This is a genomic window from Streptomyces sp. NPDC020747, assembly GCF_044334695.1.
Lineage (GTDB): Bacteria > Actinomycetota > Actinomycetes > Streptomycetales > Streptomycetaceae > Streptomyces.
Map to the genome: position 1 here is coordinate 230,687 of NZ_JBIRTJ010000007.1, position 114,751 is coordinate 345,437.

Annotated in this window: 94 protein-coding genes and 7 pseudogenes (2 of these 101 cut by a window edge); 44 read left to right on the top strand and 57 right to left on the bottom strand. The window is 70.2% G+C overall.

From position 1 onward, the window contains the following. The 4 genes from nirB to ACH4YP_RS20515 all read left to right on the top strand — a co-directional run. Positions 1–1,130, top strand: the 3' end of a protein-coding gene (nirB, locus tag ACH4YP_RS20500; protein WP_361066130.1) for a nitrite reductase large subunit NirB. 1,465 nt of this gene lie to the left of the window's left edge; only the last 1,130 of its 2,595 coding nucleotides appear in the window; the start codon falls outside the window, past its left edge; it ends in the stop codon at positions 1,128–1,130. Continuing rightward, positions 1,127–1,486, top strand: a complete 360-nt coding sequence (gene nirD / locus ACH4YP_RS20505; protein ID WP_398491631.1) for a nitrite reductase small subunit NirD — start codon at positions 1,127–1,129, stop codon at positions 1,484–1,486. The genes nirB and nirD overlap by 4 nt, the downstream gene beginning before the upstream one ends. Before the next feature lie 88 nt (positions 1,487–1,574). Beyond that, positions 1,575–2,159, top strand: a complete 585-nt coding sequence (locus tag ACH4YP_RS20510) for a TetR/AcrR family transcriptional regulator (RefSeq protein WP_398491633.1) — start codon at positions 1,575–1,577, stop codon at positions 2,157–2,159. A 196-nt stretch (positions 2,160–2,355) separates the two neighbouring features. After that, positions 2,356–3,123: an SDR family NAD(P)-dependent oxidoreductase gene (locus tag ACH4YP_RS20515; protein WP_398491634.1), complete on the top strand. Its 768-nt coding sequence runs from the start codon at positions 2,356–2,358 to the stop codon at positions 3,121–3,123. 9 nt (positions 3,124–3,132) lie between these two features. Here the strand turns inward: ACH4YP_RS20515 and ACH4YP_RS20520 are convergent, their stop codons facing one another. From ACH4YP_RS20520 to ACH4YP_RS20530, 3 genes and pseudogenes are all read right to left on the bottom strand, one after another. Beyond that, positions 3,133–4,605, bottom strand: coding sequence for a HAMP domain-containing sensor histidine kinase (locus ACH4YP_RS20520; RefSeq protein ID WP_361066141.1), 1,473 nt, complete (start codon positions 4,603–4,605; stop codon positions 3,133–3,135). 209 nt (positions 4,606–4,814) lie between these two features. After that, positions 4,815–5,129 (bottom strand): annotated as a pseudogene (locus tag ACH4YP_RS20525) (winged helix-turn-helix domain-containing protein); the annotation flags it as partial. A 1,143-nt stretch (positions 5,130–6,272) separates the two neighbouring features. Further along, positions 6,273–6,773 (bottom strand): annotated as a pseudogene (locus tag ACH4YP_RS20530) (response regulator transcription factor); the annotation flags it as partial. Between the two features lie 285 nt (positions 6,774–7,058). Between ACH4YP_RS20530 and ACH4YP_RS20535 the strand changes: the two are divergent. The 4 genes from ACH4YP_RS20535 to ACH4YP_RS20550 all read left to right on the top strand — a co-directional run bounded on the left by ACH4YP_RS20535 (position 7,059) and on the right by ACH4YP_RS20550 (position 11,856). Next, the gene (locus ACH4YP_RS20535; RefSeq protein WP_361066144.1) at positions 7,059–7,664 is read left to right on the top strand and encodes a carbonic anhydrase; all 606 of its coding nucleotides are present in this window, start codon (positions 7,059–7,061) and stop codon (positions 7,662–7,664) included. Further along, positions 7,661–9,508, top strand: a complete 1,848-nt coding sequence (locus tag ACH4YP_RS20540; RefSeq protein ID WP_361066147.1) for a SulP family inorganic anion transporter — start codon at positions 7,661–7,663, stop codon at positions 9,506–9,508. Before ACH4YP_RS20535 ends, ACH4YP_RS20540 begins: the two co-directional genes overlap by 4 nt. 104 nt (positions 9,509–9,612) lie before the next feature. Beyond that, complete coding sequence (locus ACH4YP_RS20545) at positions 9,613–10,545, top strand: oxidoreductase (protein ID WP_398491636.1); 933 nt, start codon at positions 9,613–9,615, stop codon at positions 10,543–10,545. Between the two features lie 150 nt (positions 10,546–10,695). Next, on the top strand, positions 10,696–11,856 hold the full coding sequence (locus ACH4YP_RS20550; protein ID WP_398491638.1) for an alkaline phosphatase PhoX: 1,161 nt from the start codon (positions 10,696–10,698) through the stop codon (positions 11,854–11,856). A 108-nt stretch (positions 11,857–11,964) separates the two neighbouring features. Here ACH4YP_RS20550 and ACH4YP_RS20555 read toward each other — a convergent pair whose 3' ends face one another. Next, complete coding sequence (locus tag ACH4YP_RS20555; protein WP_398491640.1) at positions 11,965–12,705, bottom strand: hypothetical protein; 741 nt, start codon at positions 12,703–12,705, stop codon at positions 11,965–11,967. A 402-nt stretch (positions 12,706–13,107) separates the two neighbouring features. Here ACH4YP_RS20555 and ACH4YP_RS20560 point away from each other — a divergent pair, with 402 nt between their 5' ends. Then, positions 13,108–13,542 (top strand): LAETG motif-containing sortase-dependent surface protein, encoded by a 435-nt coding sequence (locus ACH4YP_RS20560; RefSeq protein WP_398491642.1) that lies wholly within the window; start codon positions 13,108–13,110, stop codon positions 13,540–13,542. A 100-nt stretch (positions 13,543–13,642) separates the two neighbouring features. Here the strand turns inward: ACH4YP_RS20560 and ACH4YP_RS20565 are convergent, their stop codons facing one another. Further along, on the bottom strand, positions 13,643–14,062 hold the full coding sequence (locus ACH4YP_RS20565) for a GNAT family N-acetyltransferase (protein WP_361066208.1): 420 nt from the start codon (positions 14,060–14,062) through the stop codon (positions 13,643–13,645). A gap of 10 nt (positions 14,063–14,072) precedes the next feature. Between ACH4YP_RS20565 and ACH4YP_RS20570 the strand changes: the two genes are divergently transcribed. Next, positions 14,073–14,441: a hypothetical protein gene (locus ACH4YP_RS20570; protein ID WP_361066162.1), complete on the top strand. Its 369-nt coding sequence runs from the start codon at positions 14,073–14,075 to the stop codon at positions 14,439–14,441. Between the two features lie 53 nt (positions 14,442–14,494). On the opposite strand, the gene ACH4YP_RS20575 is transcribed toward ACH4YP_RS20570, so the two are convergent. The 3 genes from ACH4YP_RS20575 to ACH4YP_RS20585 form a co-directional block, all read right to left on the bottom strand. Then, on the bottom strand, positions 14,495–14,779 hold the full coding sequence (locus tag ACH4YP_RS20575) for a hypothetical protein (protein ID WP_361066165.1): 285 nt from the start codon (positions 14,777–14,779) through the stop codon (positions 14,495–14,497). Between the two features lie 755 nt (positions 14,780–15,534). After that, the gene (ppdK, locus tag ACH4YP_RS20580) at positions 15,535–18,276 is read right to left on the bottom strand and encodes a pyruvate, phosphate dikinase (protein ID WP_361071898.1); all 2,742 of its coding nucleotides are present in this window, start codon (positions 18,274–18,276) and stop codon (positions 15,535–15,537) included. Positions 18,277–18,714: 438 nt separating this feature from the next. Continuing rightward, positions 18,715–19,932 carry an ROK family protein gene (locus ACH4YP_RS20585; RefSeq protein WP_361071901.1) on the bottom strand — a complete coding sequence of 406 codons (1,218 nt, stop codon included), beginning with the start codon at positions 19,930–19,932 and terminating at the stop codon, positions 18,715–18,717. Between the two features lie 253 nt (positions 19,933–20,185). Here ACH4YP_RS20585 and ACH4YP_RS20590 point away from each other — a divergent pair. Next, positions 20,186–23,496, top strand: a pseudogene (locus tag ACH4YP_RS20590) (MGH1-like glycoside hydrolase domain-containing protein); the annotation flags it as partial. Positions 23,497–23,634: 138 nt separating this feature from the next. Here the strand turns inward: ACH4YP_RS20590 and dusB are convergent. Further along, positions 23,635–24,801 carry a tRNA dihydrouridine synthase DusB gene (gene dusB, locus ACH4YP_RS20595; protein ID WP_398491645.1) on the bottom strand — a complete coding sequence of 389 codons (1,167 nt, stop codon included), beginning with the start codon at positions 24,799–24,801 and terminating at the stop codon, positions 23,635–23,637. Between the two features lie 88 nt (positions 24,802–24,889). Between dusB and ACH4YP_RS20600 the strand changes: the two genes are divergently transcribed. Then, the gene (locus ACH4YP_RS20600; RefSeq protein ID WP_398491647.1) at positions 24,890–26,332 is read left to right on the top strand and encodes an MFS transporter; all 1,443 of its coding nucleotides are present in this window, start codon (positions 24,890–24,892) and stop codon (positions 26,330–26,332) included. Between the two features lie 192 nt (positions 26,333–26,524). Here the strand turns inward: ACH4YP_RS20600 and ACH4YP_RS20605 are convergent. Then, positions 26,525–27,774, bottom strand: a pseudogene (locus ACH4YP_RS20605) (RNA-guided endonuclease InsQ/TnpB family protein). A gap of 293 nt (positions 27,775–28,067) precedes the next feature. On the opposite strand from ACH4YP_RS20605, the pseudogene ACH4YP_RS20610 reads away from it, so the two are divergent. The 3 genes and pseudogenes from ACH4YP_RS20610 to ACH4YP_RS20620 form a co-directional block, all read left to right on the top strand. Then, a pseudogene (locus tag ACH4YP_RS20610) lies at positions 28,068–28,388 on the top strand (MFS transporter); the annotation flags it as partial. Positions 28,389–28,591: 203 nt separating this feature from the next. Next, positions 28,592–28,798 (top strand): hypothetical protein, encoded by a 207-nt coding sequence (locus tag ACH4YP_RS20615; protein WP_361073067.1) that lies wholly within the window; start codon positions 28,592–28,594, stop codon positions 28,796–28,798. 216 nt (positions 28,799–29,014) lie between these two features. Beyond that, a complete protein-coding gene (locus ACH4YP_RS20620) occupies positions 29,015–30,454 on the top strand; it encodes a cation:dicarboxylate symporter family transporter (protein WP_398491650.1) in 1,440 nt (479 codons plus the stop codon). Positions 30,455–30,553: 99 nt separating this feature from the next. Here ACH4YP_RS20620 and ACH4YP_RS20625 read toward each other — a convergent pair whose 3' ends face one another. Together ACH4YP_RS20625 and ACH4YP_RS20630 are read right to left on the bottom strand one after the other, a co-directional pair. Further along, a complete protein-coding gene (locus ACH4YP_RS20625; RefSeq protein ID WP_398491652.1) occupies positions 30,554–31,486 on the bottom strand; it encodes a DUF4394 domain-containing protein in 933 nt (310 codons plus the stop codon). 310 nt (positions 31,487–31,796) lie between these two features. Then, positions 31,797–33,179: a glycine--tRNA ligase gene (locus ACH4YP_RS20630; RefSeq protein ID WP_361067079.1), complete on the bottom strand. Its 1,383-nt coding sequence runs from the start codon at positions 33,177–33,179 to the stop codon at positions 31,797–31,799. A gap of 216 nt (positions 33,180–33,395) precedes the next feature. Here ACH4YP_RS20630 and ACH4YP_RS20635 point away from each other — a divergent pair, with 216 nt between their 5' ends. The 7 genes from ACH4YP_RS20635 (at position 33,396) to ACH4YP_RS20665 (ending at position 40,226) form a co-directional block, all read left to right on the top strand. Then, a complete protein-coding gene (locus ACH4YP_RS20635; RefSeq protein ID WP_361067076.1) occupies positions 33,396–34,358 on the top strand; it encodes a metal ABC transporter substrate-binding protein in 963 nt (320 codons plus the stop codon). 22 nt (positions 34,359–34,380) lie between these two features. Then, positions 34,381–35,178, top strand: coding sequence for a metal ABC transporter ATP-binding protein (locus tag ACH4YP_RS20640; RefSeq protein WP_361067073.1), 798 nt, complete (start codon positions 34,381–34,383; stop codon positions 35,176–35,178). A 5-nt stretch (positions 35,179–35,183) separates the two neighbouring features. Next, positions 35,184–36,098, top strand: a complete 915-nt coding sequence (locus tag ACH4YP_RS20645) for a metal ABC transporter permease (RefSeq protein ID WP_361067070.1) — start codon at positions 35,184–35,186, stop codon at positions 36,096–36,098. 68 nt (positions 36,099–36,166) lie between these two features. Next, positions 36,167–36,589 carry a Fur family transcriptional regulator gene (locus ACH4YP_RS20650; protein WP_361067067.1) on the top strand — a complete coding sequence of 141 codons (423 nt, stop codon included), beginning with the start codon at positions 36,167–36,169 and terminating at the stop codon, positions 36,587–36,589. A gap of 257 nt (positions 36,590–36,846) precedes the next feature. After that, positions 36,847–37,521, top strand: coding sequence for a sigma-70 family RNA polymerase sigma factor (locus tag ACH4YP_RS20655; protein ID WP_361067064.1), 675 nt, complete (start codon positions 36,847–36,849; stop codon positions 37,519–37,521). After that, on the top strand, positions 37,518–38,729 hold the full coding sequence (locus ACH4YP_RS20660) for a CU044_5270 family protein (protein WP_361067061.1): 1,212 nt from the start codon (positions 37,518–37,520) through the stop codon (positions 38,727–38,729). The genes ACH4YP_RS20655 and ACH4YP_RS20660 overlap by 4 nt, the downstream gene beginning before the upstream one ends. A 117-nt stretch (positions 38,730–38,846) precedes the next feature. Then, positions 38,847–40,226 carry a hypothetical protein gene (locus ACH4YP_RS20665; protein WP_361067058.1) on the top strand — a complete coding sequence of 460 codons (1,380 nt, stop codon included), beginning with the start codon at positions 38,847–38,849 and terminating at the stop codon, positions 40,224–40,226. 118 nt (positions 40,227–40,344) lie between these two features. On the opposite strand, the gene ACH4YP_RS20670 is transcribed toward ACH4YP_RS20665, so the two are convergent. From ACH4YP_RS20670 to ACH4YP_RS20690, 5 genes are all read right to left on the bottom strand, one after another. Then, on the bottom strand, positions 40,345–41,196 hold the full coding sequence (locus ACH4YP_RS20670; RefSeq protein WP_361067055.1) for an isoprenyl transferase: 852 nt from the start codon (positions 41,194–41,196) through the stop codon (positions 40,345–40,347). Positions 41,197–41,274: 78 nt separating this feature from the next. Continuing rightward, positions 41,275–42,021, bottom strand: coding sequence for a DNA repair protein RecO (recO, locus tag ACH4YP_RS20675; protein WP_398491657.1), 747 nt, complete (start codon positions 42,019–42,021; stop codon positions 41,275–41,277). A 22-nt stretch (positions 42,022–42,043) separates the two neighbouring features. Beyond that, entirely contained in the window at positions 42,044–42,658 is a 615-nt protein-coding gene (locus ACH4YP_RS20680; protein WP_398491659.1) for a DUF1266 domain-containing protein, read from the bottom strand. Positions 42,659–42,693: 35 nt separating this feature from the next. Then, positions 42,694–42,909, bottom strand: a complete 216-nt coding sequence (locus ACH4YP_RS20685; protein ID WP_361067046.1) for a hypothetical protein — start codon at positions 42,907–42,909, stop codon at positions 42,694–42,696. After that, the gene (locus ACH4YP_RS20690) at positions 42,906–43,133 is read right to left on the bottom strand and encodes a hypothetical protein (protein ID WP_361067043.1); all 228 of its coding nucleotides are present in this window, start codon (positions 43,131–43,133) and stop codon (positions 42,906–42,908) included. The genes ACH4YP_RS20685 and ACH4YP_RS20690 overlap by 4 nt, the downstream gene beginning before the upstream one ends. A 126-nt stretch (positions 43,134–43,259) precedes the next feature. On the opposite strand from ACH4YP_RS20690, the gene ACH4YP_RS20695 reads away from it, so the two are divergent. Both ACH4YP_RS20695 and ACH4YP_RS20700 read left to right on the top strand, forming a co-directional pair. Beyond that, entirely contained in the window at positions 43,260–44,093 is an 834-nt protein-coding gene (locus ACH4YP_RS20695; RefSeq protein ID WP_398491662.1) for a Scr1 family TA system antitoxin-like transcriptional regulator, read from the top strand. Next, a complete protein-coding gene (locus ACH4YP_RS20700) occupies positions 44,075–44,272 on the top strand; it encodes a DUF397 domain-containing protein (RefSeq protein WP_398491664.1) in 198 nt (65 codons plus the stop codon). The genes ACH4YP_RS20695 and ACH4YP_RS20700 overlap by 19 nt, the downstream gene beginning before the upstream one ends. A 76-nt stretch (positions 44,273–44,348) precedes the next feature. Here ACH4YP_RS20700 and ACH4YP_RS20705 read toward each other — a convergent pair whose 3' ends face one another. Then, positions 44,349–44,672: a helix-turn-helix domain-containing protein gene (locus ACH4YP_RS20705; protein WP_398491666.1), complete on the bottom strand. Its 324-nt coding sequence runs from the start codon at positions 44,670–44,672 to the stop codon at positions 44,349–44,351. After that, positions 44,669–45,049, bottom strand: a pseudogene (locus tag ACH4YP_RS20710) (type II toxin-antitoxin system RelE/ParE family toxin). Before ACH4YP_RS20710 ends, ACH4YP_RS20705 begins: the two are co-directional and overlap by 4 nt. Positions 45,050–45,330: 281 nt before the next feature. On the opposite strand from ACH4YP_RS20710, the gene ACH4YP_RS20715 reads away from it, so the two are divergent. Both ACH4YP_RS20715 and ACH4YP_RS20720 read left to right on the top strand, forming a co-directional pair. After that, positions 45,331–46,425, top strand: coding sequence for a GNAT family N-acetyltransferase (locus ACH4YP_RS20715; protein WP_398491668.1), 1,095 nt, complete (start codon positions 45,331–45,333; stop codon positions 46,423–46,425). 197 nt (positions 46,426–46,622) lie between these two features. Further along, positions 46,623–47,594: a serine protein kinase RIO gene (locus ACH4YP_RS20720; protein WP_398491670.1), complete on the top strand. Its 972-nt coding sequence runs from the start codon at positions 46,623–46,625 to the stop codon at positions 47,592–47,594. A gap of 69 nt (positions 47,595–47,663) precedes the next feature. Here the strand turns inward: ACH4YP_RS20720 and ACH4YP_RS20725 are convergent, their stop codons facing one another. Beyond that, entirely contained in the window at positions 47,664–48,122 is a 459-nt protein-coding gene (locus ACH4YP_RS20725) for a peptidoglycan-binding protein (protein WP_361067022.1), read from the bottom strand. 145 nt (positions 48,123–48,267) lie between these two features. Further along, on the bottom strand, positions 48,268–49,695 hold the full coding sequence (locus ACH4YP_RS20730) for an MFS transporter (RefSeq protein WP_398491672.1): 1,428 nt from the start codon (positions 49,693–49,695) through the stop codon (positions 48,268–48,270). Positions 49,696–49,751: 56 nt separating this feature from the next. Here ACH4YP_RS20730 and ACH4YP_RS20735 point away from each other — a divergent pair, with 56 nt between their 5' ends. After that, positions 49,752–50,363 carry a CGNR zinc finger domain-containing protein gene (locus tag ACH4YP_RS20735; protein WP_398491674.1) on the top strand — a complete coding sequence of 204 codons (612 nt, stop codon included), beginning with the start codon at positions 49,752–49,754 and terminating at the stop codon, positions 50,361–50,363. Between the two features lie 55 nt (positions 50,364–50,418). Here ACH4YP_RS20735 and ACH4YP_RS20740 read toward each other — a convergent pair whose 3' ends face one another. After that, entirely contained in the window at positions 50,419–51,210 is a 792-nt protein-coding gene (locus ACH4YP_RS20740) for a helix-turn-helix transcriptional regulator (RefSeq protein ID WP_361067013.1), read from the bottom strand. A gap of 55 nt (positions 51,211–51,265) precedes the next feature. Between ACH4YP_RS20740 and ACH4YP_RS20745 the strand changes: the two genes are divergently transcribed. Then, positions 51,266–51,838: a class I SAM-dependent methyltransferase gene (locus tag ACH4YP_RS20745; protein ID WP_361067010.1), complete on the top strand. Its 573-nt coding sequence runs from the start codon at positions 51,266–51,268 to the stop codon at positions 51,836–51,838. Positions 51,839–51,985: 147 nt separating this feature from the next. On the opposite strand, the gene ACH4YP_RS20750 is transcribed toward ACH4YP_RS20745, so the two are convergent. Together ACH4YP_RS20750 and ACH4YP_RS20755 are read right to left on the bottom strand one after the other, a co-directional pair. Next, the gene (locus ACH4YP_RS20750) at positions 51,986–52,423 is read right to left on the bottom strand and encodes a protein phosphatase (RefSeq protein ID WP_361067007.1); all 438 of its coding nucleotides are present in this window, start codon (positions 52,421–52,423) and stop codon (positions 51,986–51,988) included. Further along, entirely contained in the window at positions 52,420–53,082 is a 663-nt protein-coding gene (locus ACH4YP_RS20755; RefSeq protein WP_398491817.1) for a FadR/GntR family transcriptional regulator, read from the bottom strand. The genes ACH4YP_RS20750 and ACH4YP_RS20755 overlap by 4 nt, the downstream gene beginning before the upstream one ends. 457 nt (positions 53,083–53,539) lie before the next feature. Here ACH4YP_RS20755 and ACH4YP_RS20760 point away from each other — a divergent pair, with 457 nt between their 5' ends. The 5 genes from ACH4YP_RS20760 to ACH4YP_RS20780 are packed head-to-tail and all read left to right on the top strand — an operon-like array spanning position 53,540 to position 60,232. Further along, positions 53,540–55,168, top strand: a complete 1,629-nt coding sequence (locus ACH4YP_RS20760; protein ID WP_361067001.1) for an ABC transporter substrate-binding protein — start codon at positions 53,540–53,542, stop codon at positions 55,166–55,168. A gap of 27 nt (positions 55,169–55,195) precedes the next feature. Beyond that, positions 55,196–56,158 carry an ABC transporter permease gene (locus ACH4YP_RS20765; protein WP_398491677.1) on the top strand — a complete coding sequence of 321 codons (963 nt, stop codon included), beginning with the start codon at positions 55,196–55,198 and terminating at the stop codon, positions 56,156–56,158. Then, complete coding sequence (locus ACH4YP_RS20770) at positions 56,158–58,188, top strand: dipeptide/oligopeptide/nickel ABC transporter permease/ATP-binding protein (RefSeq protein WP_361067087.1); 2,031 nt, start codon at positions 56,158–56,160, stop codon at positions 58,186–58,188. Before ACH4YP_RS20765 ends, ACH4YP_RS20770 begins: the two co-directional genes overlap by 1 nt. A 1-nt stretch (position 58,189) precedes the next feature. Further along, on the top strand, positions 58,190–59,287 hold the full coding sequence (locus tag ACH4YP_RS20775) for an ABC transporter ATP-binding protein (protein WP_361066996.1): 1,098 nt from the start codon (positions 58,190–58,192) through the stop codon (positions 59,285–59,287). Between the two features lie 9 nt (positions 59,288–59,296). Beyond that, the gene (locus ACH4YP_RS20780; protein WP_361066993.1) at positions 59,297–60,232 is read left to right on the top strand and encodes a dihydrodipicolinate synthase family protein; all 936 of its coding nucleotides are present in this window, start codon (positions 59,297–59,299) and stop codon (positions 60,230–60,232) included. Between the two features lie 227 nt (positions 60,233–60,459). On the opposite strand, the gene ACH4YP_RS20785 is transcribed toward ACH4YP_RS20780, so the two are convergent. From ACH4YP_RS20785 to leuA, 6 genes are all read right to left on the bottom strand, one after another. Continuing rightward, complete coding sequence (locus ACH4YP_RS20785) at positions 60,460–61,626, bottom strand: sialidase family protein (protein ID WP_361068322.1); 1,167 nt, start codon at positions 61,624–61,626, stop codon at positions 60,460–60,462. 280 nt (positions 61,627–61,906) lie between these two features. Continuing rightward, the gene (locus ACH4YP_RS20790) at positions 61,907–62,590 is read right to left on the bottom strand and encodes a response regulator transcription factor (protein ID WP_361068313.1); all 684 of its coding nucleotides are present in this window, start codon (positions 62,588–62,590) and stop codon (positions 61,907–61,909) included. After that, positions 62,590–63,843: a sensor histidine kinase gene (locus ACH4YP_RS20795; protein WP_398491819.1), complete on the bottom strand. Its 1,254-nt coding sequence runs from the start codon at positions 63,841–63,843 to the stop codon at positions 62,590–62,592. Before ACH4YP_RS20795 ends, ACH4YP_RS20790 begins: the two co-directional genes overlap by 1 nt. A 172-nt stretch (positions 63,844–64,015) precedes the next feature. Then, positions 64,016–66,142, bottom strand: coding sequence for an MMPL family transporter (locus ACH4YP_RS20800; RefSeq protein WP_398491680.1), 2,127 nt, complete (start codon positions 66,140–66,142; stop codon positions 64,016–64,018). 293 nt (positions 66,143–66,435) lie between these two features. Next, complete coding sequence (locus ACH4YP_RS20805; RefSeq protein WP_361068308.1) at positions 66,436–67,146, bottom strand: TerB family tellurite resistance protein; 711 nt, start codon at positions 67,144–67,146, stop codon at positions 66,436–66,438. Positions 67,147–67,318: 172 nt separating this feature from the next. Continuing rightward, on the bottom strand, positions 67,319–69,040 hold the full coding sequence (gene leuA / locus ACH4YP_RS20810) for a 2-isopropylmalate synthase (protein ID WP_361068305.1): 1,722 nt from the start codon (positions 69,038–69,040) through the stop codon (positions 67,319–67,321). A 440-nt stretch (positions 69,041–69,480) separates the two neighbouring features. On the opposite strand from leuA, the gene ACH4YP_RS20815 reads away from it, so the two are divergent. The 3 genes from ACH4YP_RS20815 (at position 69,481) to ACH4YP_RS20825 (ending at position 72,354) form a co-directional block, all read left to right on the top strand. Next, positions 69,481–70,551 (top strand): M4 family metallopeptidase, encoded by a 1,071-nt coding sequence (locus tag ACH4YP_RS20815; RefSeq protein WP_398491682.1) that lies wholly within the window; start codon positions 69,481–69,483, stop codon positions 70,549–70,551. A 54-nt stretch (positions 70,552–70,605) separates the two neighbouring features. After that, positions 70,606–70,872 carry a protealysin inhibitor emfourin gene (locus ACH4YP_RS20820; protein WP_361068300.1) on the top strand — a complete coding sequence of 89 codons (267 nt, stop codon included), beginning with the start codon at positions 70,606–70,608 and terminating at the stop codon, positions 70,870–70,872. Positions 70,873–71,013: 141 nt separating this feature from the next. Beyond that, positions 71,014–72,354, top strand: a complete 1,341-nt coding sequence (locus ACH4YP_RS20825; RefSeq protein WP_398491685.1) for a GH1 family beta-glucosidase — start codon at positions 71,014–71,016, stop codon at positions 72,352–72,354. A 190-nt stretch (positions 72,355–72,544) separates the two neighbouring features. Here the strand turns inward: ACH4YP_RS20825 and era are convergent, their stop codons facing one another. Next, on the bottom strand, positions 72,545–73,504 hold the full coding sequence (era, locus tag ACH4YP_RS20830) for a GTPase Era (RefSeq protein WP_361068294.1): 960 nt from the start codon (positions 73,502–73,504) through the stop codon (positions 72,545–72,547). A 229-nt stretch (positions 73,505–73,733) separates the two neighbouring features. Here era and ACH4YP_RS20835 point away from each other — a divergent pair, with 229 nt between their 5' ends. After that, the gene (locus tag ACH4YP_RS20835) at positions 73,734–74,072 is read left to right on the top strand and encodes a P-II family nitrogen regulator (protein WP_269649623.1); all 339 of its coding nucleotides are present in this window, start codon (positions 73,734–73,736) and stop codon (positions 74,070–74,072) included. Here ACH4YP_RS20835 and ACH4YP_RS20840 read toward each other — a convergent pair. From ACH4YP_RS20840 to ACH4YP_RS20860, 5 genes and pseudogenes are all read right to left on the bottom strand, one after another. After that, positions 73,969–74,979: pseudogene (locus tag ACH4YP_RS20840) on the bottom strand (WxL protein peptidoglycan domain-containing protein); the annotation flags it as partial. The gene ACH4YP_RS20835 and the pseudogene ACH4YP_RS20840 overlap by 104 nt on opposite strands. Positions 74,980–75,098: 119 nt before the next feature. Then, a complete protein-coding gene (locus tag ACH4YP_RS20845) occupies positions 75,099–76,424 on the bottom strand; it encodes a beta-xylosidase (RefSeq protein ID WP_361068292.1) in 1,326 nt (441 codons plus the stop codon). Positions 76,425–76,772: 348 nt separating this feature from the next. Next, entirely contained in the window at positions 76,773–77,246 is a 474-nt protein-coding gene (locus tag ACH4YP_RS20850) for a hypothetical protein (RefSeq protein ID WP_361068290.1), read from the bottom strand. A 388-nt stretch (positions 77,247–77,634) separates the two neighbouring features. Next, positions 77,635–77,988: a cytidine deaminase gene (locus tag ACH4YP_RS20855; protein WP_361068287.1), complete on the bottom strand. Its 354-nt coding sequence runs from the start codon at positions 77,986–77,988 to the stop codon at positions 77,635–77,637. A 136-nt stretch (positions 77,989–78,124) separates the two neighbouring features. After that, entirely contained in the window at positions 78,125–78,946 is an 822-nt protein-coding gene (locus ACH4YP_RS20860; RefSeq protein ID WP_361068316.1) for a helix-turn-helix transcriptional regulator, read from the bottom strand. A gap of 145 nt (positions 78,947–79,091) precedes the next feature. On the opposite strand from ACH4YP_RS20860, the gene ACH4YP_RS20865 reads away from it, so the two are divergent. Continuing rightward, the gene (locus ACH4YP_RS20865) at positions 79,092–80,630 is read left to right on the top strand and encodes an MFS transporter (protein WP_398491688.1); all 1,539 of its coding nucleotides are present in this window, start codon (positions 79,092–79,094) and stop codon (positions 80,628–80,630) included. Positions 80,631–80,663: 33 nt separating this feature from the next. Here ACH4YP_RS20865 and ACH4YP_RS20870 read toward each other — a convergent pair whose 3' ends face one another. Together ACH4YP_RS20870 and ACH4YP_RS20875 are read right to left on the bottom strand one after the other, a co-directional pair. Then, the gene (locus tag ACH4YP_RS20870; protein WP_361068282.1) at positions 80,664–81,002 is read right to left on the bottom strand and encodes a DUF397 domain-containing protein; all 339 of its coding nucleotides are present in this window, start codon (positions 81,000–81,002) and stop codon (positions 80,664–80,666) included. 72 nt (positions 81,003–81,074) lie between these two features. Next, positions 81,075–81,974 (bottom strand): helix-turn-helix transcriptional regulator, encoded by a 900-nt coding sequence (locus ACH4YP_RS20875; protein WP_361068279.1) that lies wholly within the window; start codon positions 81,972–81,974, stop codon positions 81,075–81,077. Between the two features lie 468 nt (positions 81,975–82,442). Here ACH4YP_RS20875 and ACH4YP_RS20880 point away from each other — a divergent pair, with 468 nt between their 5' ends. Further along, positions 82,443–82,571, top strand: a complete 129-nt coding sequence (locus ACH4YP_RS20880; RefSeq protein WP_257678097.1) for a hypothetical protein — start codon at positions 82,443–82,445, stop codon at positions 82,569–82,571. 202 nt (positions 82,572–82,773) lie between these two features. On the opposite strand, the gene ACH4YP_RS20885 is transcribed toward ACH4YP_RS20880, so the two are convergent. The 14 genes from ACH4YP_RS20885 to hrcA all read right to left on the bottom strand — a co-directional run bounded on the left by ACH4YP_RS20885 (position 82,774) and on the right by hrcA (position 98,329). After that, complete coding sequence (locus ACH4YP_RS20885; RefSeq protein WP_361068276.1) at positions 82,774–83,133, bottom strand: MmcQ/YjbR family DNA-binding protein; 360 nt, start codon at positions 83,131–83,133, stop codon at positions 82,774–82,776. Next, positions 83,130–84,434: a hemolysin family protein gene (locus ACH4YP_RS20890; RefSeq protein WP_398491691.1), complete on the bottom strand. Its 1,305-nt coding sequence runs from the start codon at positions 84,432–84,434 to the stop codon at positions 83,130–83,132. Before ACH4YP_RS20890 ends, ACH4YP_RS20885 begins: the two co-directional genes overlap by 4 nt. Further along, positions 84,431–84,931 carry an rRNA maturation RNase YbeY gene (ybeY, locus tag ACH4YP_RS20895; protein WP_055612361.1) on the bottom strand — a complete coding sequence of 167 codons (501 nt, stop codon included), beginning with the start codon at positions 84,929–84,931 and terminating at the stop codon, positions 84,431–84,433. Before ybeY ends, ACH4YP_RS20890 begins: the two co-directional genes overlap by 4 nt. Before the next feature lie 12 nt (positions 84,932–84,943). Beyond that, positions 84,944–86,002, bottom strand: coding sequence for a PhoH family protein (locus ACH4YP_RS20900; RefSeq protein ID WP_361068270.1), 1,059 nt, complete (start codon positions 86,000–86,002; stop codon positions 84,944–84,946). 149 nt (positions 86,003–86,151) lie between these two features. Further along, entirely contained in the window at positions 86,152–87,264 is a 1,113-nt protein-coding gene (locus ACH4YP_RS20905; RefSeq protein ID WP_398491694.1) for a carbohydrate kinase family protein, read from the bottom strand. Positions 87,265–87,499: 235 nt separating this feature from the next. Next, on the bottom strand, positions 87,500–88,492 hold the full coding sequence (locus ACH4YP_RS20910; RefSeq protein WP_398491696.1) for an adenosine deaminase: 993 nt from the start codon (positions 88,490–88,492) through the stop codon (positions 87,500–87,502). 20 nt (positions 88,493–88,512) lie between these two features. Continuing rightward, positions 88,513–89,418: a ribonuclease Z gene (locus ACH4YP_RS20915; protein ID WP_398491698.1), complete on the bottom strand. Its 906-nt coding sequence runs from the start codon at positions 89,416–89,418 to the stop codon at positions 88,513–88,515. A 32-nt stretch (positions 89,419–89,450) separates the two neighbouring features. Further along, positions 89,451–89,804 carry a histidine triad nucleotide-binding protein gene (locus ACH4YP_RS20920; RefSeq protein WP_361072956.1) on the bottom strand — a complete coding sequence of 118 codons (354 nt, stop codon included), beginning with the start codon at positions 89,802–89,804 and terminating at the stop codon, positions 89,451–89,453. A 132-nt stretch (positions 89,805–89,936) separates the two neighbouring features. Next, complete coding sequence (locus ACH4YP_RS20925; protein WP_398491700.1) at positions 89,937–93,173, bottom strand: S41 family peptidase; 3,237 nt, start codon at positions 93,171–93,173, stop codon at positions 89,937–89,939. A 45-nt stretch (positions 93,174–93,218) separates the two neighbouring features. After that, a complete protein-coding gene (locus tag ACH4YP_RS20930; RefSeq protein ID WP_361072963.1) occupies positions 93,219–93,776 on the bottom strand; it encodes a hypothetical protein in 558 nt (185 codons plus the stop codon). A gap of 275 nt (positions 93,777–94,051) precedes the next feature. Further along, positions 94,052–94,798, bottom strand: coding sequence for a 16S rRNA (uracil(1498)-N(3))-methyltransferase (locus ACH4YP_RS20935; RefSeq protein WP_361069633.1), 747 nt, complete (start codon positions 94,796–94,798; stop codon positions 94,052–94,054). After that, on the bottom strand, positions 94,795–95,880 hold the full coding sequence (locus tag ACH4YP_RS20940) for a nitronate monooxygenase (RefSeq protein ID WP_398491703.1): 1,086 nt from the start codon (positions 95,878–95,880) through the stop codon (positions 94,795–94,797). The genes ACH4YP_RS20935 and ACH4YP_RS20940 overlap by 4 nt, the downstream gene beginning before the upstream one ends. 295 nt (positions 95,881–96,175) lie before the next feature. Then, positions 96,176–97,312: a molecular chaperone DnaJ gene (gene dnaJ / locus ACH4YP_RS20945; protein WP_361069639.1), complete on the bottom strand. Its 1,137-nt coding sequence runs from the start codon at positions 97,310–97,312 to the stop codon at positions 96,176–96,178. Beyond that, positions 97,313–98,329, bottom strand: coding sequence for a heat-inducible transcriptional repressor HrcA (gene hrcA, locus ACH4YP_RS20950; protein WP_361069665.1), 1,017 nt, complete (start codon positions 98,327–98,329; stop codon positions 97,313–97,315). Positions 98,330–98,576: 247 nt separating this feature from the next. Between hrcA and ACH4YP_RS20955 the strand changes: the two genes are divergently transcribed. Together ACH4YP_RS20955 and ACH4YP_RS20960 are read left to right on the top strand one after the other, a co-directional pair. Continuing rightward, positions 98,577–99,470 (top strand): MBL fold metallo-hydrolase, encoded by an 894-nt coding sequence (locus tag ACH4YP_RS20955; protein ID WP_398491705.1) that lies wholly within the window; start codon positions 98,577–98,579, stop codon positions 99,468–99,470. A 122-nt stretch (positions 99,471–99,592) separates the two neighbouring features. Then, a complete protein-coding gene (locus tag ACH4YP_RS20960; protein ID WP_398491707.1) occupies positions 99,593–100,396 on the top strand; it encodes a DUF3097 domain-containing protein in 804 nt (267 codons plus the stop codon). Between the two features lie 152 nt (positions 100,397–100,548). Here ACH4YP_RS20960 and hemW read toward each other — a convergent pair whose 3' ends face one another. Together hemW and ACH4YP_RS20970 are read right to left on the bottom strand one after the other, a co-directional pair. Beyond that, positions 100,549–101,781 (bottom strand): radical SAM family heme chaperone HemW, encoded by a 1,233-nt coding sequence (hemW, locus tag ACH4YP_RS20965; RefSeq protein WP_361069647.1) that lies wholly within the window; start codon positions 101,779–101,781, stop codon positions 100,549–100,551. Positions 101,782–101,855: 74 nt separating this feature from the next. Beyond that, entirely contained in the window at positions 101,856–103,922 is a 2,067-nt protein-coding gene (locus tag ACH4YP_RS20970) for a SpoIIE family protein phosphatase (protein WP_398491710.1), read from the bottom strand. 212 nt (positions 103,923–104,134) lie between these two features. On the opposite strand from ACH4YP_RS20970, the gene ACH4YP_RS20975 reads away from it, so the two are divergent. Both ACH4YP_RS20975 and ACH4YP_RS20980 read left to right on the top strand, forming a co-directional pair. Further along, a complete protein-coding gene (locus ACH4YP_RS20975; protein WP_398491712.1) occupies positions 104,135–108,232 on the top strand; it encodes a HAMP domain-containing protein in 4,098 nt (1,365 codons plus the stop codon). Positions 108,233–108,250: 18 nt separating this feature from the next. After that, entirely contained in the window at positions 108,251–108,835 is a 585-nt protein-coding gene (locus ACH4YP_RS20980; RefSeq protein WP_361069655.1) for a response regulator, read from the top strand. A gap of 28 nt (positions 108,836–108,863) precedes the next feature. On the opposite strand, the gene ACH4YP_RS20985 is transcribed toward ACH4YP_RS20980, so the two are convergent. Both ACH4YP_RS20985 and lepA read right to left on the bottom strand, forming a co-directional pair. Then, the gene (locus ACH4YP_RS20985; protein WP_398491714.1) at positions 108,864–110,738 is read right to left on the bottom strand and encodes an AMP-dependent synthetase/ligase; all 1,875 of its coding nucleotides are present in this window, start codon (positions 110,736–110,738) and stop codon (positions 108,864–108,866) included. A 308-nt stretch (positions 110,739–111,046) separates the two neighbouring features. Continuing rightward, positions 111,047–112,915 carry a translation elongation factor 4 gene (gene lepA / locus ACH4YP_RS20990; RefSeq protein ID WP_361069661.1) on the bottom strand — a complete coding sequence of 623 codons (1,869 nt, stop codon included), beginning with the start codon at positions 112,913–112,915 and terminating at the stop codon, positions 111,047–111,049. Positions 112,916–113,169: 254 nt separating this feature from the next. Here lepA and rpsT point away from each other — a divergent pair, with 254 nt between their 5' ends. After that, positions 113,170–113,436 carry a 30S ribosomal protein S20 gene (gene rpsT, locus ACH4YP_RS20995; RefSeq protein WP_055615123.1) on the top strand — a complete coding sequence of 89 codons (267 nt, stop codon included), beginning with the start codon at positions 113,170–113,172 and terminating at the stop codon, positions 113,434–113,436. A 426-nt stretch (positions 113,437–113,862) separates the two neighbouring features. On the opposite strand, the gene holA is transcribed toward rpsT, so the two are convergent. Continuing rightward, a protein-coding gene (holA, locus tag ACH4YP_RS21000) for a DNA polymerase III subunit delta (protein WP_361059349.1) crosses the window boundary here: on the bottom strand, positions 113,863–114,751 show its 3' portion. Its footprint extends 98 nt past the window's final position; 889 of the gene's 987 nt are visible here — the last part of the coding sequence; its start codon lies off the right edge, out of view; its stop codon occupies positions 113,863–113,865.

A 114,751-nucleotide genomic window follows, 5' to 3' on the forward strand; every position in this document is an offset into this window, starting at 1 on the left:
TCTGCGGCTGCTTCTCCCAGACCCGCGAGGAGCTGTACGAGATCGTCCTCGCCCTGCGCATCACCTCCTACCGGCAACTCCTGGACCGGTACGGGCGTGAGGGCGCCCGGGGCGGCGACGGCTGCGAGGTCTGCAAGCCCGCGGTCGGCTCGATCATCGCCTCGCTGGCGCCCACGATCGGCGCCGACGGCTATGTCCTGGACGGCGAGCAGGCCTCGCTCCAGGACACCAACGACCACTTCCTCGCCAACCTCCAGAAGAACGGCTCGTACTCGATCGTGCCGCGTATCCCCGGCGGCGAGATCACCCCCGAGAAGCTCATCGTGATCGGCGAGGTGGCCCGGGACTTCGGCCTATACACGAAGATCACGGGCGGCCAGCGGATCGACATGTTCGGCGCACGCGTCGAGCAACTCCCGCTGATCTGGGCCCGGTTGGTGGACGCCGGCTTCGAGTCCGGTCACGCGTACGGAAAGTCGCTGCGGACGGTCAAGTCCTGTGTCGGGCAGACCTGGTGCCGGTACGGCGTCCAGGACTCGGTGCGCATGGCGATCGACCTGGAGCTGCGCTACCGGGGTCTGCGGTCCCCGCACAAGCTCAAGTCGGCGGTCTCCGGCTGCGCCCGCGAGTGCGCGGAGGCCCAGTCGAAGGACTTCGGCATCATCGCCACCGCCAACGGCTGGAACCTGTACGTCGGCGGCAACGGCGGCGCGACGCCGCGCCACGCCGACCTGCTCGCCCAGGATCTCTCCGACGCCGAACTGATCCGCCTGATCGACCGTTTCCTGATGTTCTACATCCGCACGGCCGACCGCCTGGAGCGCACCTCTACCTGGCTGGAGCGGATCGACGGCGGCCTCGACCACGTCCGCGAAGTCGTCGTGGAGGACTCGCTGGGCATCTGCGAGGAGCTGGAGTCCCTGATGACGGCGCACGTCGCGAACTACCGCGACGAGTGGGCCGAGACCATCAACGACCCGGAGAAGCTCTCCCGCTTCGTCTCCTTCGTGAACGCGCCGGACACCCCCGACCCGGTCGTCGGCTTCGTCCCCGAGCGCGACCAGATCAAGCCCGACCTGCCGCTGCTGACCATCGGCACGCGCCCCCTGGAAGGAAGCGCCCAGCGATGACCCTGGCACCCGAGACGACCACGACGACCGCCGCGACGGTCCAACTCCAGCTGCCGGACGGCTGGTTCACGGTCTGCGACCTGACCCTGCTGGTGCCCGGCCGCGGGGTGGCGGCACTGCTCCCGGACGGCCAGCAGGTCGCGCTCTTCCTGGACCGCATGGGCCGCATGTACGCGATCGACAACCGCGACCCGTTCTCCGGCGCGGCCGTCCTCTCCCGCGGCCTCACGGGCACGCACCAGGGCCGCCCGTTCGTCGCCTCCCCCCTCCTCAAGCAGCGCTTCGACCTGGAGTCGGGCCAGTGCCTGGACGACGAGACGGTGAGGGTGGCGACGTACGAGGTGCGGGCGCGGTAGACGGCCGCCCCGGCACCGGTTCCGTCCGGTCCCGCTCACGCCGGATTCATCTTGACCGATCGTTTCAGAAACGCCTAGGCTGCGGTACGTGGCCAGGACCAAGGAGTTCGATCCGGACGCCGCGCTGCAGTCGGCTCTTGAGCTGTTCTGGCGGCGCGGCTACGAGGCGACGTCGATGGCGGATCTCGTCGAGCATCTCGGCATCGGACGCGCCAGCATCTACGCGACCTTCGGCAACAAGCACGCGCTGTACCTGAGGGCGCTCGACCGGTACGGGGAGTCGCGCGACGCGCTGATGCTGCGCGAGCTGTCGCAGGCGGGGGCCGCGCTGCCCGCCGTGCGCGCGCTGGTGCGGCGGTTCGCCGCCGAGGCGACGGACGACGCCCGCCGGAGCGCGGGCTGTTTCGTCACCAACACGGCGGCCGAGCTCGCCCCTCACGACGCGGCGGCGGCCCGGCTCGTGGAGCTCAGCTGGGATCACATCGAGACACTGATGCACTCGGCGCTCGTACGGGCGCAGGCACAGGGGGAGCTCGCGGAGGATCGGGATCCTCGGGCGCTGGCTCGTATGTTGCTGGTGTTGATGCAGGGGCTGCGGGTTGTCGGCAAGGCGTCGGCGGACCCCGGGCGGGTTCGGGACGCGGCCGAGCAGGCTCTGACCTTGCTGGATTGATTCGGCACGCGCCGGCCCTTTGTCGTGTGCGGGCATCTGTCGGCCGGTCGCGCAGTTCCTCGCGCCCCTCAAAGGTTTGCGCAATTCCCCGCACCCCTGAAGGGGGCGCGTTTCGTCTGCCCTCATATTGAAACGATCGGTCCAGTAAGGAGGAACTCACGTTCCTCGACTCACCATGTCCGAAAGGGAGTCACCCATGAACCGCACCCGCTTCTCGCACCGCACCGTCCTCGTCACCGGGGGCGGCACCGGGATCGGGCGGGCCGTCGCGCTCGCGTTCGCCGCCGAGGGCGCCTCCGTCGTCGTGGCGGGCCGTACCCGTGCGGCGCTCGACGAGACCGTCGCGCTCGCCGAACGGGCCGGTGGCACGGCGGTCGCGCAGGTCGCCGACGTGGCACGCTCGGCGGACGTGGAGGCGCTCGTCCGCACGGCCGTCGACCGCTTCGGCTCGCTCGACATCGCCGTGAACAACGCGGGCGTCTTCCGCGGCGGACAGCCCGTCGCCGACCTCCCCGAGGAGGACTGGCGGACCCTGCTCGACATCAACGTCACCGGTGTACTCCTCGCCCTGCGGGCCGAGGTCCGGCAGATGCGGACCCAGCCGGGCGGCGGGGCGATCGTCAACGTCTCCTCCAACCTGGGCGCGCACAAGCAGTGGCCCAACACCACCGCGTACGCCGCCTCCAAGGCCGCCGTGTCCGCGCTCACCGCCGGCGCCGCGCTCGACCACATCGCCGACGGGATCCGTATCAACGCCGTGAGCCCCGGCGCCTCCGCGACCGCCATGTCCCTGCGGCCCGGCGAGACCGAGGCCGACCGTGCCGCGCGGATGAAGGAGGAGTCACCGCTCGGCCGCGTCTCGTCGACGGAGGAGGTGGCCGAGGCCGTGCTGTATCTGGCCTCCGACGCCGCGGCGTCCGTGGTCGGCACCGACCTGGTGATCGACGGGGGTTCGTCGCTGTAGTGGGCGCGTTCAGAACACCCGTTGAGCGGCGCTCTCCAGCGGTCTCGGGGGCGCCGCCGGGGCACCGACGACGGGCGGCAGCCGAACCACCGCGTCAAGACCGCCGGAGGCACCCGCGCGCAGAAGCACGTCCCCGCCGCTCGCGTGCGCCAGGCGCTGGACGAGGGCCAGGCCGAGACCCGTACCGCCCTTCGGTGCGTCGGGAGCGCGCCAGAAGCGGTCGAAGGCGCGGCGGCGCTGTTCCTCGGTCATGCCGGGGCCCTCGTCCATGACATGGAGTTCGACACGGGCCGGGCCCGCCGGGCGGTGGTGGAAGCGGCGTTCGTGGGTCTCGGGCCTGCGCAGGTCGACGGACACGGTGGAGTAAGGGGGCGCCACCCGCAGGGAGTTGGACAGCAGGTTGTCCAGGATCTGCTCGACCGCGCCGGGCAGGGCGAGGACCGGCCCGCCGTAGTCGCCGAGCAGCACGAGCTGCACGCCGTGCTGCTCGAACATCGGCGCCCAGGCCCGGTGCCGCTCCGCGCAGACCCGGTCCAGGTCCACCGGCTCGCGCACCGCCGCGCTCTCGTCGAGCCGGGCCATCGCCAGCAGCCCCTCGACCATCCTGGCGAGCCGGTCGGTCTCGGTCATCGCGGCGGTCAGGTTGCCCCGGGCGTGCAGGGCGATGTCGGACTCCAGGTTCTCCAGGCGCAGCCGCAGCGCGGCGAGGGGCGTCTTGAGCTGGTGCGAGGCCTCGCCCGCGAAGGCGCGCTGGGAGGCCAGGAGGTGTTCGAGGCGGGCGGCCGTACGGTTGAAGGTGGCCGCGAGACTCCGTACCTCCGGCGGTCCCTTGGTGATCGCCACCGGCGTGGCCGAGCCGCCGTCGGCCAACTCGTGGGTGGCGAGCTCCAGTTCACGGATGGGGCGGCCGGTCCAGCGGGCGATGGCGAAGCCGATGACCGCGACGGCGGTGAGGGCCGCGAGCCCCCCGAGGGCCAGCAGCAGCCAGACGTGGTGCACCCGGGCGTGCACCATCTGCGTGGGCAGCGTGATCCACACGGCGCCCTGCTTGTACGAGCCGTACGCGATCGGCGCCGCGACGGACAGGTACTGGACGCCGCCGATGGTGGAGGTGCGGACGTCCTGTGTGGCGGTCCCCCGCAGCGCCGCCGCGATCCCGGGACGGGCGGCGAGGCCCTGGGTCTCCGTAGCCGACAGGGTGTGCGAGCTGGTGACCAGCGCACCGGACCGGTCGACGATCACCACCTTGCCGCCGATGCGGTCGGCGCAGCGGCTCACCCTGCCGGGCAGGTCCCGCCCCGCGCGGCCGCCCATGGACAGGGCCAGCGACGCGTACGCGGAGACCGACTCCGCCTCGTCCTTCGCCATGTTGGTGACCCGCTCCCGCTCGCCCCTGGAGTAGACGAAGCCCAGCGGGATCTCCAGGCAGAGCAGGAGCAGCACGGCGAGACTCAGATAGCTGAGCAGGAGGCGACGCGTCACCGGAACGCCGCCGGCCGGGCTTCGTGGGATCCGCCGTCCGGAAGGCCGTCGTACGCGCCGCCCGACCCGAACGACTCGAACGACTCGAACGATCCGTATGAGCCGGCCGAACGGGTCGAACCGGTCGAACCGGATGCGCCGTACGAGCCGTTCGGTCTGCCGGGCTGCTCCCCGTACGAGCCATCGGTCGCCCCGCCCAGGGTGCCGCCCGAGGCCCCGCTCGCCGAGGGCGGCCGGTTCTGCACAGCGAGTCGGAAACCGACCCCGCGCAGGGTCTGGATCCACGCCGAGTTCCCCAACTTCCTTCGCAGCGTGGCCACATGGACGTCCAGTGTCTTGGTCGGGCCCTGGTAGTGCGGGTCCCACACCCGGTCCAGGATCTGCTGCCGCGAGTAGACCGCTCCGGGGTCCTCGGTGAGCAGCGCGAGCAGTTCGAACTCCTTCGGCGTCAGCGAGACCGGCGAGTCCCCGACCCAGACCTGCCGGGTACGGCGGTCGACGACGAGGGGGCCGGGGGCGGACGGCGTCTCGGCACCCGGCTCCGCCTCGGCTCCGAGTGCTCCTTCGCCGGCCCTCGCCGACGCCTCCCGCCGCGACCGCCCGGCCGGGACCGACGGCGCGAACTCGAAGGCCGGCCCGCCATCGAAGGAGCGCGACGACTCGTCGAAACGCGGCCCGACACCGGACGACCGGTCGTAGGGGTCGAGGGGCGCATGGGGTGCCTGGGGGTCGTACGCGTCGGAGGACCGGGGGGCGCCGCCGGACGACAGGTCGTACGGGTCCGGCGCACGGGTGCCGCCGGAAGAGCCGTACGCCGCCGATGCGCGGGTGCCGTCGGCGGAGCCGTACGAGTCGGGCGCACGAGTCGCTCCGGACGAGTCGTACGAGGACCGCCCGCGGGTGCCGTCGGTCCGGTCGTAGGAGGACCCCGCGCCGGTGCCATCGGACGGGCCGTACGAAGACCGCGTACCGGCGCCATCGGACGGGCCGTACGAGGACCTCGTACTGGCACCATCGGTCCCGTCGAACGAGGACCGCTCGCCGGTGCCATGGGTCCGGTCGTACGACGATCGCGCGCCCGTGCCGTCGGTCCGGTCGTACGACGACCGCGTGGCCGATGCGGTATCCGCCCCCGCGGCGGCCGGCCCCGGTTCGCCCGAACCGGCAAAGCCTCGCCCGGAGTTGCCCGGCTCGAAGCCGTCCCGCGCTGAGCCGCCCCGCCCTGCGGTGTCCCGTCGCGCGGTGTCCCGCCCGGGGGTGTCCGGCCCCTCGGAGAACGACTCACCCGCGAACGGCTCGCCGCCGAACGACTCGCCCCTGAACGGCTTCTCCTCCCGGGGTTCCGCCGCTCGGGATTCCACGGCCGGGGGTTCCGCGGCACGGGACCGTGCGCCGGAGGGCCCGGCACCCGGAGTGGACCCCGACTCGTACGCCCCCTCGGAGCGAGACCGCCAGTCGGACGCGCCGGCGTCTGAAAGTCCGGCACCCGAAAATCCGCCGGCCGAAGGCCCGGCACCCGCATATCCGGCACCCGAGGACCCGACCTCCGGAGACCCGACCTCTGGAGAGCCGGAACCAGGAGACCCGGAACCAGGCGTCCCCGCCCCGGCGGGCGCCCCGTCGCCGAGCAGCCCGGTCACCCGCACGCCCGCTCCCAGGGTCCCGGACCCGGGCGGCCCCGACCCGAGCGGGCTCGCGCCGAGCGGACCCGTGCCGGGCGAACTCGTACCGAACGGGCCCACCACAGGCGTCCCACCCGGCGGAGTCGCCATGAACTCGCCCTCGGTCAGGCCCTGTTGGAGGCCACGACCCTGCTGGGTGCGCCGGGTGACGGCCCGTATCCGGGCCACCAGCTCGCGCAGGCTGAAAGGTTTCGCCAGATAGTCGTCCGCGCCGAGTTCGAGACCCAGAACGCGGTCGGCCTCCTCGCCGCGCGCGCTGAGGATGATGACGGGCACGTCGGAGTGCTGCCGGATCCCCCGGCAGACGTCGATGCCGTCCATGTCGGGCAGCCCCAGGTCGAGCAGGACGACATCGCCGTACGGCCCTCTCAGCCCGGCGGCCCCGGTCGAGACGTGGTCGACCGTCAGCCCGAAGTGACCCAGACCCTCGGCGAGCGGCTCGGCGATCGTCTCGTCGTCCTCGATGAGCAGCACTCGTACGCCCATAGGCCCTGTTCTCCCATGAATCCGGACAGCACGAATTCCGCGCCGTGGAGGGGACACGCTACAAGAACCGTCATGGGCACGTCGCCTATACCCGAGGTAATGTGACCAGCCGCTCAAAAACCGCCCATGGATGGCTCGTTGACGATGATTCAGCCCGCCGGGGACAAAATATGTCCCATTCCTGGTCGCGCTCTAGTGTTCCTTTAACCTTCGCCTGGCAGTCGCCCCTCTACGGTGAGAGCACGACGGGAAAGCCCTGGTCGAACCCCCCTGCCGGGAGGAACCGTGAAGGCACTGCTGGACCGCGCCCGCTCGTTCAAGAGGCGCGTCGATTTCGAGAGCGGCGAATACCGGAAGCTGGCCGAAGGCCAATATCCGGAGGCATTGTTCATTACCTGCTCGGACTCGCGGGTCATACCCGCCCTGATCACAGGCGCACGTCCCGGAGAGATATTCGAGCTGCGGAACGCAGGCAATATCGTGCCGCCGCACGGACGGCAGAGCGCGTCCGGCGAGGCCGCCACCATCGAGTACGCACTGGAGGTGCTCGGCGTTCAGGACATCGTCGTGTGCGGCCACTCCCACTGCGGCGCGATGGGCGCCCTGAAGTCCGGCGACGACCTGTCCGCGCTGCCCGGGGTGGACGCCTGGCTGGACCTGGCCCGCCCGGAACTCGCACCGTTGCTCGACGGCGCGTTCGAGGATCCGTCGATGCCGGCCGTGGCCCAGCTCAACGTCGTCAACCAGCTCGCGGCACTGCGGAGTTACCCGCTCACCAAGCCCCGGCTCGACTCGGGACGGCTACGGCTGCACGGCTGGTACTACGAGGTCGACACCGGCCAGGTCCACGAGCTGGACGAGGACGGTAGCTTCCGGGTGCACGCCGCATGAGCGGGATGCACGCACGCGGACGCGTACCGGCACACGCCAGGATCCCGGACGCCCCGCCCGCCCCGGACTTCCCGGCCCCGGACTTCCCCGCCCCGAACGCCCCGGCCTACGCCCCCACGTACGGCCCGGACATCACACCGACGGCCGCCTCCCCAACGGCCGAGACGGAGAAGAAAGCCAGGACGGGCAAGAACGGCAAGGGGCCGAAGGTCGACCTCGCCACCGAGATCACCGCCTCCCTCGTCGTCTTCCTCGTCGCGCTCCCCCTGTGCATCGGCGTGGCCGTCGCCTCCGGTGTCCCCGCCGAGCTGGGCATCATCTCCGGCGTCATCGGCGGCCTGGTGGTCGGCGCGGCGCGCGGCAGCACGCTCCAAGTCAGCGGTCCGGCGGCCGGGTTGGCGGCCCTCGTGGCGGAGACGGTCCTTGAGTACGGCGTCGCCATGCTCGGTGTGATCGTCCTCGGCTCGGGCATCCTGCAGATCATCCTGGGGCTGGTCCGACTCGGCAAGATCTTCCAGGCGATCTCGCTGGCCGTCGTCCAGGGCATGCTCGCGGGCATCGGACTCCCGCTGATGTTCAGCCAGTTGTACCCGATGTCCGACTCCAAGGCCCCGGGCACCCCGATCGAGAACATGGCCGGCCTCCCCGGTCTGATCGCCGACACCGCGGCCAACCCGCAGGCGCTGATCGCCGCGGGACTCGGCGTCGTCACCATCGTGCTCAGCTTCCTGTGGAAGAAGTTGCCGGGCCCGGTCAAGAAGGTCCCGGCCGCGCTCGTGGCCGTCGGGATCGGTATCGGGGTCGCCTCCCTGCCGGGCGTGGACGTGAAGACGCTCCAGGTGGGCAATCTGCTCGCGTCCGTGAACGTCCCCGGCGCCACCGAGTTCGCCGGCCTCGCCGACGTCGGGATCATCACCGCCATCCTCACCTTCACGGTGATCGCCTCGGCGGAGAGCCTCTTCACGGCCGCCGCGGTGGACCGTATGCACAGCGGCCCGCGCACCCGCTACAACCCCGAACTCATCGCCCAGGGCGCCGGAAACACCGTGGCGGGCATCCTCGGCGCGCTCCCCATCACGGCGGTCGTGGCCCGCAGTTCCGCGAACGTCCAGGCGGGCGCCAAGACCCGGCTGTCCCGCACGCTGCACGGCCTGTGGCTGCTGGCCTTCGCGCTGCTCCTGCCCCAGGTCCTCGCCCTGATCCCGATCGCCGTCCTCGCGGGCGTCCTCGTACACAGCGGCTGGAAGCTCTTCGCTCCCGAGGAGTTCCCGAAGATGTGGCGCCAGGACCGGGGCGAGTTCGCGGTCATGACCCTCACCACGCTGGTCATCGTGGCGACGGCGCTCCTCGAAGGCGTCCTCTTCGGCCTCGCCGCCGGAATCGTGCTGGCCGCGCTGCGCATGTCGCAGACCGTCATCAAGCAGCACCTGGAGGAGGACACCGCCAAGGTCGTCATGGCGGGCAACGCCACGTTCCTGCGGCTGCCGCAACTCATCGAGGCCCTGGAGGCCGCCGCGGAGGCGGACAAGCCGCGCATCCGCCTCGACCTGACCGGCGTGACCCACCTCGACCACGCCTGCCGCAACCAGGTGGAGGAGTTCGTCGCCCAGCAGCGGGGATTCGGCCTGCGGGTGGAACTGCTGATGCCGGGGCCGGCCAAGCCGGTCGGCACGACTGCGCCTGTGGCGGACTTGGCTGATGAGTGGGATCGGTCGGCCGGAACCGAGCTGCCCAGGCGGCCGTACGCGCCCGCAGCCGCGGGGCCGACGCAGGGGCCCGGGCCCACGGCCGAGTGGTTCTATCTCGACACGCGGCCCATGCCCGAGGAGTACGCCTCGCGGTGAGCGTCGCCCGGGTCGTTCGATACAGCCCCGCGCTCCTTAGGGAGCGCTGTCCCTCAGCCGTGCCTACGCTGTGAAGCCACCCGTAGGCGGAGGGAGCCATGGTCATGGCCGGCTGGAACGCGCACGACATCCCCGACCAGAGCGGCCGTACCGTCGTCGTCACCGGGGCGAACAGCGGAATCGGGTACGTCACCGCCCGCGAACTGGCCCGGCGGGGCGCCCGGGTGGTCCTCGCGTGCCGCAGCGAGAGCCGTGGCACCGAGGCCGCCGACCGCATGACCGTCGAAGTGCCGGACGCGGAGGCGGAGTTCGTGCGGCTGGACCTCGGAGACCTGGACTCCGTACGGGAGTTCGCGGCGGCGTACGGACGGAAGTACGACCGTCTGGACCTGCTCGTGAACAACGCGGGCGTGATGGCGTTGCCGCAGGGCCGCACGGCGGACGGGTTCGAGACGCAGTTCGGGGTCAACCACCTCGGGCACTTCGCGCTCACCGGGCTGTTGCTGCCGGCGCTGCTGGCCACGCCCGGCGCCCGCGTGGTGAGCGTGTCCAGCTTCGTGCACGCGCTGGCCGACATCGACATCGACGACCTCAACAGCGAGCGGAAGTACGGGCGTTGGACCGCGTACGGACGCTCGAAGACGGCCAACCTGCTGTTCGTGCACGAGCTGGCGCGCAGGCTCGCCGCCATCGGCTCCGATGTCGTGGCGGCGGCCGCGCACCCCGGCTACGCCGCCACCAACCTGATGACCGTGGCCCCGAGGATGGAGGGCCGCAAGGCCGCCGAGCGGTTCATGGAGATCGGCAGCCGCTTCGTCGCCCAGTCCGCGGAGTCCGGCGCCCTCCCCACGCTGTACGCGGCGACAGCACCCGGCGTACGCCCGGACTCCTTCACCGGCCCCTCGATCCTCGGCCTCCGCGGCTCCCCGGCGAAGTCGCGACGTGCCAGGTGGACCCTCAACGACCGTGCGGGACAACGGCTTTGGGAGGAGTCGGAGCGGCTGACGGGTGTCACGTACGAGGCGCTGAAGGTGTGACGCGGGGGCGTACGGGGCACATCAGGCGGTGACGCGTACACGTCACCGCCTGGCCATGGCGCGTCCATCCCGCACTCCTAGGCTCCGGCGGTGCGCGACCCCGTCGCCGACCGGCGAACGGGGCGGTCACGGCACCCCTTTGGAGCGACAGTGGAACGTCGTACCCTCCTGCGTGCGGCCGTCCTCGGCGGTTCGTCCGCCGTCTTCGGCGGAACCCTGTGGCGCGGCGCCGCGTACGCCGCACCCGCCCAGCCCGGCACCGGCCCGTACGGGGCACTCGGCGCGGCGGACTCGAACGGCGTCAGGCTGCCGAACGGCTTCACCAGCCAGGTGATGGCCAGGTCCGGCCAGACGGTCCCCGGCACCTCGTACACCTGGCACAACGCCCCTGACGGCGGGGCCTGTTACGCCGACGGCACCGGCTGGATCTACGTCTCCAACTCGGAGACCAACCCCTCCGGCGGCGCGAGCGCGGTGAAGTTCTCGTCGGCCGGCGCGGTCACGGGCGCGTACCGCGTCCTGTCCGGCACGCGGCAGAACTGCGCGGGCGGCAGGACCCCGTGGAACACCTGGCTCTCCTGCGAGGAGGTGTCCCTCGGTTACGTCTACGAGACGGACCCGTGGGGCGTGAACGCGGCCGTGCGCCGGGACGCGATGGGCCGCTTCAAGCACGAGGCGGCGGCGGCCGACCCGGTGCGCGAGGCGGTGTACCTGACGGAGGACGAGACGAACGGCTGCTTCTACCGCTTCGTGCCCACGAGTTGGGGCGACCTGTCGGCCGGCACGCTCCAGGTCCTCGTCGCCGGGACGGCCACCTCGGGCTCCTTCACCTGGGCGAACGTGCCCGACCCGGACGGCTCCCCCACCACGACCCGTACGCAGGTCTCCGGCTCGAAGAAGTTCAACGGCGGCGAGGGCTGCCACTACGCCGACGACACGGTCTGGTTCACCACCAAGGGCGACAACCGCGTCTGGCAGCTCGACCTGGCCGCCGGCACCTACGAGTTGGCGTACGACGACTCGCTCGTGACCTCCGGCACGGCCCCGCTGACCGGCGTCGACAACATCACCGGCAGCACCTCGGGCGACCTGTTCGTCGCGGAGGACGGCGGCAACATGGAGATCTGCGTCATCACACCGGACGACGTGATCGCCCCGTTCCTCCGCATCGACGGCCAGTCCGGCTCGGAGATCACCGGCCCCGCCTTCTCCCCCGACGGAACCCGCCTCTACTTCTCCAGCCAGCGGGGCACGAGCGGGAGTTCGTCCGCCGGGATCACGTACGAGGTGAGAGGGCCGTTCCGCTCGTAACCGCCGCGAGGGACGTGTGTGTGGGATGTGCGGGTGGAATGCGCGGGTGGGACATACGGCGGCATCGGCCGGGATTCATACGGCTGCCAGAATCCACTGTGGCCAGGGTCAGCGCGCGCGTCGTTCCTTCTTCGCCCTCTCCGCGGTGACGCGCCCGACGAGGCGGGTGCGCAACTCCTTCAGGTGCTTCATGTTGTAGTCGCCGAGGTTCTCGTCGATGCCGTAGACGGTCGATCTCTCGGCGTCGATCTCCTCGTCCAGGAGGGCGAGGGCCTCCTCGAAGTCGCGGTTGAGTTCCAGTGCCGTGATCAGGGTATTGCGGAGGGACCGGGTGGTGTCCTGCCGCTTCACGCCGAAGGTCTGCGACTTCGCGTACAAGGCGGTCAGCCTGCCCACCGCCTCGGCCGCGTCTCCGTTCTCGGCCAGGAACTGGGCGAGCCACGCCTGCGTTCGGTGGGTGGTGCTGTCGTCGGGGCCCAGCAGCCGGATCCTGTCCTCGACAACTGCCGTCATCCCGGCGATGGCTCCGTCCAGATCGCCGACCCTTCTACGGCACCAGGCGAGGGCCGACCGTTTGATCAGGGTGTCGGGGTGGTCGGAGCCGAACTCCGCGATCAGGTCGGCGACTTCGGTCTCGGTCAGCCGTAGCGCGGCGGCGTGGTCGCCTTCGAGGCTCAGCCAGGCGACCAGGCTGGAGCGGGCGCTCAAGGTGTCGGGGTGCCAGGGGCCCAGCTCCCGGGTCAGGAACGCGACGCGCGCGTGCGCCTTCGGCCAATCCAGCGCCTTGGGGCGGTCGAGGTGCCGGAAGCTTCGCAGGACCCACCAGGTGTGCGGTGTACGCCGTGTCATCTCGACTCATTCCACTTCGTCATCAGAACCCGCCCCGCTGTCCACCCAGGCCGCGGCGAGAAACGGCGGCAGTACGTCGCAAGAAGTCCCGGCACTCCGGCCACCAGCGGATCATCAGCCAGGCCAGTGGTACCAGGAGTATGCCCCGGAACGCTCCGCCCCAACGAGCTGCTCGGCCGATCACGGGGATCGATGCCCGCACCCCGCCCCGCATACGCACCGGGTTTACAGATGACGGCCCCATGAGCGGAGAGCTACTGTCCGGTCACGTCACGTTCGCATCACGGGTCCGTCATTCCGCCACCGCACCACCAGCCCCCTAATACTTTCGTCACCTCAAATCCGACTGATCGCCCTGCGTGATCATGCGTCCGGATAACGACCCAAATCTGAGGTGCTCTCGTGAAGTTGCTCCGCAAGCCCGCCGCCGTGGCCGTCGCCGCACTGGCGCTCACCGCCCTGTCGGCCACCACCGCCCAGGCCCATGACGGCAACCACCCGTTCAAGAACTGCACCGAGGCGTACGAGAACGGGTACGACAACATCGCCAGGGGCGACAAGCACTACGACAACGACCTGGACCGCGACCAGGACGGCATCGGCTGCGACCAGCCCCCCTCGGACTTCGTCCCGGCGGAGGACCAGGGCAAGGACGACGAGAGCACTGACGACAAGGGCACCGAGAACACCGCCTCCGACACCGGCGATAAGAACACCGACCTGGCGGAGACCGGCGGCAGCGGCGCCACGGCGTACATCGCGGGCGGCGGTGCGGCGGTCCTGCTCGCGGGTGGCGGGGTGCTGTTCACGGTACGCAGGCGTGCCAACTCCCGCTGACCCCACAGGAGAAGACGCCCCGGAAGACACCCCGTCACGACAGGACAACGACGGGGCGAGCGCCCGCGCCATCCCTCGGACGGCCGGGCGCTGCCGTGGTTCAGCGCAGGTCCAACACCATGGCGTCGTACACGGGCCCCTCCTCACCCGGATGGGACCGCCCCACCTCCCGGTACCCCCACGCCACATACGCCGACCGCGCGGGCGCGGCCTCAGGCTCCGGGCGCACCGTCAGCGTCACCCGCTCCACCACCAAGCCCTCAATGAGCCGCGCGTGCAGCCCGGCCGCAACCCCTCGACGGCGCCACGGCTTGCGCACGGCCATCTCGATGACCACGAACGTCCGCTCACCCGTCTCACCGGTGAAGTCCTGAGACATCGCCTCCAGCAGATTGCCCCACCAACCGGTGTCCACCGGAAGCCGGTAGCCGTACGCGAACCCCACCACCTCGCTTCCGTCGCGGGCGAGGAGCAGCCAGAAGCCCGGGCGGGTCCGGATCTGCTGCGGGTACCGCTCGATCTCAACCGGGTTGAAAAGCGAAGGGGGCCGCAAGATCCACCTGCCTGCCGCACTGGAGCACACCAACGGCCCGGTCCTGCCCCAGCTGGACGTCGGCGAGAAGACCAACGAGATCATCTGCTTCAAGCCGCTGCTGGACACCGTCGCCAAGAAGCTGCGTCGACAGCTCAAGCCCCTTCCCTGGAAGGACATCCCGCCTGAGGGACGCACCCGGGACATCGGCCACGGCCGCTCTGAGATCCGCCGGATCCAGGCCGCCACCGTGAGAGCAGCCCCCTCTTCCCCCGAGCCCGCCAGGCTGACCGACTCAAGCGCCGGCGCACCGACCGCAGGACCGGCAAGACCATCGTCAAGACGGTCTACGCCGTCACCCGCCTGACCATCGAGCAGGCCCCGGTGGACCGGTATCCCACCGGGACTCCGCCCACCGGCCTACTCGCCCGGCAGAACGCGAACGAAGCCCTCGGTCCAACCGTCCTCATCGAGCTCGCAGGCGTCGAAGTAGAAGCACTCCGGTTCATCACGGAAACCTGGCAGCAGTCGAGCCTGACGCACACGCTCTTCAACCCGTTCACGGGTTGAGTAGAAACCGAGCAGCTTTACGTCGTCGCCGTCCGACTCGTCGCAGAACACGCCGCTCTCATCGACGTGCACTGTCGAGCCGTCAGCGCCGGCTTCGTTCTGGTGGCCCACATGCCACAGCGGATACACGATCACGGACGCGAAGCTATCAGCGCGCCAGTTCGTGGGGCATGCGATATTCGGCGCCCCTCACCTCCGGTGACCTCACGAACACGAACCGGGCATCACGCGACTTCGCCAGGGCCCTGCCGACCAGGAAGGCGAACTCGGCCACAGGTCGCCCGCCTCGCTACGGTTGGACGTATGAAGCTCCCGGTGACGGTGCTGGTGGACCACTACGACGAGGACTGGTCAGCGCTGTCGTGGGCCCGCGCCGACGGCCGTGGGGAAGTACTGGAGGAGGGAGAGGAGCGGCACCGGGCGGTGGAGTTGCTCTGCGGCAAGTACGAGCAGTACAAGGACTCCCCTCCCAAGGGCCCCGTGGTCGCCGTTCAGTTCCCCCGTCTCCGACCAGGCGAGCGGCGTGTTCAGGCGTCAATCACGCCCAGAGGGCACAACACATTCCCACGCGTTCAACGACAACCAACGCCAGCAAACAGCCTATTGCCTGGTCAGCAGCATTGCTTGACAGGGTCCGCAGACAATGCCCGAAGGGGCGGCACCTCCGCACAAGGTGCCGCCCCTCCGCTTTCATGCACCGGGGCCGCGATCCGTCGATGAGGGTGGGATGACGGACGACGACCCCGGGTTCTACAGGCCCGGCCTACAAATGGACCGGCGTTTTGCGGCCCGGCCAACCAGTGGGCCGGGGTCCTGCGAGCCCGGCCTATAGGTAAGCCGGGGTTTTGGGGGCCCGGCCGACAAGTGGACCAGAGCCATCCACCCCCGCCCTACCGATGATCGCTCCCCTGCGAAGACGAAGCCGCCCGCCCCGCCTCCAGCCTCGCCACCGGGATCCGGAACGGGGAGCAGGAGACGTAGTCGAGGCCCACCTCGTGGAAGAAGTGGACGGACTCGGGGTCGCCGCCGTGTTCGCCGCAGACGCCGAGTTTGAGGTCGGGGCGGGTCTCGCGGCCGGCCTTCACCGCGGACTTGACCAGGGAGCCGACGCCGTCGCGGTCGATGGTCTCGAAGGGGCTGACGCCGAAGATGCCCTTCTCCAGGTAGGCGGTGAAGAAGGATGCCTCGACGTCGTCCCGGCTGAAGCCCCACACCGTCTGGGTCAGGTCGTTCGTGCCGAAGGAGAAGAACTCCGCCGCCTCCGCGATCTGACCGGCGGTCAGGGCGGCGCGAGGGAGTTCGATCATCGTGCCGATCGACAGCTTCAGGTCCGTGCCCGTCGCCGCCTGGACCTCCGTGATGACCTGGTCGGCCTCCTCGCGGACGATCTCCAGCTCCTGGACCGTGCCCACCAGCGGGATCATGATCTCCGCGCGTGGGTCGGCCTTGGCGGCCTTCCGCTCGGCGACGGCCTCGGCGATCGCCCGTACCTGCATGGTGAAGAGACCGGGGATCACCAGCCCCAGGCGTACGCCGCGCAGGCCCAGCATCGGGTTCTGCTCGTGCAGGCGGTGCACCGCCTGGAGGAGCCGCAGGTCGTTCTCGTTGGCGTCCTTGCGGGACTCGGCGAGCGCGACGCGGACCGACAGCTCCGTGATGTCCGGCAGGAACTCGTGCAGCGGCGGGTCCAGGAGGCGGACGGTGACCGGGAGGCCGTCCATCGCCGAGAACAGCTCCACGAAGTCCTGCTTCTGGAGCGGCAGGAGCGCCTTCAGCGACTCCTCGCGCTCGGCCTCCGTGTCCGCGAGGATCAGCCGTTCGACCAGCTCACGACGGTCGCCGAGGAACATGTGCTCCGTACGGCACAGGCCGATGCCCTGGGCGCCGAAGCGGCGGGCGCGCAGCGCGTCCTCGGCGTTGTCCGCGTTGGCGCGCACCCGCAGGCGACGCTTGCGGTCGGCGAACGCCATGATCCGGTGCACGGCCTCGACCAGTTCGTCGGCGTCGTTGGCGCCCGCGTGCATCCGGCCCTCGAAGTACTCCACGACGGGGGACGGCACGACCGGGACCTCGCCCAGGTACACCTTGCCGCTCGAACCGTCGATCGAGATCACGTCGCCCTCTTCGACCACGTGCCCGCCGGGCACCGTCATCCGGCGCCGCTTGGTGTCGACCTCCAGCTCCTCCGCGCCGCACACACAGGTCTTGCCCATGCCGCGCGCGACCACGGCCGCGTGGGAGGTCTTGCCGCCGCGGGAGGTGAGGATGCCCTCGGCCGCGATCATGCCGTCCAGGTCGTCGGGGTTGGTCTCCCGGCGGACCAGGATGACCTTCTCGCCCGAACGCGACCACTTCACGGCCGTGTACGAGTCGAAGACCGCCTTGCCGACCGCCGCGCCCGGCGAGGCCGCGATGCCCCGGCCGATCTGCGACACCTTCGCCTCGTCGTCGAAGCGCGGGAACATCAACTGGGCGAGCTGGGCGCCGTTTACGCGCTGGAGCGCCTCGGCCTCGTCGATCAGGCCCTGGTCCACGAGCTGCGTGGCGATCCGGAAGGCGGCGCCCGCCGTCCGCTTGCCCACCCGCGTCTGGAGCATCCACAGCTGCCCGCGCTCGATGGTGAACTCGATGTCGCAGAGATCCTTGTAGTGGTTCTCCAGGGTCGACATGATCTGCATGAGCTGGTCGTACGACTTCTTGTCGATCTGCTCCAGCTCGGCGAGCGGGACCGTGTTGCGGATGCCCGCGACCACGTCCTCGCCCTGCGCGTTCTGCAGGTAGTCGCCGTATACGCCCTGGTGGCCGCTGGCCGGGTCGCGGGTGAAGGCGACACCCGTGCCGGAGTCCGGGCCGAGGTTGCCGAAGACCATCGAGCAGACGTTGACGGCCGTGCCGAGGTCGCCGGGGATGCGCTCCTGGCGACGGTAGAGCTTGGCGCGGTCGGTGTTCCAGGAGTCGAAGACCGCGTGGATGGCGAGGTCCATCTGCTCGCGCGGGTCCTGCGGGAAGTCCCGGCCGGCCTCGGTCTTGACGATCTTCTTGAACTTGGTGACGAGCTTCTTGAGGTCGGCCGCTTCGAGGTCCGTGTCGACGGTGACCTTCTTGGCGTCCTTGGCCGCCTCCAGCGCGTCCTCGAAGAGCTCTCCCTCGACGCCGAGGACCGTCTTGCCGAACATCTGGATCAGCCTGCGGTACGAGTCCCACGCGAAGCGGTCGTCACCGGCCTGCTTGGCCAGGCCCTGCACGGACCTGTCGGAGAGGCCGATGTTCAGGACGGTGTCCATCATGCCCGGCATGGAGAACTTCGCCCCGGAACGGACCGAGACGAGGAGGGGGTCGTCGGCCTGGCCGAGCTTCTTGCCCATCTTCGCTTCGAGGGCGTCGAGGTGCGCACTCACCTCGTCACGCAGTGCCGCCGGCTCGTCGCCACTGTCGAGGTAGGTCTTGCAGGCCTCGGTGGTGATGGTGAAGCCGGGAGGCACGGGAAGGCCGAGGTTGGTCATCTCGGCGAGGTTGGCACCCTTGCCACCCAGGAGATCCTTGAGGTCCTTGTTGCCCTCGGTGAAGTCGTAAACGAACTTCACGCTCTCGGCGCCGCTCTCAGCTACGTGGGGATCTTTGTTTTCCGACACGGGTCTCGACTCCTCGAGGACGCGGTGGCTGCCCTGACGACGGGGAACATACCCAGATCGAAGGCGCCTGGGTACGTCCACTTGCGCGTCATACGGCTGTAACCACTCGTCCGCCAGCAGATCGAAAGCCAAGGAGAAGTAAGGCGGGCGCTCGACCGCGTTCACTTCTTGAACGGGTCAGCACCTACAGACCCGGAATTTCGCTCACATGAGCGGTGCTCAGCACGTCTGAGTTTACGTCGTAAATGATCAACGGGTGGCACTCAGTGCCATCCTTTGAGAAGTGCAGCCGCCCAAGATCCGCTCATCTGAGCGAAACCCCGATCAGGCGTGGCGAGAATCACGCAGTTTTCAGCGCCCGGATTTCACCATGCGGACCGGTACACAGACGGAAACGTGACCGTCACACACCCATGGCGAGTGAGTGGCGAGGGACCGTCACACACCCATGACGAGCAGCCGCTCCTCCACCCGCTCGGGCGCGTACAGGTGCTCCACGACCATCGCGCCCGCCCCGACCAGGCCCGCCCGCTCGCCGAGCCGGGAGGTGACGACGTCCAGGTGGGCGGTGGAGCGGGGCAGGGCCCGCTGGTAGAGGAGTTCGCGGACGCCGGTCAGGAACGCCGTCCCGGCCAGGTCTCCGGCGATCATCAGGACGCCGGGGTTGAGCAGCGTCACCACGGTCGCCAGTACGTCACCGACGTGGCGGCCGGCCTCCCTCGCGAGCGCGGCCGCGCCGGGATGCCCGGAGGCCAGCAGATCGCGCACATCTGAGCCCGACGCCGCCGGAACGCCCGTCTCCGCCAGCCTGCGGGCGACCGCGCCACCGCTCGCGACGGCCGCGAGGCACCCGAACGACCCGCACCTGCACAGCGCGTCGGCGCCCTCCGGGACCCGGATGTGCCCGATGTCCCCGGCGCCGCCGTCGATGCCCCGGAAGATCGCACCGCCGACGACCACACCGGCGCCGATACCGGTGGAGACCTTCACGAGCACGAAGGCCGAGCAGTCGGGGTGGCCGGTGCGCTGTTCCCCGTACGCCATGAGGTTGGCGTCGTTGTCGACGAGGACCGGGACGGCGCCGGCGCCCGTGTGCTCGGTGAAGGCGCGGGTGAGGCGGCCTCTTATGTCGTAGCCGTCCCAGCCGGGCATGATCGGCGGCTGGACGACCCGGCCGGTCTCGCTGTCGACAGGGCCCGGTACGGCGAGCCCGATGCCGCACACCTCGTGCGCCCGGTGCCCGGCCTTCTCCAGGAGTTCGGCGAACCAGCGGCCCAGCTCGCCGAGGACAACGTCCGGGCCCTCCTCGATCAGCAGCGCACCCGTGTGCTCGGCCAGCAGCTCACCGGTCAGGGACAGCACGGCGGCGCGGGCGTGCCGGGTGTCGAGGTCGGCGGTGAGGACGACGGCGTGGGCGTCGTCGAACTCCAGCCGGACCGAGGGTCGGCCGCCGAGCGGCGAGTCCACCGGGCCCGCGGCGCCCTCACGCAGCCAGCCGGCCCGGAACAGGCGGTCGAGCCGCTGCCCGACCGTGGCCCGTGACAGCCCGGTGACCTGCTGCAAGGCCCCGCGCGTGGTCGCGCGCCCGCTGCGCACCAGCTCCAGCAGGTCGCCGGAGCTCGCCTGGCTCCCGGTCTTCCCGGCGCGTGTGGCCATTCCGCTACTCCCTGTGGTTCCGGTCATGCGAACCCCTTGCGCTCACCAACTCTGCATTACATATTGAGTTTTGCGTGTTAAATAGACGTAACCCTACGGTAGCTACTGCCGAACTGGTCGGCCGCATGTCTTCGGGGAGACCTGAGTGGACCGCACAACCCAGCTCACCGCCCGTCGCACCGGGCTCGTGGATCCCGTACGCACCGCGACCTCACCGCCGTTTTCCGGCCATGGTGAGATCGGCCCTTCCAGGGTGGCCGTATACGATCCGGTCCGCCCGGCGGGATCGCTGCACCTCAGGGCGGCCGAGGTACTGCACGGCAACTGGACCGGCACGTCCACGGTGCCCTCGCGCGGTCTGTACCCGCACCAGTGGTCCTGGGACTCCGCGTTCATCGCGATCGGCCTGCGCCATCTGTCGCCGCTGCGGGCGCAGGTCGAGCTGGAGACGCTGCTCGACGCGCAGTGGGGCGACGGCCGGATTCCGCACATCGTGTTCAACCCCTCCGTCCCCCTCGACGCGTACTTCCCGAGCCCCGACTTCTGGCGCTCCTCGACCGCGGGGCGCGCTGCGGGCGCCCCGCGCACCGTACAGACGTCGGGCATCGTGCAGCCACCGGTGCACGCGCTGGCGGCCTGGCTGGTGCACGTCTCCGACCCCGGTCTGTCCCGGGCGCGGTCCTTCCTGCCCCGGATCTACCCGCGGCTGGCGGCCTGGCACCGCTATCTGCTGCACCGCCGGGACCTGGGCGGCGGGGGCCTCGCCTCGGTGGTCCACCCCTGGGAGCAGGGCATGGACAACGCGCCGAGCTGGGACACCCCGCTGTCCCGGGTGACGCCCGCCCCGGCCCGCTCCTTCCGCCGCGCGGACCTCGACCACGGCGCCGCGGAGGACCGGCCGACGGACCTGGACTACGGACGGTACGTACGGCTGGCGACGGACTACCGGGACGGTGGGTACGCCGATGGGGTGGGCCAGTTCGCTGTGGAGGACCCGGCCTTCAACGCGCTGCTGATCGCCTCCGAGCACGCGCTGGCACGGATCGCGCGGGAGCTGGGCGCGACGGGCACGGCCCGGCACGCGCGCGCGGAGCGGCTGACCGCGGCGCTCGTCGACCGGCTGTGGGACCCGGCCGAGGGCATGTTCTTCTGCCGGGACGTGCGCACGGACGAGCTGATCCCCGAGCGCGGCGTCTCCGGCCTCGTCCCGCTGCTGCTCCCGACGCTCCCCCGCGACACGGCCGCCACGCTCGTACGGACGCTGCACGGGCCGCACTTCGGGCTCGGCGGGTCGACCCGGCTCGTCCCGAGCTACGACCTGACCGGGCACGCCTTCGACCCGCACAGGTACTGGCGCGGTCCGGCCTGGTTCAACACCAACTGGCTGGTGGAGCGCGGGCTCAGGCTGCACGGCGAGCACGCGCGCGCGGAAAAGCTGCGGGGCGCGCTGCTGGAGACGGCGGACACCTCCGGGTTCGCGGAGTACGTGGATCCGTACACCGGCGAGGCCTGCGGAGCGCTCGGTTTCAGCTGGACCGCGGCGCTGACGCTGGACCTGCTGCACGAGGCACCCGAAGCGGTGCACAGCACGACGGAAGAGTTCGGCAAGGGCGCCAAGGGAGGGGACCGGCGATGACGGACCGGCATCATCTGCTCGTGCACGGTGGGACGTTCGCGGCCGTGGGCGACGGCGGGGACATCAACGGAGTGCGCGGCGCCAGCTCGCCCCACGGGCTGTTCGTGCGCGACGCCCGGCATCTGAGCCGCTGGCAGCTGACCGTCGACGGGGCGGTGCCCGAGGCGCTGACGCCGGTCGCGGACGGCGACACGGCCCGCTGTGTGCTCGTACCTCGCGGCGGCCGGCAGGAGCCGCCCGCGTACACGATCTTCCGTGAACAGGCAGTGGCGGACGGGGCGTTCGTCGAGTCGCTGCGGGTCACCAGCAACCGTCCGGCGCCGACGACGGTCCGGATCGCGGTCACCGCGGACGCCGACTTCACGGACCAGTTCGAGCTGCGCTCCGACCACCGGACGTACACGAAGATCGGTGTGGTGCGCTCCCGCCAAGTCCTCGACGATGGCGTGGAGTTCACCTACCAGCGCGGGGAGTGGCGGTCCACCACGACCGTGACCTCCGAGCCCGCGCCGGACGGTGTGGAGGAGACCGGCACGGGCGCGCGCCGCCTCGTGTGGACCCTCGAACTCCAGCCGCACGAATCGGCCGAGCTGGCCCTCCGGGTGGCGGCGCGCCCGCACGGTATGCCACACCCGGAGGTGCCCCTCTCCCCGGCCGCCGCCAACGCCCGACTCCTGGCGCTGGAAAGGGAGTTCGCGGAGGGCGTGCCCTTCCCGACGGGCTGGCCCGAGCTGGCCGCGGCCTGTGCGCGGGGCCTGTCCGACCTGGCCGTGCTCCAGGTGCCCGCAACGGGCCCCGACGGAGAGGAACTTCGCGTCCCGGCGGCCGGAGTCCCGTGGTTCCTCACCCTGTTGGGCCGCGACGCCCTCCTCACCTCCCTCTTCGCGCTCCCCTACCGCCCCCAGCTGGCCGCCGCCACCCTGCCCGCGCTCGCCGCGGCCCAGGCGACCGAGGTCGGCGTGGACGCGGTGGCCCAGCCCGGCAAGATCGTGCACGAGATGCGGCACGGGGAGCTGGCCCACTTCGGGCAGGTGCCGTACGGGCGTTACTACGGCTCGGTCGACGCGACCCCGCTCTTCCTGGTCCTCCTCGGCGCGTACGTCGAGCAGACCGGGGACGTGGCGCTGGCCCGCCGACTGGAGCCCAACGCCCGGGCGGCGATCGGCTGGATGCTGGACCACGGCGGGCTGACCTCGCGCGGATATCTCGTCTACCGCGCGGACGAGGGCGGCCTCGCCAACCAGAACTGGAAGGACTCCCCCGGCGCCATCTGCTCCGGCGACGGCAGCCGGCCGACCGGTCCGGTGACGGCCGCGGGGGCGCAGGGGTACGCGTACGACGCGCTGCGCCGGACCGCGCACCTGGCCCGGACGGTATGGGACGACGAGGTGTACGCGGCACTCCTCGAACAGGCGGCGGCGGATCTCCGGGACCGGTTCCAGCGGGACTTCTGGATGCCGGACCACTCCTTCCCGGCGCTCGCCCTGGACGGCGACGGCAACCACGTCGACGCGCTCGCGTCCGACGCGGGGCACCTGCTCTGGTCCGGGCTGCTGGACAAGGAGTACGGGGAGCTGGTGGGGCGGCGGTTGCTGGAGCCGGACTTCTTCTCCGGCTGGGGCGTCCGCACGGTCGCCTCGGGCCAGCCCGCGTACCATCCGCTGTCCTACCACCGGGGTTCGGTGTGGCCCCACGACAACGCGCTGATCACGCTGGGGCTGGCGCGGTACGGGCTCCACGACGAGGCCCGTACGGTGGCCCACGCGCTGGTGGACGCGGCGACGGCGGCGGGGCACCGGCTGCCGGAGGTTCTCGCGGGGTACGGCCGCGACACGCATGCGGAGCCGGTGCCGTATCCGCACGCGTGCGTTCGCGAATCGCGGTCGGCCGCGGCGCCGTTGGCGTTGCTCACGGCGGTAGGAGGCGCGTGACGCTTCGCTGAGAGGGTGCGCATGCGGGTGCGGGTGAGTGGGGGTTGCCCGCGCAGTTCCCCGCGCCCCTAAAAGATAAAAGCCAGGGGCGCGAGGGACTGCGCAACCAGCCCCCACCAGACCCGTACCCGACCCTCACCCCCCGGACGTGTCCAGTTCCGCGTCCTCGCTGATGCCCGCGCAGTCGTACGGGTCCCTGAGCCAACCGTCCGGCAGGACAACCCTGTTGTTGCCGGACGTACGCCCGCGGGGCCCGTCGGCACCGGCCGGCCACGGCTGGTCCAGCGTCAACTCCTCCAGCCCCTCCGAGAGTTCGGCCAGTGACGAGGTGATCGCGAGACGCTTGCGCATCTCGGAGCCGACCGCGAAACCCTTCAGGTACCAGGCCACGTGCTTGCGGAAGTCGATGACTCCGCGCGCCTCGTCACCGATCCACTCCCCGAGGAGGGTCGCGTGGCGGACCATGACGCCCGCGACCTCACGGAGAGCCGGACGGGCGTAGTCACCCCCGCGCCCCTCGAACGCGGCCACCAGGTCGGCGAACAGCCACGGCCGCCCCAGGCAGCCACGGCCGACGACCACCCCGTCGCAGCCGGTCTCCCGGACCATCCGCAGCGCGTCGTCGGCGGACCAGATGTCACCGTTGCCGAGCACGGGAATCTCCGGCACATGCTCCTTGAGCCGGGCGATGGCCTCCCAGTCGGCGGTGCCGCCGTAGTGCTGGGCGGCCGTGCGGCCGTGCAGCGCGATCGACGTCACGCCCTCCTCGACGGCGATACGCCCGGCGTCGAGGTACGTGATGTGGTCGTCGTCGATGCCCTTGCGCATCTTCATCGTGACGGGCAGGTCACCCGCCCCGGACACCGCCTCGCGCAGGATCGCCCGCAGCAGGTGCCGCTTGTACGGCAGCGCGGACCCGCCGCCCTTGCGGGTCACCTTCGGCACGGGGCAGCCGAAGTTCAGGTCGATGTGGTCGGCGAGGTTCTCCTCCGCGATCATGCGGACGGCCTTGCCGACGGTCGCGGGGTCGACCCCGTACAACTGGATCGAGCGCGGGGTCTCCGACGCGTCGAAGTGGATCAGCTGCATCGTCTTCTCGTTGCGCTCGACCAGCGCCCGAGTGGTGATCATCTCGCTGACGAACAGGCCCTTGCCCCCGCTGAACTCCCTGCACAACGTGCGGAACGGCGCGTTCGTGATCCCGGCCATGGGGGCGAGGACGACGGGCGGCTGGACGGTGTGCGGGCCGATCCGCAGGGCGGAGTTCACGGCGGAGTTCACCGTGGATGTGGGCGTGGGCATTCCCCCATTGTCGCGTACGCCGACAGGTGCCCCTAAAGTCTCGGTAATTAGTTAGGCACACTACCGAAGCGGGCGTATCGTGGTCGGCATGCCCGAGCTCAGCCACCGGCGACGCATGCTGGTGCTCGCGATCTGCTGTATGAGTCTGCTGATCGTGAGCCTCGACGTCACCATCCTCAATGTCGCCCTGCCCTCCATGCAGAAGGACCTGGACGCGAGTCTGGCGGGCATGCAGTGGACGATCGACGCGTACACCCTGGTACTCGCCTCGCTGCTGATGCTCGCCGGTTCGACGGCGGACCGCATCGGCCGCAAGAAGGTCTTCATGGCCGGCCTGGTCGCCTTCACGATCGGCTCGGTCCTCTGCTCGCTCGCGCCCAACCTCGAATCGCTCGTCGTCTTCCGCATGATCCAGGCGGTCGGCGGCTCGATGCTCAACCCGGTCGCGATGTCGATCATCACCAACACCTTCACGGACCCGCGCGAGCGTGCCCGCGCGATCGGGGTCTGGGGCGGTGTGGTCGGCATATCCATGGCCGCGGGCCCACTGGTCGGCGGCCTTCTCGTGGACTCGGTCGGCTGGCGCTCGATCTTCTGGATCAACCTGCCGGTGGGCCTGGCCGCGCTCCTGCTCACACTCCGGTACGTGCCCGATTCCCGCGCCCCGAAGGCCCGCCGCCCGGACCCGGTCGGCCAGTTCCTGGTGATCGCGCTGCTCGGCTCCCTCACGTACGCGATCATCGAGGCGCCCTCCTCCGCCGCCGGCCAGACCCTCGCCTTCGGCGGTGTCGCGCTCGCCGCGCTCGTCACGCTTCTCTGGTACGAGCCCCGCCGCGACGAACCCCTCATCGACCTGCGCTTCTTCCGCTCGGTGCCCTTCAGCGGGGCCACGGTCGTGGCGATCAGCGCGTTCGCGGCGCTCGGCGGCTTCCTTTTCCTCTCGACGCTCTACCTCCAGAACGTACGCGGTCTGGACGCCCTCCACGCGGGCCTGTGGATGCTGCCCATGGCGGTCATGACCTTCGTCTGCGCGCCTCTGTCGGGGCGGCTGGTCGGCAGCCGGGGCCCTCGGCTGCCGCTGCTCATCGCGGGGACGGCGATGACCGCGAGCGGGGTGCTCTTCGCCGGTTTCGAGGCCGAGACGGCGAACGTGACCCTCGTCATCGGGTACTTCCTCTTCGGCCTCGGCTTCGGTTTCGTGAACGCCCCCATCACCAACACCGCCGTCTCCGGCATGCCCCGTGCCCAGGCCGGGGTGGCCGCCGCCGTCGCCTCCACGAGCCGCCAGATCGGCCAGACGCTGGGCGTCGCCGTGATCGGCGCGGTCCTCGCCTCCGGCGTCGGTTCCTCCTCCTACCGGGACACCTTCGTCTCGGCGGCCCGCCCCGCCTGGTGGATCATCGCCGCGTGCGGTCTGGCGGTGCTGGTCCTCGGCGCCCTCACCAGCGGCCCCTGGGCCCGGCGAACGGCCGAACGCACGGCCCAGCAGCTGGAGTCGCCCGAGGTCAAGGAGTCGGCGGGGGTTGTGTGAGGGTGCGGCCCGGTGGGGGCTGGTCGCGCAGTTCCCCGCGCCCCTGAGGTAAGTGGGCGTCCGGCGTGGCGTGGTGGGCGTGACCGAAATCCTCGATCCCCGTACCGTCCGCTCCCGTCGCCCAGCCCATGCTCGGCGGGCTCGGGCTGTTCACCGTGCTGCTCGGCGCGGCCCTGCCCCTCATCGACTTCTTCATCTTGAATCCTCCCCTCCCTGAAGGGAGGGGATGCCTGGCTCACGCTGCTCGACTGTCCGACGGACGGTCGAGTCTTCTGCGATCAACACCAGCCGGGTCGAGACCTGCCCGGACGAGCATCACACGCGCGGAGTTCTTGTCTCTCGGGGAGACGGCTCCGCAGGCGGAGCAGGTGTAGGTACGTTCCGACAGCGGCAGGGCGTGCTTGGCCCTCGCTCCGCACCTGCCGCAGTCCATGGTGGTGTGCGCGGGGTGCGCTGGGTGCAGGATGCGCCCGTGCTTGCGCGCCATGTTGATCAGCTCCCGCTTGGTGGCGGAGATCGCCGCGTCGGCGGCCTTGCGGGCCATGCTGGTCCTGGCCGAGGAACTTGGGGCGGAAGTCCTCCACCGCCAGCACGTCATGCTCGCGCACCACGTGCTTGGCCCACTTGCGGGCCGTGTCCTTTCGCTGCTGGGCGATCTTCTGGTGGGCCTTCGCGGCCTGCCGCTTCGCCCTGCCGTAGCCCTTGGACGCAGCCTGCCCGCGCTTCGGTTTGCGGCGGGCCATCTTCCGCTGGTGGCCGCCGAGCTGCTCGGCGGCCTTCCTGCCGTGCTCAGGGTGGGGCAGGTCGTGGTGGTCGCTGGTGGTGGTCGCGATCTCCCTGACGCCCCAGTCGACGCCGATAGCCCGGCCGGTCGCGTCCAGCGGCTGCGCCGGGGCGGGCACGACGAAGGAGGCATACCAGTGGCCGAGGCCATCGCGGTAGATGCGGACCGACGACGGCTCGGCGGGCAGGTCCCGCGACCACACCACGTTCAGCACGACTCCGCCCGCCAGGTGCAGGCTTCCGTCCCTGATACGGAAGCCGCGCCGCGTGTAATCGAGCGTGGGATGTGCCAGGTGTTTCTTCTTGTGCCGGGGCATTCCGACGCGCTGCCGCATCGGCAGTCGGTCCTTGATGTCCTTCAGTGCTTTGGCGCGGGACCTACCGAAGTCGCGGATGATCTGCTGCTGCGGTACCGAACTGCCCGCCCGCAGCCACGCATTCACGCCCCGGGCTTCGGTGAGCAGCTTGTCGAGCCGGGCCGGACCGCATGTCTCGCCGTCCCGGTGGGCCTTCTTCGAGCGGGCCACGCACTCGTTCCACACCCAACGGCACCGCGCCCACTCCGCGAGGAGCTCATCGCGGCCTGCCGATGACACGCGCAGCCGGTAGGTGTACCGGGCCTGCCCAGCCGCCTCCCCGACCGCCTTCAATGCCGACATGAACTCACCCCTGCCTCGTGCTCCGCTGCGCCGTCCCAGCCATCACGAAGAGACCGTACGTGCGACATACGCACACCCGTGCCCTGATCATGCAACATCACCCCAACCGGCGAACGGGGGTACGCGCGTTCGCTTCCCGGCTCCGCCGTGGCCCTGTGGGCGCTCCGCGCAACAGGGGACTGGATGAGGCGCCCCTCCGCGTCGCCAACACGAGATGCGATCCCTCCCCGGCGTAAACGCCGGGCATCCTCGCAAGAACAAGGTGAACGTCGCCCTGCCCACGATCGACCACGGCCTGGCCCCACGTCGGCGGCCTGGAACTCTGGCCCGGCGTGGTCATCGCGGGTGCCGGTCAGGCCCTCCAACTGCCCATCCTCTTCCGCGTCATCCTCTCCGAGGTGCCCCCGGCCCGCGCCGGCGTGGGCAGCGGCGTCATGATCACCGCCCAGCAGTCCGCCCTGGCCCTGGGCGTGGCCACCCTCGGCACCCTCTTCCTCACCCTCACCCCCGTCCACGGCATGCGGGACGCCCTGGTCACGACGCTTCTGGTCCAGCTCGCCGGTGTCGTACTGACCACCGGGCTGAGCCTGCGACTGCCCCGCGCCATCGCGTAGGGCCACGGAGCAGGGCGGAGCAGCGCACGGAACAGTGCGCGGAATTCGCACACAACTCACCACAGTTGTGTCCCTGTTGATGTTGTTGATGCTGCACACTCCTTAGGGCCTGTCTGGCAATTCCCGTCTGCCTCGCGGCGACGACGGGAATTGCCAGACAGGCCCTAGCGCGCGCAAGCGGAGCGCGACCACCAGGAGGCGTCATGCTGCAGATCAACACCAGCAAGGTGAGCCGCTGGGACCAGCACGGCCGCGAGCACATCGTCCGAGTCCAGCGCTCGGGCGTGCAGCGGACGATCAGATGCGACACCTGCGACTGGCGGAAGGCCGCCCAGTTCCTGCCCTGGCTGAAGGCCGAGGAGCACCTCGCGGAGGCGCATCAGGCGACAGTGGATCCGTCGGCGGCCTGAGGGAGCACAGACCGGGCACGGTCACAGCGCGGCGCGGCGGGGGTCCGTAATCCGGACCCCCGCCGCGCCGCGCTCTCCGTTTTTTTGGAGCAACATCCAAGATTTGGCCTGATCTGTGACGGGGTTCTTCTATGGAACACACGACCGGGGCATAGTGACGACGGTCACCATGCGGAAGTTCTTTTCCGTATGACAGAAGTCGCTTGGAGGAACACCGTGCCACCGTCTGTACCGTCCCTGCCGCGACGCGCCGTCCGCAAGCTGCGGACCTCGCTCTTCGCGCAGGTCGCCTGCGCGCTCGTACTCGGAATCCTCGTCGGCAAGCTGTGGCCGGACATCGCCACGACCGCCCAGCCGCTCGGCGACGGGTTCATCCGGCTCATCAAGGCGGTGATCTCGCCCCTGGTGTTCTGCGTGGTGGTCGTCGGCATCACCAAGGCCGGTGACCTCAAGGCGTTCGGACGGATCGGACTCAAGGCCCTGATCTGGTTCGAGGTCGCGACCACGTTCGCTCTGCTGTTCGGGCTGCTCGCCGGGAACCTCGTCCAGCCCGGCGCCGGCATGAACGTCGACCCGTCGAAGCTGGACGCCTCGGCGGTCGACGAGAAGACCGGTGGGGGCTCCCTGCCCTCGACCAGCGAGTTCATTCTGCACTCCCTGCCGGACAGCGCGGTCGGCGCCTTCGCCGAGAACTCGCTGCTGCAGGTCCTGGTGCTGGCCTGTCTGACCGGCGCCGCCGTGCTCCACCTCGGCCACACCAAGGTGCCCGCGATCCTGCCCGCCGTCCAGCAGGCCCAGGAGATCGTCTTCGCGATCGTCGGCTTCGTCATGAAGCTTGCCCCGCTCGCGGTCTTCGGCGCCACGGCCCACCTGGTCGGTCAGTACGGGGTCGGCGTCATGTCCACGTACGGCAAGCTCATCCTCGTCTGTTACGCGACCGCGCTGATCTTCCTGCTGCTGCTCGCCGTCGCGCTCAAGCTCGTCGCCGGCGTCAGCCTGTGGAAGTTCGTCCGCTACACCCGCGAGGAGATGCTCCTCGCGCTCGGCACCGCGTCCAGCGAGACCGTCATGCCCCGCATGATGCAGAAGCTCCGCCACGCCGGCTGCCGCGACGACGCCGTGGGCCTGGTCCTGCCGACCGGGTACTCCTTCAACCTCGACGGCGCCTCGATCTACCTCTCCGTCGGTACGCTCTTCATCGCCCAGGCCGTCGGCGTGGACCTGTCCCTCGGCCAGCAGATCACCGTCGTACTGATCCTGATGCTGACCAGCAAGGGCATGGCGGGCGTGCCGGGTTCGGCGTTCCTCGCCCTGTCCGCGACCGCCTCCGCGCTCGGGGTCATCCCCGTGGGAGCCGTCGCCCTGCTCCTCGGCGTGGACCGCATCATGGACTCGATGCGCGTCGCCACCAACCTGCTCGGCAACTGCGTCGCCGTCTTCGCCGTCTCCCGCTGGGAGGGCGCCCTGGACTCGGAACGCACCAAGAAGGTGCTCGACGGCGAACTCCCGTTCGTGGAGGAGTCGGACGAGAAGGAAGAGAAGGCGGAGACGGCCGAGAAGGGGCAGCCCTCCAAGCCTCCCGTCGCCGAGGGCGCGGACGCGCTCCCCGCTCAGCCCACCGCTCTCACCAAACAGCCCGCCACAGACGGAAGCTGACGGGACGACACAGAAACGGGTGGCAGTCGGCAGGCATCGCGCCCTGCCAACTGCCACCCGTCAGCGCTCAGTTGCCGATCATGGCCACCCTCGCCCTCGTCACCCCTGGTTCAACGGCAGCGCGATGTCCACCACCTGCCGCCCGTGCGGGAACGAGCCCAGCGAAGTCAGCTTCCCCGTCAGCAGGTTGACCCGGAACGACTTGCCGCCCGTCACCGCGTACCCGGTGTTGGTCCCGTTCCGCGCCGAACTGTGGATGTCGAACCCGGAGTTCAGGGGCGCGTCCACGCCCAGCTTGCCCGTCGGCGCGAGGTTGCCCGCGTTGGCGGGCGACTGCACCGACACCTGGTCCAGCGTGGTGTCGAGGTCGAACAGGGTGGTGGCCGTCGTCGCGTCGAGGTCGTTGTTCGTGTACGCGGCCCCGGTCACGCCGAGCGCCGTGGCACCCGGGTTCGGGGGCACCGGCGGGTTGGTGAGGGTGCCGTCGACGGCGGTGGTGCCGGGAGCCGGTGCGCCGGCCGGGTCGTCGAGGTTGTGGCGGAGGTTCTGGCCGGTGTCGCTGATGACCCGGAGCCGGTTGGCGGCCGGGTTGAAGTCGACGCCGAAGGCCCCGCCCTGGAGGGCCACACTGAGCTGCGAGACCTTGGTGGCGCGGGCGCCCGCCTCACGGATCGTGTAGATACCGCCCCGGTCCCCGACGGCGTACAGCTTCCGGTTCTGGACGCGGTAGTCGATGCCGACCAGCGTCCGGTCGCCCTTGAGCCCGCCGACCTTGCCGAGCGGCACCGCGGCTCCCGGCCGGTCGACGCGGAACAGAACGAGCCGCTGGTCCGCCGTGAGCCCGACGGCCCGCGGCCCACCGGACGCGAGCGCCCCCGGCAGCCCGCCCGCACCACCCTTGCCCTCTGTCCCGGCCTCGACCCCGGAGGACTGCTTCTCCTCCGACCCGCCCAACGCCCCGGAGCCGACGGCCCCGACGGTCCCGATCGCCACCGCCATCGCCAGTACGCCCATGACTGCCTGCTTGCGCATCCGTGCCCCCGTAGAAGGTGCCGGCCCGCCTGCTGCGGGCCGCCTGCCCCCTCCTTCGGAACCTCCCGCCCCCCGGATTGCAAAAACCCCGGTTCCATTACATCCGTTACGGACGTAACAAAACCGGGGCATTTGAAAGGGGTCCGCGCCCCTTCTTCCTCAGGGGCGCGGACCCCTCTGCTTCAGGGCCGCGGCAACCTACCGCTTTCAGGGGCGCGGGGAACTGCGCAACCAGCCACGACGAACCCGCAGTCGGCAGCGAACACCAGCCACGCAGACGCTCACCCGCAAAGCAGCTAGCGGCCAGCGGCTAGCAGCCGATGAGGCGGCTGGCCAGGTACCCCTCGATCTGGTCCAGCGACACGCGCTCCTGCTTCATCGAGTCCCGCTCGCGAACGGTCACCGCGTTGTCGTCGAGCGTGTCGAAGTCCACCGTCACGCAGAACGGCGTACCGATCTCGTCCTGCCGCCGGTAGCGGCGGCCGATGGCCCCGGCGTCGTCGAAGTCGATGTTCCAGTTCTGGCGAAGCGCCGTGGCGAGCCCCTTCGCCTTCGGCGACAGCTCGGGGTTGCGCGACAGCGGAAGCACCGCGACCTTCACCGGCGAGAGCCGGGGGTCGAGCCGCAGAACGGTCCGCTTCTCCATCTTCCCCTTGGCGTTGGGCGCCTCGTCCTCGACGTACGCGTCAAGGAGGAACGCGAGCATCGCGCGGCCGACACCCGCCGCCGGCTCGATGACGTACGGAGTCCAGCGCTCGCCGGCCTCCTGGTCGAAGTAGGAGAGGTCCTGGCCGGAGGCCTTGGAGTGCGCGGAGAGGTCGTAGTCCGTGCGGTTGGCGACGCCCTCCAGCTCACCCCACTCGTTGCCGCCGAACTGGAAGCGGTACTCGATGTCGGCGGTGCGCTTGGAGTAGTGCGAGAGCTTCTCGGCCGGGTGGTCGTACCAGCGCATGTTCTCCTCGCGGAGACCGAGGCCGGTGTACCAGTTCCAGCGCTCCTGCATCCAGAACTCCTGCCACTTCTCGTCCTCGCCCGGCTTGCAGAAGAACTCCATCTCCATCTGCTCGAACTCGCGGGTGCGGAAGATGAAGTTGCCGGGCGTGATCTCGTTGCGGAAGGACTTGCCCATCTGCGCGATGCCGAACGGCGGCTTGCGGCGCGAGGTCTGCTGGACCTGGGCGAAGTTGGTGAAGATGCCCTGCGCGGTCTCGGGGCGCAGGTAGGCGACGGAGCCGCTGTCCTGGGTGGGGCCGAGGTGCGTGGAGAGCAGGCCGGAGAACTGCTTGGGCTCGGTGAAGGTGCCCTTGTTGCCGCAGTTGGGGCAGTTGAGGTCGGCCAGGCCGTTCTCGGGGGTGCGGCCGTGCTTGGCCTCGTACGCCTCTTCAAGGTGGTCGGCGCGGTACCGCTTGTGACACGAGGTGCACTCGGTGAGCGGGTCGGAGAAAGTGGCGACGTGGCCGGAGGCCACCCAGACCTCGGTGGCCAGGATCACGGACGAGTCGATACCGACGACGTCCTCGCGCGACGTCACCATGTTGCGCCACCACTGACGCTTGATGTTGTCCTTGAGCTCGACACCCAGCGGCCCGTAGTCCCAGGCGGCACGCTGGCCGCCGTAGATCTCACTGCACGGGTAGACAAAGCCACGGCGCTTGCTCAGGCTGACGATGGTGTCGATCTTGTCGGCGGCCACGGTGCTCTCTTCATTACGACGACGGGCGACGAAGCAGTTGCTTCAGAGCGAATGCTTCAGATTACCGGCGGCCCCTGCCCCCGGATCAAATCGGTTGGGGTCCTGGCCGCACACCGCCCCCACCTCCCCCGTCACACCTCTCCCATACCGGGATGAAGCCCGGATCACAAGACGCGTTATTGACAATCGTTTCCAGATTTGTTGAAAATGGGTGTCATGAACGTACGACGACGTCTTGTAACCGGCACCGCGGTCGCCGCGGCCACCGCCCTGGGTCTCGGGCTCCTCTCCGCCTGCTCGTCCGAGTCCAACGCGGCCGACGGCAACAGCGGGAAGCTCGACGTCGTGGCGTCGTTCTACCCGTTGCAGTTCATAGCCGAGCGGATAGGCGGGGACCACGTCAGTGTGAGCACGCTGACCGAGCCCGGCCAGGAGCCGCACGACCTGGAGATCAGCGCCAAGCAGACCGCGCAGCTGCAGGAGTCGGACGTGGCCCTGTACCTGAAGAACCTCCAGCCCTCCGTCGACGACGCGGTCGCCCAGTCCGAGATCAAGACCAAGATCGACGCGGCCACCCTCACCGGCCTGGAGAAGCACGGCAACGAGGTCGGCGGCCACGCGGCCGAGCACGACGACCACGAGGGCGAGGAGGGCTCCGGCGAGGACCCGCACATCTGGCTCGACCCCGTGAAGTACGCCGAGGTCGCCGAGGGTGTGGGCAAGGCCTTCGAGAAGGCCGACCCGGACAACGCGGCGGACTACACGAAGAACACCGCGGCCCTGGTGAAGCAACTGGACGCTCTCGACACGCAGTTCGAGGACGGCCTCAAGAACACGCGGACGAAGGTCTTCATCACCACGCACGCCGCCTTCGGCTATCTCGCCGAGCGCTACGGCCTCACCGAGGAGGCCATCAACGGCCTGGACCCGGAGAGCGAGCCCAGCGCGAACCGCGTCAAGGGCCTTGAGAAGATGGCCAAGGCCGACGGCGTCTCCACGGTCTTCTACGAGACGCTCGTCAGCGACAAGACCGCGAAGACCATCGCCGCGGACGCGGACCTCAGGACCGATGTGCTCGACCCGATCGAGGGCATCACGAAGAAGTCCCGCGGCGACGACTACTTCCAGGTGATGGAGTCCAACCTCAAGGCGCTGCAGTCGGCACTGGGCGCGAAGTGACCAACCCCCGGAGGGTGGCGGCATGAAGGACGGCGGCACGAGGGACGAGTCCGGCGCATCGACCGTCATCTCCCTGCGCGGTGTGACGGCCGAGCTCGGCTCTCGCCCCGTCCTGCGCGGTATCGACCTCACCGTGAACCGCGGTGAGGTCGTCGCGCTGCTCGGCGCCAACGGCTCCGGCAAGTCGACGGCCGTCCGCACGGTCATCGGCCAAGTCCCGGTCACCGGCGGTGAGATCGAGCTGTTCGGCACCCCGCGGCGCCGCTTCCGCGACTGGGCGCGCGTGGGTTACGTACCGCAGCGCACGACCGCCGCCGGCGGAGTGCCCGCCACTGTCACCGAGGTGGTGTCCTCCGGGCGGCTGTCCCGTGCCCGCTTCGGTGTCCTGCGCGGGGCCGACCGCGAGGCGGTCCGGCGGGCCATCGGCCTGGTCGGGCTCGCGGACCGCGCCAAGGACTCGGTGAACGCGCTGTCCGGCGGGCAGCACCAGCGCGTACTCATCGCCCGTGCCCTCGCCGCCGGGCCCGAGCTGCTGATCATGGACGAGCCGATGGCCGGTGTGGACCTGGCCAGCCAGGAGGTCCTCGCCCAGACCCTGCGCGATCAGGTCGCCCAGGGCGCGTCCGTCCTGCTCGTCCTGCACGAACTGGGCCCGCTGGAGCCGCTGATCGACCGCGCGGTCGTGCTGCGCGACGGCTGCGTCACGCACGACGGCCCGCCCCCGCAGGCGCTCGGCCAGCACGCGCTGCCCGGCCACGACCACGTACACCCCCACGCGGCTCACGACGCCGAACCGATCCGGACGGGACTGCTGAGCTGATCGCCATGAACCTCGAAATCCTCGACTACGCCTTCATGCAGCGGGCCCTGCTCGCCGCGGTCCTCGTCGGCATCACCGCGCCCGCCGTCGGCATCTACCTCGTACAGCGCCGCCAGGCCCTGCTGGGCGACGGCATCGGCCATGTCGCGATGACCGGCGTCGGCCTCGGCTTCCTGCTCTCCTGGTCCCCGGTGTGGATGGCGACGGCCGTCTCCGTGGTCGGCGCGATCCTGATGGAACTGATCCGCTGGTACGGGAAGACGCGCGGCGACATCGCGCTGGCGATGCTCTTCTACGGGGGCATGGCGGGCGGTGTGATGTTCATCAACCTCGCGCCCGGCGGCTCCAACGCCAACCTGACCTCGTACCTCTTCGGCTCGCTCTCCACGGTCTCCGAGGAGGACGTGACGGCGATCTGTCTGCTGGCGGCCTTCGTCGTGCTCGTCACGGTCGGGCTGCGCAGGCAGCTGTTCGCGGTGAGCCAGGACGAGGAGTTCGCGCGGGTCACCGGGCTGCCGGTGCGCGCCCTGAACCTGCTCACGGCCGTCACCGCGGCGGTCACCGTCACGGTCGCCATGCGGGTCGTCGGCCTGCTGCTGGTCTCCGCGCTGATGGTGGTGCCGGTGGCCGCCGCGCAGCAGCTCAGCCGCAGTTTCGCCGCCACGTTCGCGATCGCGGTGGCGATCGGGGTGAGCGTGACCATCGGCGGCACGGTGACCTCGTACTACCAGGACGTGCCGCCCGGTGCGACGATCGTCCTGTTGACCATCGGCGTGTTCATCCTGCTCACGGCGTTGGCCACACCACTGGCCCGGCGCAGGGCACGGGCCGCCGCGCAGGCCGCGGCCCAGGAGGCCGGCGACCCGGCGGAATGTGCGATTCCGGCCACCCGCACACCCACCGGGAAGATCGGCGTCTGACTGACACTCGTCGGCCTTGCCCGAGCTGGCACAATGGCCCGGCAAGCCGCAGACGTTTGGAGGCAACGGTGACGACCGCTGGACCGCCCGTTCGGGGCCGTTCCACCCGGCAGCGTGCCGCCGTGGCGGCGGCGCTCGACGAGGTCGACGAGTTCCGCAGTGCCCAGGACCTGCACGACATGCTCAAGCACAAGGGCGACTCCGTAGGGCTGACCACGGTGTACCGCACGCTGCAGTCCCTCGCCGACGCGGGCGAGGTGGACGTCCTGCGCACGTCGGACGGCGAGTCCGTGTACCGCCGCTGTGAGAGCGGCGACCACCATCACCACCTCGTGTGCCGGGTGTGCGGCAAGGCCGTCGAGGTGGAGGGGCCGGCCGTCGAGAAGTGGGCGGAGGCGATCGCCGCCGAGCACGGCTATGTGAACGTGGCTCACACGGTGGAGATCTTCGGCACCTGCGCGGAGTGCGCCGCGCGCGCTGCCAAGGGGTAGTGCGGGGGCGGTTCGTGCTCGGGTGCGGGCCGGTGCGGGCTGGTCGCGCAGTTCCCCCGCGCCCCTAGAAGACTGCGCCGTTCCCCGCGCCCCTGAAAACCAAAGGATTACGCCGTTCCCCGCGCCCCCAAATGGTGCGAATGCCCTTCCGGGCCGACGAGTTGATGTCGGCCCGGAAGGGTTTTTTCGGCTCCCCTGTAAGAAGTGGGCCGCCACGCGCATTGCTTGGTAAGAGAGCCGAGATGAAGGGACGGCGCGTGACACATGCCCAACGCTTCCGGGAAATCTACGAGGAGTGCTACCCGCGCGTCCTCGCCTACACCACGAGCCTGGTGGGACGGCAGGTAGGAGAGGACATCACCAGCGAGACACTCACCGTGGCCTGGCGGCGGGTGCGGGACATTCCGCAGCCCGCACTGCCCTGGCTCCTGGGAGTGGCCCGCAACCTGGTGCGCGAGCTGCGCCGCCGGGACAGCCACCAGTACGCCCTCGCCGCCGCGGAGGCACAGCGCATCAGCAGCGGCGCCCGGGCCGACGTCGGTGACGTCGCGGCGGACGTGACCGACCGGGAAGCCGCGCTGCAGGCCCTGGCGAGCCTCTCCGACGCCGACCGGGAACTGCTGACGCTGATCGCCTGGCACGGGCTGACCTCCAAGCAGGCCGCACGGGTCCTGGGCTGCACCACCGCGACGCTGACCGTCCGGCTGCACCGGGCCCGCCGCCGTCTGGAGAAGGCCCTGGAGCCCGCGTACTCGGCGGACACGGCACCTGCACCCAAGGCGACACCCGCACCGGAACCCGTGTCCGTACCGGAACCGGCGTCCGTACCGGAACCGATGTCCGCGCAGAGACCGGGATCCGCGCAGAAGGCGGCCTCCGCCCGACTCCCGCAGCCCCCGCACCGCACTGACCCCGAAGGAGCACTCACATGAAGAACACCCGCGAACGGTCCGGGCGGCCCGACGTCATGGAGGTGCTCGCGAGCGCCCGGCCCGACGAGCTGGACCCGTCCAGGCTGGCGGGCTCCACTCGGCAGTACGACGACCTGGCACGCATCCTGGCCGGAGCGACCCACGATCGCGTGGCACGCTCCCCGGAGCCGCGCCGCCTCTGGAGCGGGTTCCGGCCGCTCGGGGCCGTGGTGGCCCTCGCGGCCGTCGCGGCGTCCGCGGTGGTCGTGAGCACTCTCGACCAGGAGGATCCGCTGGGCGTGCGCCCGGGTTCCTCGGCGTCGGACGCCCAGGGTGACGTCCGCGTCGACGGCCGCCTCGAACTGCTCAGTGTGGCGAAGAAGGCGGAGACGCCGGCCGCCGAGGGCACGTACTGGCAGACCACCACGCGCTCGGAGGACGTGAACGTCGTCGGTGAGCCGGGAGCGCTCTTCGCCGTGCGCGACAAGGCGACCGCGGAGTGGTCGGTGGGCGTGCGCCCGGGAACCAAGAGCCTGATGGTCTCCGGTATCGACGCCGTGGTCGAGCCCCGGACCAAGGAGGACCGGGCCCGCTGGCAGGCCGCCGGCTCGCCCGGAACGCTGCAGGCCGAGGTCACGGGGAACGAGCAGGGCGGCACGCTCGGTTACAAGATGGGAACCGGGCAGCCGACGGTCATGCGGACGGACGCCGACGACAAGATCTACGCCATCGGCCCGCGGAACGTCTCCTACCAGGATGTGCGTGAACTGCCCTCCGACAGCGGGAAGTTGCGCCAGGAGCTGGAGCGGCTGCACGCGGCGGACGGCAGTGCCGACGCGGGCGTCGGCCGCACGGCGTACGTGCTGCGCCAGGCGGCCGATCTCATCACGATGCCGGTGAAGCCCGCCGTCCGGGCGGCCGCGTACCGGGTGATGGCGGACCTGCCCGGCGTCCGTGGGCTGGGACGCGTCACCGATCCGCTGGGGCGCGAGGGCGTCGGTTTCGCCTTCCCCGGCACGGCGAAGACACCGCTGGGCAGCGTGGAACAGCGGCTGGTCGTCGACAGGTCCACCGGCGAGCTGCTCGCCGAGCAGCTCGTGCTGGCCGACCCCTCGGCCCGGGCCCGGGAAGCGGGCCTCGCCGCGGGCACGACGGTGAACTACACGGCGACGACCCGGATGAGCTGGGGCGAGAACCAGATCACGGTGCCGAAGAACGCTCAGGACTGAGCGCGGGTGCTCCGGCGGAACACCCTCCGGAGCACCGCCGGGAACGCCCTCGGCACCCTCAACGCCCTCAACGCCCTCCGGCAAGAGCAACAGGATCCAGTGGGAGCACAGGAGAAGATGACAACACCTGTACGGCGGTCGGCTTCACCCGCCGCCCGCGTGGCCACCGCACTCGCGGCCTGCGCCATCGCACTCACTCCGTATGCCGCGCAGGCACAGGCGCCGGAGCAGGCGCAGGTGTCGGCCGAGCAGGGGGCCGCCCTCGCGAGGACGCCCTGGAAGCTGACGTTGCCGCTGTCCGGGGCGGAGTCGATCGGCTTCCACGACGTCACCGCGACGGGCCGCGACGACGCGTGGGCGGTGGGCAGGAAGACGGACGAGTCCTGGGCCACGACTCCGGTGGCCAGGCACTGGGACGGCACCCGGTGGAGCGATGTTCCGCTCGCGGGGACCGACGGCAGACCCGCGCAGTTGGACGCGGTGGCCGCCTCGGGCCCGGACGACGTCTGGGCGGCCGGAACGTACAACGACATCGAGATGGCCGCCGCCTCCCCGGGCACCGCCCGGACGCCGGAGGGCCTCAAGGCCGGCCGGCTGCCGGACACCCTCCTGGAGCGGCTGCCGAACACCCTGGCGGACCGGCTCCGCAAGGGCTCCGCGCTCCCCGCGGCCGCCAACGCGATCGTGCTCCAGCACTGGAACGGCACCCGCTGGAAGCCGGTGGCGCGTCCGGCACCCGCCGAGGGATGGATGCGTTTCGTCCTGGAACTGAAGTCGGTGGGCGCGGACTCCGTGTGGCTGACCACCATGGACTGGAACCCGACGGCGACGGACCCGGCCAAGGCGTACTCCGGACAGCTGGAGCACTGGGACGGCCGCAGGTGGAGCCGTACGGCACTGCCCCCGGCACCGGACGGCAGGCCGGTGGAGCCATCGAGCATCACCGGCACCGGCCCCGACGACGTGTGGGTCAGCTCCCTGAGCGAGACGGACGGCGTCGCCACGTCCCTCATCCACCACTTCGACGGCCGCCGCTGGACGGTGCGGACCGTCCCCGTTCCCTTCGAGTACGGTCCCGGCTGGGTGGCCAACCGCATCGTTTCGACCAAGCGCGGAACGGTTCAGGTGCTGGGCAAGACCAACGATCCCGGGACGCCGACCGCGCTGCTCTCCACGCGCTGGAACGGCCGCACGTGGCAGCAGCTGCCCGCCCCCGCGGTCGATGAGGTGAACGCCGTGGGCTCGGACGGCTCGGGAGGCGTGTGGGTCGCGGGCTGGCCGCCCCAGGGCGGCGGCCACGCGCTGTTCTCCCGCTGGGACGGCACCACCTGGACCGACGAGGAACTTCCGGCCGAGCTCACCTCGACGAGCTGGGGCAGCACGGTCTACGCCATCGAAGGCGTTCCCGGCACCCGCACCGTACTGGCCGTGGGCGACGCCGCGTGCGAGAGCGTGACGAGCGCGTGCGGCCTACTGCTCTCGCGCGGGAACCACTGACGTGAACGGACCGGCGGAAACGGGCTGACGGAAATGGACTGACGGAAATGGATCGCCTGTGGCCCGCACCGAGGTGCGGGCCACAGGCGATCCCACTGACGGATCGGGGCCGTAACGATCAGGCCCCGTCGGGGCGCCCCCGCATGCCCTCTTCCATCGCGAGGAGGTCCTCGTTCGGGACGGCGCCGCCGAAGCGGCGGTCGCGGGAGGCGTACTCCACGCACGCGCGCCACAGGTCGCGGCGGTCGAAGTCGGGCCACAGGACGTCCTGGAAGACCATCTCGGCGTAACTGGACTGCCAGATCAGGTAGTTGGACGTGCGCTGCTCACCGCTCGGGCGCAGGAACAGGTCCACGTCCGGCATGTCCGGGTAGTAGAGGTACTTCTGGATGGTCTTCTCGGAGACCTTGGCCGGGTCGAGCTTCCCGGCGGCGACATCCGCGGCCAGCGCCTTCGCGGCGTCGGCGAGTTCGGCGCGACCGCCGTAGTTGACGCAGAAGTACAACGTCATCGCGTCGTTCTTCTGCGTCTGCTCCTGGGCGATCTGGAGCTCGTGGACGACGGACTTCCACAGCTTGGGCATACGGCCGACCCAGCGGATCCGGATGCCGAGCTCGTCCATCTCGTCGCGACGGCGCCGGATGACGTCCTTGTTGAAGTTCATCAGGAAGCGGACCTCCTCGGGCGACCGCTTCCAGTTCTCCGTCGAGAAGGCGTACAGCGAGAGGTTCTTGACGCCCAGCTCCAGACACCCCTTGAGGACGTCCATGACGACGCCCTCGCCGACCCGGTGCCCCTCGGTGCGCGGCAGCCCGCGCTCCTTGGCCCAGCGGCCGTTCCCGTCCATCACGCACGCCACGTGGTTCGGGATCAGCTCGCCGGGCAGCTTGGGCGAGCGCGCGCCGGACGGGTGCGGCTCCGGCGTCTTGTACTCGCGGCGCTGGCGCCCCAGGATCCCGCGTACCACCATGTGCTTCTCGTCTCCTCATACGTGACGTGCCATACGTGACGTGTCATACGTGACGTGTCTACGGGTACTTCTGTCTGCTTACTTCTCCACGTAACGCAGCGAGCGCAGTCCGCGCTCCAGGTGCCAGTGCAGATAGGCCGACACCAGACCGCTGCCCTCCCGGACGTACCGCGGCTCGCACGCGTCCGCGATCGCCCAGTCCCCCGTCAGCAGCGCGCCGAGCAGTTCGAGGGCCCCCGCCGAGGGTACGACGCTGCCGGGCACCCGGCAGTCGACGCAGACGGAACCTCCCGCGGCGACCGAGAAGAACCGGTTCGGTCCCGGCATGCCGCATTTCGCGCAGTCGCCGAAGCTCGGCGCGTAGCCGTTGACCGCGAGGGAGCGCAGCAGGAAGGCGTCGAGGATGAGGTGCGGCTCGTGCTCGCCCTGCGCGAGCGTCCGCAGCCCGCCCACCAGCAGCAGATACTGCTGCACGGCCGGCTCACCCTCGTGATCGGTGAACCGCTCGGCGGTCTCCAGCATGGCCGTCCCGGCGGTGTACCGCGCGTAGTCGGCGACGATCCCGCCACCGTACGGAGCGATCGTCTCGCTCTGCGTGCACAGCGGCAGCCCGCGCCCGATGAGCTCACTGCCCCGCGCGAAGAACTGCACATCGACGTGGGAGAAGGGTTCGAGCCGCGCCCCGAACTTCGACTTGGTCCGCCGTACGCCCCGCGCGACGGCACGTACGCGTCCATGACTGCGAGTGAGCAACGTGATGATGCGGTCCGCCTCACCCAGCTTCTGGGTGCGCAGGACAACGCCGTCGTCACGGAACAGGCTCATGGGCCCATTCTCGCGTACGGAGTCAGCGGGTGTGGTCGGGGTGGCTGATCGCGTGCCAGGGCGCCATGTTCCAGGGGCTGGCCCGGTTCGCGGGATCCAGGAGCGACTTCAGATGGGCGTCCGAGACCGCCTGCGGGGCGGGGGCGTCCGGGGTGCCCCGAAGATTGTCCCGCCAGACCATCCTGCCGAGCAGGTAGTGCTCGGCGTACTCGTTCCAGGAGGCGTACGACCTCACCACCGCCGGGACGATGTTCTTCAGCGCGGTCCACGCGTCGGCCTCGCCCAGCATCCCGCACGCGAAGCCCCGGCGGGTGATGTCGACGTACAGACCCGCGTCCCACGCCAGTGGTTCGACGCCGAGCCGCAGCCGGGCGCGGGCGCGGTAGCCGGACCGGGCGAGGCCGTCGAGCCGGCCGACCAGTTCGTCACGCGAGGTGATCTCCCACTGGTCGGCCAGCCAGCGCCCGGCCTTGTCGTCGTCGATGCGGGTGAACGGGTACAGGGTCGTCCGCGAGGCGTCCCGGTCCCGGCTCACCGGCGCGCTGAGCGACACCATCCACAGCTGGTGCATGGTGAGGGGAACGGGGTACTTGCGCGCGGCCTTCCGCCTGCGACGTTTCCATATCCATGTCGCCATGGCGCAGCACCCTATGACAGGCCCCTCAGAGCGTTTCAGGGGACCTCGCCACGGCTGCGTGCGTTGGCGTACGCGGTGGCCGCGCTGAGACGTTCCGCCGCGGTGGCTCCCCGGACGGTGTCCGGTGCGCAGTCCCACTCCTTGCCGCCGCCGTACGGCCTCAGCTGTACGTAGGGTCCCTCGTGCCCCATCACCACGCCCACCCTTCCCGTCCTCGTGTCGACGACGTACGTCCCGACCGTCGGCTTCATCCCAGCACCGCCGCGAGTCGCGCCGCCGTCTCGACGGAACACCGCCCCAATTCGACGAGCGGACAAGGGGCCTCCCGCGCCAAACTTGCCGGGTCGATCCCCAGTGTCGGCAACTTAATTCCTGCCGTTGCCAGTGCCGCGCGCAATTCCTTCACCGTTTCCTCCGCTTGTTCGACACACGCCACCGAGTGCTGTGCGGCGTGGCCGATCCCGTCAGCCTTCACCGTGTTCCCCTTTCCAATTGGGTTTCACGCTTTTCATCTCCACGGTGACGCCTGCCGCTTAGACTTTGGAAGACCTCTACGCTCAGCAACGTCGGTGCAGTACACGGCAGTACAAGGGGGCTGGCCATGGCCAATGGTTCGCGGCAGGCGGCTTGGGAGTTCTTCGGTACGGAGCTGAAGAGACGCCGCGAGGATGCGGGGTTAACCCAAGTGGACTTGGGTCATCGCGTTTTTGTGTCGGGCGGCTACATCGGGCAATTCGAACAGGCCATTCGCAAACCACAGTTGGATGTCGCGAAGCGGATCGACGAGGTCCTACAAACCGATGGCTTTTTCGAGCGCCTCTGGCGAAAGCTCATCAAGGACCAGCCGTATACCGAGTATTTCGCCCACGTGGTGGAGCTGGAGCGGCTGGCGACAGAGATCTGTGAGTACGCGCCGACGGTGGTCCCCGGACTCCTCCAGACGCGGGAGTACGCGCAGGCGGTGTTCCTGGCGGGCAACCCGCTCGCCGCCGACGAGTACATCGAGGAACTGCTCAAGGGACGCATGGCCCGGACGCGACTCCTCAAGGACGCTACAAGGCCCGTGTATTGGGTGGTCCTCCATGAGACGGTCCTACGAGTCCAGGTCGGCGGCCCAGCCGTCATGGCCCACCAACTGGACCACATCGCGGCACTGGCACGGGAGCGCAAGGCGCTGGTGCAGGTACTGCCGTTCGCGACGGGAGCGCACCGGGAGATGGGCAAGATGATGAAGCTCATGCAGTTCGAGGACGCCCCGCCAACTGTCTATACAGAGGCTGTGCTTTCGGGGAACCTGCTGGACGAACCAGCGGTGGTGAAGCGGACCCAGTCGTCTTACGATCTCATCAGGGCCGCCGCGCTGTCACCGGAGGCGGCCCTGTCCCTGATCGAGTCGGCGGCGGAGGACCACAGACGATGCGCGAGTGCGACCTGAGCAACGCCCGCTGGCGCAAGAGCAGTTACAGCGGCGGCAGTGGCGGGGAGGACTGCCTCGAAGTCGCCGACGGCGTCCCCGGTGTCGTGCCCGTGCGGGACAGCAAGGTCGTGGGCGGGCCCGTTGTACTGATCGGCGCCACAGCCTGGACGCACTTCGTCGGAACCGTCGCGGTGTGACACGTACCGCCCGAAAAGCGGGCGGACGGTCCGTGTTCCTGTACGGAGATGGGTCGCCGGGGTAGCGCAGGACGCGTCAGCCGACCTTGCGCAACTCCCCGTCGTCAAAGACCGCAACCATGACCAGGTTGCCTCCCAGCGCCTCGACGTACCGAGCCATGACGTCCGTCCCGGACACCTGACCACTCTCGATCTGCGAGATCCGCCCCTTGGTCACGCCCATGCGCTCGGCCACCTGAGCCTGGGTGAACCCGCGTTCCTGCCGCATGTCGACCAGTCGCCAGGCCCGGGCCTCGGCCAGCATGCGCTGAGCCCCTTCCAAGAAAGCGTCCCGACCCCCCGACAGCTCCTCCGCCCGCTCACGATGCCCGCTGGCCGACCACCTGACGTCTCCGCTCACTTCTCCGACTCCTTCTTTCGGTCAGCCACGTATTCGGCATACCGGGCCTCGGCCAACGGGATCGCTTCGTCGTACCAGGCGTTCCAGTTACCGGACTTGTCCCCGGCCACCAGCAGGATCGCGGAACGCCACGGGTCGAAGACGAACAGGATGCGCACCTCACTCCGTCCCGCCGAACCAGGACGTAGTTCCTTCAGATTGTGCAAGGCCGACCCCTTGATCCGGTCGACCAACGGCCTGCCTTCGGCGGGTCCGTGGCAGGCGAGGATTCAGATCGCCTGATTGACGAAGACATACGAGTCCGGATCGGCCTTCTCAAGGTCGTTCAGCCACTGATCCACCTCGCCGGTCAGATAGACGTCCCACTGCTCTTCCACCCTCAACCCTTTCGCGAGTTTAGCATTTACTAAACCCACGGGAGCGGGAGCGGGAGCTGCAAGCGGAACTCCGGGAGTTCACCCGTCCGAGCCAGTTCAATCGGGCGTGAACAGGGCTTCACTCCGCCAGAACCTGGCGGAGCGGGACAACGCCGGGCATCCGACAGCCACCAAGCCACCACATGGTGCCGTGACCGGACACGTCGACCGAGTGACTCCCGATTGCTCCAAAGGGCCGTCCAGGTACGCTCCTTCACTCCTTTGCCGAGAGGAGTTGCCGAGTGGCCCGGTCAAGTGGACCCGTTCTGCGCACCGAGAGGCTCGTGATGGAGCCGATCCGCCGCGGGGACAGCGACGATCTCTTCGAGGCCGTGGTCGGTCAGGACAGTGTCATGCGATGGCTGGCGACCGGCCGGGCGGACAGCCGGTCCGCGGCCGAGGCCATGTGCGACGACCACGTCACCCACTGGACCAGACACGGCTACGGCGACTTCGCGGTCAGGGACGCGGCAACGCACGCGTTTCTCGGCCGCGTGGGACTGCGCAATCGGGCCCGGCACGGAGTCGACCTCGGTTTCGCCCTGCACCCACGGGCCCAGGGCCGCGGGATCGCCGGTGAGGCGGGCCGTGCATGCCTGGACCTGGCGTTTCGCCGCCTCTCGCTGCCTGCCGTCTTCGCCTTTGTTCTCCCCGACAACGCGGCCTCGATCGCGGTACTTCGCCGCCTGGGCGCCCAGGCGGACGGGACTGTCGAGTCCAGCGGCCTGCATTGTCTGCGCTACCGGTTCGACCCCGCCGCCCGCACCGCCCCCGCCGCCACGGCCGCCACGGCCGCTGCGGAGCACGTGGTGGACGGCGGCCGTACGGACCTCCAGCTGGTCCATGCGCCGGGCCCCGGTTCTCCGGATGACAGAGCCGCACTCCGCGATGGCCTGCCCGACCCCTTCGGGGTGAAGGGGCTCGGCCTGGTGTGGGCCGACACGCGGCACACCCTCACCGCTGTCTCCGAAGGGCGGCCGGTGGCTACCGCGGGCTGGCTGTTGCGGGACATGGCCTTCGACGGATCGCCGCGCCGTGCCGCGGGGTTGAGCGGTGTGCTGGTGCATCCCACCCATCGAGGCCGGGGCATCGCCCGGACGCTGGTCAGCGTGGCGGTCGAACACGCACGAGCGGCCGGGGCCGAGACGATGACTCTGCTCTGCCGCCCCGAACTGGTCCCGCTCCACACGCGGTTGGGATGGAGCCGGCTCTCCGTGCCCGTCACCTTCCGGCAGCCCGACGGCCCGCGGACATCGCCACTGACCACCATGATCTACGACCTGGCCGGTCTGCCTGATCCCACCGTGGGCGTGGACCTGCGGGGCCTGCCCTTCTGACGCGCCGCTCCGGGCGTCCGGGGGCGCTCGGCGCGGGCCGGCTTTATTCGGTTGCCGCTCTCGGTGGCCTGCCCTCACCATGGGCGGGACACCGGGAGCTGCCCGGTGCTCCACGAGAGGAGGCGTGACGGTGACCACGACTGTCCTCGGCCTGTCCGCAGACCGCCTCTCTCGTACCCCATGGAGCACCTCCAGCGATGTCTCACGACGATCTCTCGCAGCACCCTCAACACCCTCAGCAGCCTCAACACCCGGCGTTTCCTGAGGACTTCAGCACCGACGCCGCCCCCTACCGCCACGTCCCGCAGCCGGACGACCTGGGCCACTTGGGCGACATCGACGACCGGTTCGTCTTCGATTTCCGTTCCTACGGCGACGTCGAGGACGGCCAGCGCTGGTCGACCTGGCTCAGTGTCGAACCCCTCTGCCGTGGCCCCGAGCCGCTCCCGGACTGGGTGGTGACCTCGCAGGGCGCGATCGACACCGAACTCGGCGTCCTCAAGACCGGCAAGGAGGCCGACGTCCACCTCGTCGAGCGCGCCGACCCGCTCGACCCCGCCGGCGGGGTGGTCATGGCGGCCAAGCGGTACCGCTCGCCCGAGCACCGGACCTTCCACCGCTCCGCGTCCTACACCGAGGGCCGCTCGATGAAACGCTCACGTGACGAGCGGGCCATCAAGCGGAAGAGCACCTTCGGCCGACAGGTCGCGGCCGGCGAGTGGGCGGTGTCCGAGTGGGGCGCGCTGGTACGGCTCTGGAACCTCGGGCTGCCGGTTCCCTACCCGGTCCAGATCGACGGCACCGAGATCCTGATGGAGTGGATCACCGTCGTCGAGGAGGACGGCACCGTCGCGACCGCGCCCCGGCTCGCCCAGACCCGGCCCTCACCCGAGCTGCTGGCGTCGTACTTCGAGCAGCTCACCGACGCGCTCGCGACGATGGTGCAGAACGGCGTCGTGCACGGCGACCTCTCCGCGTACAACATTCTGGCGGCGGGCGAGCGGCTGGTCGTCATCGACCTGCCGCAGATCGTCGACCTGGTCGGCAACGTCAACGGGATGAACTTCCTCCAGCGCGACTGCGCCAACATCTGCGGCTGGTTCCGCTCGCGCGGCCTCGATGTCGACGAGCACGCGCTGTTCGCGGAGCTGATGGCGCACGCCTTCTGAACCGGCCGGTCGTGTCGGCCGGTCAGCCGGCCGACACGACGGAGCGCGGGCAGACGAGGTCCACCTGGGTCAGCACGACGCGGCGCACCACTCGGCGAACCTCCTGAAGGCGACCGTGGCCATGGGGCCCCAGTCTCCGTCGAACGGGCCGGAGTAGCCGTACTCCGCCGTCAGGAAGCGCAGCAATGACCTGTCGGTGCCGACCCCGGGGATTCCGTCGATCAGGCCGGTGTACCCCCAGTTCGCCTGGAGGAAGCGCTGCATCGCCTTCCAGCTGTCGGGGCCCAACTGGCCGTTGAGCGGGCCGGGGTAGCCCCAGTTGTCCATCAGCCAGCACTGGACGTTTCTGGCTCCCCCCGTGGTCAGACCGTGGTTGTCCACCGCGAGCGGGCTGACGGTCTCGGCGCTCGCCGCCGGCTTCGTGGCCTCCCCTGTCGCCGCGAAACCGCTGCTCGCACCCGCGAGGCTGCCGACGAGCATCCCGGCGACCGCGGCGGCGCTGACTAACGTTCTCGTCAAAGTCCGCATGTGTTCCCCCTTCTCGGATTTCCGACCGGTCCGAACCCATGGTCCCGGTCTTCCACCGTCGCTGTCATGCTCATACGACCCTGCCGACACAACGCAGGTCGGAGCGGGTCGGAACACATCGAAGCAAGTCGAAGCAAGTCGGAGCTCATGAGCACGGGGAAACACCCTCGCCCCGCTCGGTGTCGCCCTCCTGAAGCAGCGCGTCCCCTCGCCCCGAGTGGCCCCGGCCGAGAGCGAACACGTGGAAGCTCAGGCCCGCGACGAGTTGAACCCCCGCGGCCGTCAGGAGCGCGGTCTGCAGTGAGTGCGTCACCAGCGGGCCCGCGACGGCCGCGCCGAGGGCGAAGCCGGTGATCTTGAGGCTCGCGCCTGTCGTGAAGACCTGACTACGGAGACGTTCAGCTGACTCCCGGTGCCGGATCGCCAACAGCGCGGCGAGCTGCGGGCCTTCACCCACACCCGCCGTCAGGGCCGCCGCGACGACCAGGACCGGACTGCCGGTCGCGGACAGCACGAGCGCGACCGCCAGGAGCAGCGTGCTGCCCCAGATGATCGTGTCCGGCGCGATGGCGCGGGGACGGCGTGCGAGCACGGCATTGGCGACGAGGGCCGAGACCGCCGTGCAGGTCAGGAGCAGCGTGCCGCCGGCAGCCGAACCGAAGACCCGCTCACCGAGCAGCGGGGTACAGGTGACCAGCATGCCCAGACCCGCACAGGAGACGACCGAGACGAGGGTGGCCCGGGCCAGCGGCCGGGTGCGGGCGATGTGGCGGATGCCGGCGGCGAGGTCGGCGGTCAGGGGGGCGGGGGGCGGCGTCTTGCCCCGAGCCTGGGCCTGGGCCTGATTCTGGGCCTGGGCCTGATTCTGGGCCTGGGCCTGGGCCTGGGCCTGGGCCTGGGCCTGATTCTGGCCTTGGTCTCGATCCCGGCGCCGGCCCTGGTCCCGATCTCGATCCCGGTCCTGGTCCTGGTCCCGATCCCGGCCGCGTTCGCGTTGGCGTCCGCGGCAGCGGACCGTCGGCAGGGTCCACGCCGCAGGCAGGGCCAAGGCGATCAGCGCCGCCGACGCCACCACGGCGGCCGATGCTCCGAGGAGATGCGCGAGCGCTCCGGCGAGCGCCGGGCCGACCAGACTCGCCAGGCTGAACGTCATCGCGTCGAGCGCGTTCGCGCGCGGCATCCGTTCGCCGGGCACGACCCTGGGGAGTTGGGCGGTCCAGCCGCCCGAGAGAGCCGGCCCGAGCAGCCCCGTGAACACGGCGATCAGGACCGTGAGTTCGAGGGGAAGGCGGCTGACGAGGCTCAGGAGGATCAGCACCAGGCCCGTCCCGTAGAAGGCGAGGGCGAGGGCCAGCAGGCGGCCCGGCCTCGGGGACCTGTCGAGGAGCGCTCCGAGCAGTGGGCCGCCGACCGCCGCCGAGACCGTGATGCCCGCCAGCAGCGCCGACGCCTCCGTGGCCGACCCTCCGACCGCGTACCCCGCCAGCAACAGCGCGGGCCCGGACATCTCGTCCCCCGCCCGCGCCGCTGCCGCCCCGGCGAGGAAGGACCTCATCGCGTAACGCCTCTTCACCGGGACGACGTTACGTACGTAACTCAAACCTATGCAATATGCGTTACATTCGGCCCATGGCAGCCCTCTCCGCCGACTGGTCCACGCGGCACTCCGTCCTGACCAACGCCCGGCGCACAGCGGCCCTGATCAACGTCCTGTCCGATACGGGCGACCGGAAGCCACAACAGCCCAGAGCGGCGACCGATGCGGTCGCCGAAGTGCTGCGGGAGTACGGCGAGTCGGAGCCCGTCGAGCTCACCCCGGACGACGTCATACGGATGCGTGCGGCCGCTCTCCTCCTACGCGAGGTCTTCGCCGCCGAGGTGGTCGACACCGCCGCGGCAGCCCTCAACCGCCTGCTGGCGGAACAGACCGGACCACTCCGCCTCACCTCACACGGCGGCAGCGCTCCGTGGCACCCCCACCTCGACAGCCACGACGACGCCCCCTGGGACGAGTGGTTCCTGACCTCGTCCTGCCTGGCGTTGACCGTCCTCCTCTGGGACCACCAGCGCCCGCCCGGCGGCCTCTGCGCCTCCCCCACCTGCCAAAACGTCTACATCACCTCGGGCCCGGGCCCGGCCCGCCGCTACTGCTCGCGCCGCTGCGCCACCCGCGAACGCGTCGCGGCCCACCGCCGAGGACAGAGGGCCACGGAGACCAACTCGGGCTCGGGCAACTCGTAGCGCGCGCCCGCCAGTTGCAGACCCTTCAGCCGCAGACCACTCAGTCCCAGGCCATTCAGTCGGGGACCGGGAAGTACTGCCGAGGCGTGACCCCCACGATCCGCCGGAACGCCGCCACGAAGGAACTGGCGGAGGCGTAACCCACCCGCCGGGCCACCGCCTCGGTCGTCAGCCCCTCGGCGAGGAGCGGCATCGCGATCTGCATGCGCAGGCGTTCGCGCCACTGGCCGAAGGCGAGGCCCGTCTCGGCGACGAAGAGCCGGGCCAGCGTACGGGCGCTCGCGCCGACCTCCCTGCCCCAGGCATCCAACGCGCGTCCGTCGGCGGGGTGTTGGGCGAGCGCCCGGGCCACCGCCCGAGTGCGGGGATCCCGGGGCTCGGTCACGGACACGCTCGTCACCGGTACGGGACGCAGTACGTCGAGGAGTACGGCTTCGGCCCGCGACCGGGCACCCGGGGCGAGGTCCCCGCGCACGAGGTGGTCGACGAGCGCCCGGAGCAGCGGGTCCACGGCCACCACCGTGGGCTCGGTCCAGGTGATCTCCGGGCACGCCGTCGGATTCACGTACGGACTCCGCATGACGGCGTCCCCCTCCGACTCCGTCGTATGGGCCAGCCCGGCGGGGATCCACAGTGCCAGCGATGGCGGCAGCAGCCAGGCGCCCCGCTCGCTGGTCACCCGCAGCAACCCCTTTGCCGCCCAGGCGAGTTGGTGGAAGTTGTGCCAGTGCCTGCCGAACGCGCTGCCCCTCGGCATCGCGAAGTCGCCGATGAAGATCGCGGTGGCGGCCGGCTGTCCGGCCGACTGTCCGGCCGACCGCCGGACCGGCTGTCCGTCTGGCGACATGGAACGGCAGCGTAGCCCGTGTCGGACACCGCCGCCCCGCTCGTACCGTCGCCTCATGCCGATGAACCGAGCACACCGCAAGCTGTGCAGCTCCGAGAAGTGGGCCCTGACGACCAGGGACCACATCCTCCCCTGGGCCCTGGCGGACGCGCCCCTCGGCGACGACGTACTGGAGATCGGTCCGGGCTACGGCGCGAATCTCCGCGTACTGATCGAACAGGTCCCCCGTGTCACGGCCGTCGAGATCGACGAGGGCACCGCCGCCCTGCTGGAGGGGAGGTGGGGCGACCGGGCCACGATCCTGCACGCCGACGGAGCCGCGATGCCGCTGCCGGACGAGAGCTTCTCCTCCGTCGTCTGCTTCGTGATGCTCCACCACGTGCCGACGGCCGCCCAGCAGGACCGCATCTTCGCGGAGGCGCACCGTGTGCTGCGCCCCGGCGGTGTCTTCGCCGGGTGCGACAGCCAGCCGAGTTTCCGGTTCCGGGTGCTGCACTTCCGGGACACGATGAACACGGTGGATCCGGCCGGCCTTCCGGACCGCCTCGCCAAGGCGGGCTTCGCCGACGTGTCGGTGGACCGGCACCCAGACTCCGGTGCCGTCCGTTTCCGCGCCACCCGCCCGTGAACCCGGCCAGCCACGGACTGCTCAGCAGCCCGCCCGGCATCGGCGGTAAGTGGGCGGCGAGTCCCAGCGACACGCCGTGTTCACGGCGTGTCGCTGGGACTCTCGCGACAGTTGCCTCGCCCTACTGAAACGGGCCCCGCTGCCTCCCTACTGGAACCGACGTACGTACGTTCGCTGCCACGGTGTCTCCACGGCGTGGCGGTCGTAGTTCCGTCGTACGAACTCCACGGCCTCCTCGGGTGGTACGCCGTCCAGGACGGCGAGGCAGGCCAGTGCCGTGCCGGTCCGTCCGCGGCCGCCCCCGCAGGCGACCTCGACGCGCTCGCCGGAGTCCGCGGCCCGCCCCCAGGTCTCCGTGAGGACCTTCCGCGCGCCCTCCTTGTCCCGGGGCAGCCAGAAGTCCGGCCACTTCAACCACCGTGTGTCCCAAGGGACTTCGGGCGGCTGCTTGCCGAGGAGATAGAGGCCGTACGTCGGTGGGACCGCCGAGGGGTCGAGCCCGTGCCGCAGCCCCCGACCCCGCACCAGCCGCCCGGACGGCAGCCGCAACACGCCGGCCGCCCCGTCGTCCCAACTCCCGCTCATCCGACCCCCCGTGACTCCTGCGCGGCCCGCGCCTCGATACCGCGGAAATGATCCGCCATCGCCTTCTGCGCCCCCTCCACGTCTCCCGCTCTCAAAGCGATCACGATGTCACGATGGCGGCGGACGGTCACGCCGGGCGTCGGATCGTCCGTCCAGCCCCGCACACCGGCGACCCGCCGGAACACGGTCCAGAAGGCGCCCAACAGCTGGGGCACCAAGGCGTTTCCGAGTGACGCGTACAGCAACTCGTGGAATTCGCGGTCGAGTTCGGGGAACGGACGGCCTGCCCGGCCCGCCTCCTCCATCCGTGCCACCACGGCCTCCAGCCGCGCCAGCTCCGCGTCCGAGAGCTTGCCCGCGACCCGCCGGACCAGCCCCTCCTCCAAGACCTCACGGATCTGGAGTATTTCGGCCAACGCGCCTGTGTCGTCGCCCTGTTGGGCCAACGTGCGGAAGGTGAGGCCGTCCACGAGCGGGGTCAGTGACGCCTCGCCGACGTAGGTACCGTAGCCGTGTCTGATCTCCACGATGTCGAGGGCCTGGAGTGCCTTGAGGGCCTCGCGGACGGAGTTGCGGCTGACGCCGAGGGACTCCATCAGTTCGGCCTCGGTGGGCAGGGGCGCACCGGCCCGGAGCCTGCGGTCGAGAATCAGCTGCATGACCTCGCGCCGGATCTGGCTGCTCACCCGCGGCTCACGGACCGAGCGCGCCCGGGGGACGGATTTCCGGGGGCCGGCGCCTTTGGGACCAGCCTCCTTGGGCCCGTCGTCCTTGGGCCGGCCTTCGCTGCTCGGGCTGTCGTTCCTGGGGTCGTCGGATACGCGCCGCTCAGACATGCGCCGCATCGTACGCGCGCGAGACATCCCACGTCCCACCTCCAGACAGGATCGGCCGTCAATCGATGCGCCAACCGGTGCGTCAATCGGTGCGTCAATCGGTGCGTCAATCGGTGATTGACCGCCCGTCAACTCCGTGCATTCCAGGGCGACATTGGTCGCACCTCTGGAAGAAACGGCATTCGTGCGCGCTCCCTTGACCACCCCCACGCGCCCTCTTATGGTCACGCTGCACCTATGACGTAGGACGTCGTATCTCCCACCCCTTGCTGGAGGAACCGTGCGCGACGCGACCCACGCACCGGCGCTGCACCGCCGGTCGTTCCTGAAGTACTCCGGCGCGCTGGGCGCCGCCGCCGCGATCAGCTCGACGCTCTCCGCCTGCTCGTCGGGACCGGAGTCCACGAACGAGACGGGAGGCGGGGGCGAGGGCGCCGACCGGACGCTCACCGCGGTCATCGGCTACGGCAACGACCAGAGCTGGGACCCGCTGATGACCGCCTCGGCCTTCGCGATGGCCGGCAACCACCACATCTACGAGGGGCTGCTGGACACCGATCCGATCAGCCGTGAGCCGTACGCGGCGCTCGCGACGGCGATTCCGGCGGATCTCCGGGCGACGACCTGGAAGTTCACGCTCCGCGAGAGCGCGAAGTGGCACGACGGACAGCCCGTCACCGCCGACGACGTGGTCTTCACCTATGAGCGCGTACTGGATCCGAGGACCACGACACTCGCCAGGAACTTCTTCGCGTCCTGGCTGAAGGAGGTGAAGAAGGTCGACGAGAAATCGGTGGAACTCGTTCTCAAGTTCCCCTTCCCCGACGGGGCCCAGCGGCTCACCCTCGCGAAAATCATGCCGAAGCACGTGTTCTCGAAGGCTGGTGCGCTGGACGAGGCGACGACGGGAAAGGCGATCGGCTCCGGCCCGTACCGGCAGGCCGCCCACCACCCGAAGTCCAACACCACCTTCGAGGCGTTCGCCGACTACAACGGCCCGCGCAAGGCCGCGTTCAAGAAGATGAACTGGCTGACGATCGTGGACGCCGCGCCGCGCGTCGCGAAGATCTCGGGTTCGAGCGCGGGTGCGCAGATCTCCGACAACATTCCGTACGCCAATATCTCCCAGCTGGCGAAGGGCGGCCTGAAGGTCGAGGGCGGGGCGGGAATGAACCACATCTTCCTCCTCTTCAACACCGCCCACAAACCCTTCGACGACGTGCGGGTGCGGCAGGCGATGCACTACGCCATCGACAAGGAGAAGATGATCCGGGCCGCGCTGCGCGGTCACGGAAAGCCGGCGTCGTCGTATCTCAACGAGGGGAATCCGACGTACCGGAAGGCGAAGACCGTCTACGAGTACGACCCGGACAAGGCCAAGGCGCTCCTGAAGGAGGCCGGGGTCAGCGGGCTCACGGTCAGTCTGATGGCGGTCAACGTGAGCTGGATCGTGGACTGTCTGCCGACCATCAAGGCCTCCTGGGACGCGATCGGCGTCAAGACGACCCTCGAACCGCAGGAAACGGCCGCGCTGTTCACGAAGCTCGACCAGAAGAAGGATTTCCAGGTCGTCGCCGCCGCGTCCAATCCGAACCAGTTCGGTCTCGACGCGGATCTGATCATGCACTACAACTACGGGCCCGGGAACACCTGGATGCGGTATGCCCGCTGGGAGAACAACTCCGTGGCGAAGGATCTGTTCAAGCGAATGGATCAGGCCACGCGGGAGCCGGACGCGGAGAAGAAGAAGTCGATGACGCAGGAGTACATCGACATCGTCGCGGAGAATGCCGTGATCTATCCGGTGATCCACAACGAGTTGATGACCGCGTGGGATTCCAGGGACCTTTCGGGTATTCGGCCTCAGCCGTATCCGGGGATAAACGTTCTCCAGGCGAAGTGGGTCTAGTCCGAAACGGCGAGGAGAGAAGAATCCGTGGTCGCGATCGTCAGAATTCTTGGGCGGCGGATCGTCCTGCTCGTGCCGTTGATGCTCGGGATCATTCTGTTCGTGTTCGTCGTGATGCGGTTCTCGGACAGCGATCCGGCGTCCGCGTACTTCCAGGGCGCGAACCCGACCGAGCAGCAGCTGCACGACTTCCGGGAGCGCAACGGACTGCTGGATCCGTTCCCGGTGCGGTACTTCGACTTCGTCGGGGACCTGATCCGGGGTGACATGGGAGTCAGCGCGCTGACGCGGGCGCCGGTCGTCGACCAGGTCACCACCGCGCTGCCGCTCACCATGCAGCTGACCTTCCTGGGCCTGGGCATCGCGGTGGTGCTGTCGCTGGTCGGCGGGGTCACCGCGGCGATCTACCGGGACCGTTTCCCGGACCAGCTGATCCGGGTCGTCTCCCTGACCGGTGTCGCGGCGCCCGGCTTCTGGCTGGCGCTGCTGATGATCCAGTACCTGGCCGTGGACCTGGGCTGGTTCCCGACCAGCGGCTACGTGAACCCGGCCGACTCGTTCACGGGCTGGCTGAAGACGATGACGCTGCCCGCGCTGGCGCTGTCGCTGCCGGTCGCCGCCCAGCTCACCCGGATCGTCCGCACGGCGGTGGTCGAGGAGCTGGACAAGGACTACGTACGGACGGCGATCGGCAGCGGGCTGCCGCCGGTGGTCGTGGTCGGGCGGAACGTGCTGCGCAACGCCCTGATGAACCCGCTGACCGTCCTGGGTCTGCGGGTCGGCTATCTGCTCGGCGGTGCGGTCGTCATCGAGACGATCTTCAATCTGCCGGGGATGGGAAAGCTCATGATCGACGCCGTGAAGAACGGTGATCCGGCCGTCGTGCAGGGCGGTGTGCTCACGATCGCCTTCGGGTTCGTGGTCGTGAACCTCGTCATCGACATCCTCTATCTGCTGGTCAACCCGCGTCTGAGGAGTGCCGAAGCATGATGCTGATGTACCGGAAGCGGCTGGCGGAGAAGCTCTCCCTGCCCGGCATCCGCCTCAGGGGCTTCAGGCGGCTCCCCCTGATCTCGCGGATCGCGGTCGTGGTCATCGGGATCGTCGTCCTCACGGCCCTGCTCGCCCCGCTGATCGCCCCGCACGACCCGCTCGACCAGGCGACCCTGGTCGACAACGGCAACGGCGAGGGCGCACCGTCCGGCGAGCACTGGATGGGGCAGGACAGCCTGGGCCGCGACATCCTCAGCAGGCTGATGTACGGGGCCCGTTGGTCCCTGGCGATCGGCCTCGGCGCGACCGGGCTCGCGCTCGTCGTGGGGGCGCTCATCGGCGCGATCGCGGCGACCTCGCGCAAGGCGGTCGACGAGACGCTGATGCGCTGCCTCGACATCGTCATGGCCTTCCCGGGCATCGCGCTCGCGGCCGTCTTCGTCGCGGTGTTCGGCGGCAGCATCCCGATCCTCATCGGCGCGATCGCGTTCCTCTACATGCCGCCGATGGCACGGGTCGTACGGGCCAACGTGATGGACCAGTACGGCGAGGACTACGTGACGGCCGAGCGGGTCATAGGAGCGCGTACACCGCACATCGTGTGGCGGCACGTGGCCGTCAACTGCGCCGCTCCGGTCCTCGTGTTCTGCACGGTGCAGGTCGCCGAGGCGATCGTCTTCGAGGCGTCGCTGTCCTTCATCGGCGCGGGTGTGCGGCCGCCGGACCCGTCCTGGGGCAGTGTCATCGCGGACGGCAAGAACATGGTGCTGACCGGCGGTTGGTGGGCGACCGTCTTCCCCGGTCTGCTGATGCTGTTCACCGTGCTGTCGCTGAACATCCTCTCCGAGGGCGTCTCGGACGCGTGGGCGGCGCCGGCCGCCCGGGACGTCGAGGCACGCGAGGAGGAGGACCGCCTTGAGGCGCCCGAGCCCGGCAGCGGCAAGGTCCTCGAACTGCCGGGACTGACGGAGGCGGCCCAGCGGCTGCGCGCCCGGGCACGCCCTCTGCCCGAGGGCCAACCGGTGCTGAGTGTCGAGAACCTGGCCATCGGATTCGATGCCCGCCACGGGGGTGTGGACATCGTCGACGGCATCAGTTTCGACGTACAGCCCGGTGAAGTCCTGGGCCTGGTGGGCGAGTCGGGCTGCGGCAAGTCGCTGACCGCGCTCGCCGTGATGGGCCTGGAGCCGAAGGGCGCCCGGGTGCGCGGCCAAGTACGGTTCAACCAGCGGCAGTTGGTGGGCGAGCCGATGAGCGTACGCCGCAAGCTCCTCGGCCACGAGATGGCGATGATCTACCAGGACGCCCTCTCCTCCCTGAACCCGGCGATGACAATCCGCGCCCAGCTCAAGCAGGTTGTGAGGAGGGGCGGCACGCGCACGGCCACCGAACTCCTCGAACTGGTCGGCCTGGACCCGGAACGCACCCTGCGCAGCTACCCGCACGAACTCTCCGGCGGCCAGCGTCAGCGCGTCCTCATCGCCATGGCGCTCTCCCGCGACCCCAAGCTGATCGTCGCCGACGAACCGACGACCGCCCTCGACGTCACCGTGCAGGCGCAGATCATGGAGCTGCTGCTGCGGCTGCGCGCCGAACTGGACTTCGCACTCGTCCTCGTCTCGCACGACCTGGCCCTCATCGCGGACGTCACCGACCGGGTGGTCGTGATGTACGGCGGCCAGATCGTGGAGTCGGGCGTGACGGCGGACCTCGTCGAATCCCCCTCGCACCACTACACGCGCGGGCTGCTGGGCAGCGTCCTGTCCCTTGAGTCGGCGGCCGAGCGGATGACGCAGATCAAGGGAGTCGTACCGTCGCCCGCCGACTTCCCGGCGGGCTGCCGGTTCGCCGACCGCTGCCCGCTGGTGACGGACGCGTGCCGTACGACGGCTCCGCGACTGACGGGCCCGCCGCGCCGCCACGAGGTCGCCTGCCACCACCCGGCGATCGCCCTGACCATGCCCACGGCCTCGACCGGCCCGACCGAATCAACAGGGCCGGCCGAGCCGACGGAAGCGAGGCCGTGAGATGACCCAGCCTGCCGATGGCCATGAAGTGAGCCGCCCCGAGAGCCCCCTCGTGGTGCTGTCCGACGCACACGTCGTCCACAAGGCGCGCACCGGCGGCCTGTTCGCACGCGACCGGGTGTACGCCCTCACCGGCGCCGACCTCACCATCGCGCCCGGCGAGACGGTGGGCGTCGTCGGGGAGTCCGGCTGCGGCAAGTCGACGCTTGCCAAGGTGCTGGTGGGGGTGCAGCGGCCGACGTCCGGCACGGTGTCCTTCCGGGGCGGCGACCTGTGGACGATGCCACCGGCCGAACGGCGGATCGCGGTGGGCGCGGGCACCGGCATGATCTTCCAGGACCCGTCGACCGCCCTGAACCGCCGCCTGACGGTACGCCAGATCCTGCGCGACCCCCTCGACGTGCACCGGCGGGGAACGCCCCGGCAACGGGAGGACCGCGTACGGGAGTTGATGTCCCTGGTTGGCCTGCCCAAGGCGCTGGCGGACGGACTCCCCGGACAGCTGTCGGGCGGCCAGCGCCAACGGGTCGCCATCGCACGGGCGTTGGCCCTCGACCCCGACCTGGTGATCGCGGACGAGCCGACGAGCGCGCTGGACGTGTCGGTCCGCGCCCAGATCCTCAACCTCCTCCTCGACCTGAAGGAACGGCTGGGCCTGGCCCTGGTGTTCGTCTCCCACGACATCCAGACCGTACGGAGGATGAGCGACCGGGTCATCACCATGTACCTCGGCCGGATCGTCGAGGAGTCCCCGGCCGACGCGGTGACGGACGGGTCCCGGCACCCGTACACGCGGGCCCTCTTCTCGGCGACGCCGGGCCTGTTGGACCCGATCGACCCGATCCCGCTGGTGGGCCCGGTACCGTCGGCGACGCGCCCGCCCAGCGGCTGCCCCTTCCGCACCCGCTGCTGGAAGGCGGACCCGGTCTGTGCCGGGACGATGCCGGACTTCGCGGCCGCGTCGAGTCCCGGGCACCGGTTCCGGTGCCACCATCCTGTGGAGGACGGCCAGTCGACCCGTGACCTGGTCGCACAGGCCGTCACCACTGTTCCGGAGGCCACCGCCATGGCCGACATCGCCACAGAGAAGCAGCCCTAGGGAGCCTTGATGACCATTCCCGCCCCGCTGACCGGTGTCGTACCGCCCGTCTGCACGCCCCTGACTCCGGACCGCGAGGTGGACGTCCCGTCGTTGCTGAGGCTGGTCGACCACCTGGTGGGCGGCGGGGTGGACGGCCTGTTCGTCCTGGGTTCCTCGTCGGAGGCGGCTTACCTGACGGACCGTCACCGTCGGCTGGTCGTCGAGTCGGTGGTGGGCCATGTGTCCGGCCAACTCCCCGTACTCGCCGGGGCGATCGACATGACGACCCCGCGAGTCCTGGACCACGTCCGGTACGTGACGGAGGCAGGCGCCGACGCGGTGGTCGCGACGGCCCCCTTCTACACCCGTACGCACCCGGCGGAGATCGCCCGCCACTACCGGTTGATCGCCGCGCGCTCTCCGGTGCCGGTGTTCGCGTACGACCTCCCGGTCGCCGTCCACTCCAAGCTGGGCGCCGAGTCGGTGCTGGAGCTGGCGGCGGAGGGGGTGCTGGCCGGGCTCAAGGACTCCAGCGGGGACGAGGGGGGTTTCCGGGCCGTGGTGACCGGGGCGCGAGCGCATCCCGGGGTCTCCGGGTTCTCGGTGCTCACCGGGTCCGAGCTCGTCGTGGACAGCGCGTTGGCGATGGGGGCGGACGGGGCGGTGCCGGGGCTCGCGAACGTGGATCCGCACGGGTACGTACGGCTGTACCGGCTCTGCCGTGAGGGGGACTGGGAGCGGGCCCGGGCCGAGCAGGAGCGGTTGTGTGCGTTGTTCGGGATGGTGCGGGTGGGGGATGCGGGGCGGATGGGGGGTAGCTCGTCGGCGCTCGGTGCGTTCAAGGCCGCCCTGCATCTGCGTGGCATCATCGCCTGCCCGGCGACGGCGGAGCCGCAGGTCCCGCTGTCTGCGGAGGAGATCGAAGGGGTGGGGAAGTTCTTGGCGGGGGCGGGGTTGTTGTAGGGCTTTTTTTCGCCCCCGCCGCCCCTTCCCGTCCCGTCCCTGGGGGCTGCGCCCCCAGACCCCCCTGTCGCGCTGGCGCGCTCGTCCTCAAACGCCGGACGGGCTGAAGGTGTCGGCCCGGGCCGCGGAAAATCTAGCCCCTCCGGCGTTTGAGGAGCGGGGGTTCGGGGGCTGGCCCCCGAAAAGGGACGGGAATGGGAAGGGGCGGCGGGGGCGAGAAAAACCCCCTACCCCCGCAGCTCGCCCACCCGCACCCGCCGGAACTCGATCCCCTCGTACGTCCCCGCGGCCCCCGTCTCATAAAGGACCCCCACCCGGTCGGACCCCAGCTGCACAAGGTCGGAGTACGCGGCCGGCAGCATGGAGAGCGTCTTCGCCTTGGTGAAGGAGTGCCCGGCGTCCGCGCTGCGCCAGACCGCCATGGACCGGCGAACCGTGGGCACGGACGGCCCGGAGAAGAGCAACGGAGCCCCCACCCCCCGACCACCACTGCCCACCAGCTGGAGAACACTGCCCTGAACGACAGGCACGTCATCGAGCGTCGGCTGGACCAGATAGGGCCGGTCGAGCGTCACACCCCCGTCACTGGAGTAGCTGTCGAGCCGGTTCCCCGCACTGCTCCCGTGCTGATCCCGGGAGCTGAAGTACAGCCGCCCGTCGGGCAGTTGGGCCACGGCACTCTCGTTCGCGTTGTCCACCCCGTCGTACGAGTCGTCCACGAACCCGACCCGCCAGGTCACCCCACCGTCGTCGCTGTAGATCGCATGCGCTCCGTAGTACTTGGCCTCCTGCCCGGTGTCGGCGGAGCCGGCCGACGGCGAGGCCGAGTGGTTGGAGGGGACGACGAGCCGCCCGGCGTACGGCCCCCGGGTCAAAGCCACCGCATGCCCGGGCCCGGTGGCATACCACCGCCACCCCGGCGGCTTCACCGCCCCGGTGATGTCCCGGGGCGCGCTGAAGCGACGCCCGTCGTCCCGGCTGGTCTGCACGAAGACCCGTCGGCTCTGCTCGGCGGTGACCTCCCCGCGCATGATCTGCGCCTCGGTCACAGCACCGCTGTTGTAGGACGTGAGGAGGACGACCTTCCCGGTACGGGGGTCGACGACGGGCGCAGGATTGCCGCGCGTGTCCCCCTTCCCGGCCGCGACGACGGACAGCGGCCCCCAGGTGCAGCCACCGTCGAAGGACCGTCTGAGGACGACGTCGATGTTCCCGGTGTCCCCGGCACCGTCACGCCTGCCCTCGGCGAAGGCGAGCACGGCACCGGTCCGGGTCGTCACGGTGGCGGGGATGCGGTAGGTGTCGTACCCGTGCTGCCCGGCCGCGTACGGAACGGAGGAGACGCACCCCCGCGACGGCCGTTCCGCGGCGAACGCGGTACCGGTGGACGCGATTCCGGAGGCGAGTCCGGCAACGAGCCCCGCGACACCGGCAAGGACGATCGAACGAGGACGAAGACGACGACAACGCGAGGAAGCCACGGTTTCTCCTGAGGACACACAGAGACGGACGTGAGACGGCGGGCGTAAGGCAGCAGACGTGAGACGGCGGGCATGGCGAGACATGGGACGTGGGATGTCCTGAGAGGCGAGAAACTAGTGCGCACCGAGCGACAGAGCAATGCCCTTGCAGCTAAAGGAAGTTGAGGAACCTCCGAAGTGACGGGCCCGAAGCTCAGACGGCCCCAGGTATCACAAGCCCCGACTCGTACGCCACGATCACCAGCTGCGCCCGGTCCCGCGCCCCCAACTTGCCCATGATCCGGCTGACATGGGTCTTCGAGGTCAGCGGACTGAGTCCCAACGCGTCGGCGATCTCCGTGTTGTTGAGACCGCGCGCGACCAGCGCGAGCACCTGCCGTTCCCGCTCGGAGAGCCCGCTCGGCCCGCCCATCGCGGAGGTCGTCGCGGTGTCCGGCGCGCGCAGGAAGCGGGCGATGAGCCGCGAGGTGGGGCCGGGCGAGAGGAGGGACTCCCCCGCGGCCACCGTCCTTATGGCGTCGAGGAGTTCGGCCGGCCTGATGTCCTTCACGAGGAAGCCGGACGCCCCGGCCCGCAGTGCCTCGACGATGTGCTCGTCGGTGTCGTACGTCGTCAGGACGAGCACCTTCACACCCGCGAGATCCTCGTCGGCGGCGATGAGCCGGGTCGCCTCGATCCCGTCCAGGTCGGGCATGCGGATGTCCATCACGACGAGATCGGCCCGCGCCGACCGGGCCAGCTCCACGGCCTCCCGCCCGGTCCCCGCCTCGGCGACGACCTCCATGTCCCCGGCCGACGAGACGAGCATCGCGAAGGAGGCCCGTACGAGGGTCTGGTCGTCGGCGAGCAGGACGCGGATCGGCATCGGGGCCGTCATCAGGGCTCCTCCCGGGGCAGCGGTAGCTCGGCAGTCACTTCGAAGCCCGCGGTGGGGCCCGGTCCGGCGTCCAGTGTGCCGCCCACGCTACGGGCCCGCTCCCGCATCCCGACGAGCCCGAACCCCGGCGTGCCGCCGGACGGGCCCGCCGAGCCACTCGCGCCCGTGTCCCCGCCCGTCCCGTCGTCCGTGACGCTCACCCGCAGGGCGCCGTCAGCGGTCCACAGGCCCACCCGCACGGTGAGGTCCTCCCGGCCACCGTGGCGTACGGCGTTGGTGAGCGCCTCCTGCACGATCCGGTAGGCGGCGGCGCCCACGGAGGGCGGTACGCCGTCGGCGTGGACGGACAGTTCGACCTTGGCCCCGGCAACCCTGGCCGCCTCCGCGAGCGAGCCCAGCCCGTCGAGCCCGGGCAGCGGCCCGCGCCCGTCCACGGAACCGAATCCGGAGCCGGGCTCCGCCGTCTGCTCCCCTCCGACGCTCAGGCTCGCCTCGTTCGCCCGCAGCACCTCCAGCGTCGTACGCAGCTCCCCCCGGGCCGTCCGGCAGGTCCCCGCGATGTCGTCCAGCACCCGGGCGACGGCTTCGCGGTCGAGCCGTTGCGGATCGGCGGTGAGGACGTGGGCCGCCACGGACGTCTGCACGCCGATCAGGGTGATGCTGTGCGCGAGCAGGTCGTGCAGGTCACGTGCGATCCGCAGCCGCTCCTCCGCGACGCGGCGCCGGGCCTCCTCCTCGCGGGTCCGTTCGGCGCGTTCGGCACGCTCGACGATGGAGGCGACGTACTGGCGGTAGAAGCGGGCGTCGACACCGAAGAACAGGACCGCGATGATCCAGCCGGAGATCCGCAGGAGCTCCAGTGCCCCGTCCGGGTTGGTGAAGGTGTTGACGATCAGCGTCGGGCCGAGGACGCCGACAGCGGTGAACAGCGTGCGGCGTACCGTGCCGGTCGCCGCGACCGTGTAGAGCGCCAGGAGGGTCGCGGGGATCGGTACGGAGTGGTTGTAGTCGAGGGCGTGGTGCGGGGTGGCGCAGGCCGCCACCGCGAGCAGCACGAGCAGCGGACGGCTGCGCCGCCACACGAGCGGCACATGGGCGCCGACCAGCAGGGCCCAGCCGAGTGGGCCGAGCGGGCGTCCGTCGTCGACGAACAGCGCGAGGGCGACGGCAAGCGCAGCCACACCGACGGCGATGAGCGCGTCGTTGCGGGTGCGGTGCGGTGCGGTGAGCGGGTCGCGGTTGACGACCGCCATGACACGGTCGACGCGTCGAGGCCGCGCGTCACCGCGTACGGCTGTGGTCGCTCCCCGTTCCTGTTGCACGGCTCCATCTTCCGGTACGGGGGCGCCTCTCCGGCAGGTGGCAGGAGAGGCGCCCGATCGAGTACGACGGGTTGAGGGGTTCAGGGGTTGGACGGGTTGGTGGTCAGGGCGCGGCGACCGGTTCCGGATCCCTCGGCGGCCCGGTCCGTTCGGTCGGTCCGGCGCCGGGTCCCGCGCCCGGCCCGGCGCTTGGCCCGGGTTCGCGGGAGAGCTTGCCCGGCCACCACACCTTCCGGCGCAGGGCGACACTGGCGCTGGTCACCAGGTACGTCCGTACGAGGAAGGTGTCGAGCAGTACGCCGACGGCGATCACGAAGCCGAGTTCGACCAGCTGCACCAGGCCCATGTTCAGCAGGACCCCGAAGGTCGCGGCAAGGACGAGACCGGCGGAGGCGATGACACCGCCCGTGGTCCGCAGCGCGGTGAGCGCGGCGGTCACCGGTTCGGCGCCCGCCAGGGACTCCTCCCTCATCCGGTGCATCAGGAAGATCCCGTAGTCGACACCGAGGGCGACGAGGAAGACGAAGGACAGCAGCCCGAGCCCCGGATCGGTCCCCTCGAACCCGAAGACCGGGCCGAAGACCATGCCACCGATACCGAGCGCCGCGCCCCATACCGCGACCACGGCGGCCACCAGCAGCAGCGGCGCGACCAGGCTGCGCAGCAACGCGACCAGGATCAGCAGCACGGAGGCGAGGACCAGCGGCACGACGATTTTCATGTCGCTGGAGTTGGTGTCCTTCAGGTCGAGCTGTTCGGCGCTCGGACCGCCGACGTAGGAACCCTCGAGTTCCGAGCGCAGGGACTTGATCGTGGTGGTCTCGGCCGCCGACTCGGGGGCGCCCTTGGCGACCACGGAGATCTCCGTCCAGCCGTCCCCGCTGCGCCCCCGCTCGACGCTCGCGACGCCTTGGTGGTCCCGCAGCGTCGCCAGCGTGGCGTCGGCCCGCCCGCTGGGGGTGATCACGTCGATCGGCTGGGTGCTGTGCTCGGGATAGGCGGCGGCAAGCGTCTCCATCGCGACGACCGCGTCGGGCTTGTCGACGAAGGAGTCCTCCTGCTTGACCGCCCCGGGCAGGTTCAGCATGCCCATCGCGAGGGCGCCGAGCAGGACCACGCCACCCGCGAGCACGGCCAGCGGCCGCCGTCCGGCGGAACTGCCCATCGCGGCGAACAGGGACCTGCGCTCCTTCGGCCGGCTCCCGAACGCGGGCACCAACGGCCAGAAGACCCGGCGGCCGAACAGCACCAGGAGCGCGGGCAGCAGCGTCAGCATCGCGACGAGCGCGCACAGCACACCGACGGTGCCCATCGGGCCCATGCCTCGGCTGCTGTTGAGGTCGGCGGCGAGCAGGCACAGCAGTCCGGCGGCGACTGTGCCGGACGAGGCGAGAACGGCCGGGCCGCAGCCGCGCAGGGCGGCCCGCATCGCGTCGTAGGGCCGCTCGACACGCCGCAGTTCCTCCCGGTAACGGGCGATGAGCAGCAGCGCGTAGTCGGTGCCCGCGCCGAAGACGAGGATCGTCATGATGCCCGTGCTCTGACCGGAGATGGGCGTGCCGAACGCCGAGTGGAGACCGTACGCGACGCCCATCGAGAGGTAGTTGGCGACGCCGCCGACGGCGAGCGGTACGAGCCACAGCAGTGGGCTGCGGTAGATGATGATCAGCAGGATCGCGACCACGCCGATGGTGGTGTAGAGCAGCGGGCCGTCGAGCGAGTCGTAGACCGCGCCGGCGTCGGTGGCCAGCGCCCCGGGGCCGCCCACGTCGACGCTCAGCCCGTGGTCCCCCTTGGCGACATCGCGTACCTCGCCCACGAACTCGTCGCGGAGCTCCTCGGTCCCGGGCTCGTTGCTGGTGACCGGGTACATCAGGGTGGTCCCGTCCTCGGACGGCACGCCCTTCGGCGTCGCGGTGAGCTGGTGGGCGCCCGCGATCTCGTCGACCTGCTGCCGCGCCGTCGTACGGTCGGCGGTGGTGAGCCCGCCGTCCCGGTGGTAGACGAGCACGAGCTCCGTCGTCTCACCGCCCGGCAACTGCTCCTCGATCTTGGCTACTTGGGTCGAGTCCGCACTCGCCGGCAGATAGTCCACGGCTCGGTCGTGCTGCACGTCGGACAGCTTCGACGCGAACGGGCTCACGAAGACGAGCAGGCCCACCCAGAGCCCGAGCAGCACCCAGGGCACGGCTCGCCGCCGCGTACGCGTGGTTGTCTTTCCGGGCCCCATGGCGGGGTCCCCCTCTCCTTGAACGGGTGTCTGGCCATGACCAGACTCCCTGCGCGGAAGGGTCAACACGTCGCGCGGGAGGGCGAGTTCGGGGGTACTGCCGAGGGTGACCGGAGGGCTGGAGTACTCCCCGGGGAGTAACGGGAGGACGTACGGCGAGGGCGTCCTGGAACGGCATGGCGGCGCCCTGGGGCGGCGTACGCACGTCCCGGCAGTCGCGCCCTGAGACCGCGTACGCACGATCCGGCAGCCGCGCCCTGAGGCGGCGTGCACGCCGTCCCGGCAGCCGCGCCCTACGACGGCGTACGCGCCGCCGTGAGCAACCGCGTCACGTCGTCCGCGCAGATCGTCAGCGCGGCGCCCACCGTCGCGAGGGTCTCGCGTTCGGCGGGCGTGTACGGGCCGTCCGCGAGGGCGATGCGGGCGCCCTGGAGGAGGATCGCCTCCCGGCCGCCGGGGGCCAGGTGCGGAGCCAGCGGGTCCAGGGCCTCGTGGAGCTCTATGGCCAGCCCGGGCCCGCACGGCTCCCCGAAGATCCGGCCGGTGTCGGCGGCGAGCGCCTCCACGAGGGCCGCGAGCTGTTCCTCGGTGCAGTCGTCGAAGCCGGCCGAGCGGACGGCGCTCGCGGCCGTCTCCAGGGACGTACGGGAGCAGGTGCCGCCGGCGGCCAGGACGGCGAGGGCGACGGTGTGGACGGCGTCGCGGAGCATCGCCGAGAAACGGGTCGTGGTGGGGTGGTCGAGGACGTCCGCGCTGTAGTGGTGACCGCAGGCCGCGCACTCGACGACGGGGCCCGTCTCGCCGCGCGGGAGGACCGGGACGCCGAGGCAGGTGAAGCGGCGGCGGCCGGTGAGGCGCTGGTAGTTGCGGTCGCCTCCGCAGCCGGGGCAGAAGAACTCGCCGTCGCCGACGGTGGTCCATGCCGTGCGGGTTCCGAGGATGCGCGAAACGCCCATGGAGCCGGCGCGGACAAACCGGCCGTTTCGTCCCCGTTCTGGCAGCACGTCGCACCTCCGTAACGCCGCGGCAACATCGCCGCGTTGGCGTGATGTTAGCCACATTGTTGAGGAAGAGTCAGTACCCAGGGCGAGACCACTCTGTGACATGGCTTGATACACGCCGCGGTCCCGCCCGCCTGTGAGGCGGACGGGACCGGAGAAACGCAGGTGAACGGCCTTATCGGGTCGCGCGGTTGACCGCGGAGACAACGGCCTTCAGTGAGGCGCGTGTCGTATTCGCGTCGATGCCGATTCCCCACAGCACCTTGTCGCCGATCGCGACCTCGATGTACGAGGCGGCCTGCGCGGACGCGCCCTCGCTCATCGTGTGCTCCTGGTAGTCGAGCAGCCGGGCGTCGATCCCAACCCCTTGCAGGGCGTGGAAGAACGCCGAGATCGGGCCATTGCCGGTACCGACCAGAACGGTCTCGGTGCCGTCCACCTCGGCCTCGACGGTGAGCGTGTCGACGCCGTCACGGTCGGTCGTGGACTGGCCGTTGGTGACCTGGATACGGCCCCAGGGGTTCTGCGCGTTCGGCAGGTACTCGTCCTGGAAGACCGCCCAGATGTCCTTGCCGGTGACCTCGCCGCCCTCGGCGTCGGTCTTCGCCTGGATGATCTTCGAGAACTCGATCTGCATCCGCCGCGGCAGGTCCAGACTGTGGTCGTTCTTCAGGACGTACGCGATACCGCCCTTGCCGGACTGCGAGTTGACGCGGATGACGGCCTCGTACGACCGCCCGACGTCCTTCGGGTCGATCGGCAGGTACGGGACGGCCCACTCGATGTCGTCGACGGTGACGCCCTTGGCCTTGGCATCGGCCTCCATGGCGTCGAAGCCCTTCTTGATGGCGTCCTGGTGGGAGCCGGAGAAGGACGTGTAGACCAGATCGCCCACGTACGGGTGACGGGGGTGGACCTCCATCTGGTTGCAGTACTCGGCGGTGCGCCGCACCTCGTCGATGTCCGAGAAGTCGATCTGCGGGTCCACACCCTGGGAGAACAGGTTCATGCCCAGCGTGACCAGGTCGACGTTGCCGGTCCGCTCGCCCTGCCCGAACAGGCAGCCCTCGATCCGGTCGGCCCCGGCCATCAGCGCCAGCTCGGCCGCCGCGACAGCCGTACCTCGGTCGTTGTGCGGGTGGACGGACAGGCACACGTGCTCACGACGGGACAGGTTGCGGGACATCCACTCGAAGCGGTCCGCGTGCGTCGAGGGGGTCGAACGCTCCACCGTGGCAGGCAGGTTGAGGATGATCTCGCGGCCCGGACCCGGCTGCCAGACGTCCATGACGGCCTCGCAGACCTCCAGGGCGAAGTCCAGCTCGGTGTCCGTGAAGATCTCGGGGCTGTACTGGTAGCCGAAGGTCGTCTCGGGGCCCAGCAGCTTCTCCGCGTACTCCACGACCAGCCGGGTGCCGTCGACGGCGATCTGCTTGATGTCGTCCTTGGAGCCGCGGAAGACGACCCGGCGGAAGACCGGGGCGGTGGCGTTGTACAGGTGGACGGTGGCGCGCTTGGCGCCCTTCAGCGACTCGACGGTCCGCTCGATCAGGTCCTCGCGGGCCTGGGTCAGTACGGAGATGGTGACGTCGTCCGGGATCGCGCCCTCGTCCTCGATGATCGAGCGCACGAACGCGAAGTCGGTCTCGCCGGAGGCCGGGAAGCCGACCTCGATCTCCTTGTAGCCCATCTTCACCAGCAGGTCGAACATCTCGCGCTTGCGCGCGGGCGACATGGGGTCGATCAGGGCCTGGTTGCCGTCACGCAGGTCCGTGGAGAGCCAGCGGGGGGCGACGGTGATCCGGTTGCCCGGCCACGTACGGTCGGCGATGTCGACCTGGTCGTACGGGCGGTACTTGTGGATCGGCATGGAAGTGGGCTGCTGGCGGTTCGCCATGATGCGAGGGGCTCCTCTTGGTCCGCTTGATCCTCGGAGAGAATCCGAGGGACGGCCGACGGCGCAACGCCGAACTCCGCGGGGAGGGGGTCGGCCTCGACTACAGGCCCTCGCCGCGGCAGCTAAGGAGAAGCAGCCCGATACGCATGATGCTCCGCATGCTAGCCGAGCCAAGCCCCACGCGAGGGTTCGTATCAGTATGCGGGACGCCAGGGAATTACGACAGAAAAGGTGCACAAGGTCACATATCGGCACACTGACACGGCCATCTCCAGGGGCGGGGCTGTGTCGATTCGCGGCCGCGCCGCGGGCGCGACCAGTCACACACGGCCCGCGGCTCTACCACAAAGAGTCACCCCCACGGCGCCCGTATCCCCGCATTTCACCAATCATGGTTGCGGCTGGTGACAGTTGCATCACACAGTGCAATGGTGCGGGTCATGACGACAAACGGGGGCTTCGAGCCCGTCTTCTGCACCATCGTTCCACCCCACGTCCTCGACACCCTGGCCCAGGCCGAGGACCCGGCACTCGCCGGCAAGGCACGCCGCACCCTGGAGCGCGACGCCTTCGAGCGCACCCACCGCCGGCTGACCACCGTCATCGGCGCGCCCACCCTGGCCCCGCCGAAGGGCGCCGCCGAGGACAAGCCGAACCGCACGATCCACGACGCGAAGCACAAGCAGGACCTGCCCGGCAGGAAGGTCCGCGGCGAGGGCGACAAGCCCGGCAAGGACGCCACGGTCAACCGCGCGTACGCCGGTCTGGGAGCGACCTTCGAGCTGTTCCAGAAGGCGTACGAGCGGAACTCGATCAACGGCGAGGGGCTGCCGCTGAACGCGACCGTGCACTTCGGCGAGGAGTACAACAACGCCTTCTGGAACGGCGAGCAGATGGTCTTCGGCGACGGTGACGGCGAGATCTTCCTCGACTTCACCATCCCGGTCGACGTCATCGGCCACGAGCTGGCCCACGGCGTCACGCAGTACACGGCGAACCTCACGTACTTCGGCCAGCCGGGCGCCCTGAACGAGCACTTCTCGGACGTCTTCGGCGCGCTCATCAAGCAGTACACGCTCGGCCAGACCGCCGCCGAGGCCGACTGGCTGATCGGCGCGGGCCTGCTGGCCCCGCGCGTCACGGGCACGGCCCTGCGCTCGATGAAGGCCCCGGGCACGGCGTACGACGACGACGTGCTCGGCAAGGACCCGCAGCCCGCCACGATGGACGACTACGTACAGACGGGCCGCGACAACGGCGGCGTCCACATCAACTCCGGCATCCCCAACCACGCCTTCTACCTCGCGGCGACCGCGCTCGGCGGCCACGCGTGGGAGCGCGCGGGACGGATCTGGTACGACGTGCTGACCGGCGGCGAGCTGGGCTCGAAGGCGAACTTCACGGACTTCGCGACGCTGACCGTGGCCAAGGCCCGCGCCTCGTTCGGCGAGGGCGACGAGCTGCAGGCCGTGACGAAGGCGTGGGAGCAGGTCGGGGTACGAACCCTGTGACCAGGACCCGCGCCACCGTTTCGTAGTGGAGCCGTTTCGTACTAGACAGGACCCATGCGTATTCAGGTGAGGCGCACGGGCGGATTCGCGGGCATCGAGCGGCAGGCCGAGGTGGAGACCTCGGGCCGCGCCGACGCCCAGGAGTGGCACGCCCTGGCCGAACAGGCGATCGCGTCCGGCCGGGGCACGCCCCCCATCGGGGTCCCGGACGGCTTCAGCTACCGGATCAGCGTCAACGGCAGGACGGTGTACTGCGCGGACCCACGTCTGACGGAGGAACAACGCAAGCTGATCTCAAGGGTCCTGAAGGAGGGGTCCTGAAGGAGAGGTCGTGGCGACACCGCCGCACGGGCCCCCTCCCCTCGGGCCCCTCGGTTGCCGTCGGTTGCCCTCGGGCGCCCCGGCGGAACAAGTAACGGCCAGTTCACCCAACCCCGTTGACTTCGCTCAGGGCCGCTGCGGATGATCGCGCGCATGGCGAACACGGCGACGAACCCGATACCCCAGTTCCCGGCCGGCTTCCTCTGGGGCGTGTCCACCTCGGCCCACCAGATCGAGGGCGCGGCGGACAAGCGCGAGCCCTCGGTCTGGGACGCCTTCACGGCCGAACCGGGGCATATCAAGGACAACTCCACCGCGGCGGTGGCCTGCGACCACTACCACCGCTACCCGGAGGACGTCGCGCTCCTGAACGGCCTCGGCGTGGACGCGTACCGCTTCTCGATCTCCTGGCCGCGGGTGAACTCCCCCGGCGGCCTGGACTTCTACGACCGCCTGGTGGACGAACTGACCGCGGCGGGCATCCGCCCCGTCCCGACCCTCTTCCACTGGGATCTGCCGGTGTCGGTCGAGGAGGCGGGCGGCTGGCTGAACCGGGACACGGCCGAGCGCTTCGCCGAGTACGCCGCCGTGGTGGCCGACCGGCTCGGTGACCGGATCAGCAAGTGGATCACCCTCAACGAGCCTGCCGAGCACACCCTGTTGGGCCACGCGCTCGGCGCGCACGCGCCGGGAAAACAGCTCCTCTTCGACTCGCTGCCCGTGGCCCACCACCAGCTGTTGGGCCACGGCCTGGCCGTACGGGCCCTGCGCGCGGCCGGAGTCACGGACATCGGCATCGCCAACTCGCACGGCCCGACCTGGCCCGCGTCCCAGGAGCCGGCGGACCTGGAGGCGGCCGGTTTCTACGACCTCCTCCTCAACCGGCTCTTCTCGGACCCGGTGCTGACGGGCCAATACCCGGACGGGCTGGGCGAGTTGATGCCCGGAGACGTCGAGGCCGACCTGAAGGTCATCTCGGAGCCGATCGACTGGTACGGGATCAACTTCTACGCCCCGACGAGGGTGGGCGCACCCCAGGGCTCGGAGATCGAGTTCGGCGGACTGACGATGCCCGCCGAACTCCCCTTCTCCGTAAGGGAGATCGAGGGCTACCCGGTCACGGACTTCGGCTGGCCGGTGGTCCCGGAGGCACTCACGGAACTGCTGGTGGACTTCCGCGAGCGGTACGGCGACCGGCTCCCGCCCGTCGTCATCACGGAGAACGGCTGCTCCTACGAGGGGCTCGACGACCAGGACCGGATCGCCTACCTGGACGGTCATCTCCGGGCGCTGCACCGGGCGTTGGAGCAGGGCGTGGACGTCCGCGGCTACTTCGTCTGGTCGCTCCTCGACAACTTCGAGTGGGCAGAGGGCTACGCCCGCCGCTTCGGCCTCGTCCACGTGGACTTCGAGACACTCACGCGCACGCCGAAGGCGTCGTACGACTGGCTACGGGACGTGATCCGAACCCAGGGAGGGTGAGCCGTCCTTTTCGGGGGCTCCGCCCCCGAACCCCCGCTCCTCAAACGCCGGAGAGGCTAAGAATTTCGCAGCCCGGGCCGACACCTTCAGCCCGTCCGGCGTTTGAGGACGAGCGCGCCAGCGCGATACGGGGGTCTGGGGGCGCAGCCCCAGTTTCGGGAAGGGGTGGGGCTGGGGAAGGAGAAAGGCCTTAGAAGCCCAGCTTGCGCAGCTGCCGCGGATCCCGTTGCCAGTCCTTGGCGACCTTGACATGGAGGTCGAGGAAGACGGGCGTACCGAGCAGCGCCTCGATCTGCTTGCGCGACTTGATCCCGACCTCCTTCAACCGCTTCCCCTTGGGCCCGATGATGATCCCCTTCTGACTGGGCCGCTCGATATAGACGAACGCGTGGATGTCGAGAAGAGGCTTGTCGGCGGGCCGGTCCTCGCGGGGAATCATCTCCTCGACGACCACGGCGATGGAGTGCGGCAACTCGTCCCGCACCCCCTCCAGCGCGGCCTCACGAATCAGCTCGGCCACCATGACCTGCTCGGGCTCGTCCGTGAGATCACCCTCGGGATAGAGCGCGGGCCCCTCCGGAATCAACGGCACCAGCAGATCCGCGAGCAGATCGACCTGCTCGTCCCCGACGGCGGACACCGGCACGATCTCGGCCCACTCGAACCCGAGCTCCTTGCCGAGCTGGTCGATGGCGATGAGCTGCTCGGCGAGCGTCTTGCTGTCCACGAGGTCGGTCTTCGTCACGATCGCGATCTTCGGCGTCTTCTTGATCGACGCCAGTTCCTTCGCGATGAAACGGTCACCGGGACCGAGCTTCTCGTTCGCCGGCAGACAGAACCCGATCACGTCGACCTCGGCCCACGTGGTCCGTACGACGTCGTTCAGCCGCTGGCCGAGCAGCGTGCGCGGTTTGTGCAGCCCAGGCGTGTCCACGAGGATCAGCTGGGCGTCGGGCCGGTGCACGATGCCGCGCACGGTGTGCCGCGTCGTCTGGGGCTGGTTCGCCGTGATCGCCACCTTCTGGCCGACCAGAGCGTTCGTCAGGGTGGACTTGCCCGCGTTGGGGCGGCCCACGAAGCAGGCGAAGCCGGCGCGGTGGCTGGCCCCCGAGGATTCCGGCGGCTCGGATGACTGGGTACGAACGCTCATGAGCCCCATTGTCCCTGATCATCGGAGCCCCGCCGCACCCAGCGGCCCTCCACACCGTCCGGGTCCTTACGGCACAGGCCCGGACGCCCTACGATCACGGGGTTCCGGAGCAAGGCTCCGCCCCCTCGCGGAGCAAGGCTCCCGCCCCCTCGTACGTGCCCACGACCACTCTCCGCCCCTCCCCGCCCGCCCCCGTAACCCGCATCGCGCAGAAGGCCAGGACCCCGGCATGAAGCTCATCACCGCGATCGTCAAGCCGCACCGGCTCGACGAGGTCAAGACCGCCCTCCAGGACATCGGCGTGCACGGGCTGACCGTGACGGAGGCCAGCGGGTACGGGCGTCAGCGCGGCCACACGGAGGTGTACCGCGGTGCCGAGTACCAGGTCGACCTGGTCCCCAAGATCCGTATCGAGGTCGTCGTCGAGGACGCGGACGCCGACGCCGTCATCGAAGGGATCGTGAAGGCGGCGAGGACGGGGAAGATCGGCGACGGGAAGGTGTGGACGGTGCCGGTGGAGACGGTGGTGCGGGTACGGACGGGCGAGCGCGGTCCCGACGCCCTCTGATCCTGATCCCCACCGCCACGCCCACGAGCCCCGCTCCCAGCACGACCGCCACGAGCCACGGCAGCGCGAAGAACGACGTACTCGCCGACTCGCGGGTGTCGTGCGCGCTGGCGGTCAACGTCACGTCGCCCCAGTCGAGTTGGGGCGCACCACGCCACGGTTCGGTCAGCTTCACCCGCTGCCCGGGCAGCAGCTCGGAAGGCACCTCGGCCAGGTCGCGGGAGAGCAGCGTACGGCCGAAGAGCCCCTCGGCCTTCAGCTCCACCTTGGGGTTGAGGGTGACGTTGCCGGTGTTCTGGAGGGTGTACGAGACGGTGGCCGTGCTGTCGCCCATGCCCGGGACCAACGGCTGGTGGTGGGTGATGCGGACGTCCTCGACGGCGACGGCGGGCACGGTCGGCCCGCCCACCCGCAGATAGATCCGGGCGCCGACGGCCCGCTGCACGCCGACCTCGACGCCCCCCGACCCGCCGTCGATCCGCTCGTCGAGAGCGACCAGCGCACCCGGATGGTCCCCGGGTTCGGCGCCCTCGGGCACCCGGATCGTGAACGGCACGGTGACGGAGCCGTGGGCGGGCACGGTCACCCGGGACTTGGCGGGCTTCGCCCAGGCGCCGACGCTCCGCTGCTTCTCCTTGCTGGTGCGCACCGCGAACCCGCCGTCCCGGGCGGTGTTGTAGGCGTCGGCGGCGTACAGCCGGAAGGTCTGTGGCCGCCCGGTCTTGTTGGCGACGGTGACCTTGTCCTCAAGGGTCGTCCCCGGGTCGGCGGAGAGGTGGAAGTAGGGCCGCGAGGCGAGGTCCGTCGAGACGGGGTAGACGGACCAGCTGCCGTTGTCGGCGGCGTACGCGGGCGCCCCGGTCAGGCCGAGGAACAGCAACAGGAGGAGGACGAACGGCTTGCGCATGGGTGCGGACCCCCGGTGAGCGAGTCGGGCGAGGCGGACGGGCGGGTGCGCGCCCGACCACCGACGAAACGAGCCTGCTGACAGCTCTGTTGACGAACCGTCAGATGTGCTGACGACTGTCAGGTGAGCGTGAGCGTCAGCACGCCGGAGTACGCACCCGGCGGGGTGAACGCCGGAACGTTCAGCGACAGCCTGGCGTCGACGGTGAACTCACCACCGGTCTGCGCGCCGTTGGGGGCGGACGCCAGAGTGGCTCCGGCGCTGCCGACCGAGCCGGGCGAACCGGCCTGACAGGTGCTCGGGCTGCCGGCCTTGGTGGCGCAGACCGGGGTCCAGCCCAGCTTGGCGGCGTCGATCTTCGCCCCGCCGGGACCGCCGAAGTCGGTGACCTTGCCGGTCAGGGACCAGCCCGCGGGTCCGCCGCGGAAGTCCTTGACGGTCACCGTCTGCAGGGAGCCGCGCGAGAAGCCGCCCTTGCCGTAGTCGACCGCCGCGAGTTCGACGGTGTCACCGGCCTGGGTCATGGACAACGTGCCTGCTTTTACCGAGGAGTTGAGCTTCTGGCTGCCCTCGGGGAGAGGCGTGTCGTCGATGACGACATAGGCGGCGGGACCGGCCCCCTTGGCATCGTTCCAGGCGCTTCCCTCGTACGCCACGACGCCGGTCGTCGCCTTGTCGTTGACGGCCAGGGTGCCGCTGATGGCGCCCTGTGCGTTCGCGGTGGTGGTGCCCTTGTCGGCGGTCTCGGCGGCGCCGGCCCGTCCGGCGAGGGTGACCGCTGCGCCCGGGGTGAAGTTCGTGCCGGTGACGGTCACGCTGTCACCGGGCTTCCCGGAGGCCGTACCGAGGCTGATGGCACGGCTGTTGGTCTGTCCGCCGTCCGTCGCGGTGACCGTCTCGGAGACGGGGGCGGGCGGGTTGATGACCGTGCACGGAGTGTCCAGCTCCAGGAGGTAGCTGGTGTGGATGTTGTAGTCGCCGGGCGAGAGGGTGATCGCGCCGGGTGTGGTGACCGTGAAGGTGCCGGTCATCGAGAACGGCGGGAAGGCGCCCTTCCCCGGCACCGGGTCGTTCTTCTTCGGGCCCACGACCGTGATGGAACCGGTCTGTGCGCCACCGAGAGTGACCTTGCCGGTGGGCGTCATGATGTCGGCGGGCAGAGCGATGTCGACCGGGTTGCTCGCGGCGGGCTTGACCACCGTGTACGTGACGGTGACCGTGTCGCCCACCTTGGGCGCGGCCTTGTCCACCGTGATCTTGGCGGTGGTCGTGCCGTCGATCGCCGGGATGCCCGCGATGGGCGGCGGGACGCAGCGTGTGGCGAACTCGACCTGCTGAGGTTCCGCGCTCGCGGGACAGGCGAGTGCGCCTCCCCCGGTGACCGCGAGTGCGGTCGCTCCGAGAAGTGCCGCCCAACGGTGGCGTCTTCGGGTTCCTGAACCCATGGTTGCCCCTCCTGAGGATGTGGGCGCAGCGGCTCTTCCGCGTTCTTCTGCGCCGACAGGGGGACATTGATGTGTGGGTTGTGTGAAATGTCAATGGAATCGCCGGACGACAACTGATGGGCCATCAGGTTCTGTCAACTTCGTTACGGTAGAGGGCAGTTGAAGCACCATTGCTCCGGCCCCGAGGGTGAGATGCAGCGCGAAGACCGGTGCCGCCGCGCGCAGGCGACACCGGTCCATGGCTCGACTCACCCGTGGGGGGCTACTCGTAGGGGTTACTCGTGCGGAACCGCTCGTGCGGGATTCCTCGTCGGAGTCCCGCGTAGGACTGCTGGAAGCGGAGGACTGCTAGAACACGAACGGGCCCGGAGACTGCGGCCCGTCCGGCGTACACGTCACCGTGATGAACCCGAAGATCACCATCTTCAGGGAGCCGCCGTTCGCGTCCAGGCTGTCACCGGCCGCGACGGTGCCGGTCAGCGGGCCGACCGAGACGCCGTCACCCACGGCCATCGCGGGGTTCTTGGTGCCCGAGAAGACGGTCGTGCCACCGCCCGCCTTCGTCATGGTGAGCGTGGAGGCGATCGAGTCCGCCGCGAGGGCCAGCGGGGCGGTGATCTCGGAGGAGGTGAGGGTGATGGTGGCGGTGGTGCCGGTCTGCTTGGCCGTGAGGGTGGCCTCACCGCCGCCGTAGACGCCGCAGTCGGCGATGATCGTGGCACTCGTGGGGACGACGGCCGCGGCACCCGGAGCGAGGGCCAGGCCGGCTGCGAGGGTGCCGGCTGCTAACGCCGCACCGATTCCGAGTCGCTTGCATCTCATTGGGGGATTCCCTTCCCTTGTACGGGAATTGCCATGTGGGGACGTTCGACGGACGCGCCGTCGTGCGGGCACACGTGCTTGCCGCCGGTCCCTGTTCGTGGGCCGGCGACGGTACGGGGATCGCGTGCGCACGGACCAGTCACCGCGAGCGGTGTGCGGACACGCTGCGCGGCGACGAATCTGACGGTCCGTCGGAAGAGCTGCCGTCCATTGATACGCGAGCGGCTCGGGATTGCAAGAGAAGCGGTGGGGATTCTTCCTTTTCGGGGGCTACCGCCCCCGAACCCCCGCTCCTCGAACGCCGGAGGAGCTGGCTGGTTTTCAACGGGGGTCCGGGGGCGTCGGCCCCCGGTCTCGGGAAGGGGCGGGGCCGGGGAAAGCCCAGGCCTCAGCCCGCCGCCACCCGCGCCCGTACCTCCCCGTCGAGCCCCGCGACCAGCACAACCGTCCCGGGACCGCCAAGATCCCGTACAACCGCCAGATCGCCGTCCGCCAAGGACTCCGCCTCGGTCACCACGGCCCCCGCCTCCAACGACTTCGCCCCGGAAGCCACAGCCATGGCCACCGCGGTCTGCAGCGCGCTGAGCCGCAGAGAGGGCAGGTCAACGGCCCCCGCGACATACGTACGGCCGGTTTCGTCACGCACGGCCGCCCCCTCGGGCACACCGTTGCGAGCCCGTACGGAACGGGCCAGGGTGACGATCTTGCGGTCCTCGGGATCGAGCGCGGTGCTGTCGGTCATGCCCAGAGCATACGAAGCCCGACCCGCCCCCCGCGCGGCGGTACGCGACACGGCCCACCCGTAGGCCCGGCACATCCGTACGCCGTGCACAGTCATCCCCGCCGCCCCGGGCTGTGGCCCGCCCCCGCCATCCCCGCTACCCGGCAACCGGATACATCGCCCCACGCCGCCCCTCGGCCGAGGCCAGCCACTCCAGTTTCGCCGAGGTGTTCGCCTCGGGCAGCGGTGTGTGCAGCACGACCGTGAGGTCGGGCCGCGCCGGTACCTTCATGGCGGTCGCCTCCAGGGCCAGCACCCCGACCAGCGGATGGTCGAGTTCCTTGCGGGTCTGCCCCGGGGCCTCGATGTCCCGCCGCTCCCACAGCTCCGCGAACTCGGCACTGGCCGCCCTCACCCGGGCCAGTACGTCCTGGAATCCCTCGTCGTCGGGCGCGGCGGCGCAGGAGGCCCGGAACTGGGCGACGACCGTCCGGGCGTTCTCCTGCCAGGTCAGCGACCGGCCCCGGTAGAGGGGGTCGGTGAAGAAGTCGAGGAGGCAGTTCTGCGCGTTCTCGGGACGCATGCCGAGGACCGCCCCGGCGGCGTCGTTGTACATCACGCAGTTGTAGTACGCGTCCATGATGTGCGCCGGACACGGCATCCACGTGTCGATCAACCGCCGCAGCCCCTCGCACATGTCCCGGTCCCCGGGCGCGACCTCGGGCGCGGGCGGATTGAGCCCGGCGAGCAGATACAGATGCCGCCGCTCGGCGTTGCTCAGCCTCAGCACGCGGGCCACCGAGTCGAGGACCTGCGGCGACACGGAGATGTCCCGCCCCTGCTCCAGCCACTGGTACCAGGACGCGCCCACGCCCGCGAGTACGGCGACCTCCTCGCGACGCAGCCCGGGAGTACGCCGACGGGCACCGCCGTCCGGCAGCCCGGCCTCGGCCGGGGACACCCTCGCCCTGCGGCTCATCAGGAACTCACGCAGTTCGCTCAGCCGACGGGTCCTGAGCACGTCATCAACCACGTACGAATCCCCCTCCGGGTGGCTGGTGGTCGCAACACCAGCATAAGTTCCGGCTCCCCACCGATATTCCGACGGCCACAAGCTCGTGCCCATGGCGATCGAATCCTCCTCACCCACCCCCGTGGACGAACGCAGGCACGAGAACGAGCAAGAACGCGAGCACGAGAACGGACGCGCGCACGAACACGAACACAGCTACCGGCACGAACCAACAGGCCGAGAACCGGCAGCCCCGACCCCCCGCCTCTCCACCCCTCCCCTCTCCGCCCCTGGCCTCTCCACCCGCGACAGACTCGTCCTCTTCGTCCTCTGCGCGGCCCAGTTCATGGTCGCCCTCGACTTCTCCGTGCTGAACGTGGCCCTGCCGGTTCTCGGCCAGGACCTGGGCATGAGCCAGTCGAACCTGCAGTGGGCGGTCACGGCGTTCGCCCTGCCGTCCGGCGGATTCCTGCTGCTCTTCGGACGGATGGGTGACCTGTACGGGCGCCGCAGGCTGTTCCTCGCCGGGCTCGCCCTCTTCGGCGCGGCCTCGCTGCTCGCGACCTTCGCCTGGGACCCGGCGTCCTTCCTGGCCGGACGGGCGCTGCAGGGCCTCGGCGCGGCGGCGATCGTACCGACGGGCATGTCGCTACTGACGACGACGTTCCCGGAGGGCCCGGCCCGCGACCGTGCCCTCGGCATCAGCGGCACCCTGCTCTCCCTCGGCTTCACCGTCGGCATGGTGGCGGGCGGGGTCCTGACCGACGCGTTCGGCTGGCGCTCCACGATGGGCCTGCTGACGCTCTTCGCCCTGATCGTGCTGCCCCTGGCACCGGCCCTGCTGCCGGAGTCCCGCCACACCGAGCGCCCCCGCCTGGACGTCCCGGGCGCGGTGACCGTCACCGGCGGCCTGCTCGCCCTGATCTACGCCCTGTCGACGGCGGCGGAACGCGGCTTCGGCAGCACGGACGTGATCGCGGCCCTGGTCGCCGGAGTCGCCCTGCTGGCGCTCTTCGGGTACGTCGAGTCGCGCACCGCTGAGCCCCTGGTCTCCCTGCCGATGCTGCGCCGCCGCACGGTGGCGTGGGGCAACCTGGGCGGCCTGGTCACCTTCTCGATGATGTCGACGGTGATCTTCGTCCTGACGCTCTACCTCCAGGAGACGCTGCACCTGTCGGCCTTCGAGACGGGCCTGGTCTTCGGCGTCGTGGGCGTGATGTCCGCGGTGGCGGGCACCTACGCCCCGAAGGTCATCGGCCGCCTCGGCGCCCGCCGCACACTGGTCGCCTCGCTCGCCGGCCAGGGCGCGTTCATCGCCTCCCTGCTCGCCCTCGGCACCGGCGGAGGGTCGATCTGGCTGGCCACGGCCGCGGTGTCACTTGCCTGCATGTGCCACCTGGGCGCGATCATCTCGTACGGACTGACCGTCACCTCGGGTGTCCCCGACCACGAACAGGGCCTCGCCACGGGCCTGGTGACCTCCACCCAGCAGGTCGGCATCACCGTCGGCATCCCGCTCCTCGGCATCCTGGCCACCACCTCCCCGAGCCTCCTCTCCGGCGTTCACACGGTGGTGGCACTGGACGCGGCGATCGTGCTGGGGGCGGCGGTCCTGGTCGCGCTGGGCCTGGGCCGAGCGCCGCGCCACTGACCGGGGCACGACGACGGCCCGCGCCGAAGTGCTTCAGGCGCGGGCCGTCGTATCGTGCGAAGGATGTGAGGTGTCTCGCGGCGACGGAGTCGCCATCAGGTCGAGGAAAGCACACCATGCCGTCGGCCCGAGGGCGACGACGCGGCCACGAGAGCGGACCGAGTCGCGCACCAGCACGGCTTCGCCGGTCCAGGCGACTTCGACGCAGTTGGTATCCGCCCCCTGGCTCGCGCTGCTCTTGCGCCATGCCCATGAGCCACCCACGCTTCTCCTCCAGCCCGGGTGCAAAGGGCCCACCACGGCTTCCCCTCGTACCGCTGGCGCGCGGGCAGGCAGCACCTCTCTCAGGATAGTGCGGGGCCAACCGGACATGGAGAGCTGAATCCCGCCAACATCCCTCACACCAACGCGAGTTGACGCCGTCGCCAGGCGGGGAGACCGCCGCTACTCCGCTTCGCTCTCCATAAGCGTTTCCAGGTCGTCGGATCCCTCGCCCATCCTGGCCGCGAGCCTGGGCAGCACGACACCGGCCTCGTCCTTGATGGCCAGGTCCTCCAGCTCCCAGAACGTCCCCAGATAACGCCCCGTCTCCTCGGCCGAGTTGCCGGCGTAGGTGCCGCCGCGAGGGTCTTCCAGATACAGCGAGTCCGGCATCTCCTCGGCCTCGAACTCGAAGAGCGTGAAGGGCCCCTGCATGGCCGGATGGGTGCCGATACTGAACGGGAGGACCTGGATGCTGATGTGCGGTTCGGCGGCCAGCTCGGCCAGCCGCTCCAGCTGGGCCCGCATCACCCCACGCCCGCCGACGCGCCTGCGCACGACCGACTCGTCGAGGATGAAGAACAGTTGACGCCCGCCTTCGGCGGACAGCACCTCCTGACGGGTGAGCCGCGCCTCGACGGCACGGTCCAGGGCCTCGTCGGAGACCCCCTTGTCATAGGCCGTCATCACGGAGCGCGCGTACTCCTCGGTCTGGAGGAGGCCGGGGATCACCAGAGAGCCGTAGTGCCGGATGATCGACGCCGCCGACTCCAGGGCAAGGAACTGGAGGAACTCCTTGCCGTACAAGTCCCGGAACTCCGTGAAGGGCATCTTCCGGCTGCCCCGGGCCAGATCGAGCAGGCCGTCGATCTTGCGCCGGTCACCGATCCCGTACGCCGCGAGAAGTGGGCGCAGGTCGTTGACCGAGATGCCGACCTCGCCCGCCTCGATACGGATCAGCTTGGAGGGGCTCCACTCCATCTTCGCCGCGACCTGGCGCTGTGTGAGATCGGCGGCGACACGTGCCCTGCGGAGCTCCGTACGCAGCCGTAGCCGCTGTAGTGCCGCACTTGGCGCGCTCACGATGGCTCCACCCCCAAACAGACCATCCGAGTTGCAACATAGCAGACTAGCATCTCACTCATCGAGTCCTTCCTGGCTGACAGTTTACTGGGCAGCCGAAAGGAACCTCGAATGACGCACATGGGTCGGCGATCAGCGGCGCTCCCTCCGGCAGTTTGCCGAACGCTACCTCGCTCCTAGCCATGAGGCTGAACGGAGGCGTCTCAACGGAGCAACCGGAATTCCTCATGACATCCGCCAACTCGCCGACAGTACTACCCATAAAGGGACCTTCAGGCTAGGCTGGCTCAAAGCAGTGGTGTACCCAACTGCCAAGCAGTGCAAGGAGGTTGATCGTCAGGCGACCGCACACGTCGGCTCACCCCATCGAGTGCCCTCTCCTTCACCGCCTCGGAACCACCCGTTCGTGGCTCACCGCGGTATCCACGACATCACGTGGAGCCGGGACCGAGGAAGGAGAACAGCCCCATGGCCGAAGAGCCGGACGGGCGTCGCAACATCCGCACGTGGGCCGAATGGGCGGTCATCGCCGCCCCCTGGGCCAGCCTCATCGCCGTGATCTACGAGATCATCGACGACTGGATCCTCCACGTGTGACACACACGTGGCCCCGACCTGAGGGGCCGGGGCCAGGTGAGGTGGACGCCAGTACAAAGTGTTCCACTCCGAGTCTCCTTGGACGGTGCCCGGAGTGGAGCCGTCTCGCTTCCACCGGTCCCCCCATTCTGCCGCCCCGCCCACGCGATGGCGAGCCCGCTGGAACAGGTTCCTGAAGCAGGCACGGCCGCCGTGCGCTCCTTCAGCTCCGGTCCAGCCGCAGCCGCTCCGACCGGGGCAGCCCCGCCACCACGAGGTCGTACGAGTCCTCGATGAGCTCCTTGACGAGCCGGTCGGGGAGCTCTCCGTCGGCCGTCACCGTGTTCCAGTGGCGCTTGTTCATGTGGTAGCCGGGGATGATCAGACCCTCGTGCTCGCCGCGCAGGCGCACCGCGTCATCGGGGTCGCACTTCAGGTTCACCGTGAGCGGCCGGGCGTCCAGACGGGTCAGGGCGAACACCTTCCCCAGCACCTTGAAGACCGAGAACTCCGGGGCGAAGGGGAAGTCCTCGACGGCCGCGTTGAAGGACAGACAGAACGTGCGCAGCTCCTGCGGGGTCACTCCGGCTTCTCCTCCTCCGAGGAGTCGGCCGCGCCCACGGGCTCGACCAACACCGTGACGATCTTGTTCCGGCGGCCGGCCGAGGCCTCCGCGGTCAGCCGCAGCTCACGCCCGTCGGGCAGCTCGACCACCGACGAGGCACTGGCGATGGGCACGCGGCCGAGTGCCTTCGCGAGGAGGCCGCCCACCGTCTCGACGTCCTCGTCGTCGTACGCCTCGAAGCCGTACAGCTCGCCGAGGTCACCGATGTCGAGCCGCGCGGTCACCCGGTAGCGGTCGTCGCCGAGGTCCTCCACGGGCGGCAGCTCACGGTCGTACTCGTCGGTGATCTCTCCGACGATCTCCTCGAGGATGTCCTCGATGGTGACGATTCCGGCCGTGCCGCCGTACTCGTCGATGACGACGGCGACGTGGTTGCGGTCCTGCTGCATCTCGCGCAGCAGATCACCGGCGTTCTTCGTGTCCGGGACGAAGGCCGCCGGCCTCATCGCCGTCGACACGAGCTCGCTCTCGGCGTCCCGGCTGATGTGCGTCTTTCTGGCCAGGTCCTTCAGATACACGATCCCGACGACGTCGTCCTCGTTCTCCCCGGTCACGGGGACGCGGGAGAAACCGGACCGCAGGGCCAGCGTCAGCGCCTGCCGGATCGTCTTGTAGCGCTCGATGACCACCAGGTCCGTACGCGGGACCATGACCTCCCGTACGAGCGTGTCGCCCAGCTCGAAGACGGAGTGCACCATGCGGCGCTCCTCGTCCTCGATGAGCGACTCCTTCTCCGCGAGGTCGACCATCGCCCGCAGCTCGGCCTCGGAGGCGAACGGGCCGCGCCGGAAGCCCTTGCCGGGCGTGAGCGCGTTGCCGATGAGGATCAGGAGGGGCGGGATCGGGCCCATGATCCTGGCGAGCGGAAGCAGGACGTACGCGGCCGCCGTGGCCGTGTTCAGCGGGTGCTGTCGGCCGATGGTGCGCGGGGAGACGCCGACCGCCACGTACGAGACGAGGACCATGACGCCGATGGCGACGGCCAGCGCCTCCCAGGTCTCGGCGAACTCCTGCAGACAGGCGTACGTGACGAGCGCGGCGGACGCCATCTCGCAGGCGACGCGCACCAGCAGCGCCACGTTCAGATAGCGGGTCGGGTCCGCGGCGACCTGGGCGAGCTTGGCGCTGCCGCGACGGCCGGACCGGACGGCCTCCTCGGCGCGGAAGCTGGAGACGCGGGCGAGACCGGCCTCCGCGCAGGCGGCGAGCCAGGCGACCACGACAAGGGTGATGGCGCCTACGACGAGTTGCGGGCTCATGAGACGGTCGGGGCCGGGGACGGGCCGGTCAGGCCCTTCTCCGCACGCCAGCCGTCCACGATGGCCGCCTGGAGACCGAACATCTCGGCCTTCTCGTCGGGCTCCTCGTGGTCGTAGCCGAGCAGATGCAGCACTCCGTGGACGGTGAGGAGCTGGAGCTCCTCGTCCATGGAGTGCTGCGTGTCGGCCTCCTTGCCCTGCCGCTCGGCGACCTCGGGGCAGAGCACGATGTCACCGAGCAGCCCCTGCGGCGGCTGCTCGTCGTCGTCCTTCGACGGCGGCCGCAGCTCGTCCATCGGGAACGACATCACATCCGTCGGACCGGGCAGGTCCATCCACTGGATGTGCAGCTGCTCCATGGCGTCGGCGTCCACGACGATCACCGAGAGCTCGGAGAGCGGGTGGATCCGCATCCGCGCGAGGGCATAGCGGGCGATGTCGAGGATCGCCTGCTCGTCGACCTCGGTTCCGGACTCGTTGTTGACGTCGATCGACATGGTCGCGCTGGTCTACTTCCGCTTGTTACGGGCGCCCTTGTGGGTGCCGTTCTCCGTACCGTTATCGCTGTCGTACTTCTCGTACGCGTCGACGATACGGCCGACCAGCTTGTGCCGTACGACGTCGGAGGACGTGAGGCGCGAGAAGTGGACGTCGTCGAGGCCCTCCAGGATGTCCTGCACCTGACGCAGCCCGGACTTCGAGCCGCTCGGCAGGTCGACCTGGGTGACGTCACCCGTGATCACGATCTTCGACTCGAAGCCGAGACGCGTGAGGAACATCTTCATCTGCTCGGGGCTCGTGTTCTGGGCCTCGTCCAGGATGATGAAGGCGTCATTCAGGGTCCTTCCCCGCATATACGCCAGCGGCGCCACCTCGATCGTCCCGGCCGCCATCAGCCGCGGGATCGAGTCCGGGTCGAGCATGTCGTGCAGTGCGTCGTACAGCGGGCGCAGGTAGGGGTCGATCTTCTCGTAGAGCGTGCCGGGCAGGAAGCCGAGGCGCTCTCCCGCCTCCACCGCGGGGCGGGTGAGGATGATGCGGTTGACCTGCTTGGACTGCAGTGCCTGCACGGCCTTGGCCATGGCGAGGTAGGTCTTGCCCGTGCCGGCGGGGCCGATGCCGAAGACGATGGTGTGCTTGTCGATGGCGTCGACGTACCGCTTCTGGTTGAGCGTCTTGGGGCGGATGGTGCGGCCGCGAGAGGACAGGATGTTCTGTGTGAGCACTTCGGCCGGGGTCTCCTGGCCGTCGCCCTCCCCGTTCTCGCTCGCCCTCAGCATGGCGATCGAGCGTTCCACTGCGTCCTCCGTCATCGGCTGTCCGGTGCGGAGCACCAGCATCATCTCGTCGAACAGGCGCTGGACGAGGGCCACTTCGCGGGCGTCGCCGACGGCGCTGATCTCATTGCCCCGGACGTGGATGTCGGCCGCCGGGAAGGCCTTCTCGATCACGCGCAGAAGGGCGTCTCCAGATCCCAGCACGGTCACCATGGGGTGCTTGGCCGGGACGGTGAACTGCGCTCGGGACTGCCCCTGCGCGGGGGTGTGAGCTGTGGGTGTCTGCGTCATGGGCCGGCTCTGTAGGCCTGCTCATCCTCCTCGGTGAGGCACGCTTGCCGGTACGGCAGCCTTGTGCTTCCAAGAGTACGACGGGGCACCGACAACGCCGTAGGACTTTTCGCCCGCACCGGTGGCCCCGGGCGAATCCGCCCGTGCCCTCACGCGGATCCGCCGAACCCGATCGTCGGTACCGCCCGCCTCAGGGGCCACGCCCGGCTCGTCTCCGGAAGGAGGGGTTCCAGGAAGGCGTACCGGCCGAGCGCCGCCGGATCCTGGTGGTCGTACGACTGCACACGCCGCCACCACCCCGCGATCTCCGACCAGCCGGGGGCGGACAGGGATCCCCCGAACTCCTGGACCGACAGGGCGGCGGTGAGGCCCGCGAAGGCGAGCCGGTCGGCCAGCGGCCAGCCGGCCAGGGTGCCCGTGACGAACCCGGCCACGAAGACGTCCCCCGCGCCGGTGGGGTCCATGGCCTCGACCTCGATGGCCGGAACCTCGGCGGTCTCCCCGGTCCTTCCGTCCACGGCGTACGCGCCCTCGGCACCGAGAGTGACGACGGCGAGCGGCACGTGCTCGGTGAGCGCGTGGGCGGCGGCGCGGGGGCAGGTGGCGCCCGTGTACCGCATGGCCTCCTGGGCGTTCGGCAGGAACGCCTCGCAGTGCGCCAGGTCGGGGAGGCCTGCGAGGTCCCAGCGGCCCGTGTCGTCCCAGCCGACGTCGGCGAAGATCCTGGTCCCCTTGCCCGCCGCCCCGGCGAGCCAGGGGGCGCGGATGCCGGGCGTGAGCGAGGCGACGGCCGCGCGTGCGCGGGGCGGGCAGTCCGGGGCGGGCTCCTCCGGGGGCGGCTCGTGGCCGTGGCTGACCATCGTCCGCTCGCCCTCGTACGCCATCGAGACGGTCACCGGGGAGTGCCAGCCCGGTACCGTGCGTGACGTGGAGAGGTCGATGCGTTCGCCCTGCTCCAGGGCGTCCCAGCAGTACTCGCCGTAGTGGTCGTCACCGAAGGCCGCCGCCAGGGACGTCCTGAGGCCGAGCCGGGCCAGTGCGGTCGCCATGTTCGCCACGCCGCCGGGGCTCGAACCCATGCCGCGGGCCCAGGACTCGGTGCCGCGGACCGGGGCGGAGTCGAGTCCGGTGAAGATGATGTCGAGGAAGACTGTGCCGGTGAGGTAGACGTCCCAGGGCGGGTCGTCCTGGGCGCGCAGCCCTGTGAGGGGGTCGACCTGGGCGGCCTGGCTGTGCCGTCCCTCTCCGTTGGACGCGGTCACGGTGCGCTCCCATGAGGTGGTGCGGAATCAGGCCAGTGTGCACCAATCGCACGACGGGGCGTGCCGGGTCACGCCGGGCCCAGACGGATTTCGCCCCGCCGCCCCTACCCGTTCCCGTCACTACTCGGGGGCTCCGCCCCCGAACCCCCGCTCCTCAAACGCCGGAGGGGCTGACTACCAGCCCGTCCGGCGTTTGAGGACGAGGCCGTTCAGGCCGAAGAAAAGCCCCGCTCCCCTACGGGAACTCGTACGCCTCCACCTCCGCGAGGTACCGCGCCCGCCGCTCCTCGTCGTGGTCGAGGAAGGACGCCACGAACGAGTTGCGGGCGAGGTCCCGCAACCGCTCGGAGGACAGCCCCAACGCCTCCCCCACGGCAAGGAAGTTGTCCCCGACGTACCCACCGAAGTACGCGGGATCATCGGAGTTGACGGTGCACAACAGCCCCGCGTCGAGCATCGCGGGCAACGGATGCTCCTCCAGGACGTCCACGGCCCGAAGCCGCACGTTGGACAGCGGACACAACGTCAACGGCACCCGCTCCCGCACGAGCCGAGCGACCAGCTCAGGATCCTCCATGCACCGCAGCCCGTGATCGATCCGCTCGACGCCGAGCACGTCGAGCGCCTCGGTGATGTAGGAGGGCGGCCCCTCCTCCCCCGCGTGGGCGACCCGCCGCAGCCCGAGCGCGGCGGCGGCCTCGTACACCTCACGGAACTTGACGGGCGGATGCCCGACTTCCGCGGAGTCGAGTCCGACGCCGACGATCCGGCCGAGGTACGGCTTCGCGGCCTGCAGCGTCTCCATCGCGGACTCGGCGGACTCGTCCCGCAGGAAGCACATGATCAGCCGGGTGGAGACCCCGTGCACGGTCTCGCTGCGGTCGAGCGCCCGCCCGAGCCCCTCCACGACGGTCCCGATCCCGACGCCCCGGGAGATGTGCGCCTGCGGATCGAAGAAGATCTCCGCGTGCCGCACCCCCTGCGCGGCGGCCCGCGCGAGATACGCGTCGGCGAGGTCGGCGAAGTCGTCCTCGGTCCGGAGCACGGCCATGAGCTCGTAGTACAGGTTCAGGAACGACTGCAGGTCCGAGAACTGATACGCCTTGCGGAGATCGTCGGTGTCCGCGTACGGGAGCGGGACACCATTGCGCGCGGCTAGCGCGAAGGCCAGCTCGGGCTCCAGGGTGCCTTCGATGTGCAGGTGCAGTTCGGCTTTCGGGATGGGCATCAAGGCATCGTACGGCCGTTTCATCTGCGCTTCGGAACCGGCACCCGCAGCAGATCGTGCGCCACCGTCAGCTCCCCCTCGAACCCGGCGGCCCGTGCCTGCCGCTCGAACTCGGCGGGATCGTCGTACCGCTGGCTGAAGTGCGTGAGCACGAGATGCCGTACGCCCGCGGCCCGGGCCACCGCTCCCGCCTGACCTGCCGTCAAGTGACCGTGGTCGACGGCGAGTTTGACGTCCCCGTCCAGGAACGTCGACTCGATGACGAGCATGTCGCAGCCCTCCGCGAGCGCGTACACCCCGTCGCACAGCCGGGTGTCCATGACGAACGCGAACCGCTGCCCGCGCCGCGCCTCGCTGACGTCGTCGAGCGACACCTCCCCCAGCGCGCCCTCCCGCTGGATCCGCCCCACGTCCGCCCCCTTGATCCCGTACGAGGCGAGCCGCTCGGGCAGCATCCGCCGCCCGTCGGGCTCGACGAGCCGGTAGCCGTACGACTCGACGGGGTGGGAGAGCTTGCGGGCCTCCAGCGTGTACGACGCCGTGGACGCGAGGACGCCGTCGGAGTCGACCGGCGCCTCGGTGAGCGGGACCGTCTCGCGGTAGGCGGTCGAGTACCGCAGCCGGTCGTAGAACCGCTGCCCGGAGCGCGGGAAGTGGGCGGTGATCTCGTGCGGCACCCGGTCGAGGTTGATCCGCTGGATCACCCCGGCGAGGCCGAGGGAGTGGTCGCCGTGGAAGTGCGTGACGCAGATCCGGTGGAGGTCGTGCGCGGCGGCCCCGGCGCGCAGCATCTGCCGCTGCGTGCCCTCGCCGGGGTCGAAGAGGATGCCCTCGCCGTCCCAGCGCAGCAGATAGCCGTTGTGGTTGCGGTGCCGGGTGGGCACCTGGCTGGCGGTGCCGAGGACCACCAATTCGCGTACGGACACGTCGAGTTACCCGAGTTTCCCTGGCGCCGCGACTAGCCCGGGGGCCACTGCATGCCGCGGCCGCCCAGCACGTGGGCGTGCGCGTGGAAGACGGTCTGGCCCGCCCCGCTGCCGGTGTTGAAGACGATGCGGTAGCTGTCGAGCTTCTCCTCGGCGGCGACCTCACCGGCCTCACGCACGACGTCGGCGAGGATCGCCGGTTCGGCGATCGCGAGGGAGGCGGCGTCCGGGTGGTGGACCTTCGGGATCACCAGGACGTGGATGGGTGCCTGCGGGTTGATGTCCCGGAAGGCGACGGTCGTTTCGGTCTCACGGACGACGGTCGCCGGGATCTGCCCCCCGACAATCTTGCAGAACAGACAGTCCTGCTTCGCTGCGCCTGCCATGCGTGGCTCCTCACGCTGGATGATCGTTGCCCCGGCATGGTACCGAGGGCCCCACACACACGTGCCCCCTTAGGCGCGCGGGGAACTCCACCACCAGCCCCCGCGCACCCGCACCCGACGAACCCGAGTCGCCTACGAACCCGGCAACAGCGGAGGCGTCCTCGCCGGGTTCTCCTCCAGCGCCGCCAGCGCGATACGAATCGCCTCGTCGAGCTGCACATCACGCCCGGCCGCGTAGTCCTGCGGCGCCTGGACCACCTCGACGTCCGGGTCGACGCCGTGGTTCTCCACGCCCCACTCGTAACCCTCGAGCCAGAACGCGTACTTGGGCTGGGTGACGAGCGTCCCGTCGACCAGCCGGTACCGGCTGTCGATCCCGACGACACCACCCCACGTACGCGTACCGACGACCGGGCCGATGCCGAGGGCCTTGATCGCGGCGTTCACGATGTCGCCGTCCGAGCCGGAGAACTCGTTGGCGACGGCGACGACGGGCCCGCGCGGCGCGTCCTCCGGATAGCTGGTGGGCCGCATGCCGCGCGCGAGGTCCCAGCCGACGATGCGCCGGGCGAGTTTCTCGACGACCAGCTGGGAGGTGTGGCCGCCGCGGTTCTCGCGGACGTCCACGACGAGGCCCTCGCGGGCGACCTCGATCCGCAGGTCGCGGTGGATCTGGGCCCAGCCGGGCGCCTGCATGTCGGGCACGTGCAGATAGCCGAGCCGGCCGCCGGACCTCTCGTGGACGTAGGCACGCCGGTCGGCGACCCACGCGTGGTAGCGCAGCGGTTCCTCGTCGGAGATCGGTACGACGACGGCGTGCCGCGGATCGCCGCCGCCCGCAGGGGACACGGTGAGCTCGACGGCCTTGCCCGCCGTGCCGACGAGCAGCGGTCCGGGCCCGGTCACCGGGTCGACGGGCCGCCCGGAGACGGCCACGATCGCGTCCCCGGCGCGTACGGCGACCCCGGGCGCGGCGAGCGGCGACTGCGCTTCGGGGTCGGAGGTCTCCGAGGGCAGGATGCGGTCGATGCGCCACTGCGGCGAGCCCTGCGGGCCGTCCTCGTGGCGGGAGATGTCGGCGCCGAGCAGCCCCTGCCGCTCGCCGCCGCCGTAGCCGCCGCGCGGCATGACGTACGCGTGCGAGGTGCCGAGTTCGCCCTGCACCTCCCACAGCAGGTCGACCAGGTCGTCGTGGGTGGCGACCCGTTCGAGCACGGGCCGGTACCGGTCCAGTACGCCGTCCCAGTCGGTGCCGCCCAGGTCGGGGCGCCAGAAGTTGTCGCGCATGAGGCGGCCGGTCTCGTCGTACATCTGCCGCCACTCGGCGGCCGGGTCGACGGTCTGGCGGATGCGCGACAGGTCGACGGTGATGTTCGTGTCGCTCTCGTCGTCGAGCGAGGCTCGCCGGTCGCTCGGTACGACCTTGAGCTTTCCGTCGGTCCACAGCAGGATCCGCTTGCCGTCGCCGGTGACCATGAAGCCGTCGGCGTCCGAGGCGAGATGCTCCATGCGCTGCTGGGCGAGGTCGTAGCGCTCCAGGTCGGTCTTCGGGTCCGGGTCGTCCGGGGTGGCGCGGGAGGCGCCGAGCACGCCCCGTACGGGGTGCCGCAGCCACAGCAGCCCTTCCTTGGCGGCCCGCAGTCCGGAGTAGCGGGCGGCCTCGACGGGGAACGGCACGATGCGGTCGCCGAGCCCTTCGAGGTCGATCCGTGTCGCCGGGGAGCCCTCGCTGTCGGGCGTCTCGTCCTTGTCGGGCGCCTCGAAGGGCCGGCCGTGCCGCTGTGGCCCGAAGGGCGAGGGGGTGGTCGCGGCGAGGGTGATGAGATGCGGCCGCGAGCCCCCGACGAAGGCCAGGTCGAAGACGTGCTCGTCGTAGACGGGGTCGAAGGACCGCGCCGACAGGAAGGCCAGATGCTTCCCGTCGAGCGTGAACGCCGGCGCGTAGTCCCGGAATCGGAGCGGCGTCGCCTCGGTCACGGACAGGTCCGCGGTGTTGGCGAGCTTGAGCTGGCGCAGCGGTCGCGGGCCGGGGTGCGACCAGGCGAGCCAGGCCGAGTCGGGCGAGAAGGCGAGCCCGGAGACCTCGCCGTCCTCGCTGCGGTCGACCTCCCGCACCTCGCCGGTCTCCCGCTCGACGAGCAGTACGCGTCCGTCGTGCGAGGCGACCGCGGCGCGACTGCCGTCCGGCGCCACCGCGAGCCCGAGCACCCGCCCGAGCTGTCCGGCGGCGAGCCGTCGCGGGGTGGCGCCCGGCGCGACACCGGTGGCGGGCGCGAACTCAAGAGCGTCATCACCCTCGGCGTCCGTCACCCACACGACATGCTCCTCGCCGTCCGCGCGGAAGGTGCGCGGCAGCCGGGCCCGTACGCCCTGTTCGGCGGCGAGTGCGCGGGCCGGGCCCGAGCGGTGGGTGACCCAGTGGACGGCTCCGCGTACGGCGACGGCGCTGCCGCGTCCGGTGTGGTCGGGCGCGGCGGCGCCGAACCAGCGGGCCGCGCTCACGGAATGCGGCTGCAGATCGACGCGCTGTCCGCCGAGCCGGACGTCGAGCCGCCGCGGCTCGGCCCCGTCGAGGTCGTCGAGGATCCACAGCTCACCGGCGGAGGCGTAGACGACGCGCGTCCCGTCGGTGGAGGCGTGGCGGGCGTAGAACCCGTCAACTCCCGTGTGCCGCCGCAGATCCGACCCGTCGGCGAGGGAGGAGTACACGGCCCCCACACCCTCGTGATCGGAGAGGAAGACGACCCGCTCCCCGACCCACGAGGGGTACTCCAGATTCCCGTCCAGGTCGGCGTGCAGCCGTACGAACTCGCCGGCCTCCCCCGCCTCCCGGTCGATCCACAGCTTGCCGGCCGTGCCGCCCCGGTACCGCTTCCACCAGGCGGCCTCACGGCCCATGGGTGCGGACAGCAGGAGTGTGCCGGGGCCGCCCCGGGCCACATCGCCGACAGGCCCGTACGGGAGGGTGGTTGCCGGGCCGCCGTCGAGCGGGATCGCCCGGGCCCAGCTGCGGCGCAGGCTCGCCTGGCCCTGTGTGCTGAGCGCGAGGACCTCGCCCTCCGGGGTCCAGCCGCGCACCTGGGTCTTCCAACTCCCCCAGTACGTGAGGCGTTTGGTGGAACCGCCGTCGACGGGGGCGATATGCACCTCGGGTGCCCCGTCGCGGGTGGAGGTCCAGGCGACGGTCGTTCCGTCCGGGGAGATGCGGGGATGGTTCACCGGCACGTTGTCGGCGCTGACCCGCCAGGCACGGCCGCCGTCGAGCGGCGCGACCCAGACGTCGTCCTCGGCGGTGAAGGCGATCAACTCGCCGTGCAGATGCGGGTACCGGAGATACGGGGCAGATGCGGCGGATGCGGTCTGTGTCACCCGATCACCCTATGCAGCGGTCCTGTCCACGACCAGAGCTTTCGATCACTTGCCCTGGAAGCACGAGCAGGTGGGGTGCGGGTACTCGGTGACGGTCCTCGTGACCGTGACGGTCGCCCCGGGCCGCTCGGGCGGTGGGGTCGTATCGTGATCGACGGGCGGTGTCCACGGCTTCGTCGTACCCGGCGTGCCCGCCCTGCAGTTCCCGAGCACGTCCACCCGGAACCACTCCTTGCCGCCCACCCTGGCGGTCAGATCACCCCGTACGCAGGTCCCGTTGACCTCCTGTGTCACCTTGCCCTTGATGGTGATCTCCCGCCCGTCCTTCTCCTCCCCGGCACAGTCGACGGTCGCGACACTCCGCGCGCCGGTCGAACTCCCCGCCGTCTGGCCCTTGTCGCCGTACGAGGCCGTGCAGCTGAGCCACTGGACGTCGACGCCCTGTTTCTCCAGCTCGCGGGTTCCTGTCTGGTCGGTCGTGATCGCCACCGCGGCGGCGCTGATTCCGTTGCCGGGTTCACACGCGACCGCGCCGAACACGGCCACGGCCGCGACGCCGGCCGCGACCGGTCCTCGTCGCCGTATCCGCCTCAATGCCCCCATAGACGGCAGCGTGCCACCCTCGAGCGAAGCTCGATAGACCGCATGCGGCCATGATTTCGCCCCCGCCGCCCCTACCCGTCCCGTCCCTGGGGGCTGCGCCCCCAGACCCCCCTGTCGCGCTGGCGCGCTCGTCCTCAAACGCCGGACGGGCTGAGTGTGTCGGCCCGGGCCGCGAAATTCTTAGCCCCTCCGGCGTTTGAGGAGCGGGGGTTCGGGGGTGGAGCCCCCGAGTAGTGACGGGAATGGGTAGGGGCGGCGGGGGCTAACCCCGTTCGTCAGGACCAGCGGCCCGTGCGGGTCAGGAGCAGGGCCGTCGCCGCCGTGCCTGCCGTGGAGGTCCGCAGGACGCTGCGCCCCAGCCGGCAGGCCTTCGCCCCCGCCTGGGTGAAGGCCGCCAACTCCTCGGGAGAGACCCCGCCTTCGGGCCCGACGACGAGCACGATCCGCCCGGAGGAAGGGAGTTCGGCGGAAGCGAGCGGCTCGCTCCCGTACTCCCGGTCCTCGTGCAACACCACCCCAAGCTCCGCTTCGGCGAGAAACGCGGCAACCTGCTTGGTGGTCATCGCGTCCGCGACCCGCGGAAACCGCACCCGCCGCGACTGCTTGCCCGCCTCACGCACGGTGGCCCGCCACTTCCCGAGCGCCTTGAGTCCCCGCTCGCCCTTCCACTGCGTGATGCAGCGGGACGCGGCCCACGGGACGATCTCGTCGACACCGGTCTCCGTCATGGTCTCGACGGCGAGTTCACCGCGGTCACCCTTGGGGAGGGCCTGGACGACGGTGATACGGGGAGCCGGCTCGGGCTCCTCAAGTACTCCGGCGATGTCCGTCACCACGAGCCGGTCCTTGCCCTCGGCCGCCTTGACGACGCCCTCGGCCCAGCGCCCGTGCCCGTCGGTGAGGACGACGTCCTCGCCGGGCTGCAGCCGCCGCACCGACACCGCGTGCCGTCCCTCGGGGCCGTCGAGGACGAACTCGGGCCCGCCCGGCACCACATCCACCACGAACACCGGCGCGGTCAACGGACCGGCCCCGCGCCCGAGTTGGACGACAACGCTGTCTTCGCGGCGGCGAGTTCGGCCGCGAGAACCTCGACCAGCTGTCCGGCGGGCAGCTCGCGCGCGAGCCGGTGGCCCTGTCCCGCCCACAGCGCCATCCCCTGCGCGTCCCCCGCCTTGGCCGCGGCCTTGCGCAGGGGGGAGGTGAGGTGGTGGACCTCGGGGTAGGCGGCGGGCGCGTACGGCCCGTGCTCGCGCATGAAGCGGTTCATCAGCCCCCGCGCGGGCCGGCCGGAGAAGGCGCGCGTCAACTCCGTACGTACGAAGAGGGGGTTGGTCAGTGCCTGCTTGTGCACGGCGTTGGCGCCGGACTCGGGGGTGGCGAGGAACGCCGTGCCGAGCTGGGCGGCGCTCGCGCCCGCGGCGAGCGCGGCGGCGATCTGGCTGCCGCGCATGATGCCGCCGGCCGCGACGATCGGGATCTGCACGGTCTCGCGGACCTGTGCGATCAGCGAGAGCAGTCCGATGCCCGAGCCGTCGGTCTCCGGGTTGTCGCGGTGGGTGCCCTGGTGGCCGCCGGCCTCGACGCCCTGCACGATCACCGCGTCGGCGCCCGCCCACTGCACGGCCTGCGCCTCCTCGGCGGTGGTCGCCGTGACGAGGGTCAGCGTGCCGGCCCGGCTCAGGGAGTCCAGGACGTCACGCGTGGGGCAGCCGAAGTGGAAGGAGACGACCGGTACCGGGTTGTCGAGGAGTACGGCGAGCTTGGCGTCGTATCCGTCGTCGCGTCCGCTGTCGGGGTCGCCCAGTTCGGTCTCGTACCAGGAGGCCTCGCCGGCGAGTTGGTGGGCGTAGACCTCGACCGCGGCCGCGTCGGCGTACTCGGGCTGCGGCATGAACAGGTTCACGCCGAACGGGCGGCTCGTGGTGCCCCGCAACTGCTTGATCTCCTGGTACATGCCGTCGGCCGTTTTGTAGCCGGCGGCGAGGAAACCGAGCCCCCCGGCTTCGGACACGGCCGCTGTGAGCTGCGGCACGGAGACGCCGCCCGCCATGGGGGCCTGCACGATCGGGAGTGGGAAGAGATCGGTCAGCGCGGAGGACATGACGGCATGTTGTCACGTCCTCCGTACAAGTCCGAATCCGGCCTTCCCTCGGGCATAAGCCACGGGAATCAGGCCGCGGGGCGGTTTCCCCTTCGGCCTGAACGGCCTCGTCCTCAAACTCCCCCACTCTCGGCTTCGCTCGAGCGGGGGGACCCCCACGACGGGCTGAAGGTGTCGGCCCGGGCCGCGAAGTCTTCAGCCCCTCCGGCGTTTGAGGAGCGGGGGTTCGGGGGCTGGCCCCCGAGACGGGACGGGAAGGGGCGGCGGGGGCGAAACAAACCCCCCGCACAACCCCTCAGCGACCGTTGAACGCGTCCTTCAGCCTGGAGAACAGCCCCTGCTGCCCGGGTTGAAACTGACCCGTGGGCCGCTCCTCCCCCCGAAGCTGCGCCAACTCCCGCAGCACCCTCTCCTGCTCGGGATCAAGCTTGCTCGGCGTCATGACCTCGACATGCACGATGAGATCCCCGCGCCCGCCACCGCGAAGGTGCGTGATCCCGCGCCCGTGCAACGGAACCGACTGCCCGGACTGGGTCCCCGGACGGATGTCGATCTCTTCCATCCCGTCGAGCGTCTCCAGCGGAACCTTCGTCCCGAGAGCCGCCGCGGTCATCGGAATGGTGACCGTGCAGTGCAGGTCGTCACCGCGCCGCTGGAAGGTGGAGTGCGCGACCTCGTGGATCTCGACGTAGAGGTCACCGGCGGGACCGCCGCCGGGCCCGACCTCACCCTCGCCCGCGAGCTGGATCCGCGTGCCGTTGTCGACACCGGCGGGAATCTTCACGGTCAGGGTCCGCCGCGAGCGGACCCGCCCGTCACCGGCGCACTCGGGGCACGGCGTCGGAACGACCGTCCCGAACCCCTGGCACTGCGGACACGGCCGGGACGTCATGACCTGGCCCAGGAAGGACCGGGTGACCTGGGACACCTCACCGCGCCCGCGGCACATGTCACAGGTCTGCGCGGAGGTGCCGGGCGCCGCGCCCTCGCCACTGCACGTCGTACACACGACGGCCGTGTCGACCTGGATGTCCTTCGTCGTGCCGAAGGCCGCCTCGTCGAGGTCGATCTCCAGCCGGATCATCGCGTCCTGGCCGCGCCGCGTGCGCGACCGCGGGCCCCGCTGCGACGCCGTGCCGAAGAAGGCGTCCATGATGTCCGAGAAGTTCCCGAACCCGCCGGCGCCGAAGCCACCCGCGCCCTGGCCGCCCGCCTGGGACAGCGGGTCACCGCCGAGGTCGTAGACCTGCTTCTTCTGCGGGTCCGACAACACCTCGTACGCGGCGTTGATCTCCTTGAAGCGCTCTTGCGTCTTCGGATCGGGATTGACGTCCGGATGCAGCTCGCGTGCGAGCCGCCGGAATGCCTTCTTGATCTCGTCCTGGGACGCGTCGCGGCGCACGCCGAGTACGGCGTAGTAGTCCGTGGCCACTTACGACTCCGCCAGGATCTGTCCTACGTACCGTGCCACCGCTCGTACCGCTCCCATCGTTCCGGGGTAATCCATGCGCGTCGGTCCGACGACGCCAAGTTTTGCTACTGCCTCGACGCCCGAACCGTAGCCGACCGAGACGACGGACGTGGAGTTGAGTCCCTCATGGGCGTTCTCGTGACCGATCCGTACGGCCATGCCCGAATCATTGACCTCACCAAGGAGTTTGAGGAGAACGACCTGCTCCTCAAGTGCCTCCAGGACCGGACGGATGGTGAGGGGAAAGTCATGTCCGAAGCGGGTGAGATTGGCGGTGCCGCCGATCATCAGCCGCTCCTCGGTCTCCTCGACGAGAGTCTCCATGAGGGTGGAGAGCACCGTCGCGACCGTACCCCGGTCGTCCGACTCGAACGCGTCGGGGAGATCCTGCACCAGCTGCGGGACGTCCGCGAAACGGCGGCCCGCGATCCGGCTGTTGAGCCGCGCGCGCAGATCCGCCACGGAGGCCTCCCCGAAGGGAGCCGGACAGTCCACCATGCGCTGCTCGACCCGGCCGGTGTCCGTGATCAGTACGAGCATGACTCGGGCCGGGGCCAGCGCCAGCAGCTCCACATGACGCACGGTCGAACGCGTCAGGGACGGGTACTGCACGACGGCGACCTGCCGGGTGAGCTGCGCGAGGAGCCGGACGGTCCGCCCCACGACGTCGTCGAGGTCGACGGCGTTGTCGAGGAAGCTGTGGATCGCCCGCCGCTCCGGCGCGGTCATCGGCTTGACGCCCGCGAGTCTGTCGACGAAGAGGCGATAGCCCTTGTCCGTGGGGATACGGCCGGCGCTGGTGTGCGGCTGGGCGATGTAGCCCTCGTCCTCCAGCACGGCCATGTCGTTACGGACGGTCGCCGGGGAGACGCCCAGCCGGTGGCGCTCCGTGAGCGCCTTGGAACCGACCGGCTCCTCGGTGCCCACATAGTCCTGGACGATGGCGCGCAGCACTTCGAGCCTGCGTTCACTGAGCATCGCGCACACCTCCAGCTGGTCTTCCCCGCGGTCTTCGATCATCCTCGATCGCCTTGCCTGGCACTCAGCGTGCGCGAGTGCCAGCATCCCCGGGCCAAGTGTACGGCCGCTGGGCACGACCCGGGCAAGGCCGTCCCCGCGATGTCACGACGACGTGTACGGGCCTGTCCCGCTCTGTCCCGACTACTGTCCGCTGCCGCCCGCTGCTGTCCGCGCACTTCACGGGGCGTAGAGCTAGCGTCGGCGTATGAGGGTGACTTGGGAAGAGGCCGGGTGGGAGGAACTGGGTCCGCGTGTGGGGCGCTGCCGGCTTCCGGTGTGGGACTGCACGGCGGGGCTCGTGGTGGGCGAGAGTGCGGCGCTCATGATCGACGCGGGGTCGGGGCCCCGGGAGGGCGCGCGGCTGCGTACGGAGGCGCGGCGGTTGCTCGGGGGCGGGCGGGTCACCCATCTCGCGCTCACCCACCCGCATTTCGACCATGTCTTCGGCGCGGCGGCGTTCGCGGGGGCCGAGGTCTTCGGAGCGGCGGGTCTTGAGCGGGTGCTCGTCGACGGACGGGACGAGTTGCGGGCGGACGCCGTACGCAACGGCGCCGACCCCAGCGAGGCGGCCGACGCGGCGGACCTGCTAGTCCACCCCCGGCACCTCGTCTCCGGCGAGAGGACCCTCGACCTGGGCGGCGGAGTCCGGGTCCTACTGGCGAACGTGGGCCCCGGCCACACGTCCCACGACCTGGCGGTTCTGGTCCACGGCGAGCTGGGGGACGTCGGGGGCAGGGGAGGTTCGGCAGGCCCGGGAGACCTCGGAGGCCCGGCAGGTCCGGCAGGTCCGGCAGGCTCGGCAGGCCCCGGAGGCCCGGCGGGCCCCAGCAGCCCCGGTGGTCCCAGTGGCCCCAGCCGCCCCAGCGGTCCCGGGACCGGCTCGCCGAGGATCGTCTTCTGCGGTGACCTCGTCGAGGAGTCCGGCGAACCCCAGGCGGGCCCCGACGCCGTCCCCGCCCGCTGGCCCGCGGCCCTGGACCGGCTGCTGGAGCTCGGGGGCGAGGACGCGGTGTACGTGCCCGGCCACGGGGCGGCGGTCGACGCCGGCTTCGTACGGGCCCAACGGGACGCGCTGGCACGGCGTTTCGGCGTGTCGTAGGGAGCTCGTGGGTCTGTCTCGCAGGAGGCTCGTCGGCGAGGCCCGGGCGCCTGTCGGCAGGTCGCGGGAGGCTCGGTGTGCCGGGCGGGTACCTTCTCCTGTCGTCATCTATCGTCATCCGAATGCGCCAGTACTCAGCGGACCTGACCCCTCCGTGGAAGAAGCCCAAGCCCGTGCCCGAGGTGGCGGCGGAGCCGGGGCTCGTGGTCGAGGAGCCCGGGACCGGGTTCTGCGGTGCCGTGATCCGCTGCGAGGCGGGGACGGTCACGCTGGAGGACCGCTTCGGCAAACACCGGGTGTTTCCGCTGGAGCCTCGGGGGTTCCTGCTGGAGGGGCGCGTGGTGACGCTGGTGCGCCCGTCGTCCGCACCCGTACGCCCAAGTCGTACGGCTTCCGGTTCGGTTGCCGTGCCCGGGGCCCGGGCACGGGTCGCCCGGGCGGGGCGCATCTACGTCGAGGGGCGGCACGACGCGGAACTGGTCGAGCGGGTCTGGGGTGACGACCTCCGGATCGAGGGTGTCGTCGTCGAGTACCTGGAGGGCATCGACGATCTGCCCGCCATCGTCGACGAGTTCGGTCCCGGGGCGGACGCGCGGCTGGGGGTGCTGGTCGACCATCTCGTGCCCGGCACGAAGGAGTCGCGGATCGCGGAGGCCGTGACGAGCGAGTACGCGCTTGTCGTGGGGCATCCGTACATCGACGTCTGGGAGGCCGTGAAGCCGGCCTCCGTCGGCATTCCCGACTGGCCCCGTGTGCCGCGGGGGCAGGACTGGAAGACTGGGGTGTGCCGGGCCCTGGGCTGGCCCGACAACACGGGTGCCGCGTGGCAGCGCATTCTCGGCTCGGTCCACTCCTACCGAGACCTGGAGCCGGAGCTGCTGGGCCGCGTGGAGGAACTGATCGACTTCGTCACGGCACCGGAGTGAGCGGGGCGGCCGCAGGGCTTCCCCTGGGGGCCGACGCCCCCAGACCCCCACTGAAATTCAGCCCCTCCGGCGTTTGAGGAGCGGGGGTTCGGGGGCGGAGCCCCTGAGTAAGGGAAGGGAATGGGTAGGGGCGGCGGGGGCGAGAAAAGGCGTCAGTCCACCAGGTCGCGTACCACCGCGTCCGCGAGCAGCCGCCCCCGCAGGGTGAGCACCGCGCTCCCGGACTCGTACGGCCCAGGCTGGAGCAGCCCATCGGCCAGTGCCCTCCTAGACGCCGCCAGGCCGTCCACCTGGAGCAGAGAGAGCGGAACCCCCTCAAGGAGCCGCAGCTCCAGCAGGATCCGCTCCACCCGCCGGTCCTCCGAAGACAGAAGCTCCCGCCCCGCCCCGGGTGACCTCCCCGCCGCCAGAGCCCCCGCATACGCCCCCGGATGTTTTACGTTCCACCAGCGAACACCCCCCACATGGGAGTGCGCCCCGGGCCCGGCCCCCCACCAGTCGGCCCCCCGCCAGTACAGCTCGTTGTGAAGGCAGCGCCCGGCGTCGGACGTGGCCCAGTTGGAGACCTCGTACCAGGAGAAGCCCGCCGCGGAGAGGCGGTCCTCCGCGATGAGGTACCGGTCCGCGTGCACGTCGTCGTCGGTCATGGGCACCTCCCCACGCCGGATGCGGCGCGCGAGCTGCGTCCCCTCCTCGACGATCAGGGCGTACGCCGAGACGTGGTCGGGCCCGGCGCCGATCGCCGCGTCGAGCGAGGCCCGCCAGTCGTCGTCGCTCTCACCGGGCGTGCCGTAGATGAGGTCGAGGTTGACGTGGTCGAACCCGGCCGCGCGGGCCTCGGCGACACAGGCCTCGGGCCTGCCGGGCGTGTGCGTACGGTCCAGGACCTTGAGCACGTGCTGCCGCGCGCTCTGCATGCCGAACGAGACGCGGTTGAACCCGCCCTCCCGGAGCGCGGCCAGATACGCCGGGTCCACCGACTCCGGGTTCGCCTCCGTCGTGATCTCCGCGTCCGCCGCGAGCCCGAACTCGTCCCGGATCGCCCCCAGCATCCGTACGAGATCGCCGGCGGGCAGCAGTGTGGGCGTACCGCCGCCGACGAAGACCGTGCGGACGGGCCGCGGGTCGTCGCCGAGGACCTTGCGGGCCAGGCGGATCTCGTCGATCAGGGTCGAGGCGTAGTTGTCGCGGGAGGCGAGCACGCCACCCGAGCCGCGCAGCTCCGTCGCCGTGTACGTGTTGAAGTCGCAGTAGCCGCAGCGCGTCGCGCAGTACGGGACGTGGAGGTAGAACCCGAGCGGACGGTCGGCCGCGCCGGCCAGGGCGTGCGCGGGCAGCGCCCCGTCGTCGGGGACGGGCTCGCCGTCGGGAAGTGCGGAAGGCATGTACTCCATTGTCCAGCACCTTCGGCACTCCCCGCCCAGCCCCCGCCCGGCCGCCTCCGAACCGTCTGCTCCGCCTACTCCGCCTGCAGCACCAGCAGCGCCAGGTCGTCCTCCGGTGCCTTGCCGCCGAACTCGTGGACCAGCCGGCGGATCCGCTCGGCGATCAGCTCGGCGCTCAGGCCCGCGCACCCGGCGAGCGCGGCGGCGAGGCCGTCGTCGTCGTCGAACTGCCGGTGCCCGCTGCGGCGCTCGGTGACGCCGTCCGTGACGCACAGGAGGCTGTCGCCGGGACGCAGCTCGAAGGTCCCGCAGAGGTAGCTGGCGTCCTCGAAGACGCCGAGGAGGGTCTGCGGCTGGGCCACCTCGCCGACGTCCCCGGACGGTTGCAGAAGCAACGGCAGCGGGTGTCCGGCGGAGGCGACCGTGCAGTGCACTCCGCCGTCGAAGGGCACCAGCTCGCCGTAGAGGAGGGAGAGGAAGCGGGTCTGCGGCCCCTCGTCCGCGAGCCCGGTGCCGCCCGCGGACACCAGGGCCCGGGCGGCGGCGTCGGCGGCCTCGGTCGCGTCGTCGAGGAGCAGCTGGTTGAGGCGGTCGAGGACGTCGGGCACCTCGTACCCCTCCCGGGCGAGAAGCCGCAGCCACGGCCGGGCGAGCCCGATCACCACGGCCGCCTCGGGCCCTTTGCCCTGTACGTCGCCGAGGGCGAAGCACCAGCGGCCGTCCCCGGCGGGGAAGAGGTCGTAGAAGTCCCCGCTGGGTCCGCCCTTGTCGCACGGCTCGTAGACGAGCGCGCTGCGTACGCCGGGGATCTCGGCGACCGCCCCGGGCAGCAGTCCGCGCTGCAGGACGCGGCTGATGGTGGCCTGGCGCGCGTACTGCCGGGCCGCGCCGATGGCGAGCGCGACGCGGCGGCTGAGGTCCTCGACGAGCCCCGTGATCTCGTCGGGGAAGCGGGTCTGCCCGGCCCGGCCGATGACCAGCGTGCCGAGCGGTCTGCCGCCCGCGATCAGCCGGAACGCGAGTGCCGATCCGCCCGTCGCCCGCGCTTCCAGCGCCTCGGCGGGCCATGGCACGGGCACGGGCCCGGCGCGGTCCGATTCGGGCAGCTCGGGCGGGTCCTTCTCCAGGAGCCGGCGCAGCTCCTCGATGCGGTTCTCGCTGCCGTGCCAGACGCGGGCGAGCCGTGGCCCGCCGACGACGCCCCCGTCGGCGCGGCCCGGGGCCTCGTCCTCCAGCCACACCGCGCACCAGTCGGCGAGCCGCGGGACGAGCAGCTGCCCGGTGAGCGCGGCGACCAGGTCCTCGTCGAGCTGCCCGGCGAGCAGGTCGGAGGCCTCGGCGAGGAAGGAGAGGACGCCCCGGCTGCGCCAGTCCTGGTCCTGCATGCCGCGCCGGGGTGCGGGGGCGAGGATCTCGGCGGCCCGCTGCCCGCGCCGCAGCGCGTGTTCGCCGTCGTACGCCTCGGCCTCCTCCTCGACGGTCGCGGTCCCGTCGACGGGCAGGCGTGCCCACACGGTCTTGACGCCGGTGCGGTAGGTGATGCCCCAGGCCTCGGAGAGCGCGGAGACCAGGTGCAGGCCCCGGCCGTACTCGACGGTGTCGTACGGCCGCTCGGCCCCGTCGTCCCGCACCACGCGTGCGGGGTGGTGGTCGGAGACCTCTATGACAAGGACGCCGGAATCGGGGACGGGCCCCGCCTCGGAGCCATTGCCGGAGCCGGCAGCCGGGCCGGCACCTGAGCTGTCACCCGAGCTGTCGCCCGAGCCATTGGCCGAGCCGTTGGCCGAGTCTTTGCCCGAACCTGCGTGCGAGCCGTCGTGCGAAACGGCCGCCCGTGCGGCGCCGGAGTCGGCCGCGGCGGCCGCCGGGCAGTCCTCCGAGCAGCCGCCGAGCCGGCACAGCAGCTCCACGTCCGTGCCGGCGTGCACCACCGCGTTCGTGACGAGTTCACTGACGACCACCATGGCGTCGGCGACGAGCAGGTCGGTGATGAACTCGGCGCCGGGCAGGGCGAGTTCGGTCCATTCGGCGAGCGCGGTACGGACGAACCGACGGGCGGCGCCCGGCGCGAGAGGGTTGCCCGGTAAGGACGTGCGCGCCACCGCCCGCGGGCGCTCCGGCGCCTCAGGAACACGGGACATGGACTCCCGTTGCGTCGGTATGGGCCCCACTGTGCGGCTCCCTGAGCAGTTCGGACGAATACGCCTCAGGCGATGCGGACAGAGTGACAGACTGACCACGCCCATAAGCGCCGAGTTACCGAAGTTGGGCCACCATGAGTGAGAACAGTGCTACGCGTGTGCTCGAAGACGGACAGATTCGGGCATCAGATCTGCGTCCTCTGCTCGCCGCCATGACCGCCGCCCGAGACGGCGACTTCAGCAAGGTGCCCGAATCCGGCCACGGGATGGTGGCCGAGCTGGTCACCGTGTTCAACCAGATCCTGGACCGCAGCCTGCACTTCAACTCCGAGGCGCAGCGCGTCCGCCGGGAGCTCGTCCGCCACGGCCGGCTCGACGAGCGGCTCTCCGCGAGTCCGGGCCAGGGCCACTGGACGACCCGGGTCAACGACGTGAACCAGCTGCTGGACGCGCTGGTGGCGCCGGCCGCCAACGCGACCCGGGTGCTCGACGCGGTGGCGGGCGGCGACCTGACGCAGCGCGTCGACCTGCACGACGGGAACCGTCAACTGCGGGGCGATCTGCGCCGGTTGGGGCGGACGGTCAACAAGATGGTCGATCAGCTGTCCCTGTTCACCGGCGAGGTGACCCGGGTCGCCCGCGAGGTCGGCACGGAGGGTCGGCTGGGCGGCCGAGCCAAGGTGACGGGCCTGTCGGGCAGTTGGCGGGACGTGACCGAGGCGGTGAACACGATGGCGTCCCGGCTGACCGCCCAGGTCCGTGACATCGCCCTGGTCACCACGGCGGTGGCGCGCGGCGACCTGACCCGCACGGTGACGGTCGAGGCGACCGGTGAGCTGCTCGAACTGAAGCTGACCGTGAACACGATGGTCGACCAGCTCTCCGCCTTCGCCGACGAGGTCACGCGTGTGGCCCGTGAGGTCGGCACGGAGGGCCGGTTGGGCGGCCGGGCGCAGGTGCGCGGGGTGTCCGGGGTCTGGAAGGACCTCACCGACAACGTCAACTTCATGGCCTCGAACCTGACTTCACAGGTCCGCAACATCGCCCAGGTGACCACGGCCGTGGCCAACGGCGACCTGAGCCAGAAGATCACGGTCGACGCGCAGGGCGAGATCCTGGAGCTGAAGTCGACGATCAACACGATGGTCGACCAGCTCTCCGCCTTCGCCGACGAGGTCACCCGCGTCGCCCGCGAGGTCGGCACGGAAGGAAACCTCGGCGGGCGCGCGCAGGTCCGTGGCGTGTCCGGGGTCTGGAAGGACCTGACCGACAACGTCAACTTCATGGCGGACAACCTGACTTCACAGGTCCGCAACATCGCGCTCGTCTCCACCGCCGTGGCCCAGGGCGACCTCGGCAAGAAGATCACGGTGGAGGCGAAGGGCGAGATCCTGGAGCTGAAGTCCACCATCAACACCATGGTCGACCAGCTCTCCGCCTTCGCCGACGAAGTCACCCGCGTCGCCCGCGAGGTGGGAACAGAAGGAAACCTCGGCGGGCAGGCCCAGGTGCGCGGTGTCTCCGGCGTCTGGAAGGACCTCACCGACAACGTCAACTTCATGGCGCTGAACCTGACTTCACAGGTGCGGAACATCGCCCAGGTGACCACGGCCGTGGCGAACGGCAACCTCGGGAAGAAGATCACGGTCGACGCGCGCGGCGAGATCCTGGAACTGAAGGACACCGTCAACACGATGGTGGAGCAGCTGCGCGCCTTCGCCGACGAGGTGACCCGCGTGGCCCGCGAGGTCGGCACCGACGGACGGCTCGGCGGCCGGGCCCAGGTACTCGGCGTGTCCGGCGTCTGGCGGGACCTGACCGACAACGTCAACTACATGGCGGACAACCTGACTTCGCAGGTGCGGAACATCGCGCAGGTCGCGACCGCGGTGGCCCAGGGCGACCTCTCCAAGAAGATCGACGTGGACGCGCGCGGCGAGATCCTGGAGCTGAAGACCACGATCAACACGATGGTGGACACGCTGTCGTCGTTCTCGTCCGAGGTCACGCGCGTGGCCCGCGAGGTGGGCTCCGAGGGCCAACTCGGTGGCCAGGCACGGGTGGAGGGCGTGTACGGCACCTGGAAGCGCCTGACGACGAACGTGAACGAGCTGGCGTCCAACCTCACCACCCAGGTCCGCGCGATCGCCGAGGTGGCGTCCGCGGTGGCCCAGGGCGACATGTCCCGCTCCATCACGGTGGAGACGCAGGGCGAGGTCGCCGAGCTGAAGGACAACATCAACCTGATGGTGGCCAACCTCCGCGAGACGACCCGTGCGAAGGACTGGCTGGAGTCGAACCTCGCCCGTCTCGCCGCCCTGATGCAGGGCCACCGGGACCTGATGGAGGTCGCCGACCTGATCCTGCGCGAGCTGACTCCGCTGGTCAACGCGCAGTACGGCGCCTTCTTCCTGGCCGACCCGGAGGAGGACGGCGCCTCGCTGCACACGGCCGTGCCCGCCAAGGGGCTCGCCTTCATCGCGGGGTACGGCTCGGCGCAGGGCGCGACCGTCGACACGGGCACCATGCCGGTGCATGGGCTCGTACGGCAGGCCGCGCGGGAGAAGAAGCGGATCCTGGTGGAGGAGGCCCCGCCGGACTACATCAAGATCAACAGCGGTCTGGGGGAGGCGGCTCCCGCGAGTGTCGTCATCATCCCGATCCTCTTCGAGGACAAGCTGCTGGGGGTGATCGAGCTCGCCTCGTTCTCCCGCTTCTCCGATGTGCACCTGGCGTTCTTCGACCAGTTCGTGAACACCATCGGCGTCGCGATCAACACCATCATCGCCAACTCCCGTACGGAGTCGCTGCTGGGCGAGTCGCAGCGCCTGGCCGTCCAGCTCCAGGACCGCTCGGACGAACTGCAGTCGCAGCAGGCCGAGTTGCAGCGCTCGAACGCCGAACTGGAGGAGAAGGCGGCGCTGTTGGCCACCAGCTCCCAGTACAAGTCGGAGTTCCTGGCGAACATGTCGCACGAGCTGCGGACCCCGCTCAACTCGCTGCTGATCCTGGCCCGGCTGCTCTCCGACAACCCTGACGGTCATCTCTCGGACCAGGAGGTGCAGTTCGCGACGACGATCCACCGCTCGGGCTCCGACCTCCTCCAGCTGATCAACGACATCCTCGACCTGTCGAAGATCGAGGCCGGCCGGATGGACGTACGCCCGAAGAAGCTGCCGCTGATCAAGCTGCTCGACTACGTCCACGCCACGTTCCGGCCGCTCACGCTGGACCGGGGGCTCGCCTTCGAGGTGGCGGTCGGCGAGGACGTACCGCGCGAGATGTACTCGGACGAGCAGCGGCTCCAGCAGATCCTGCGCAACCTGCTCTCGAACGCGATCAAGTTCACCGCGACGGGCCGGGTCGAGCTGCGCGTCAACGGCGTCAAGGACACCGAGCACCGCTACACCCGCGAGAAGAGCGACCACGTGATCGCCTTCGCGGTCTCCGACACCGGCATCGGCATCGCCCCGGAGAAACTCCCGGTGATCTTCGAGGCGTTCCAGCAGGCCGACGGCACGACGAACCGCAAGTACGGCGGCACGGGTCTCGGCCTGTCCATCAGCCGGGAGATCGCGGGCCTGCTGGGCGGCCGCATCATCGCCGAGAGCATGCCCGGCCGGGGTTCCACCTTCACGCTGTACGTGCCGGTCGTCAGCCCCGGGCACTCGGCGACCGAGCCGGGCGCCGAGGAGCGGGCCCTGACCATGCCCGAGCAGTTGTCCTCCGAGCCGTACACCGTTCACGACCAGGACGACGGCTGGCCGGCACCCACCAAACTGGAGGCGTGGAAGGCGGGTCGGGCGGGTCAGGTCCTGCCCGGGCGAAGGGTGTTGATCGTGGACGACGACATCCGCAACGTCTTCGCGCTCACCCATGTACTGGGCCGGGTCGGGATGCCCGTCCTGTACGCGGAGAACGGGCGCGAGGGCATCGAGACACTGGAGCGCAACCCCGACGTCCAACTCGTACTGATGGACATCATGATGCCGGAGATGGACGGCTACGAGACCATCTCCGCCATCCGCCGCACCCCGCGCTGGGCCGGACTTCCCATTGTCGCCCTCACCGCCAAGGCGATGCCGGGCGACCGCGAGAAGTCCATCGCGCGCGGTGCGAACGACTACGTACCCAAGCCGGTGGACGTCGATCAGCTGCTGACCGTCGTCTGTGCGCTCCTGGACCCCGAGAGCACGGATACCGAGGAGCAGGGCCTCTCCGTCGCGACCGGCGCTCCGGAACCCGTCGGTTCCGGTGCGCCCGAGTCCGTCGCGTCGGAGGAGCCCACCGTCCCGCCGGCGAACCAATGAGGCAGGCAACCAATCACCATGAGCACTGAAGGCTCGACCGACGAGCGCGCCAGCATCCTCCTCGTGGACGACATGGAGGACAACCTGATCGCGTTGGAGGCCGTCCTGGGGTCCCTCAACGAACCGCTCGTACGCGCCCGTTCGGGCGAGGAGGCGATGAAGGCGCTGCTGCGGCAGCGGTTCGCCGTCGTCCTGCTCGACATCCGGATGCCGGGCATGGACGGCTTCGAGACGGCCGCGAACATCAAGCGGCTCGACCAGACCAAGGACGTACCGATCATCTTCCTGACCGGCACGGACTCCGACGCGGGGTACGCGTTCCGCGGGTACGCGACCGGGGCCGCCGACTACCTCACCAAGCCGTTCGACCCCTGGGTGCTGCGCGCCAAGGTGACCGTCTTCCTCGATCTGCACCGCAAGAACCGGCAGTTGGAGCGGATGCTCGCCCGCGAGCAGGCGCAGTTCGACGAACTCGCCGACCGCCTGCGCGCGATAGAGACCCACATGGCGACCAGCGACCTCAAGGACGTGACCGAACTCCGCCACCACATACGCCACATGGAGGACCTGCTACGAGAGATGCGAAAGGGGCGGGGTCTGTGACCCCGCCCCTCACCATCGCTTCGCCGGGCTAGGCCTCGCGCGAGCCCGCGTACATCTCGTCGATCAAGTGCTTGTACTCCCGTTCCACGACCGGGCGCTTCAGCTTCAGGCTGGGCGTCAGCTCGCCGTGTTCGATGTCGAGGTCGCGCGGGAGGAGCTTGAACTTCTTGATGGTCTGCCAGCGCTGGAGGCCCTCGTTGAGCGTCCTGACGTAGCCGTCGATGAGCTCGACCGTCGCGGGGGCGGCGACGACCTCGGCGTACGACTTGCCCGACAGGCCGTTGTCCGCGGCCCAGCCGAGGATCGACGGCTCGTCGAGGGAGATGAGCGCGGTGCAGAAGTTCCGGTCGGCGCCGTGCACCAGGATGTTGGAGACGTACGGGCAGACGGCCTTGAACTGGCCCTCGACCTCGGCGGGCGCGATGTACTTGCCGCCCGAGGTCTTGATGAGGTCCTTCTTGCGGTCCGTGATGCGCAGATAGCCGTCGGGGGACAGCTCGCCGATGTCGCCGGTGTGGAACCAGCCGTCGGACTCCAGCACCTCGGCCGTCTTCTCGGGCAGCCCGTGGTAGCCCTCCATGATGCCGGGGCCGCGCAGCAGGATCTCGCCGTCGTCCGCGATACGCACCTCGGTGCCGGGCAGCGGCTTGCCGACCGTGCCGGTGCGGTACGCCTCGCCGGGGTTCACGAAGGAGGCGGCGGACGACTCCGTGAGCCCGTACCCCTCCAGGATGTGGATGCCGGCGCCCGCGAAGAAGAAGCCGATGTCCGGCGCGAGGGCGGCCGAGCCGGAGACACAGGCGCGCAGGTTGCCGCCGAAGGCCTCGCGGATCTTGGCGTAGACGAGCGCGTCGGCGACCTTGTGCTTGGCGGCGAGGCCGAAGGGCGCGGAGGCGGTGCCGGTGCGGCGGAAGTTGTCCTGCGTGGCCTTCGCGTACTCGCGGGAGACGCCGGCCGCCCACTGGAAGATCTTGTACTTGGCGCCGCCGCCGGCCCGCGCCTTGGCGGCGACCCCGTTGTAGACCTTCTCGAAGATGCGGGGCACGGCCGCCATGTACGTCGGCTGCACGACCGGCAGGTTCTCGATGATCTTGTCGACGCGGCCGTCGACGGCGGTGACGTGCCCGACCTCGATGTGGCCGGACGTGAGCACCTTGCCGAAGACGTGCGCGAGCGGCAGCCACAGGTACTGCACGTCTTCCTGGCCGACCAGTCCGGTCGCGGCGATGGCCTTCGCCATGTACGACCAGTTGTCGTGCGGCAGCCGGACGCCCTTGGGGCGGCCCGTGGTGCCTGAGGTGTAGATGAGGGTGGCCAGCTGGTCCTTGGTGATCGCCCCGACCTTCTCCTTGATCAGGTCGGGGTTCTTCTCCAGGTAGGCGGCGCCGCGGGTCTCCAGCTCGGCGAGGGTGAGGACCCCCTCACCGGACTCCACGCCGGCCGGGTCGATCACCACGACATGGGTCAGCTCGGGCAGGTCGCCGCGCGTCTCCTGGGCCTTGGCGAGCTGCGTCGCGTCCTCCGCGATCAGCACCTTGCTCGCGGAGTCGGCCAGGATGAAGGCCGATTCCTCGGCGTTCGTCTGCGGGTAGACGGTGGTCGTCGCCGCGCCCGCGCACATGATGCCGAGGTCGGCGAGGATCCAGTCGACGCGGGTCGAGGAGGCGAGCGCGACGCGCTGCTCCGGCTGCACACCCAGTTCGATCAGACCGGCCGCGATCGCGTAGACCCGGTCGGCCGCCTGCGCCCAGCTCAGGGACTTCCAGTCGTCCGGGCCCTCGCCCGAGGCGGTCGGCACCGGGTAGCGGTACGCCTCCGCGTCCGGCGTCGCCGCCACGCGCTCCAGGAAGAGGGCCGCCACGGACGGCGGACGGTTCTCGATCAGGGTCTGTGTGTCGCTCACGACATCCTCCGGGGCCCGCGACAGTGCGTGTGGCTGGCTGATTGCGGTTGGCTCTGACAGTTGGCTCAGGGGCAGATTGGTGCTGGTGAGTCACTGGCGAGTGGCTCGGCGCACCCGTTGTTTAACTCATGAGTAACCAACGAGTGGTGATCAGAGTAAAGCCCGTCCGCCCGGTGCGTAAGGGGCGGCGTGCTGTCACTTCCTACAGAGCGTGGGCGGAACGCGGCAGTCCGTTGACGCGGCGGGCCCGCCGCGCGGAAGCGCGACGGGCCCGTGATTCCGCGGCCTGCGGTTGACAGGGCCGGCGGCTACTTCTTGCCCTTGCCCGAGCCGGCGGCGTCGTCGCTGGACAGAACGGCGATGAAGGCCTCTTGCGGAACCTCCACAGAGCCCACCATCTTCATCCGCTTCTTGCCTTCCTTCTGCTTCTCCAGCAGCTTCCGCTTACGCGAGATGTCACCGCCGTAGCACTTGGCGAGGACATCCTTTCGGATGGCGCGGATCGTCTCGCGGGCGATGACCCGGGATCCGATGGCCGCCTGGATGGGGATCTCGAAGGCCTGGCGCGGGATGAGCTCGCGCAGCTTGGCGACGAGCCGCACCCCGTACGCGTACGCCGCGTCCTTGTGCGTGACGGCGGAGAAGGCGTCGACGCGGTCGCCGTGCAGCAGGATGTCGACCTTGACCAGCGAGGCGTCCTGCTCGCCGGTGGGCTCGTAGTCCAGGGAGGCGTACCCGCGGGTCTTGGACTTCAGGTTGTCGAAGAAGTCGAAGACGATCTCGGCGAGGGGGAGCGTGTAGCGGATCTCGACGCGGTCCTCGGAGAGGTAGTCCATCCCGAGGAGGGTGCCGCGGCGGGTCTGGCAGAGCTCCATGATCGAGCCGATGAACTCGCTGGGAGCGAGGATCGTGGCCCGGACGACCGGCTCGAAGACCTTGTCGATCTTGCCCTCGGGGAACTCGCTCGGGTTGGTGACCGTGTGCTCCTTCCCGTCCTCCATGATCACGCGGTAGACCACGTTGGGCGCGGTGGCGATGAGTTCGAGGTTGAACTCGCGCTCCAGCCGCTCACGGATGACGTCGAGGTGCAGCAGCCCCAGGAAGCCGACACGGAAACCGAAGCCCAGCGCCGCGGAGGTCTCCGGCTCGTAGACCAGGGCGGCGTCGTTGAGCTGGAGCTTGTCCAGCGCCTCGCGGAGGTCGGGGTAGTCGGAACCGTCCAGCGGATACAGACCCGAGAAGACCATCGGCTTGGGGTCCTTGTACCCGCCGAGGGCCTCGGTGGCGCCCTTGTCCTTGCTGGTGATCGTGTCACCGACCTTGGACTGACGGACGTCCTTCACACCGGTGATGATGTAGCCCACCTCGCCGACGCCGATGCCGTCGGCCGGCGTCATCTCGGGGGACGAGACGCCGATCTCAAGGAGCTCGTGGGTGGCGCCGGTCGACATCATCTTGATGCGCTCGCGCTTGTTGAGCTGCCCGTCGATGACACGGACGTACGTGACCACGCCCCGGTAGGAGTCGTAGACCGAGTCGAAGATCATCGCGCGGGCGGGGGCGTCCTTGACGCCGACCGGGGCCGGAACGTCACGGACGACCCGGTCCAGGAGCGCGTCCACGCCGATGCCGGTCTTCGCCGAGACCTTGAGCACGTCCTCGGGCTGACAGCCGATGAGGTTGGCGAGCTCCTCGGAGAACTTCTCGGGCTGGGCGGCCGGCAGATCGATCTTGTTCAGTACGGGGATGATCTTGAGGTCGTTCTCCATCGCCAGGTAGAGGTTGGCGAGAGTCTGCGCCTCGATGCCCTGGGCCGCGTCGACGAGGAGAACGGTCCCCTCGCAGGCGGCGAGCGACCGGGACACCTCATACGTGAAGTCCACGTGCCCGGGGGTGTCGATCATGTTGAGGATGTGGGTCCTGCCCGGATCCTCGGTCGGGGCCCAGGGCAGCCGCACCGCCTGGGACTTGATCGTGATGCCGCGCTCGCGCTCGATGTCCATGCGGTCGAGGTACTGAGCGCGCATCTGACGCACATCGACCACTCCGGTCAGCTGGAGCATGCGGTCGGCGAGCGTGGACTTGCCGTGGTCGATGTGCGCGATGATGCAGAAATTACGGAGCAGCGCCGGGGCGGTACGGCTCGGCTCGGGCACATTGTTAGGGGTCGCGGGCACGCAGGGTCCTGTCTCTTGAGGCGCCTGTCGCCTCGGGTCGGATCGATACGTAGGCTCCATGGTCCCACGGGCGGGGGCGTGCGACCGGTTTGGGCCACTCGTGCGGTGACTGGTAGCCTGAACAGCTGTGTCTCATGCCCTCTCTGCAGGAGGCACAACCTCAAGAAACCAAACGGCGCGTGAGGCGTGTGGGTGGGGCGTGTTTCGTTTCCCGTTCTCGTTTCTCGCGTGCCAGAACCTGAGAAGGCTCATTCGTGGCGAACATCAAGTCCCAGATCAAGCGGATCAAGACCAACGAGAAGGCTCGGCTGCGCAACAAGGCCGTCAAGTCTTCGCTGAAGACCGCGATCCGCAAGGCCCGTGAGGCTGCTGCCGCGGGTGACGTCGAGAAGGCCACGGAGGCCGCGCGCGAGGCTTCGCGCAAGCTGGACAAGGCTGTCTCGAAGGGCGTCATCCACAAGAACCAGGCCGCCAACAAGAAGTCGGCGCTTGCTTCCAAGGTCTCCACCCTCAAGGGCTGAACTCACTTGATTTGACCGCCGGAAGGACCTGAGCGGGCCCTCTCTCATCCGCTCCCGACCGGCACCCCGACTCGTACGCGACTGCGTTCGCCACGCGGGTACGAGTCCCCAGCACAAACCGAGGCCCCGGCTGCTCCCCCTTCCCCAGGGGGAGGGCCGGGGCCTTTGGCGTGCGCCTTGGGAGGCCGGGGGTGCGCTGCGGGGGTGTGACGGACTCGGCCCATGCTCTGGCGCGCTTTGGCCGACATTTTCAGCCCCGGCCAGCACTTTCAGCCCGTCCGGCGTTTGAGGACGAGCGCGTCAGCGCGATACGGGGGCCTGGGGGCGGCAGCCCCCAGAAAGGGACGGTGGGGGTCCCCCCGCTCGAGCGAAGCCGAGAGTGGGGGAGGGTAGGGGCGGCGGGGGCGAGAAAACGCCTGGCGGCAGCTAGCCGCGCCGCGCGCGAGCCGCCCGGGCAATGGCGACGACGGCCTTCTCAAGGGCGTACTCGGGATCATCACCGCCACCCTTGACCCCCGCATCGGCCTCCGCGACCGCCCGAAGCGCAACGGAAACCCCGTCCGGAGTCCACCCCCGCATCTGCTGCCGAACCCGATCGATCTTCCACGGCGGCATCCCCAGCTCCCGAGCAAGGTCAGCGGGCCGCCCCCCACGAGCCGACGACAGCTTCCCGATGGCCCGCACCCCCTGTGCCAACGCACTGGTGATCATCACAGGCGCGACCCCGGTCGACAGAGACCACCGCAGAGCCTCCAACGCCTCCGCCGCCCGCCCCTCGACCGCCCGATCCGCCACCGTGAAGCTGGAAGCCTCGGCCCGGCCCGTGTAGTACCGGCCGACGACGGCCTCGTCGATCGTCCCCTCGATGTCCGAGACAAGCTGCGTCACGGCGGACGCCAGCTCCCGCAGATCGCTCCCGATGGAGTCGACAAGGGCCTGGCAGGCCTCAGGCGTGGCGGACCGCCCCAGCACCCGGAACTCGTTCCGGGTGAAGGCCAGCCGATCCGCCGGCTTCGTCATCTTGGGGCAGGCGACCTCCCGCGCACCCACCTTGCGCGCGGCATCGAGCAGCCCCTTGCCCTTGGCCGCCCCCGCGTGCAACAGCACGAGCGTGATCTCCTCGGCGGGGGCGCCCAGATACGCCTTCACGTCCTTGATCGTGTCGGCCGACAGATCCTGGGCGTTGCGCACCACGACGACCTTGCGCTCCGCGAAGAGCGACGGACTGGTCAGCTCGGCGAGCGTGCCCGGCTGCAACTGGTCCGACGTGAGGTCCCGTACATCCGTGTCCGCGTCGGCGGCCCGCGCGGCGACC

Bases quoted from the DNA above. Each gene is read 5' to 3' on its own strand.
- nirD (WP_398491631.1), top strand. From the start codon at position 1,127: ATGACCCTGGCACCCGAGACGACCACGACGACCGCCGCGACGGTCCAA.
- ACH4YP_RS20515 (WP_398491634.1), top strand. From the start codon at position 2,356: ATGAACCGCACCCGCTTCTCGCACCGCACCGTCCTCGTCACCGGGGGC.
- ACH4YP_RS20540 (WP_361066147.1), top strand. From the start codon at position 7,661: ATGAGCGGGATGCACGCACGCGGACGCGTACCGGCACACGCCAGGATC.
- ACH4YP_RS20545 (WP_398491636.1), top strand. From the start codon at position 9,613: ATGGCCGGCTGGAACGCGCACGACATCCCCGACCAGAGCGGCCGTACC.
- ACH4YP_RS20555 (WP_398491640.1), bottom strand. From the start codon at position 12,705: ATGACACGGCGTACACCGCACACCTGGTGGGTCCTGCGAAGCTTCCGG.
- ACH4YP_RS20585 (WP_361071901.1), bottom strand. From the start codon at position 19,932: ATGGCCACACGCGCCGGGAAGACCGGGAGCCAGGCGAGCTCCGGCGAC.
- dusB (WP_398491645.1), bottom strand. From the start codon at position 24,801: ATGCCCACGCCCACATCCACGGTGAACTCCGCCGTGAACTCCGCCCTG.
- ACH4YP_RS20600 (WP_398491647.1), top strand. From the start codon at position 24,890: ATGCCCGAGCTCAGCCACCGGCGACGCATGCTGGTGCTCGCGATCTGC.
- ACH4YP_RS20615 (WP_361073067.1), top strand. From the start codon at position 28,592: ATGCTGCAGATCAACACCAGCAAGGTGAGCCGCTGGGACCAGCACGGC.
- ACH4YP_RS20625 (WP_398491652.1), bottom strand. From the start codon at position 31,486: ATGCGCAAGCAGGCAGTCATGGGCGTACTGGCGATGGCGGTGGCGATC.
- ACH4YP_RS20635 (WP_361067076.1), top strand. From the start codon at position 33,396: ATGAACGTACGACGACGTCTTGTAACCGGCACCGCGGTCGCCGCGGCC.
- ACH4YP_RS20640 (WP_361067073.1), top strand. From the start codon at position 34,381: ATGAAGGACGGCGGCACGAGGGACGAGTCCGGCGCATCGACCGTCATC.
- ACH4YP_RS20645 (WP_361067070.1), top strand. From the start codon at position 35,184: ATGAACCTCGAAATCCTCGACTACGCCTTCATGCAGCGGGCCCTGCTC.
- ACH4YP_RS20660 (WP_361067061.1), top strand. From the start codon at position 37,518: ATGAAGAACACCCGCGAACGGTCCGGGCGGCCCGACGTCATGGAGGTG.
- ACH4YP_RS20665 (WP_361067058.1), top strand. From the start codon at position 38,847: ATGACAACACCTGTACGGCGGTCGGCTTCACCCGCCGCCCGCGTGGCC.
- ACH4YP_RS20670 (WP_361067055.1), bottom strand. From the start codon at position 41,196: ATGGTGGTACGCGGGATCCTGGGGCGCCAGCGCCGCGAGTACAAGACG.
- recO (WP_398491657.1), bottom strand. From the start codon at position 42,021: ATGAGCCTGTTCCGTGACGACGGCGTTGTCCTGCGCACCCAGAAGCTG.
- ACH4YP_RS20680 (WP_398491659.1), bottom strand. From the start codon at position 42,658: ATGGCGACATGGATATGGAAACGTCGCAGGCGGAAGGCCGCGCGCAAG.
- ACH4YP_RS20685 (WP_361067046.1), bottom strand. From the start codon at position 42,909: ATGAAGCCGACGGTCGGGACGTACGTCGTCGACACGAGGACGGGAAGG.
- ACH4YP_RS20695 (WP_398491662.1), top strand. From the start codon at position 43,260: ATGGCCAATGGTTCGCGGCAGGCGGCTTGGGAGTTCTTCGGTACGGAG.
- ACH4YP_RS20700 (WP_398491664.1), top strand. From the start codon at position 44,075: ATGCGCGAGTGCGACCTGAGCAACGCCCGCTGGCGCAAGAGCAGTTAC.
- ACH4YP_RS20720 (WP_398491670.1), top strand. From the start codon at position 46,623: ATGTCTCACGACGATCTCTCGCAGCACCCTCAACACCCTCAGCAGCCT.
- ACH4YP_RS20725 (WP_361067022.1), bottom strand. From the start codon at position 48,122: ATGCGGACTTTGACGAGAACGTTAGTCAGCGCCGCCGCGGTCGCCGGG.
- ACH4YP_RS20735 (WP_398491674.1), top strand. From the start codon at position 49,752: ATGGCAGCCCTCTCCGCCGACTGGTCCACGCGGCACTCCGTCCTGACC.
- ACH4YP_RS20740 (WP_361067013.1), bottom strand. From the start codon at position 51,210: ATGTCGCCAGACGGACAGCCGGTCCGGCGGTCGGCCGGACAGTCGGCC.
- ACH4YP_RS20745 (WP_361067010.1), top strand. From the start codon at position 51,266: ATGCCGATGAACCGAGCACACCGCAAGCTGTGCAGCTCCGAGAAGTGG.
- ACH4YP_RS20750 (WP_361067007.1), bottom strand. From the start codon at position 52,423: ATGAGCGGGAGTTGGGACGACGGGGCGGCCGGCGTGTTGCGGCTGCCG.
- ACH4YP_RS20755 (WP_398491817.1), bottom strand. From the start codon at position 53,082: ATGCAGCTGATTCTCGACCGCAGGCTCCGGGCCGGTGCGCCCCTGCCC.
- ACH4YP_RS20770 (WP_361067087.1), top strand. From the start codon at position 56,158: ATGCTGATGTACCGGAAGCGGCTGGCGGAGAAGCTCTCCCTGCCCGGC.
- ACH4YP_RS20775 (WP_361066996.1), top strand. From the start codon at position 58,190: ATGACCCAGCCTGCCGATGGCCATGAAGTGAGCCGCCCCGAGAGCCCC.
- ACH4YP_RS20780 (WP_361066993.1), top strand. From the start codon at position 59,297: ATGACCATTCCCGCCCCGCTGACCGGTGTCGTACCGCCCGTCTGCACG.
- ACH4YP_RS20790 (WP_361068313.1), bottom strand. From the start codon at position 62,590: ATGACGGCCCCGATGCCGATCCGCGTCCTGCTCGCCGACGACCAGACC.
- ACH4YP_RS20795 (WP_398491819.1), bottom strand. From the start codon at position 63,843: ATGGCGGTCGTCAACCGCGACCCGCTCACCGCACCGCACCGCACCCGC.
- ACH4YP_RS20800 (WP_398491680.1), bottom strand. From the start codon at position 66,142: ATGGGGCCCGGAAAGACAACCACGCGTACGCGGCGGCGAGCCGTGCCC.
- leuA (WP_361068305.1), bottom strand. From the start codon at position 69,040: ATGGCGAACCGCCAGCAGCCCACTTCCATGCCGATCCACAAGTACCGC.
- ACH4YP_RS20815 (WP_398491682.1), top strand. From the start codon at position 69,481: ATGACGACAAACGGGGGCTTCGAGCCCGTCTTCTGCACCATCGTTCCA.
- ACH4YP_RS20820 (WP_361068300.1), top strand. From the start codon at position 70,606: ATGCGTATTCAGGTGAGGCGCACGGGCGGATTCGCGGGCATCGAGCGG.
- ACH4YP_RS20825 (WP_398491685.1), top strand. From the start codon at position 71,014: ATGATCGCGCGCATGGCGAACACGGCGACGAACCCGATACCCCAGTTC.
- era (WP_361068294.1), bottom strand. From the start codon at position 73,504: ATGAGCGTTCGTACCCAGTCATCCGAGCCGCCGGAATCCTCGGGGGCC.
- ACH4YP_RS20835 (WP_269649623.1), top strand. From the start codon at position 73,734: ATGAAGCTCATCACCGCGATCGTCAAGCCGCACCGGCTCGACGAGGTC.
- ACH4YP_RS20845 (WP_361068292.1), bottom strand. From the start codon at position 76,424: ATGGGTTCAGGAACCCGAAGACGCCACCGTTGGGCGGCACTTCTCGGA.
- ACH4YP_RS20850 (WP_361068290.1), bottom strand. From the start codon at position 77,246: ATGAGATGCAAGCGACTCGGAATCGGTGCGGCGTTAGCAGCCGGCACC.
- ACH4YP_RS20855 (WP_361068287.1), bottom strand. From the start codon at position 77,988: ATGACCGACAGCACCGCGCTCGATCCCGAGGACCGCAAGATCGTCACC.
- ACH4YP_RS20860 (WP_361068316.1), bottom strand. From the start codon at position 78,946: ATGAGCCGCAGGGCGAGGGTGTCCCCGGCCGAGGCCGGGCTGCCGGAC.
- ACH4YP_RS20865 (WP_398491688.1), top strand. From the start codon at position 79,092: ATGGCGATCGAATCCTCCTCACCCACCCCCGTGGACGAACGCAGGCAC.
- ACH4YP_RS20870 (WP_361068282.1), bottom strand. From the start codon at position 81,002: ATGTCCGGTTGGCCCCGCACTATCCTGAGAGAGGTGCTGCCTGCCCGC.
- ACH4YP_RS20880 (WP_257678097.1), top strand. From the start codon at position 82,443: ATGGCCGAAGAGCCGGACGGGCGTCGCAACATCCGCACGTGGGCCGAA.
- ACH4YP_RS20890 (WP_398491691.1), bottom strand. From the start codon at position 84,434: ATGAGCCCGCAACTCGTCGTAGGCGCCATCACCCTTGTCGTGGTCGCC.
- ybeY (WP_055612361.1), bottom strand. From the start codon at position 84,931: ATGTCGATCGACGTCAACAACGAGTCCGGAACCGAGGTCGACGAGCAG.
- ACH4YP_RS20900 (WP_361068270.1), bottom strand. From the start codon at position 86,002: ATGACGCAGACACCCACAGCTCACACCCCCGCGCAGGGGCAGTCCCGA.
- ACH4YP_RS20910 (WP_398491696.1), bottom strand. From the start codon at position 88,492: ATGCCCATCCCGAAAGCCGAACTGCACCTGCACATCGAAGGCACCCTG.
- ACH4YP_RS20920 (WP_361072956.1), bottom strand. From the start codon at position 89,804: ATGGCAGGCGCAGCGAAGCAGGACTGTCTGTTCTGCAAGATTGTCGGG.
- ACH4YP_RS20930 (WP_361072963.1), bottom strand. From the start codon at position 93,776: ATGGGGGCATTGAGGCGGATACGGCGACGAGGACCGGTCGCGGCCGGC.
- ACH4YP_RS20940 (WP_398491703.1), bottom strand. From the start codon at position 95,880: ATGTCCTCCGCGCTGACCGATCTCTTCCCACTCCCGATCGTGCAGGCC.
- hrcA (WP_361069665.1), bottom strand. From the start codon at position 98,329: ATGCTCAGTGAACGCAGGCTCGAAGTGCTGCGCGCCATCGTCCAGGAC.
- ACH4YP_RS20955 (WP_398491705.1), top strand. From the start codon at position 98,577: ATGAGGGTGACTTGGGAAGAGGCCGGGTGGGAGGAACTGGGTCCGCGT.
- ACH4YP_RS20960 (WP_398491707.1), top strand. From the start codon at position 99,593: ATGCGCCAGTACTCAGCGGACCTGACCCCTCCGTGGAAGAAGCCCAAG.
- hemW (WP_361069647.1), bottom strand. From the start codon at position 101,781: ATGCCTTCCGCACTTCCCGACGGCGAGCCCGTCCCCGACGACGGGGCG.
- ACH4YP_RS20970 (WP_398491710.1), bottom strand. From the start codon at position 103,922: ATGTCCCGTGTTCCTGAGGCGCCGGAGCGCCCGCGGGCGGTGGCGCGC.
- ACH4YP_RS20975 (WP_398491712.1), top strand. From the start codon at position 104,135: ATGACCGCCGCCCGAGACGGCGACTTCAGCAAGGTGCCCGAATCCGGC.
- ACH4YP_RS20980 (WP_361069655.1), top strand. From the start codon at position 108,251: ATGAGCACTGAAGGCTCGACCGACGAGCGCGCCAGCATCCTCCTCGTG.